Below are 112,930 nucleotides of genomic sequence, written 5' to 3'. Positions count from 1 at the left end.
CAATCCCGCCTATGCGCTGGCCTGCGCCAAGACCGCCTATGACGCCGGCGCGCGCTGGGTGGTGCTGTGCGACACCAATGGCGGAACGCAGCCGTCTGAGATCCGCGACATCGTCGCGGCCGTCATCGCTTCGGGCGTGCCGGGCGACTGTCTTGGCATCCATGCCCACAATGACACCGGCCAGGCGGTGGCCAATTCGCTGGCGGCCGTCGAGGCGGGCGTGCGCCAGATCCAGGGCACGCTCAATGGCATCGGCGAGCGCTGCGGCAACGCCAATCTGATCACGCTTTTGCCGACCTTGGCGCTGAAGCCGGCCTTTGCCGATCGCTTCGAGACTGGCGTCGACGCCGACAAACTGCAGGGCCTCACCGGCCTCAGCCACGCCTTTGACGAATTGCTCAACCGCTCGCCCGATCACCAGGCGCCCTATGTCGGCGCCTCCGCCTTCGCCACCAAGGCCGGCATCCATGCCTCGGCGCTGCTCAAGGACCCGCGCACCTATGAACATGTGCCGCCGGAAACGGTGGGCAATCTGCGCAAGGTCATGGTGTCGGACCAGGGCGGCAAATCCAATTTCATCAATGCGCTCAAGCGCCGGGGCATTGTCGTCTCCAAGGACGATCCGCGGCTGGACCAGTTGATCACAGAGGTCAAGGAGCGCGAAGCCTCGGGCTATGCCTATGAAGGCGCCGATGCGAGCTTTGAAATGCTGGCGCGGCGCATTCTCGGCTCGGTGCCGGATTTCTTCAAGGTCGAGAGTTTTCGCGTCATGGTCGAGCGCCGCTTCGACGCCAATGGCCAGCTGAAGACGGTGTCTGAAGCCGTGGTCAAACTGATCATCGATGGGCTGGAAACCATGTCTGTGGCCGAAGGCCATGGCCCGGTCAATGCGCTCGACGTGGCGCTGCGCAAAGATCTCGGCAAATACCAGTCGGAAATCGCCGATCTCGAACTGGTGGATTACAAGGTCCGTATCCTCAATGGCGGCACGGAAGCCATCACCCGCGTGTTGATCGAATCGGCCGATGGCGCGGGCGCACGCTGGTGGACGGTCGGCGTCTCCGACAACATCATCGACGCCTCCTTCCAGGCGCTGATGGATTCGATCGTCTACAAGCTGATGAAGAATCGCGAGCAGGCGGGGCAGGCGGCGGCGGAGTGAGGTTTCCGCCGCCATATCGAGCGACATCCTGGCTTCAAGCTGTTTGTGGCGCGAGCGGCTTCCGGGCAAGCGACAGGCCCCACGCCAGTGAGCCCAGCGCCAGAAGCGGAAAGCCGGCAGCGGCGAGCGGCAGATAGCCAAGGCCTGGGCCGCTCGTGATCACCACGCCGCCCAGCCAGGCGCCCAGCGCATTGCCGAGATTGAAGGCGGCGATGTTGAAGCTGGAAGCGAGGCTCTGGCCGGCGCCCACGGCCTTTTGCAGCACCCAGATCTGCAGCGGCGCGACAGTGGCGAAGCCGGCCGCGCCAATCAGGAAGACGAAAATCACGGCGGCGATCTTGTTGTCCAACGCAAATGTCATCAGCCCAAGCGTGAGCGTCAGCGCGATCAGTGTAACATACAGGGCTGACTTCAGGTTTTTGTCCGCAAGCCGTCCGCCGGCGAGATTGCCAACCACGAGGCCCGCGCCGAACACCAGCAGGATGGGCGAGATCGCCGCATCGGAAAAGCCGGTGATGTCCTTGAGCGCCGGCGCGATATAGGTGAATAGCGCAAAGACGCCGGCATAGCCGAGCACGGTGGTGAGAAGGCCGATCAGCACGGCCGGCCGCAGCATGGCGCGAAGGTCAGCGCGCCAGTCGCTGGCCTCTGGCGCATCCTTTTCGCTCGGCACGAACAGGGCGATGATGGTCAGCGCCGCGACGCCGACTATGGCCACGGCGAAGAAGGTGGCGCGCCAGCCATAGCTCTGGCCGAGCCAGGTTCCGAAGGGAACACCAATGATATTGGCGACGGTGAGGCCCGTGAACATGATGGCGATGGCGGACGCCTGCTTGTCGGCGGGGACAAGCTTGGTGGCGACCACGGAGCCGACGCCGAAGAAGGCGCCATGCGCCAGCGCCGTGAACAGCCGCGCCGCCATCAGCGCTTCATAGCTGGGCGCCAGCGCGCAGGCGAGATTGCCGAGCGTGAAGATCGCCATCAGCCCAAGCAGCACGATTTTGCGCGGCCAGCGGGCGGTCATCGCGGTGAGAACAGGCGCGCCAAACACCACGCCGAGCGCATAGCCTGAGATCAGCAGGCCGGCGGAGGCGATCGATACGCCGAGATCTTTGCCGACATCGAGCAGCAGGCCCATGATGACGAATTCGGTGACGCCGATGCCGAAGGCGCCGACGGTGAGGGCATAGAGTGCGAGAGGCATGACACTTGTCCGTATCGTTGAGTTGAACAAGAGATAGACGCGACGCCACTTGTGAACTAGATTGGCGCAAGGAACAGTATCTGTGAATTGAAATCACAATGAGCCGCATAGACGCCAACAGGTCGGGCGATATGGAAGCCTTTGTCGCGGTGGTGGAAGCGGGCGGATTGTCCGCCGCCGCCCGTGCACTCGATATGACTCCGTCCGCCATCAGCAAGCTGCTGGCCCGGCTTGAGGCGAGGCTCGGCGCAAGGCTCGTCAACCGCACCACCCGCAAACTGACCCTGACGCCCGAAGGCGACGCCTTTTATGAAAGCGCGCGTCGGATCCTGGGTGAAATCGACGATGCCGAGCGCCTGGTCTCGGGCGAAGACACACCATCGGGCCGCGTGCGCATCAACACCAGCGCTTCCTATGGAACACATGTGCTGGCTCCTATCCTCGGCGATTTTCTGGATAGACACCGGCGCATCAGCGTAGAAGTCATCCAGACCGACACCGTGGTGGATCTGGTGTCCGAGCGCGCCGACATCGCCATTCGCGCCGGACCCCTGCAAAGCTCGAGCCTGATGGCCCGAAAGCTCGGCGACACAAGGCTGATCTTTGTGGCCTCTCCCGATTATCTCGCCCGGCGCGGCGCGCCGCAGACGCCGGATGATTTCAAGCGACATGACCGGCTGGACTTCACCTATCGGCGCGCCTTGAGCGAGTGGCGGATGCGCACTGACAAGAGGGAAGTCCCAGTTGATCCCGCAGTTCGGGTCAAGGCGAGCGACGGCGAAGCCCTGCGACTGATGGCGATCCAGGGGATGGGCATTGCCCGGCAGGCCACCTTCACATGCCAGGCTGATCTCGCCGCCGGCCGGCTGGTCGAAATCCTGCCCGACCGCATGGTGATCGAAGTCGAAGCCTTCCACGCCGTCTATCTTGGCCAAGGTGGCCCCGTGCCGGCGCGCGTGCGGGCCCTGCTCGATTATCTCGCCGAACACGGCCGCATCACATGAAAAAGCCCGGCCGCTTGCGCGGGCCGGGCCAAGTCGCCGAAGTCTTGGGGAAAACTTCAGCGGGCGCCTCAGAAGAAGCTGTCGTCGCCGCCGTCGTCGCCGCCGTCATCCTGGCTGCTGTCGTCGCTTTCGGCAGCCTGGGCTTCGTCGCCGCCCAGCATGCCGGCGATGGCGTTGCCAAGTAGCATGCCGCCGGCCACGCCCATGGCGGTCTGCGCGGCGCCAGCGAGGAAGCCGCCGCCGGCCGGGCGGCCATAGGCGGACTGCTGGCCCCACGGACCGGCCTGTGCGCCGGCCTGCGGCTGCTGGCCGTAGGGCTGGCCCATCGGCTGGGTCGGCTGACGCGGCGGCATGGACCGCTGCGGCTGGCTGGAGCCGAACAGCGAGGCGAAGAATCCGCCGCCGCCCTGTGCCGGACGCGAGGAAAGCTGATATTCCAGCTCCTCGATCCGCTGTTGGGCAGCGTTCAGCGCCTGTTCCTGCACCACGATTGTCTGCGCCATGAAATAGGGCGCGCCCGGCTGGCTGGACATCCGCTCGCGGATGAAGGCGTCGGCTCCGGCGTCGCGCTGCGGCGCCTGGCGTTCGACCTCGGCAAGTTTGCCGAACAGGCCTTCGATGGCGTAACGGTCATTCTGGTCCATGATGTCATGCACTCCTTTGGATTACGTCTTGGCGATCGGTTACTCGCGCTCGCCGGTGAAGTTGAGCAGCAGCTGGAAGATGTTGACGAAGTTCAGGTAGAGCGACAGCGCGCCGAACACCGCGAGCTTCTGCTGGGATTCCTGGTCGACATTCTCGGCATACTGTTCCTTGATGTTCTGCGTGTCCCAGGCGGTGAGGCCGACGAACACCACGATGCCGATCACCGAGATGGCGAATTGCAGGGCGGAAGAGCCGAGGAAGATATTGACAACAGAGGCGATCACCACGCCGATCAGGCCCATCATCAGGAAGGAGCCGACATTGGCGAGGTTACGCTTGGTCGTGTAGCCATAGAGGCTGGTCGCGCCGAACATGGTGGCGGCGATGAAGAAGGTCTGGGCGATCGAGGCGCCGGTGAACACCAGGAAGATCGAGGCCAGCGACAGGCCCATTACCGCCGAAAACGCCCAGAACATCGTCTGCGCCGTTCCCGCCGACATCGACTGGATGCGGAAAGAGAAAAACAGCACGAAGCCGAGCGGAGCCAGCATCACCACCCATTTCAGCGGCGTCTGGAAGATCGGCACATAGAGCGCCGGCGTCGTGCCGACGACATAGGCGACGATGCCGGTAATCACCAGGCCAAGGCCCATATAGTTGTAGACGCGCAGCATATGCTGGCGCAGGCCTTCGTCGAACAGGGCGCCTGATTGCGCCTGGCTCGCATAGCCATATCTATCATTCATCGGGTTCATCATCGGGTCTCCTCGTTTGATGATCAGTAAAGAGTTTCCGCAAGCTTGCGGGCGGTGGCCTCAAGCGAGGCCGCTTCAGACTTGTCGGCGACAAGCGCGTAAGCAACGTCGCCGATCTGCCAATAGGCGGCGCGCGCCTCGGCCGTATGAGTTTCCTGCACCGGCTCGACAGCGAAATTTCCCGGGCGTTCGGCAAAGAGCGACAGCATCCGCCCTTCACCTGCGGCGAGCGCCACTTCCACGCTCGGCCCATTGGCGGATGGGAATATCTGCGCATCGACCACCCGCCATCCCTTGGGCAGTTCGGGCAGGGTGATTGCCGTCGCCGCGCGGAGCGCCGCGGCGTCGAACTCACGACTGGGCTTCTGCCAGTCGGCAGTCTGGCGCAATTGCGCGGTTTCATGCGCGGCGATCGCTTCGGACACATAGGCAGGAGCCTGCGTTGAAGCGGCCACCTTTGTCGCGCCGAGTGGCCCGATCCGCTCATGGGCGAACCAGCCGGCGCCGATAAACAGCGTCACCACCGCAGCCCGTTGAAACAGCGCATAGACGCGGCGTCGGGCAAGCGCGCCTTCGAGACGGCGCGCGGCTTCCCGGGTTCCTGGACGAGGAGCGCTATCCGCGCCAGCCAGCGCCAGCCGCAATTCATCCTTCACCCGGAGATCGGCCATGACCTGGGCCGCCACAGTCGGATGTTCCGACAGATAGGCCTCGACCTGGATGCGCCCGCTCACGTCGAGCTGGTCGTCGACATAGGCGTTGAGATCGGCGTCAACGATCGGATCAGTCATCTGCGCCTCCTATCAGTCTCAGACGCGGCTTGCGGTCGCCTTCCGCCCCGTCTTCGAGGTTTCTCAGTCGGGCGCGGGCGCGCGAAATGCGCGACATCAGCGTGCCCATGGGTATGTTCAGCACCTCGGCGGCCTCCTGGTAGGAGAGCTCCTCGATCGCTACGAGATGCAGCGCCTCTCGCTGGTCTTCCGGCAGATCCTGGAACGCCGCCTGGATCTGCGCGAGCCTGACCGACAGCTCCTGCGACGCCGGCGCCGATTGCTCGGCCATTTCGGCCGCTCTGTCATGCTTGCGCTCGACGCTACGCTTGCGGCGCAGCCGGTCGATATGGGTGTTGTGCAGGATCGACATCAGCCAGTTGCGGATATTGCCGTCGGTGCGGAACGTGGCCTGTTTCTCATAGGCGCGCACCAGCGCGTCCTGCACGAGATCCTCGGCCTCGTCGCCATTGCGCGACAAGGAGCGCGCGTAACGCCTGAGCGCCGCGAGCTGATCCACAACATTGAAGCCGTGCTTCTTTCCCATCATGCCCAGTATACGCCGGCCGGTTTCATCCTATTCCGCGCCCACCACGTTTTTTTTAAAGATTTTTGCCGGCGCGTATTCGGCCTTCCGGGAGCGCGCCGCTCGTGGCACTCTCCGCGAATGATCTATTCCGTCTATGTCGCAGCCGCCTTCGCCGAGATCGCCGGCTGCTTTTCCTTCTGGGCCTGGCTCAAACTCGATCGCTCGGCGCTATGGCTGGCGCCGGGCATGGCCTCGCTTGCGCTGTTCGCCTGGTTGCTGACGCTGGTCCCCTCCGAGGCGGCCGGCCGCGCCTATGCCGCGTATGGCGGGGTCTATGTCGCCGCCTCGCTCGTCTGGCTATGGCTGGTGGAGGCGCAGCGGCCAGATCGCTGGGATCTTCTCGGAGCGGCGGTATGCCTTGCGGGCGCCGCCATCATTTTGCTGCCGTCGCGCGCCTGAAGTCAGGTTGTGTCTTTCGAATGGCTGATCGGACCATCAACTTTATGAATTGGTCGGGGCATCCGCCTTCGGTTAGCAGCATGTGACGCAGCAGGAAACCGCGACCATGAGCAAAGAGAATAATCCCGCCCAGGGCGGCGATACGCTGGCCGGATTCGGCTATGCGCTGTCGGCCTATCTTCTCTGGGGCTTCCTGCCTCTCTATATGAAGGCCGTGTCGCATATTCCACCGCTCGAAGTGGTGGCGCATCGCGTGCTCTGGTCGCTGCCGGTTGCTGGACTGGTTCTCCTGCTGCGCGGGCGGACCGAAGATCTCAAGATCGCCCTGCGCACGCCGCGCATGCTCGGCATGGCCTGCGTCACAGCCAGCTTCATCACCGTCAACTGGCTCATCTATGTCTGGTCGATCGGCGCGGGCAGGGCGCTCGAATCCGCGCTCGGCTACTACATCAATCCGCTGATCAGCGTAGCGCTCGGAGCGATCCTGCTCAAGGAGCGCATGAACAAGACCCAATATGTGGCAATCGGGCTGGCGGTGATCGCCGTTGGCATTCTCACCCATGAAGCCGGCGGCCTGCCCTGGGTATCGCTCAGCCTGGCGATCACCTGGGGTTTCTACGCCTATTGCCGCAAGACGCTGCCAGTCGGGCCCAATCAGGGCTTCTTTCTGGAAGTGCTGATCCTCGCCCTGCCGGCCATTGGTTATCTCGTCTACGCGTCGCGCGAGGGGACTGGCCATTTCGGCCCGACGGGAATCTCCGACATGATTTTGCTGATGGCTTCGGGCGTCGTCACGGCAGTGCCGCTGATGCTCTACGCCAACGGAGCCAAGCTTCTGAAGCTATCGACAATCGGCATCATGCAGTATATCGCGCCCACCATGATCTTCCTGACCGCCGTCTTCGTGTTCAAGGAGCATTTCTCCACCGAGAAAATGGTCGCCTTCTGCTTCATCTGGTCGGCGCTGGTGGTTTACTCCTGGCCGATGCTGCGCGGCATGATGAAGAAGAATTCGGCGACGGCCTGAACGGTTTGACGCGGCAGCAGATCAGATCTCGATGACCAGCGGGCAGTGATCCGAGACTTCCGGATCTCGAACGACATCGAAGCTGAGCACCTTTTCCGGCTGGTCGATGAGCATATAGTCGGCGAAGCGGCCAGGCTTGTTGTAGAGCGATGTCCGCGTGCCCTCGGGCGCATGCCGCGTCACGAGCTCCGTGAAACCGCGCTCCTGCATGAAGCGAAGACTTTCACTGTCCGGTTCGATGTTGAAGTCGCCGCACAACAGTTTGATGTCGCCGGGACCCGAGGCCTGATCAGAAAGCGCCAGAAATCGCCGCGCCTGTTCGAGCCTTTCAGACGTATCCATTTTGCCGCGCAAATCCCGCAACCCATGCATCTGCGCCACGCTGACCGTGCGGTCTCTTTCCGGATCGTAGAGCCTGACGGCATGGGCGTTGCGCGGGCGCGGATGCGCGCCGTAGCCATGGGCGGAAAAGTCCTTGTGCACGAAGCTCTGCGCCTGGCCGATGACCGCAACCGACGCGCGCACGAACGTCGCCAGTCCCCAGAAGGAGGTGATTTCGGTCTCGCCGTCCCATAGGACGCCGCGCGCGGCAGGGCAGAAAAATGCCAGATGCCCGCTCAGCGTCCGGCATACGTCGTCGAACAGATTGGCGCGCTGGTCGAGCACGTGATCGCCGTCGCGATAGACCAACCAGTCGCGTTGGGTCGCGGGCGTGCTAACCACCTCCTGAAGGCAGAGCACATCGGGATCCGCCTCGGCAAGATAGGCCAGCAACTCTCTATGCAGAACGCCGCCCCAGGCGTTCAGGCTGATGATCTTCATGCGTCGCCGCCTTCTGGCCAATACCGGCTGAAGTCCCGCCAAAAGGCGTCTACGTCACATCCGCGACAGCAGCGCCGCGTCGCCTTCGGAATGCGTCTGGGCCGCAGCCACGATCGATGGGATGATGTCGTCGATCTGGTCGATGACCATTGGTTTCACCAGATGCGATGTATGGATGAAGCCTTCGCCGGACATATGATTGAGCAGTTCCAGCATCGGCTCCCAGAACTTGTTGACATTGGCGAACACCATCGGCTTGCGATGGCGGCCCAGCTGGCCCCAGGTCATGATCTCGACAATCTCTTCAAGGGTGCCGATGCCGCCGGGCAAGGTCACGAAAGCGTCTGCCTCCTCGAACATGCGATGCTTGCGCTGATGCATGTCCTCGGTCACCACGAGTTCGGTCAGCGAGCCGAGCGAATGGCGCGAGGCTTCCTTGTCCATCAGGAATTCGGGGATGATGCCGATCACCTTGCCGCCATGCGACAGCACGCCGGACGCGACCGCGCCCATGATGCCGCGCGTGCCGCCGCCATAGACGAGGCGCATGCCGTTCTCGGCAATGGATTTTCCGAGCGCGCGCCCGGCTTCCATATAGGAAGGGTCTTTGCCGGGCTGCGAACCGCAATAAACACAAATGGATCGAATCGGGGCATTTTCTGCTATCATGGTCACGGAAAAGACTATGCACGGCCGCCGCCGTCAAGAAAAATGAAGGAAAATGGTTCCGCCGGAGCCGCACCTTCAGCCGAACCGCTTGAGAATACTCGGGGAACCGGCTAGCAATTTTCAAGGCTGCGAAAACTTTCGCGCCGTCTGGAGAAAGAGTGATGAAAAGAAGCCGCGCCGTTCTGGTCGCACTGATTGTTCTGGCGGTCGCCAGCCTGTTGATGTTCTTTGTCGTCTTGCCGAATTCCTCGGCCAAGAAGGATGCCGAACAACTGGCGCAGACTGCGAAGAATGCGGCCGAGCAGGTCGTCGCGTCCGCCCAGACAAGCATGAACGACATCTCCGGCGGTGCGACCGCGACCCCGCCCGCGGGTGACGCGGATGTGAAAGTGGACGCGCCTGCCCAGGCGTCGGCGCAAAACGCCGGCACGCCGTCTTTCGACGTGCTGCGCGTCGAGCCTGACGGCTCCACGGTCATCGCCGGCCGCGCCGCGCCGAACGCTGATGTCGCCGTCTCCGACGGTCAAAAGGTTATTTCCACCGTCAAGGCCGGGGCGTCGGGCGATTTCGCCGTCGTTCTCGACCAGCCATTGGCCGCCGGCGAACATCAACTGGTGCTCCAGGCCAAGGGGACCAACGGCGAGTCGCTGATTTCCGAGGAAGTCGCGACGATTTCCGTGCCGAAGGATAAGAAAGGCGATCTTCTCGCCATGGTGTCCAAGCCCGGCGAAGCGTCTCGCATCATGACCATGCCGGAAGCCGCGCCGGCGCAAGCCGCCTCCGGCGCGTTGTCCGCCGCCGAGACCAAGCCGGCCCAGGAGACAAAGACTGCGGCCGCTGATGCGCCATCCGCCGTCATCGTGCAGTCGAACGCTGCGGCGTCCGCCGCGCTCGATCCGGAAGTGCAGGTCAGCGCGGTCGAGATCGAGGGCGACAAGCTGTTCGTGGCCGGCAAGGCGCCCAAGGGCCGCGCGGTCCGCGTCTATGCCGACGACAAGCTGGTGGCCGAAGTGAAGGTCAATGAAAAGGGCCGTTTCGTCGCTGACAACACCATGCCGCTTTCGGTCGGTGATCACACGATCCGCGCCGACGTCCTGAGCGCCGACGGCGCCCGCGTCGAATTCCGGGCTTCCGTGCCGTTCTTCCGGCCCGAAGGGGCGCAAATGGCGGCCGTCGCCGGTGAAGCAGGCGGCGCGTCGACGAGCGCGATGCAGCCTCTCGCCTTCGGCGCCTATGACAAGGCGCGGGAAGAGGCGGGCAAGGCGATCGACCTGCTGAAGGGTCAATTCGCGAATGGCAAGATGCCGAGCGCCGAGGAACTGGCCGCAGCTCGCTCCGCCACTGAAATCGCGCTCAAGACGCTGGCCGACATTAAGACGCCTGACAATATCGATCCCGTCGCTCAGGAAATGGCCGCCAAGACCGCAGGCGAGGCGGCCAAGGCGCTTGATCTGCTGAAAGCCTTGCCGCAGAACGCCGCCGACGTGCAGGCGGCGCTCGACAAGATCGACGACGCGGTGACATCCGCCACCGGACCGGCAATCGAAACAGCCGTCGCGCAGCCGGCCAAGGCAGTCGAGCCCGAAGTCGCGCCGTCCGTGGAGGCCGCGTCCGCTGACCCCAAGCTGCCGATCGCGTCGACAGACACGGCCGCTGAGCCGGCTCAGCTTGTGGAGCCGAAGGCGCAAGCCGCCACACAGACTCCCGAACCCGCTCAGCAGACCGCTGCGGCCGAGACATCGTCGGCGCAACCTGCGACCGCCGAAGCGGCTGCGGCCCAGCCCGCGACTGCGCCTGACACCAAAACGGTCGCGGCCGAAGGCGAACCGAAGGTCATCCAGCAGGCGCCGTTGCAGCATAGCGCAACATCGGTGATCATCCGTCGCGGAGATACGCTGTGGCAGATCTCGCGGCGCGTCTATGGCCAGGGTGTGCGCTACACGACGATCTATCTCGCCAACGAGGCGCAGATCGAGGATCCCGACCGCATTCTTCCCGGCCAGATTTTCGGCGTGCCTGACAAGCCTCTCGACAATGCCGAGGAAATCCACCGCAAGCGGCTGGGTCTGCAATAAATTCATCATCGCGTCGTTGTAGATCCAGCGGCGCGATCCTATGTGACGAAAAAGACGGCGGCCTATTTCAGGGCCGCCTTTCTGTTTCTTCGGGAATACTGGTGGCGCATGGCGGGCAAGACAAAAACTGTATCGGCTGACTCGGGCAAGACCCTGCAGACCATCGTCAATCTCTGGCCCTATATGTGGCCGGCGGATCGCGCGGACCTCAAGATGCGCGTCGTCTGGGCGACGGTGATCCTGCTGATCGCCAAGGTCGTGCTGCTGTTGGTGCCCTATTTCTTCAAATGGGCCACCGATGCGCTGAACGGCAAGATGGACGCGGTCGGCATTTTGCCGCTGTTCATGCTCGGCGCCGTCACGCTGGTTGTCGCCTATAACGTCGCCCGCCTTTTGCAGCTCGCGCTCAACCAGTTGCGCGACGCGATGTTTGCGAGCGTCGGCCAATACGCCGTGCGCCAGCTCGCTTTCAAGACATTCGTACATCTGCACCGCCTGTCGCTGCGCTTTCATCTCGAGCGGCGCACCGGCGGCCTGTCGCGCGTCATCGAGCGCGGCACCAAGGGCATCGAAACGATCGTCCGCTTCACCATCCTCAACACCTTTCCGACGCTGATCGAATTCATCCTGACGGCGGCGATTTTCTGGTGGGGCTACGGCTTCTCTTACCTGTTCGTGACCGCCGTGACCGTCTGGCTCTATATCTGGTTCACGGTGCGGGCGAGCGACTGGCGAATGAATATTCGCCGGACGATGAACGACTCCGACACCGAGGCCAACACCAAGGCGATCGACTCGCTCCTCAATTTCGAGACGGTCAAATATTTCGGCAATGAGGAGATGGAGGCCAAGCGCTTCGATGCGTCCATGGAGCGCTATGAGAAATCGGCGACCCAGGTCTGGACCTCGCTCGGCTGGCTGAACTTCGGCCAGGGCGTTATCTTCGGCGCGGGCACGCTGGTGATGATGGTGATGTCGGCAATGGCCGTGCAGCGGGGCGAACAGACGCTCGGCGATTTCGTCTTCATCAACACCATGCTGATGCAGTTGTCGATCCCGCTCAATTTCATCGGCTTTGTCTATCGCGAAATCCGCCAGGGCCTCACCGACATCGAACAGATGTTCGACCTGCTGGAAGTCGACGCCGAGATCGAGGATGCGCCGGACGCCAAGCCGCTGGCAATCGCCCAGGGGGCGATCTCCTTCAAGGATGTGCATTTCGCCTATGATCCGGCCCGACCGATCCTCAAGGGCGTGTCCTTTGACGTGCCGGCCGGCAAGACGGTGGCCATTGTCGGGCCGTCGGGCGCTGGCAAGTCGACCATTTCGCGCCTGCTCTACCGTTTCTATGATGTCCAGCAGGGCGCTGTGACCATCGATGGCCAGGATGTCCGGGGCGTGACGCAGAAGTCGCTGCGCGCCGCCATCGGCATGGTGCCGCAGGACACGGTGCTGTTCAACGACACGATCGCCTACAACATCCGCTACGGCCGCCCCGCGGCGCGTGAGGAAGAGGTGACCCAGGCCGCCGAAATCGCCCAGATAGACCACTTCATCCGATCGCTGCCGGAAGGCTACAAGTCGATGGTGGGCGAACGCGGGTTGAAACTGTCGGGTGGCGAGAAGCAGCGCGTGGCGATTGCCCGCACCATCCTGAAATCGCCGCCGATCCTCATTCTGGATGAGGCGACCTCGGCGCTCGACACCCGCACGGAACAGGAAATCCAGGCGGCGCTCGACATCGTCTCCAAGAACCGCACCACGCTGGTCATCGCCCACCGTCTCTCCACGGTCGTCAACGCCGATGAGATCATCGTGCTGAAGGATGGCGGCATCGCCGAGCGCGGCCGTCATGGCGATCTGCTGGCTCAAAACGGCCTCTACGCCCAGATGTGGAGCAGGCAGCTCGAAGCCACCCAAGTGGAGGAACAGCTCAAGAAGGTCAGGGAAACCGACGATCTCGGCGTGATCGTGCGGGGCAAGCCAGCGGCGGAGTAAACCTCGCCGCATCGACGGTTGCTATTTTGTTCTCTGTTTGCTAGCTTTGGCCCAATCATGATGGAGCGGCTGAGGCCATGAGCGACAGAACGATTTCAGTGACGATCTCAGACGAGGAGCAGGCCTTTCTGGAACGTGAGATAGCCAATGGCAATTTCGCAGACGAAGGCGAAGTTGTTCGCGCCGCAATCGCAAGGCTCGAGCATGAGACGAAGCTGAACGCGTTGCGCCGCGATGTCCAAAAAGGATTGGATGACTTCTCTGCGGGTCGCTACAAGACGTTCAACGAGCCGGGCGACATGGCCCGATACGTCATCGACAATGCCGATGCGCTCAAGTGAAAGACGGCTGGACATTCTCCTATTCGGAGACGGCTCTTCGGGACTTGGCATCGATCTACCGCTACATCGCGGAACGGAATCCAGATGCTGCGAGCCGTTTTATCGACGCCATCGATCGCAAGATTTCGTCAATGGCGAGAAACAAGGTCAAAGGCGCGCCGCGTGATTGGCTGCATCCTGATCTTCGCGCTTTTCCCTACAAAGACCGCTGCATTTATTTCATTACCCAACATCATCAGATCCGCGTCATTCGAGTCCTCCACGGCCGGCAAAATGTGACAACGGACATGTTTTCTCCCGCTGCCGAGGACTAATGGCCAAGAATCGCACCAATTTCATCTGCCAGAATTGCGGCGCCGTGCATTCCCGTTGGGTGGGCAAATGCGACGGCTGCGGCGCCTGGAACACGATCATCGAGGAAGACCCGACCGGCGGTATCGGCGGCGGCCCCGGCAAGGCGCCCAAGAAGGGCCGGCCGGTGACGCTGACGACGCTGTCGGGCGAGATCGAGGAAGCGCCGCGCATCGAAAGCGGCATATCTGAGCTTGACCGGGTGACGGGCGGCGGATTCGTGCGCGGTTCGGCTGTGCTGATCGGCGGTGATCCTGGCATCGGCAAGTCGACGCTGCTGATGCAGGCCGCGGCCGCTTTGGCCCGGCGCGGCAATCGCGTCATCTATGTCTCGGGCGAAGAAGCGGTGGCGCAGGTGCGACTGCGCGCCCAGCGCCTGAACGCGGCGGACGCCGGCGTGCTTCTCGCCGCCGAAACCAATGTCGAGGACATCCTGGCGACGTTGTCGGAAGACAAGCGACCGGATCTGGTGATCATCGATTCCATCCAGACGCTCTGGAGCGACATGGCCGAAGCCGCGCCCGGCACGGTCACCCAGGTGCGTGTCGGCGCCCAGGCGATGATCCGATTCGCCAAGCAGACCGGCGCGACTGTGGTGCTGGTCGGCCATGTCACCAAAGATGGCCAGATCGCCGGCCCGCGGGTGGTCGAGCACATGGTCGACGCGGTCATGTATTTCGAGGGCGATCGCGGCCATCACTATCGCATCATGCGCACGGTGAAGAACCGCTTCGGCCCCACCGACGAAATCGGCGTGTTTGAAATGTCCGATCGGGGCCTGCGCGAAGTCGCCAATCCTTCCGAACTTTTCCTCGGCGAACGCAACGCGAAATCGCCGGGCGCAGCGGTCTTCGCCGGCATCGAGGGCACGCGGCCGGTGCTGGTCGAGGTGCAGGCACTGGTGGCGCCGACCTCGCTCGGGACACCCCGCCGCGCCGTGGTCGGCTGGGATTCGTCACGGCTGGCGATGATTCTCGCGGTGCTCGAGGCCCATTGCCGCGTCCGGCTCGGCAATTACGACGTCTATCTCAATGTCGCGGGCGGATATCGCATTTCAGAGCCTGCCGCCGACGTGGCGGTGGCGGCGGCGCTCGTCTCCTCGCTCGCCGGTCAGGCTTTGCCGCCCGACTGCGTTTATTTTGGTGAAATCAGCCTGTCCGGCGCCATCAGGCCGGTCGGCCATACCGGCCTTCGCCTTAAAGAAGCCGAGAAATTGGGTTTTCAGGCGGCTGTGCTGCCATCAGGCTCTGCCGAGCTTCCCAAGTCGTCATCCGGAACCTGGAACAGCATCGAGAGCCTGATGGACCTGGTGGTGCGGATCGCCGGCTCGAAACATGTGGGTCCGACCCAGCCCGAAGAGGAATGAGGCTTTTGTTTTAAAGTCTTGCAATGCTATAGGTGCCGCCGTCTGGCGATGAGCGGTGAACGGACCGCCGTATCGGAGAATATTTATGCCTATTACTGGTTTTGACGGTATCGTTCTCGGCGTCGCGCTGTTTTCCGCCGTGCTCGCCATGGTCCGCGGTTTTTCGCGCGAAGTCCTGTCGGTGGTCAGCTGGGTCGGTTCGGCCTATGCCGCCTATAAGCTCTATCCCCTCGGGCTGCCCTACGCCAAGAATTTCATCGCAGAAGACAAGTTTGCAATCGTCGCCTCGGCGGCGGCGATCTTCCTTATCGCGCTGATCGTCATTTCCTTCATCACCATGCGCATCGCCGACATGATTATCGACAGCCGCATCGGCGCGCTCGACCGCACGCTCGGCTTCATCTTCGGGGCGGCGCGCGGCATCCTGATCATCGTGGTCGCGGTGCAGTTCTTCAATGAATGGGTGCCGGTGGAAAAACACCCGGCCTGGATCCGGGACGCCAAATCCAAGCCGTTCCTTGACGGTCTGGGTGAGAAGGTCAAGGAAGCGCTGCCGGAAGACGTCGCGGCCCTTTTGCGCAAAAAGATCGAAGAAAAGATGAACAAGCAGGGCCAGGATGGCGCAGCGCCCGTGGATGGCGCGTCGGAAACGGCCCCTGCGGACGGCGCGACGGAAGCCGCGCCTGCGGATGACGCTTCGGCGACAGCCCCGGCCGCGCCCGCGCAGTAACAGTTTTGGTCGTCGACCCCAGCCGGTCCGAAGACGCCGGCCGGGCGAGGCCGGCCGAAATGGCGGCTTGCCGACTGAATGAGTGTCTTCAGAGATCGAACGCAGAGAAACCTTTGGGCAGGCGTCGGCGCGATTGAAAATCATCGCGTCCTCGCTCATATACCGGCTTTCTCGCATCCGCGATCGGCGCTAGTGAGACTGACAAGAGCCAAAGGCTGCAAAACCGATGAACGAAAACGCTTCTGCCATGGATATGGATTTTCTCGACGGTGACACCCTTCACGAAGAGTGCGGGGTGTTCGGCATTTTGGGCCATCCCGATGCAGCGACGCTGACGGCGCTGGGCCTGCATGCCCTGCAGCATCGCGGCCAGGAAGCCGCCGGCATCGTCTCCTTCGATGGCAAGCAGTTCCATACCGAAAAACATATGGGCCTGGTCGGCGATCACTACACCAATCCGGTCACGCTCGCGAAACTGCCGGGAACCATCGCCATCGGCCATACGCGCTATTCCACCACCGGCGAAGTGGCGCTGCGCAATGTGCAGCCGCTGTTTGCGGAACTGGAAGAAGGCGGCATCGCCATTGCCCATAACGGCAATTTCACCAATGGCTTGACGATGCGCCGCCAGATTATCGCCACTGGCGCCATCTGTCAGTCGACCTCCGACACCGAAGTCGTGCTGCATCTCATCGCCCGCTCGCGCCATGCCTCCACCACCGATCGCTTCATCGACGCGATCAGGCAGATGGAGGGCGGCTATTCCATGCTGGCGATGACGCGCACCAAGCTGATCGCCGCCCGCGACCCGATCGGCATTCGTCCGCTGGTGATGGGCGAACTCGACGGCAAGCCGATCTTCTGCTCGGAAACCTGTGCGCTCGACATTATCGGCGCGAAATATATCCGCGACGTCAAGAATGGCGAAGTGATCATCTGTGAATTGCAGCCTGACGGCTCGATTTCGATCGACGCCCGTCCGCCGGTGCGCCCGCAGCCCGAGCGGCTCTGCATGTTCGAATATGTCTATTTCGCCCGCCCGGATTCGGTTGTCGGCGGCCGCAACGTCTATCAGACCCGCAAGGCTGCCGGCGCGAACCTCGCCGCCGAAGCGCCCTGCGATGGCGATGTCGTGGTGCCGGTGCCGGATGGCGGCACGCCGGCGGCTCTCGGCTACGCCCAGGCGAGCGGCATTCCGTTTGAATACGGCATTATCCGCAACCACTATGTCGGCCGGACCTTCATCGAGCCGACCCAGCAGATCCGCGCTTTCGGCGTCAAGCTCAAGCACTCCGCCAACCGCGCCATGATCGAGGGCAAGCGCGTCGTCCTCGTCGACGATTCCATCGTGCGCGGCACAACCTCGCTCAAAATCGTCCAGATGATCCGCGACGCCGGCGCCGCGGAAGTGCATATCCGCGTGGCGAGCCCGATGATCTTCCATCCGGATTTCTACGGCATCGACACGCCCGACGCCGACAAGCTGCTCGCCAATCAGTATGCCGATGAAAAAGCCATGGCGAAATATATCGGCGCAGATTCGCTCGCTTTCCTGTCGATTGACGGGCTCTATCGCGCCGTTGGCGGCGAGCCCCGCAATTCGGCCAATCCGCAATTCACCGATCATTACTTCACCGGCGACTATCCGACCCGGTTGCTCGATCGCGAGGCGGAGAATTTCGCCAGTCGCACGGCGGCGCGTATCGGCAAGGCCTGATCGGCTGCTTAGGGGGAAGGGAGGGCCGGGCGCTCTCCCGCAAGCATAGTGGGAGAGAGCATGAGTTTCGATCTGAACGGCCGCGTCGCCCTGGTCACCGGCGCCTCGCGCGGCATCGGCTATTTCACCGCATTGGAACTCGCCCGCCGGGGCGCGCATGTCGTGGCCTGCGCCCGCACCGTCGGCGGTCTTGAGGAACTGGACGACGCGATCAAGGCCGAAGGCGGCAGCGCCACGCTCGTGCCTTTCGACCTCGCCGACATGGCGGCGATCGACGCGCTCGGCGGCGCGATCTTCGAGCGCTGGGGCAAGCTCGACATTCTCGTGGCCAATGCCGGGCTGCTCGGCGTGATCTCGCCGATCGGCCATGTCGAAGGCAAAGTGTTCGAGAAGGTTATGACGGTCAATGTCACAGCCACCTGGCGACTGATCCGTTCGGTCGATCCCTTGATGCAGAAATCCGACCAGGGCAGAGCGCTCATTCTCACATCGAGCCTCGCCCATAAATGCAAACCGTTCTGGGGACCTTACTCGGCGTCCAAGGCCGCCGTCGAGGCGCTGGCCCGCACCTGGGCTGCCGAAAGCGAACGCTTGCCGCTCAAGATCAATTCCGTCGATCCCGGGGGCGCACGTACGGCGATGCGCGCCCAGGCCTATCCGGGCGAAGACCCCGCAACGCTGCCGCATCCAAGCGAGGTCGCGAAAGTGATCGCAGAATTGACCGGACCTGATGTGACGGAGACCGGAAAACTCTTTATCGTGCGGGAAAAACGCTTCGCGGATTACAAATTGCCATAATTTTCTCGCCTAGCGGCTCATCGAGCCGCGAACCTGATCGCGGCCTCGCACATTCTGTCGTTTTGCGCATGATGGGGAGGACCCGTGAACCTCGTAAACGCTGTTATCGCCGTCATGGGCGGCGCTTTGGTGACCTGGCTGGTGACGGCCTGGCGGGAAAAATCGGGCTCGGCTCTCACCTATGGTCAGGCGCTGTCGCTGACCTTGATGAAATTCGCCGTCGGGGCGCGCTATCGCGGTTTCCGCGAATCGGCTGAGCTCGTGGGGCCGGTGATCTATCTGGCCGCCGAGCAGAGCCGTCTGGATCGTCGTCTTCTCAAGGCGTTTCTGCCGGTGGGCGTGTTTCATATCAGGCTGGAGGGCGACACCTCGCTTTACCTGCCGCTCGTGCGCTCGGTGCTGGCGGGGCAGGGCCGGCTCTGCCTTTATGCGCCGAAAGAGGTCGAATTGTCCGATGACGCCATGGCGCGTCTGGCGGAGATCGGCGAAGCGGCGAGGCAGGCCACGGCGCGGATCGTTCCCATCCACATCTCCGGCGTTCGCCATAGCATCATGTCCTTCTGGACGCGTGAAAAAGCGCCGCGCAAGGTCTGGCCGCAGATTTCGGTTGTCGCCGCGCCGCCCTTCGCCTGCAGTGATGCGCCTGCAGCCGCGCTCGCCGACCAACTCGCCGACGGCCTCGCCGCCGCCAAATTGCGGGCCGCCGATCTTGATCGCACTCTTTTCCAGGCAATCGTCGAGGCGGCGAAACTGTATGGGCCGGCGCGGGAGATCCTCGAAGATTCGCTCGGGGGACGGTTGACCTATCGGCAGGCGCTGATCGGCGTCCGTGTCCTGTCGCGCCGCTTCGCCGATCTGGCGCCGCGCGGCAAGCCTATCGGCGTGATGCTGCCGAACTCCAACGGCGCGGTGTTGACCGTGCTGGCGCTCGCCTCGGCCGGTGCGCCTGCAGCGATGCTGAACTACACCGCTGGCCCCGCCTCGGTTGCCAGCGCCGCGTCGACGGCCGCCGTCAGCGTCGTTCTGACGTCGCGCGCCTTCATCGAACGCGCCGAATTGGAGAAACTCGTGGAACGCCTGGCCGAAAACGGCGTCAGGCTGGTCTATCTCGAAGATGTCCAGAAAGCGATCGGGTGGTGGGACAAGGTGCTGGGCGTGGCGCTGTGGCGCTGGCCGGCCCGGCGCTCCGAGCCTATGGACGCCGCTATCGTACTGTTTACCTCAGGCTCAGAGGGCGCGCCGAAGGGCGTGGCGCTGTCGTCGATCAATCTTCTTTCCAATGCCGCCCAGGCTGATTGCCGAATCGACATTTCGCAGGAGGACACGCTGTTTAATGTCCTGCCGCTGTTTCACTCCTTCGGATTGCTAGGCGGCATGTTGTTGCCGCTCGCCTATGGCGTAAGGTTGGCGCTCTATCCGTCGCCGCTGCATTACAAGATCATCCCCGGCGTCGCCCGCAAGGTGCGCCCGACCATCATGTTTGGCACCGACACGTTCCTGGCGGGCTATGGCCGCGCCGCCAGGGAAGGCGATTTCGAAAGCTTGCGCATGATCGTGGCTGGCGCCGAACCGGTGCGGCCGGAAACACGACGTATTTTCCTCGACCGTTTCGGCGTCTGCATTCTCGAAGGGTATGGCATGACCGAAGCGTCGCCGGTGGTGGCGGTCAATTCGACACGTTTCTCCAAGGATGGCTCGGTGGGGCGGTTGCTGCCCGGCATGGAGATGGCGCTGGAGCCGGTGGAAGGCATGGAGGACGGCAAGCGCTTGCTGATCGCCGGACCCAATGTGATGATGGGCTATTACCTGCCCGACGCGCCCGGTGTGCTGAGCCCCTTGTCCGGAAAGTGGCATGACACCGGCGATATCGTGGAGATCGACGCGCGCGGATTCATCACCATTCGCGGCCGCGCCAGGCGCTTCGCCAAGATCGCGGGTGAAATGGTGTCGCTAGGGGCTATCGAGGCGCTCGCCAACCAGGTCTGGCCGGAGGCCGACCATGCAGCGGTGGCTATGGCCGATGCCCGGCGTGGCGAAAGGACCGTGCTTGTCACCACAAGGCGGCCAGCCTCCAAAAGCGCTCTGATCTCTGGCGCGAAGAGCTTGGGCGCATCGGAATTGCTGATCCCGGACAGTATCATCGAGACCGACGCCATACCCCGGCTCGGATCTGGAAAAACCGATTATCCCGGACTCAACCATATGGCCGTGGCGGCCCGAAGCAACGCGTCAGTGTGAGCCGTCCGCTGTATCCGACGCCTGGATGACCTTATCGTCGGGAAGAACGCCTTCCTCGAGCGCTGTCTCATGCGCAGGCAGGTCGCCATACTTCTTCCGCCAGGCGCGCGCGCCGAAAGGCAGCGTGCAGAGATAGGCGATCGAGGTGACGGCGAGCACCTGCCAGGTGAAGCTCATCAGCAGGGCGACATAAAGGACCACCACGAGAATGAAGGGCAGCGCGTTTTCGCGGCGGATCACGCCTTGCGCCTTTCCGGACCATACCGGCACGCGCGAGACCAGCAGATAGCCGATCAGCACCGTATAGGCGGCTGTCGCATAAGCGAGGTAGACGCGCATGTCGGGCCCGAAGTAGGAGACGACGTCAAAGCCCAGGAAGCCGAGATAGACAGGGGTGAGCACCAGCAGGGCGCCGGCCGGCGCCGGAACCCCGACAAAATATTCCGACAGCCATTTGGGTTTGTTCGGACGGTCGACCATGACATTGAAGCGCGCCAGCCGCAATCCGGCCGAAATGGCGTAGATCAGCGCCGCGATCCAGCCGATCGAACGGGCGTCGTCGAGAACATAGACATAAAGCACCAGAGCCGGCGCCACGCCGAAATTGATGATGTCGGCGAGCGAATCCATCTGAACGCCGAAGTTCGACGTCGCCCGCATCAGGCGCGCCACCCGGCCGTCGATACCGTCGAGGAACGCAGCCAGCAACACCATGCTCACCGCCAGTTCGAAGCGATTCTCGAAGGCAAGGCGGATGCCCGTGAGGCCCGCGCAGATCGCCAGCACCGTGATGAGGTTGGGCACCATCATCCGAAGCGGGATTTCGCGCAGGCGCGGTCCACGTCCACCATCTTCTTCGACGTCCGCGCTTTCCGGCGGCAAGGCTGCGTTGTCCATGTCCATCTCCGTCAAATGCGGCGCGTCAGCACCGGGCCCTTGTCGGAACCGAATTCTGCGAGCAGGGTTTCGCCGGCAATCGCCGTCTGGCCGATCGACACACGCGGCGTGAAGCCTTCCGGAAGATAGACGTCGAGCCGGGAGCCGAAGCGGATGAGGCCGAAACGTTCGCCGGCGTCGATGTCTTGGCCGGCATGCGACCAGCAGACGATGCGCCGCGCCACCAGACCCGCCACCTGCACGACGCCGATCTTGCCGCGCACCGTGTCGATCACCAGGCCGTTGCGTTCATTCTCGTCGCTGGCCTTGTCGAGATCGGCGTTGAGGAACTTGCCTTCGCGATAGGCGATCTGGCTGATCGAACCGCGCATGGGCGCGCGGTTCACATGGCAGTTGAACACATTCATGAACACCGAGATCTTCAGCATCGGCTCGTCGCCAAGGCCGAGTTCGGCAGGCGGCGGGCAGACCGAGATCAGCGACACCTTGCCATCGGCAGGGCTGATCACCCAATCCTCGTCCTGCGGCACAGAGCGCTCGGGATCGCGGAAGAAATAGGCGCACCATGCGGTCAGCACCATGCCGACCCAGAATAGCGGATACCAGATGAGGCCCAGCACCACGGAGGCCACGAAAAAGGCCAGGATGAACTTGTGTCCCTCGCGGTGAATGGGAACAAGGGTGCTCTTGATCGTGTCGACCAGGCTCATGGCGTGAAAAACTCCTGTTTTCGTCAGGCTTTGGCCTAGCGCGAAATGGGCGCCCCTTCAACCGTGTTCAAGATGCGGGTGGGGATTGTTCGCGTCTTCGACCCAGCGAAGGGGGAAATCGGCAACCGAAACGAAGCGCCGTCAGACAATGCGCCTGACATAGCGCTTGCCGAGGCCGGTGAGCAATTCGTAGCTGATCGTACCGGCGGCGCGGGCGGCGTCTTCGATCCTGATCGCTGCGCCGAAGAACTCCGCATAATCGCCGATGCGAACGAGATTGTCGGGAATATCCGTTATGTCGACCATGGTCAGATCCATGGTGATCCGTCCGAGGATCGGCGCGGGGCGACCCGAGAGCATCACCGCGCCGCCCTTGGCCACAATGTCCCGCAGCGGCGCGCCGGCGCCGGAGGCCGATCTATGCCAGCCATCGGCATAGCCCGCGCCGAGGATGGCGATGCGGCTGTCGCGGGCCAGTTTTTGCCGCGCGCCATAGCTCACGGTTTCGCCCGCTGTGGCGGTGCGGATCTGGATGACGCGCGCTTCGGCCGTCGCCACAGGACGCGGCGTGAATCCGGCCATGGTCAAGCCGCCATAAAGCGCGATGCCTGGCCGCGTGAGGTCGTAGTGGTAATCCAGCCCCAGCAGAATTCCAGCGGAACTCGAGAGGCTTGATTCAGCCTCTCCGAAACGCGCGGCAAGCGGCTGAAAAAATTCGTTTTGCCGTGCATTCATCGGATGATCGGGCTCGTCGGCGCAGGCGAGGTGGCTCATCACCATCACCGGTTTGCCGCCTGATTGGGCGTAATCCAACGCCTGTCTGGGCGTCAGGCCGAGGCGGTTCATGCCGGTGTCGATAAACAGGGCGTGATCGAGCGCCCCGCCCAATGCGGCGATCAGCTCCAACTGTTCGGGCGACACAGCGACAGGTATGATCCTGCGGGCGATCGCCAAGGCCTCCTGGCCGGGCCAGAGGCCAGAGACGGAGAAGATGCGGGCGTCGGGCAATAGACCGCGCAGTTGCGCGCCTTCCTCGATGGTGGCGACAAAGAAATCGCGACAGCCGACGCGGGCCAGCGCCGGCGCGATGATTTCGGCGCCAAGCCCATAAGCGTCAGCCTTCACCGCAGCGCCGGTCGCGGCTTTCGAGCGCGCCGCGATGTCGCGCCAATTGGCGACGCAGGCGCCGACATCGATGGTCACGCGGCTGGCGGCGACAGCGAAATCTGTGGGCGGGACGGGATCATGACGCATATGTCGCTGCATAAGGGCAAATATTGCCCGGGGCAATGCAGGGGCCTTCGCGTCTGCGCATTTTGTTCAAGACCCGTTGGGCGGGCTTTGCTAGAACACGCGGATGCATAATATCTCCCAGCGGCAGGCCACCGAGGCCATGCCGACCGACAAGTCCGAACATGCGCGGTTCTGGCGGGACGCCCGCTTCCGGGACATGGAATGCATGCGCGCCACCTTCATCACCCATGAATTCGCCCCGCATTCGCATGATACATTCTCGATCGGCGCGATCGAGGCGGGCTGCCAGATGGCGATGATCCGCGGCGAGCGCGAAATGACCGGCCCCGGCGCTCTGTATCTCATCAATCCCGGCGAGACCCATGACGGCCAGCCCGGCGTGGAGGAGGGCTATCGCTACCGGATGATTTATCCGGACATGCAGGTGTTCACCGACATTCTGGAAGATGTCGGCGGCAAGGCTGTTCATGGATCGCCCAGTTTTTCACGACAGTTGATCTCGGATCCGGAACTCGCGGGCCGCTTCTGTCGCGCCCATCGCGCCATCGAGGAGGGCGCGAGCGCGCTTGAGGGCGAGGAAAGCCTGTATTCGGTGCTGCTGGCGATGTTTTCCCGTCATGGCGCTGAAATCGTCGCGCCGCCGGACCATGCCGCACCCGTGGGCGTCAGGCGCGCGCGCGACTATATCGATGCCCATTTCGACGAGGAAATTTCTTTGGAGTTCCTGGCGCGGATTGCCGCTCTCAGCCGCGCCCATCTCATTCGCGCCTTCCGCAAGCATTATTTCATCACACCGCACGCCTATCAGACCGATCTACGCATTCGCGAGGCCAGGCGCTTGCTGCGCCGGGGCGCCGCGCCCTCCGAGACGGCCATGGCCTGCGGCTTTGCCGATCAGGCGCATCTGACTCGGCATTTCAAAGCGCGCACCGGGGTGACGCCGGCCGTTTTCCGCGCTGGCTGATCAATTTACTTCAAGACGTTGTCGCGTCGATCGCGCTATGCGGCGTTCCAGACAAGGAAACGCCATGACAAACACCAGATTCGACCTGCTGCTCGGGGCCCGGGCCATCTTTCCCATCCTGATCGCCGCCTTTCCCATCGGCCTCGTTTTCGGCGCGGTCGCGGCCGGCAAGGGCCTGTCGCCGCTTGAAGTTGGGCTGATGAGCGGTCTGGTCTTCGCCGGCGGTTCGCAATTCGTCGCCATGGATCTTTGGACGCATCCCGCCTCCTGGAGCGCGCTGGGCTTGGCGGCGCTGCTCGTCAATATGCGGCATGTGCTGATGGGCGCCTCGCTGGACCGCGCCCTCGGCGCTTTTCGAGGCCCGCTGAAGCCGATCGCGCTGATGCTGATGGCCGACGAGAACTGGGCATTCGCTGAAGCGCGCGCCCGCGCAGCGCCGCTATCGCCGGCCTATTACTTCGGCATGGCCATTCCCTTCTATCTCAACTGGATCGCCGCAAGTCTGATTGGCGCGGGCCTCGGCGCGCTGCTCGGAGATCCGGCGCTGACCGGGCTCGACTTCGCCTTCCCGGCGCTGTTCATCGTGCTGGTGATGGGCTTCTGGAAGGGGCGGGCCACCGCGCTCGTGCTGGTGGCGAGCGGCGTGGCGGCCGTGCTCACGCATCAGATAGCCGGTGGAGCCTGGCATATCGTCGCCGGCGCGTTGGCCGGGCTGGTCGCCGCTACCCTTCTCGCCCTGCGGGGGGAAAGCGCATGAACATTGAGCCCGCCACGTTTCTTGCCATCATCGCCATGGCCGCCGCCACCATCCTGACCCGTCTTGCAGGCCCGGTCCTCATACGCATCGTGCCGATTGGCCCCGTCGCCCGCCAGGCGCTCGACGCCATCCCGCCCGCCGTGCTGATGGCAGTCATCGCGCCAACGGCTTTTGCGACCGGCTGGGCCGAAACCATCGCCTGCGCCCTGACCGCGCTCACCGCCCGCCGCCTGCCGCTGCTCGCCAGCATCGCGATTGGCGTGGCGGCGGTGTTTGTGCTGAGGCGGGTGGGGTTGTGAAGACGTCTTCATCGGGAAATTGAAGCGCCGAATAAACTAAAGGCTCGACGCCGCCGCCCAGCGCGAAGGGGTTAGCCCTGACACATTGATCATCTCCGCACTCCGTGAGCATCTGGCTGAGATGGAGGATGTGATGATTGCCGAAGAGCGGCTGGCGGATCTTGAAGCCGGTCGCTCGAAAACTGTGCCGCTGGATGAACTGGTGGTGCGATACTGCCGGTGACCGGCCTCTCTAAAGCGCGAAGCGGCAGGACTTCAAAGAAGCTCGCGACGTCATCCTCGGTCTTGTGTCGAGGATCTGCAACCCTTTGTTTTTATTGATGTAAGCAGATGCTCGGGACAGGCTCGAGCATGACGAAAAGAGGGGTCGAAAAAGGCCGGGCTTTCGCCCGACCCATCATCTCAATGCTCTTCATATTGCGAGAAGCTCGGGTCCGCCAGATCCGCAAAACGCGTGAATTCGGACTGGAAGGCGAGCTTGACGGTGCCTGTCGGTCCGTGGCGCTGCTTGGCGATGATGACGTCGGCCGTACCCTTGACCTTGTCGAACAGCTGTTCCCATTCGTTGTATTTGGGATCGTCCGGATCGCGCGGTTCAAGGTTTTTGACGTAATATTCTTCGCGGAACACGAACAGCACCACGTCGGCGTCCTGCTCGATCGAGCCGGATTCGCGCAGGTCGGAAAGCTGGGGGCGCTTGTCTTCGCGGCTTTCCACCTGACGCGACAGCTGCGACAGCGCGATGATGGGAACGTTGAGCTCCTTGCCGAGCGCCTTGAGGCCGGTGGTGATCTGCGTGATTTCCTGCACGCGGTTTTCGCCGGATTTGCCCGAACCGGTCATGAGCTGGATATAGTCGACCACCATGCAATCAAGGCCGCGCTGGCGCTTGAGGCGGCGGGCGCGGGCCGAGAGCTGGGCGATCGAGATGCCGCCGGTCTGGTCGATGAACAGCGGGATCTTCTGCATCATCTGCGAGCAGGCGACCAGCTTTTCAAAGTCGGCTTCGGTGATGTCGCCGCGTCGGATCTTGGAGGAGGAGACTTCCGTCTGCTCCGAGATGATGCGGGTGGCCAGCTGTTCGGCTGACATTTCCAGCGAGTAGAACGCGACGACGCCGCCATTGCGGGCTTTCAGCGAGCCGTCGGGCAGGACTTCCGGCTCATAGGACGCGGCGATGTTGTAAGCGATGTTGGTGGCGAGCGAGGTCTTGCCCATGCCGGGGCGTCCTGCGAGCACGATCAAGTCCGAACGCTGCAAGCCGCCCATGCGGCCGTCGAGCGAATGGATGCCGGTGGAAATGCCCGACAGGCTGCCGTCGCGCTCGAAAGCGGCGCCGGCCATGTCGATGGCCTGCGACACGGCGTCGGCGAAGGACTGGAAGCCGCCGTCGTAACGTCCGGTTTCGGCAAGTTCGAACAGGCGCCGCTCGGTGTCTTCGATCTGCGTCTGCGGGGGCATGTCCAGCGGCGCGTCATAGGCGATGTTGACCATGTCTTCGCCGATGGTGATCAGCGAGCGGCGCAGCGCGAGGTCGTAGATGGCGCGGCCGTAATCCTCGGCGTTGATGATGGTGACGGCGTTGGCGGCGAGCTGGGCGAGATATTGCGCCACCGTCATGTCGCCGACCTTGTCGTCGGCGGGCAGGAAGGTCTTGATGGTCACCGGATGGGCGGTCTTGCCCATACGGATGATGTCGGCGGCCACTTCATAGATGCGGCGATGCAGCGGCTCGTAGAAGTGAACCGGCTTCAGGAAGTCCGACACGCGGTAATAGGCGTCGTTGTTGACCAGGATAGCGCCCAGCAAAGCCTGTTCGGCCTCGAGATTGTTCGGCGCTTCCCGGTGATGGGGAACGGCTTCTGTATTGCTGATGGCGCTCAAGCGGCGCGCGGCGTCTTTCATCGTCATCTGCCTGTCATGAAAATATCGTCGGCCATCTATAGGCGTCAAACGCGTTGGGGAGTCGGCGGCTGCCGCTTTTTCCCGTTCTTTTGTCCGATGTCCACAGGCCGTCTGCGATGGTGGATAACTTTTATTTTCCCGGCCGGCGCGAAGACCGAATCGAAAAGGCCTGATCGAACATAGACCAGGCCTTTGAAACTCGAGAGAAGCACCTGTTTGAGGCGTTATTCAGCCGCCTCCTGCGGAAAACGGGCGACGCCATCGACTTGTCGCTCCTCGATCGCGCGTAGGCACGCTTCCGCTTCATGGATATAGTCCCGCGTCAGCGGCACGGCCTCTTGGTCATGCGCGATCTGAATCTGGAAGATCACCAGATTCTGCCAGCGGAAGGCGCTTTCCGAACCGGCGAGATAAAATTCCCACATCCGGCAGAAACGTTCGTCGTAGAGCGCCTTGGCTTCGTCGCGCCTGTTCATGAAGCGCTCGCGCCAGGCCTTCAGCGTTTCGGCGTAATGCAGGCGCAGGATCTCGATATCGGTGATTTTAAGCCCCGAGCGTTCGATCGCCGGCATCACCTCCGAAAGCGACGGGATATAGCCGCCGGGAAAGATGTATTTCTCGATGAAGGCGTTGGTTGTCGAGGGCCTGTCGGTGCGGCCGATCGTATGCAGCAGCATCACGCCGTCCTTTTTCAGCAATCTGGCGCATTGCTGGAAATACTGATCATAGAACGGGCGTCCGACATGTTCGAACATGCCGACCGACACCAACCGGTCGAATTGTTCGCGAACATGCCGGTAGTCTTCGAGTTCGAAACGGACACTGTCGCCGAAGCCGCCGATTTCGGCGCGTTTGCGCGCGAGCGCCAGTTGTTCGTCGGACAGAGTGACGCCCTTGACCGACGCGCCGAGATAGCGGGCGAGATACAACGCCATGCCGCCCCAGCCGCAGCCAATATCGAGCACCGAAAGCCCTGGACGACTCATCACCATCTTGGCGGCGATATGGCGTTTCTTGGCCAGCTGCGCCGCTTCGAGGTCGGTCTCCCGCGTTTCGAAATAGGCGCAGGAATATTGCCGATCCTTGTCGAGGAACAGATCATACAGCGCGCCTGTCAGATCGTAGTGATGCTGAACATTCTTGCGTGAGCGATGGGCGACGTTGAATTCCTTGAAATGGCGCAGCCTGTAGCGCAACGCGGCGATCGCCTTCATCCACGGACGCTGCTGGAATTCACCTTCTGGGTCGCCGGTGAACACCGCTTCGAGGAAGTCGTACATATCGCCCTTCAAAAGGTCGATCTCGCCTTCGGCGTAATAATGCCCGAAATAGAATTCGGGATTTGCGAGCACGCCGCGCTCGGCCCGGCGGCTATTGAAGCGGATATGCACGGCTTTGCCATGCTCGCCGCCGTACTGTCTTGTATGGCCGTTCGCATAGGTCACCGAAAGGTTGCCTCTGCGGACGATGGTTGAAATGAACCGATGCAGGAGAGCATGCAACATAACATCACCACGCGACTAAACTGAACTGCAGCCGGGGCCAAAATGATGCGCGACGGATGCAGCACCTTACGAAACGTTAATGTTTTCTTAGGCTATCAAAAAAATCGCGGTTATCAACAGAAAAAATGCCCGCTGAAAAGCAAAGGCTCTCAACGCCGAAAAAAACGCCAGTTCTGCTGAATTTCAACAAAAACGCCCCCGGAGAAACTCCGGAGGCGCATAAAGCGACGTGCAATCGGAAAAGTTTCCGAATGGCGATCAGATTTCGTCTTCGTCTTCGACAGAGTTCGGATCGAAGAAGTCTTCCGGACGCAGCGCGTCTTCGTCGACGCCGTAGATGGCTTCGGCGGAGGTGAGGTCTTCACCCTTGGCCTGGCGACCGGCTTCGTCAGCCGAGCGTGCGACGTTGAGTTCGATTTCGAGAACGACTTCCGCATGCAGGTGCAGGACCACCTTGTGCAGGCCAATGGCCTTGATCGGCGTGTTCAGGTCGACCTGGTTGCGGCCGATGTTGAAGCCTTCGGCGGCGAGCACGTCGACGATGTCGCGAGCAGCGACGGAGCCGTAGAGCTGGCCGGTTTCACCAGCGGAGCGAACCACGATGAAGGACTTGCCGGCGAGCTGGTCGGCGACCTTCTGGGCTTCCGAGCGGCGCTCGAGGTTGCGGGCTTCCAGCGTGGCGCGCTCGGCTTCGAAACGAGCCTTGTTGCCGGCGTTGGCGCGCAGCGCCTTGCCCATTGGCAGCAGGAAGTTACGGGCGTAGCCGTCGCGAACCTTTACGGTTTCGCCCATCTGGCCAAGCTTGTTGACGCGTTCGAGAAGAATGACTTGCATTGTCTTTGTCCTTTCAGAGTTAGGGTTTGGCGTCGTTTTCGGGTTTGGTCTGCGTCAGCGGAATGGCGCGACGCGGATTGGCGAGCCCGCCCGCAATGACCAGCAGAAAGCCGATCACGGGCAGGAAGAAAAAAGTGAGCAGGTAGACGAGCACAAGCCCGGGAAGTCCCCAGCTCTTGCCGCGCAGAAACGAGTGGATCACGGCGAAACCGGCGAGCAGGAAGCCGCCGGCGCAAGCGCCCGCGAGGCTCGAGCCGATCATGCCGATCATGCCGCCGGCGAACATCGCCACGACGCCCGCCAGAAAAACGACGATAGCGACGCGGTTCATGCGCAGGCTCATCGCCATGTCCTCGCGCGGACGAATATTGCGACCGGACGCGGACAGGAAACGCATAGCGAAGTAGAAGCCGGCAAACAGCGCGATCATCATCTGCAGCGCCTGCGCGAGCGGCCAGATCACCCGGATCATGGCGATCATCTCGTCGCGCGGCAGCGTGTCCATGTCCGCGCCGGCGCCGCTCATATCCGTCATCATCTGCTGCATCGCGTCGGCGAGCGCCGAATAGAGCGCTTCGATCTGCGGCGAGGCGAGCGTAGTGTAGACGGAAGCGATCGCGGTCAGCACCGCCCCCGCAAACAGCACGTCCGACAGCGGATACCAGGCCGTCGCCGTGTCTGGGCCGCCGATTTCGCTCGCTGGCCGCGCCGTGTTGGCGAGCTGGCTCATCACCACCGCCGGCACCAGCGGGGCGGCCGTCATCAGAAAGGCGAGCGGGGACGACAGAAGAAAGGCGTTGGCCAGCGCGGCCGTTCCGATCGCCACGATGCAGGAGAGAAGGCCGAAACCGAGGCCCGCCACGAAAATCGCCGCCAAGGACAAAAAGATCAGGATGATCGACAGCGCAGCGAAATACCCACCCGCAGCCATCAATGCGGCAGCGGCCAATCCGGCGATCACGCCGATCAGGATCGGGTTCTTGGGGTTCGTCATCAAATTCTCGCTGTCCTGCGCCAAAAAGCTCGCAGTTAGGGGAAGCGTTTCCGCGAAGTCCCCAACATGGGATTTAAAAATTCCGATCCGCGCCCATCGCGGAAGGGAAAGGGGAGGGCGAAACCGCCATCCCCCGGAGTCATGATGCAGAGTCTGGTGACGCTGCGTGTTACCCTTGAGTCAGCCGATCAGGCGACGACGTAGGGCAGCAGGCCCAGGAAGCGGGCGCGCTTGATGGCCTGAGCCAGTTCGCGCTGCTTCTTCTGGGAAACAGCCGTGATGCGCGAAGGAACGATCTTGCCACGCTCGGAAATGTAGCGCGACAGGAGCTTGACGTCCTTGTAGTCGATGCGCGGCGCATTGGCGCCCGAGAACGGGCAGGTCTTGCGACGACGATGGAACGGGCGGCGCGCCGGAGCGGAAGAAGTGTCAGCCATTACAGGATCTCCTTAAGATTCGCGCGGACGGAACGGACGGTCGCCATCGCGACGCGGCGGACGGTCGCCGTCTTCACGGCGCGGACGGAACGGACGGTCGCCATCTTCGCGGCGCGGACGGTCGTCGCGGTCGCGCTTCTGCATCATGGCGGAGGGGCCTTCCTCGTGAGCTTCGACCTTGACGGTCATGAAGCGGAGGATGTCTTCGTTGTAGCGCTCCTGGCGCTCGACTTCCTGCATCGCGGCAGCCGGGGCGTCCACGTCCATGATGACGTAGAAGGCCTTGCGGTTCTTCTTGATGCGGTAGGTCAGGCCCTTGAGGCCCCAGTTTTCAATGCGACCAACCTTGCCGCCGGCAGCTTCGATCACGCCCTTGTAGGTTTCGACGATGGCGTCGACCTGCGGAGCCGCGAGATCCTGGCGGGCAAGGAAAATGTGTTCATAGAGAGCCATGAAACTCTTTTGCCTTTCTTGCGTTTCATCAATCCCATCCGGTATGGCGCCAAGCCTCAACGACTGATCTTAGAATGCGAGGCGAGCCTCGCGGGCAAGAAAAGCGTCTTTACGGTTCACGGTCGAGAGCGGAGACACGGGAAGCCGGAACCCTCTGGCTCCAAGCGGTTTCATTCTCGAAACCGGCCTTCCGTACAGCCACCAGCCAATATGACCGGATGTTTGATGAAGCGGGCTTATACACGGAAAGCCGAGGATTGCAACTCCCACGCATAAATATGTCGCGTCAGCGCAGCACTCCGTCTGCGACAAGGCCCGTGAATGTGTCCCTGACATCCAGGGCAAACGGGAGTTCCGTGTTTGTGTGATGCCATGCATTTGGCGCCAGCCTATCCGGCCGGAGGTCCAGTCTTGAATTAAAGCCGCCGAACCAGTCCAATGCGCCTATGACATCGGTGATGTCCGAAAACGGTCGCGGCATGTCTATTACGGCGCTGACAGTTACTATCTTGCTTATTTTGGCCAGTTTTCGGCAGAGCGAGGCGTCGGCATCCCTTATGGAGTAGAGCGCCTCCGACAAAACGAGATTGCCTTTCGAATGCCCGGTTAGCACTGTGAATCGCAGTTTGGGATGGGCGAGCATGGCCGCTACCGTGCGGGTATCGTGACTTTTCCGAGCGGTCTGCTCGGCCAGGATGCTGATCGTCGGCTGATGGCTTTTCGCTAAGGCGTCCAGCGGTTCGAACATGTGCCTGAGGCCGTTCAACTGGCCAAAAAGGAAATAGCCGCCCAGCGCTTCCGTCATCAGGTCGGCCAATCCGTAGCCGGACACGACGGCCGCGGCCGGACGTCCAAGCGCATCGGCGACGTTGCGGGCAAATGCTGCCGATCCAAGTGCAGAACTGCCGACGCCGGCAATAGCGATGATATCGACGTCCGAGCCGCCCTGCGCGATGAAATCATCGATGGAGGTACAAAGACGGAGCTCGCTTTGCCCCGTTGGCGGAACAATCAAGATCGTTCCTTCGCGCGCATCGGATGGCCCGATTTTCGATGTTTCGGCAGCGGATATCACTTTTACGTCGTAGAACAGCCCGTCGAGCGCACTGTTTCTTCTGCGCCAATTCTCAAGATAGATTTGGCGCGGTGTCGCTTCAACGCGATCTGATAAAGCAGCTACTGTCCTTGCTGCTTGATTGAGCCCGACTTTATATGCGCTTTCAAGCATGTCGACGCCCTCATCTCAAGAGAGTAAGATGAGAGAATATTGCACGTAATTATTGCAAGTAGAAGTATAATTATCAGCCGTCCTCAAATGCGGCCTATCCCGGTTTAGAGGCAGCCGGCTGCCGCGTCATAGGCGTAAATCGTCCGGCCGCGAAAATAGTCTGCAACGGGCGTCCAGCTGGCGAGCAAGTTGGGCGTTTCGCTCACGCAAACCAAAGGCTTGCGGGTGAGATACAGAACCTTTTGCGATGGATCGAAGTCCATGGATCGCCCGTAATGGTCTACCGGCGGCGGATAGGGAAACGTCTGTTCATAATAGTTTTCCGGAAAACCTTCCGGCGCCCGCGCTTTGAGCGTCAGTTTCGCGTCGCGCAGCGTATGGAACAGATCGGCAAGCATGTCCCTGTTGTCGGAGACGATCACCGTCAGGCCTGCGCCGCGCGTCAGCTCTTCCGCCCTGAGGCTGACCTCGGAACGGCCTGTGTTGCGCTTGACCAGGCTGAAAGGGATCGTATCGGGGAAGGCGGGCAGGATCGGGAATGCCAGCGCGACCGCGCCCGTCAGCGCCAGCGATAGCGTCAATCCGCGCGGCCAGAGCCGGGCCAGCAGCATGACCGAGACGATGACGCCCGCCGCATAGGCGGAGGCCGCCCAATTGGCCTCTGCCTTGGCGAGCAGCGCCTGCAGCGTGATCAGACCCGTCACCGGTAAAGACAGCCAGAGCAGGATGCGCTCTTGCGGCTCTGACTGGCCACGGATCGCCCGGTAGCCGGCATAGAGCAGTGCGGTGAACAGCACCGGTCCCATCACGCCGAATTGCGCGACAAAGAATTCCAGCGCCTTCAGCGGCTTGAGCGCCATCTGGTCCCATTTGGCGATGTCCTCGGTGTGTTTCACCGTCGCGCCGCCATGGGTGAGGTTCCAGAGGAGATTCGGTGCGGCGACGAGGGCTGCGACGACCACCGAGATCATGAAATCGCGGATGGCGATCCGCGCCTGCGGGATGAGAAGAAGCGCCAGCGCGCCGCCGGGCAACAGGAAAAGCAACGCGTATTTGGACAGGAAGGCGCAGCCGACGCCGATGCCCATGACGAGGGCGAGGCCTGCCGACCGTTTTTCGATGAGGCCGAGATAGGCCCACAGCGCCAGCGCGATGAAGAAGATCAGCGGCACATCGGTCGAGAACATATAGGCCGACAGGGAGACCGCAGGGATGGCGATATAGCTTGCACCGACCCAGGCGGCGTTCTCGATCGATGTCACCCGCCGCGCCGCCGCCATCAGCATCATCGCATTGGCGGCATGCATCAGCGGCCCGCACAATCTTATCCAGAAGATGTCGCTCGAGCCGGCCGCGCCGGTGACTGCGGCAATGATCCAGGCGATCATCGGCGGCTTGGAGTAATAGCCGAAATCGAGATGCTGCGACCAAAGCCAGTATTGCGCTTCGTCGACGAAAAGGTCGGTGCGGTCAAAAGCCAGCCAGACGATCCGCCAGATGGTCACAGCGATAATGAAAACAAGGCTGGCGCGAAGGGTCATGAGCATACCGTTGGGATCGATCGAGCGCTGGATTACCGGAAAGTCGGCCTGCTCACAACTGGCTCCCGCACAATGATCAGCGAGAAGAAATTTCGGACTGAAACTGCTACTGGCGTCGTATACGTTTGTTGTGCTGATGCTTCGGCCGAAAGCATGTCGCCCGAAAGTGGTCACCGGTTTGAGGACCACGACATGCGATAAACCAAACAGATAAAGCGTAAGGAGCGGATCTGAAAGATCGCGACGCGCGTTAGACGAAAAAGGATGCTCCCATGCCGCACACTCTCCGTTCCGCACTGACGCTGGTCGCCTTTGTCGCGGTCGTTCTCGGCGTCGGGATTTATATCGGCGTGACCAATCCGCCAGGGGATTGGTATGCGAACCTGCGCAAGCCGGTCTTCAATCCGCCCAACTGGGTCTTCGCGCCGGCGTGGACGGTTCTCTACATCCTCATAGCCATTGCCGGCTGGCGCGTGTTCGAGCGTGACCGGAACGGCCCGGCCCTGAAGCTCTGGGTGGCGCAGATGGCGCTCAACTGGGCCTGGTCGCCCGCCTGGTTCGGCCTGCATTGGCGCTGGGGATCAGTGGCGATCATCGCTGTGTTGTGGCTGACTATACTGGGCTTCATTGCCCTGAACCGCCGCGACGATCGCATTTCCGCGCTGTTGTTTGCGCCTTATCTGGCCTGGGTGAGCTTCGCCGCGATTCTCAATGTTTCACTGGTCGCCATGAACCCTTGAGAGGCGAAAGGCTTGCGCGAAGCGCTCCACGGTGAGCACGCTTTGCTGTTCAAGCAGGGGTCGGACGCGGCTGAGATTGCCAAGCATGAAGACGCCGAGGCTGGTAACCAGCTAACGCCGTCGATGCGCCCACAGATCTAAAAGCCCGCGCGCCATGAACAGCGCTATCAGTTGCGTCATCCAGGCCCAGATTTACGGGACGAATTGTCCCGCCGATGGCCTGACAAATCAAAAAACCGTGAAGGTTGTCGGACGGTAAGTTGATCCTCAGCGGATGTTCAGCACATAATCGCCGTTGTCCAACACGAAGGAATAGCTTGGCGCAGCGTCCTGAAGAACGCCGCTTGTGAAGCTTATAGTAATCGCGTCGTCGCTGCCGCGCGCACGGATGGTCAAGGCGCCGTCGGAGGCCGTGATTTCCAGTTGATCCGGCGTCAGCGCATCCGCCATTGCCTGGCCATAGCCCGAAGCGGTAAAGCGGATATCGAGCGGGCCGTTTGAGGTCACGGTGTCCTTGCCGTCGCCGGTGGCGAAGCTGAGTTCCGCTGGTCTTGCGCCCTTGCTCGTGATTGAAATCGTATCGTCGCCCGCGCCGCCGGCCGCAAAGATCCGTTCGCCGACGAGTTGGATCGTGTCATTGCCGGCCCCGCCTGTGAGGTTGAGGATGGCGCGGCCGCTCACCTTGAGGACATCGTCGCCCGCATTGCCATCGACGCCATCGACAATTTCGCCAGCCATGGTGATCGCGTCATCGCCTTCACCGCCGTCGATTTCAGCCAGATAGCGTGCGGTCAGATTGAGCGTGTCGGCCCCATCGCCCGCTTGCAGCGCCGCGAGGCTGCCTGCCTTGAGATTTATCGTGTCATCGCCGCCGCCGAGATCGACGTTGAAGGCCGAGATCGCTTTCATGTTGATCTCGTCGGCCTCATCTGTGCCCTGGGCATCCAGTATATAGCCGCCGGTTTGATTGATTGCGCTCTGCTGCTGCTCGCCGCCATGCTGCATGGTCCAGATCAGCGAAATGATCTTGTTGATGGCCTGGTCGCGGTGGGTCAAGCCTTCGCTGTTGTCAGACGATGCATCCCAACTGGCCGGCTGTGGCCCGGTTTTGTCAGCCGGAGTGGACTGCGTCCGCCCGAACAATTGCTCGACATAGGACCGCGCGTCCGACAGCGCGTAGGAGGCGTTGAAACCGATCATGCAACTATCCTGGCGCGCGGTTGAAGAGGGGTTTTCGCCAGCCTAGCGGAAGAGTCCTTAGAAAGCCGTTAAATGCGAAACTGTGGGCGCTATTCTGGTTTCGATCCGCGCGCCCACGTTTTCGGTTTTTATTCCGTGAGACGCGTCCCCTCGCTGCCGGAGGATCCGCCATAGGGAGATATCTTCCAATTCGCGGAATTGATCAGCATCTGGTTGACGACCATGGAGATCTTTTCAGTGGCGTTGGTGGTGGAATTGTAAGTCACGTTTCGGTTGGGCAGATAGATGATGCCTTCGAGATGTTCGCCATTGGAGCCGTTGAAGATATACTGGGTCTTGTTGGCGTTGTTGGCGGCGTTCGAGGTCTTTTCGAACATCAGCACGCCCTTATAGGTTCCGTTGGTGGGCGCCGACGCCGTGAATGTCAGGCCGCCATTGGCGCGAATCTCGCTGTTCACGTCAGGAAAATAGAAGGTCACGCCCGTCGCATTCACCGTCGCGCCGGAATTGATGATCATCCGCCCCTTGATGATATGCAGACCCGGCTTGAAGGTGATGGTCGGGCTGCCGTTGAAGCCGGTGTCGCAATGAACGCCCGGCTCCAGGGTGACCGTATTGCTGTTGAAATAGCCGCTGGTCGTGCAGGTCGAGGACACAGTGGGTTCGACGAACGCGTTGACGTAAGGATCCGATTGCGCATCGCAGCCGGTCTTGAGGTTCGACAGAGTGCCGCCGTTCTTGATGTAATTCGTGCCCTTGACGCAGAATTCGGCGAGGCTGATCGTCGAGCCGCTGTTCATGATGAAAGCCGGATTGGCAGTCGAGCGTACATGCATCTTGCATTCGCTCGAGGTGACATTGGCGCCGGAATTGACGAGCACATCCTGACCAGAACTGCCGAGCACGGTGATGCAGGGACCGGATTGTAACGCTGCGGCGCTGGATCTGACCGTCAGATTGAGCGCTCTTACCCCGATCACGCTCATGAATGTCGTCTTGTAGGACCTGGTGAAGGTCGCAGTCAGCGAATTGTCAGAGTTGGTGTTGACAGCGAGCTGCGTCGAATAGTCGATTGTCTCCGGGTCAATCGGTTGTCCATCCGGGGCAAGCCTCGATTCACCCACGAAATTGGCGTCGATATATTTTTCGACCACGCTGCGACGGGATATATCATCGTCCTCAACCACCGCCGCGAGCACGCCGGCGTCCAGCGAGGATTGCATGAACTGCCGCTCATACGAGGCCATGCTGTAGTCGATCGCCGCGCCGGCGCTCGTCAGAATGACGGGCATGGTCAGCGCGGCGACCAATGCGATATTGCCTCCGGTATTGACCAGAAAGGCCCGGACTGCCCCGAATGCTGGTAAATGTTTCATGCCGCAGATCCCAGATGAAAAGCTCAACTGTCTCTTAGCAGAACACATTTAAAGATCAGCTTTATCAGATCGTTAAAGCAAATCTAAAATTAGATCCTTCTCAGATCGGCATCGGATAGCGCCTGATGACGGCGGCGATTTCCTGTCGAACGTCGTTCGAAAGGTCGAGGTCTGCCGCCGACAGGTTGATCTTCAATTGCTCCATCGTGGTCGCCCCGATGATCACCGATGTCATGAACGGTTTTGTCAGGCACCAGGCCAGCGCCATGGCCGACGGGTCGAGCCCATGGCGGCGGGCGATGTCGACATAGGCGGCGACAGCCGGCTCCTGCAGCGGTTGGAAACGTCCGCCGAGATCGCCATTGATGGCGGCGCGGCTGCCGGCCGGCTTCTGGCCGTTGAGATATTTGCCGCTCAGAAGGCCCGCAGCGAGCGGCGAGTAAGACAACAGCCCGACCTTTTCGTGATGCGACAGTTCCGCATAGTCGAGATCATGGGCGCGATAGAGGAGGTTGTATTCGTTCTGCACCGAGGCCATGCGGGGGAGGTCGCGCTTCTCGGCGAGATCGAGGAATTGCATGGTTCCCCAGGCCGTTTCGTTGGAAAGCCCGACCGCGCGGATCTTGCCGGCCTTGACGGCTTCATCGAGCGTTTCAAGGCATTCCAGCATATTGTCGAGAATCTCGGCCTTGGGCGGCTGCTTTTCCGGGTGGTAATTCCAGATCTGGCGGAAATGATAATGGCCGCGATTTGGCCAGTGCAACTGATAGAGATCGATGTAATCGGTTTTGAGGCGTTTCAGCGATTGGGCAAGCGCGTCCTCTATTTCCTTGCGGTTGATCGCCGCGCCGCCGCGAATATAGGGACGGCCGGGTCCGGAGATCTTGGTGGCCACGACGATCTTGTCGCGATTTGCCCGCGCCTTCATCCATTCGCCGATGATGGATTCGGTGGCGCCCTGCGTTTCAGCCGACAGCGGCGTGACGGGATAGAGTTCTGCGGTGTCGAAGAAGTTGACGCCGGCCTCGACCGCGTAATCCATCTGTTCGAACCCGTCGGCCTGGTCGTTCTGGTCGCCGCCCCAGGTCATGGTGCCCAGGCAGATCTCGGACACGGTGATGCCGGTCCGGCCAAGAGTATTGAATTTCATGGAAATGGCTCCGATGTGGAAATCCGGGGCAATGTAGGCCGATTTTGTTGCGCTGCAAGATGCGCAAGCCGGAGAATTTGGCTGGAAAAGCCGGAGCTTCCGGTGGCGCCAAGCTTGACAGGCTGCAACATTGTGTGAATTGGAAGACGAAAACCATAGAGGGAGACACCCAATGGCGATCGCATTCACCTTTCCTGGCCAAGGCAGCCAGGCTGTCGGCATGGGCAAGGATCTCGCCGACGCGTTTCCGGAAGCCCGCGCCGTGTTCGATGAAGTCGACGAGGCGCTCGGCGAAAAGCTGACATCCACGATGTGGGACGGCCCCGAAGACAGACTGACGCTGACGGCGAATGCCCAGCCGGCGCTGATGGCCGTGTCGCTCGCCGCCATCCGCGTGCTCGAAGCGCGCGGCCTCGACCTTAAGAGCAAGGTTGCCTATGTCGCCGGCCATTCGCTCGGCGAATATTCGGCGCTCGCCGCAGCCGGCGCCTTCTCGATCGGCGACGCAGCGCGTCTCTTGCGGATTCGCGGCAACGCCATGCAGGCGGCTGTGCCGTCGGGCAAAGGCGCCATGGCCGCGATCATCGGACTGGAACAGGCTGATGTCGAGGCTGTCTGCGCTGACGCCTCGCAGGTTGACGGCGGCTGCCAGATCGCCAATGACAATGGCGGCGGCCAGTTGGTGATTTCGGGCGAGAAGGGCGCGGTCGATCGCGCTTGCGCGCTGGCGACCGCCAAGGGCGCCAAGCGTGCGATCCTGCTGCCGGTGTCGGCGCCGTTCCATTCGTCGCTGATGTCGCCGGCCGCCGACGCCATGGCGGAAGCGCTGGCGCAGGTGACGATCAACAGCCCCATCGTTCCGGTGATCGCCAATGTCGCGGTCGCGCCGGTGACCGATCCGGCCGAAATCGCCGCGCTTCTCGTCAAGCAGGTGACCGGCCAGGTCCGTTGGCGCGAAACGGTGGAATGGTTCGCAGCCAATGGCGTGACCACGCTTTACGAAATTGGCGCCGGCAAGGTGCTGACCGGATTGGCTCGCCGTATCGACAAGAATATCGCCGGCGTGGTCGTCAATGGTCCGCAGGATATCGAAGCCGCCCTTTCAGCCCTCAACGGCTGATCCGGCGCCAACAGAAGAGAGGAAGTCTCATGTTTGATCTTTCCGGCCGCAAGGCGTTGGTGACCGGCGCTTCGGGCGGCATCGGCGAGGAAATCGCCCGCGCGCTCTATGCCCAGGGCGCGATCGTCGGCCTGCACGGCACCCGCCGCGAAAAGCTCGAGGCGCTCGCCGCCGAGCTTGGCGAGCGCGCCCATATCTTCACGGCGAACCTCAGCGACCGCGCCTCGATCAAGCCGTTTGCGGCCGAAGTCGAAGCTGGCCTTGGCGGCGTCGATATCCTGGTCAACAATGCCGGCATCACCCGCGACGGGTTGATGATGCGCATGAGCGATGACGATTGGGACGCGGTGATCGCGGTGAACCTGACCGCCGCCTTCACGCTGACCCGCGAATTGACCAGCCCGATGCTGAAGCGCCGCTATGGCCGCGTCATCAATATCAGCTCGGTTGTCGGAACCACTGGCAATCCTGGCCAGGCAAATTATTGCGCCTCCAAGGCCGGCATGGAAGGCTTCACCAAGTCCTTCGCCGCCGAAGTGGCGAGCCGCAACATCACCGCCAATTGCATCTCGCCGGGCTTCATCGAAAGCGCCATGACCGAAAAGCTGAACGAAAAACAGCAGGAAGTCATTTCCGCCAAGATCCCGATGAAGCGGATGGGCAAGGGCGCGGAGATTGCCGCAGCGGTTGTGTTCCTCGCATCCAGCGAGGCGTCCTACGTCACCGGCCAGACCATTCACGTCAATGGCGGCATGGCGATGATCTGAGAATGGAGGATGCGCCGCAAGCACCGTCGCAAGCCCTTGATATTGGGTGTTGAACAGGCGCGGGCGGCTCATTTTCTGGCTTTGCGCGGGAATTAAACCGTGTTAAGCCGCAAGAGACTGAGTGCAGTCCTTGTTTGCCAAGTCCGCGATAAAATCGGTTTAGACCGGGTTTGGGCGCGGACGGCTGAACGGAGCCGCTAAAGACCCGACAAGGGCGCGTGGTTCTAAAATGGTTAACGGCGTCATAACGGCGCACGAAATGAACGAAGGTCGAGGAATCCGACATGAGCGATATCGCTGAACGCGTGAAGAAAATTGTGATTGACCATCTCGGCGTCGAAGCCGAAAAGGTCACCGAAGCCGCCAGCTTCATCGACGACCTGGGCGCCGACTCGCTCGACACCGTCGAACTCGTCATGGCCTTCGAAGAAGAATTCGGCGTGGAAATCCCCGATGACGCCGCCGATTCGATCCTGACTGTCGGCGACGCCGTCAAGTTCATCGAAAAGGCTCAGGCTTAAGCCTCATCGAGTTGAGCGCTTGCCGCCGCGGTTCGGGCCGCCCGGCAAGCGTTTTTTGTATTGTGCAAGGATAAAAGCATAGGGTGGAGGGCAAACCATGAGACGTGTCGTGATAACGGGTCTCGGCATGGTGACCCCGCTCGGCTGTGGCGTGGACGTCACCTGGGCGAACCTGCTCGCTAGCAAAAACGGCGCGCGCAAGGTCACTGAATTCGAAGTCGAGGATCTGCCGGCCAAGATCGCCTGCAGGGTTCCGCTTGGCGATTACAAGGACGGCGCGTTTAATCCCGACCAATGGATGGAGCCGAAAGAGCAGCGCAAAGTCGATCCGTTCATCGTCTATGGCATGGCCGCCGCCGATATCGCATTGGCGGACGCGGGCTGGAAGCCCGAGACGGATGAAGACCAGATTCAGACCGGCGTGCTGATCGGCTCGGGCATCGGGGGTGTCGAAGGCATCGTCGAAGCCGGCTATACGTTGCGCGACAAAGGTCCGCGACGCGTTTCTCCCTTTTTCATTCCCGGACGACTGATCAATCTGGTTTCCGGACAGGTGTCGATCCGCCACAAACTGCGCGGTCCGAACCACTCGGTCGTCACCGCCTGCTCGACCGGCGCGCACGCCATCGGCGACGCCGCCCGTCTGATTGGCCTCGGCGATGCGGATGTGATGGTGGCCGGCGGCACGGAATCGCCTGTCAGCCGCATTTCGCTGGCCGGCTTCGCCGCCTGCAAGGCGCTGTCTACAGCCTATAATGACGAGCCGCAGCGGGCCTCGCGCCCCTATGACAAGGACCGCGATGGTTTTGTCATGGGCGAAGGCGCCGGCATCGTCGTTCTCGAAGAGCTCGAGCATGCCTTGGCGCGCGGCGCCAAGATCTATGCCGAAGTCGTGGGTTACGGCCTGTCGGGCGACGCCTTCCACATCACGGCTCCGTCGGAAAACGGCGAGGGCGCCGAACGCTGCATGCGCATGGCGCTGAAGCGGGCCGGACTCGAACCCTCCGACCTCGATTACATTAACGCGCATGGCACCTCGACCATGGCCGACACGATCGAACTGGGCGCCGTCGAGCGTCTGCTCGGCGATGCCGCGGCGAATGTGTCGATGTCGTCCACGAAATCCGCCACGGGCCATCTCCTGGGCGCAGCCGGCGCCATCGAGGCGATTTTCGCGACGCTCGCCATTCGCGACAATATCGCGCCGCCGACGCTGAACCTCGACAACCCCGAGGTGGAAACGCAGGTGGACCTGGTGCCGAAAGTGGCGCGCAAGCGCAAAATCGATGTGGCTTTGTCTAACTCTTTCGGCTTCGGCGGCACCAATGCGTCGCTGGTGCTGAAGCGCTACACAGCCTGACGCCCCCGTGGCTCCGCTTGCGCGGGGCCGCCGCATGACTTTCCTGTTTCTGCCGCAATGCCGCTTTAGATAAAGCCGGTTCTGCGTCGTGAATCAGCATTCGAGGACTTCAGGTGACCGAACCCAACCAGACAACCAATGGTCAGTTTGGCCGCCAGGACAATGGCGAGGCAGGCGGGCGTTTTATTCCACAGTCGCCCAACGAGGCGCTCAGGCCAGAAAAGGTGCCGTCGCCGCCGAAGCGTTCGCGTGAAGCCCGCAGTCAATTGGTGATCTTCCTCAATTTCGTCATGAGCATGATCACATTGGCGACCATCGGCGCGGTGGCTCTGGTGTACTACGCGTTCCACGAATATCAGGCGCCGGGCCCGCTCGAAACCAACACCACATTTCTGGTGCGCGAAGGCGCGGGCGTGAAGGAAATCGCCAGCGCCCTGGAGCGCCGCAACATCATCTCGCAGGCGCGGATCTTCTCGAGCGTCACCAGTTTCCTCGGCGCGGGCGAGGCCATGCGCCACGGTGAATATGAGGTCAAGGCCGGCGCCTCGATGGAAGAAGTGATGGAGCTGTTCCGCTCCGGCAAGTCGATCCAGTATTCGATCACCTTCCCGGAAGGCCTGACCGTCAAGCAGATCTTCAAGCGTCTCGCCGCCGATCCTGTGCTGGAAGGCGAATTGCCGGTGGATCTGCCGCCGGAAGGCAGCCTCAGGCCCGACACTTACAAATTCACCCGCGGCAGCGACCGCAAGGCGATCGTCGAGCAGATGCAGGCGAGCCAAGCAAAGCTCATCGACCAGGTCTGGAACCACCGCGACAGCGATCTGCCGATCGACAGCAAGGAGCAGTTGCTTGTTCTCGCGTCGATCGTCGAAAAGGAAACCGGCAAGCCCGACGAGCGACCGCAGGTCGCCTCGGTCTTCCTCAATCGCTTGCGCAAGAATATGCGGCTGCAGTCGGACCCGACGATCATCTATGGCGTCTATGGCGGCGACGGCAAACCGGCCGACAAGCCGATCACCCAGTCCGACAAGACCAAGGAAACGCCCTATAACACCTATGTGATCAAGGGGCTGCCGCCGACGCCGATCGCCAATCCCGGTCGCGCCGCGCTTGAAGCCGTCGCCAATCCCTCCAAGACGGATTATCTCTATTTCGTCGCTGATGGCACCGGCGGCCATGCCTTCGCCAAGACGCTCGACGACCACAACGCCAATGTGCGCCGCTGGCGGCAGATCGAAGCGGAGGCGGCCAAGCAGAAGGCGGACGCCGGCAGCGAGACCGATGCGGCGCAGGACGCCAACTGAGCAGGGCAGGGGCTATAAGAACATGACATTGCAATCCATGACCGGCTTTGCCCGGTTGGATGGACAGATCGGTCGTTACCAATGGGCGTGGGAACTGCGCTCGGTCAATGGCAAGGGTCTGGATGTGCGACTGCGTCTGCCGCCCGGCACTGACAGGCTGGAAGCGGAGGTGCGCCGTCGTCTGGGGCAGGTGTTTGCACGCGGCAATATCCAGGCGTCGCTGTCGCTGCAGGCCGGCGTCGGTCGAGTTGAAGCGGTGATCAATGACGCTGCGCTCGACGCCGTCATGGCGCTTCGCCAACGCTTGGGCGACCGCATTGATCCCGCCCCGCTCAAGCTCGACACCCTGCTATCGATCCGAGGCGTGGTTGATTTCAAGGAAGAAGCGGAAGGTGACGGCGAAGCCGAAGCGCTCGACCGGGCCGTGCTTGACGGCCTGGACAAGGCTGCCGCCTCGATGAAGTCGATGCGCCAAGGCGAAGGCGAGGCGCTCGGATTCGTGCTCGGCGGCCAGATCGACGTGGTCGAACAACTGGCTCTCGTCGTCGAACTCGATCCTTCGCGCAGCCCGGATCAGATCCGCGCCCGGCTCGAAGGTCAGATCGCGACTTTGTTGGAAAGCCCGCAAGGCTTTGATCGCGATCGGCTTTACGCCGAAGTCGCGTTGATGGCGACAAAGGCCGATATCCGCGAAGAGATCGACAGGCTCAAGGCGCATGTCGCCGCCGCGCGCGATCTTCTCGCCAAGGGCGGGCCGGTGGGGCGCAAGCTCGATTTCATCGCCCAAGAATTCAATCGCGAATCGAACACGATCTGTTCTAAATCCAACAGCGCGGCGGTCACGGCGGCAGGCATAGAGCTGAAAGTGGTGATCGATCAATTCCGCGAGCAAGTCCAGAATCTGGAGTGATAGATGGCCAAGACTGCCGGCAAGGTCGTCAATATTGCACGACGCGGTTTGATGCTCGTGATTTCCTCTCCCTCCGGCGCCGGTAAATCCACCATCGCCCGCAATGTGCTGGAAGCCGATCCGACCATGTCGATGTCGGTGAGCGTCACGACGCGTCAGCGCCGCCCCTCCGAGATCGAGGGCGTGCATTACCACTTCATCAGCCATAAGGAATTCGAACGGCTGAAGCAGAGCGACTCGCTGCTGGAATGGGCGGAAGTGCACGGCAATTTCTACGGCACGCCGCGCGAGGCGGCCGAAAACGCCATGGCCGAGGGCCGCGACATGCTGTTCGACATCGACTGGCAGGGCGCGCAGCAATTGCAGGAGAAGATGCCGGCCGACGTCGTGTCGATCTTCATCCTGCCGCCGACCATGGACGAGTTGCAGAGCCGCCTCAATCGTCGCGCCGAGGACAGCGCCGAGGTCATCGCCACGCGATTGGCCAATGCCCGCGCCGAAATCGCCCATTGGCGCGAATATGATTATGTCGTGGTCAATGACGACCTCAACCGCGCGTTCACCTCGGTCAAGGCGATCGTCGAGGCCGAACGGCTCCGCCGCGACCGCAGGCACGGATTGTTCGATTTCGTGCAGACTTTGGTGGAATGATCTGAGGGCCGCGATGCGGCCCTTGGCTTTTTCAGCTTACAGCAGATTGGCGATCGCGCAGAATTCCTCGACGCTCAGCGTCTCGGCGCGGCGTGAGGAGTCGATGCCGGCCTTCTGGAGCAGCGCCTCGCCGCCGAGCGGTTTCAGGCTCTGGCGCAGCATCTTGCGGCGCTGGCCGAAGGCGGCGGCGGTGACTTTTTCAAGTTTGGCGAGTTCACAAGGAATGGTCTTCTTGCGCGGCTCAAGATGCACCACGGTGGAAGTGACTTTCGGCGGCGGCGAGAACACCTGCGGCGGCAGGTCGAACATCATCTCGCAATAGGTCAGCCAGCCGCAGAGCACGCCGAGACGGCCGTAGTGATCGTCATCCGGCCCCGCCACAATGCGTTCGCCGACTTCCTTCTGGAACATCAGCGTCAGCGACGTCCACACCGGCGGCCAGCCTGATGTCAGCCAGTTAACCAGCAATTGCGTGCCGATATTATAGGGCAGATTGGCCACGACCTTCAGCGCCAGGCCGTCTTCGGCGAACTGGGCGATATCGGTCTCCAGCGCGTCGCCCGAGACCACGGTCAGTCGTCCAGGGTAATGAGCGGCGATCTCGGCGAGCGCCGGCAGGCAGCGTTCGTCGCGCTCCACGGCCACCACCTTGCGGGCGCCCAGCGCGAGCAGCGCGCGGGTGAGGCCGCCGGGGCCAGGACCGATCTCCACCACCACGGCGTCGTCGAGCTTGCCCGCAGTGCGGGCGACCTTCTGGGTGATGTTGAGATCGAGCAGAAAGTTCTGGCCGAGCGCCTTCTTGGCGTCCAAGCCGTGGCGCGCGATCACGTCGCGCAGCGGCGGCAATCCATCAAGCGCGGCCATGGTCATGTCCTTCGGCGGCCATGTCCGCTGCCATGCGCAGGGCTGCGATCAGGCTGGACGCCCGCGCCTTGCCGGTTCCAGCCAGAGAAAAGGCCGTGCCGTGGTCGGGCGAGGTGCGGATGAAGGGCAGGCCGAGCGTGACGTTGACGCCATCGTCGAAGCCGAGCGCCTTGGCCGGGATCAACGCCTGATCGTGATACATGCAGATCGCCACGTCGTAAGTCTCGCGCGCCGCCTTGTGGAACATCGTGTCGGCGGGCAGGGGGCCGATGACATCGACGCCTTCTGCCCTGAGCCGGGCAATAGCCGGGGCAATGACGGCGGCGTCCTCGGCGCCGAGCGCGCCGTCCTCGCCTGCATGCGGATTGAGGCCCGAAAGCGCAAGACGCGGGCAGGCAATGCCGAAGCGGCTCTGGAGATCACGCGCGGTGATCAACGCGGTCTGATAGACCAGATCTTCCGTCAGCGCGGCGGGCACGTCTTTCAGGGGAATATGGATGGTGACCGGCACCGTGCGCAATTCAGGTCCGGCGATCATCATCACCGGCGTCACGGCGTCGCCCAGCGCTTTGGACGCGAGATCGGCAAGGAATTCGGTATGACCGGGAAAGGCGAAGCCGGCGTCATAGAGCACGGATTTTGCGATCGGACAGGTGACGACGGCGGCGGTGCGGCCAGATAGCGTCAGTTCGACGGCGGCCTCTATGGCGCCGATCGTGCCCGGGGCGCTCAGACTGTCGGGCTTGCCTGCGATGACGTCGCAGCCGGCAGCGACCGGCAGCACCGGCAAGGCTTCATCAAAGATGGCTGCAGCGTCCTCGACGTCACATTCGCGGATTGGCGCGTCTATCCCTAAAAGCGCCGCTCGCGCGGCAAGGACGCCGGGATCGCCGATATAGATGAAGGGGGAGAGGGCAGCGCTCCGACGCTCAAGCCAGGCGGCCAGCGCGATGTCGGGGCCGATGCCGGCGGGATCGCCCTGCGTCAGGGCGAGAAGAGGCGCTCCCGCGTCAGTCATGTCAGCGCAGCTCGATCTGGGCGCGCTTGCGAAGTTCGTCGAGATATTTGACGCTGTTAGGATCCTGGCCCTGCTTTTCGGCCTTTTCGAGATCCTGGGCCTGATAGACGACCTGGGCGGCGAAATCGTCCGACACCTCGCGTTTCTTGCAGACGGCGATATATTCCACGCCGCGATCGGTAACCTGTGGGCGGGTCGTGCCGCCGACGGAGGTTTTCAGCAGATCGTCCTTCCAGGCGGCGGGAAGCTGCGGTTCGAGCACACGGCCGATTTCGCGGATGGAGACATCGTGCAGGCCGGCGGCGAACGCCTTGGCGCCGGCGCAACCCGGATACTGTTTGCGGGAGGCTTCCGCCTCGGATTTGCGCTTGCCGGTGATCTTGCCCTTCTTGGACGCGGGGATCACGAAGATCACCTGCTGAAGGATATATTCATTGGTGACGGGTTTCTTGCCGTTGTCCTTTTGCAGGCGAACGATGAAATCCTGCGCGCTCATCTGGCCGGATGCGCCGTAACGGGAATTTACGGCTCGCGGCCAGCTCATCTGGATGCCGATATAGGATTTGAAATGTTCGGCGGTCACCCCAGCCTTGCTCAGGATCTGGGTGAGCTGCGGGACGGTCATCTTGTTGGAGCCGGCGAAGCGGGCGAAGGCGGCGTCAACGTCATCGGTGCTGACCGAGGCGCCGACACGGATGATCTCGTTGCGCATCAAGGTCTCGTTGACGAGCTCCTCGCGGGCTTTCTGCGCGCCGGCGCCCGGGGCGCGCCGCAAGCGCAGGAAGGCGGCGCGCTTGGCGACGTCGCCATCGGTGATTACGACGCCGTTGACGATCGCGGCGACGCCATCGCCAGCGGCCATCGCGGGTTCAGGCGCCAAAGTCGCCGAAAGGGCGAAAATCACGGCGCCCGCGACCAGCGCACGAAAACGCGTCAACGTCATCATCATCCTCCACCTCTCAAGCCACATGCTCTCGCGGCAATTCCTGCGGGAGGATGGAATTGCACATTCCATGAGGCAAAACAATGTCAATTGAACTTCGGAGCGTTGGAATCGCCGACATTGATGTCGCCAAGCGTCCGGAAACTAAGCCGCGCGCCGATCGACCAGTCATTCGCGGACTTGTCATCGGGGTCGCGCGTCTGGCTAAAGCCGATTTCGAACACGGTGCAGCTGTCGTCATAGGAGAAGCCGAACGTATTGCGGCTCATCACATTGGCCTTCAGGTCCCAGGTCGCCGAGCCGTAGACGGACCAGAAGTCCTTGAGCTTGACGGCCGTGGTCGACTGGATCTCCTGGCCTTCGGTGGGATAGCCGTATTTCGGTTGCGCCGCGATCTGGGTGTAGGTCAACTCGGTCTGCAGCTTTTTGCTGTTATAGCCGAGCGTCGAATCCGTGCGCTGGATTTCAAAGCTCTTCTGGTCGAAACGGCCGCCGAAGGAAGCTGTCACGCCCATCGGAGCCGCCACGCCGACGGAGCCGACGAGGTCGGATGCGCGCGTCTCCAGCCCGGAATTCGCGCCGGCGTTGACGAGGTCATCGGCCGCGAAGGAATTCTTGCCGGCCAACTGATAGGATTGTCCGAACACGCCGCGGAACACATAGCCGCTGTCGAGCGTTCCGGTGTAGCGCAGACCGTAATTGGCGCGCGTGCCGCCTTCGACCCGGTCGAAGCCCGAGAATTTGTCACGCTCAAACAGGTTGGAGGCGTCGAACACGAAGCTCTGCGAGTCTTCATTCGGCAGTCGTCCAGCAAGCCGCTCGTCCGGACGCGCATAGACTTGCGCGATCGGTTCGAAAACATGGCTGGCATTGGCGGTGGTCACCAGCACCGGATAGCGTGCTTCGATGCCCGCTGTCAGCATGGAGCGGCCGGCGTCCGAGCCATCGTAGTAATTATAACTCGACGGAACACTGTTGGTGTCGAGATAGAAGCCATCGCCGCGCGCCGCTAGAAGCGGGGTCAGCAACAGTCCGCCGGGAACCACGAAGGTGCGCTTCCATTCCGCCTCGGTGGTGAAGCGGTTCGATGTGCCCGCGATGCCCTGGAACCGGTCCGGAACATCGATGCCGTCAAGCCTTCTCACCCGGTCGGTGGTGGTGCGAGTCAGGCTCTGGAAGTTGACGGTCGACGACAATTGACCACCCAGAATCGGTTCAGGGTGAATGTAGGTGTAGTCGACCACAGGATGGACGACCGCCTGCTTCTTCTCTTCATTGCTGTCCGGATCCGCGTCCTGGACGTCAAAATAGAAGGAGCGCATGTCAAACGAGTTTCGCCGTCCCAGCCCAGACAGGTAGACCTGGTTGGTATGCGTCGTTTCATCGGCGTCGAACAGCGAGTAGGTGCGGGCGAAATTGTTGTCGGACTGGACCAACGCGTCCCAGCCGAAGGCCCAGCGCGGATTGATCTTGAAATCGGCCTTGGAGGACACCGCGTACCGCGTTTTCTCCTCGGCGTCGCTGGTGCCGTCTGTGAAGCGGCCATTGTCCATCTGGTTGATGCCGGCGATATGCAGCGTGTGCAGGCCATATTTGAACTGGTTGCGAACTTCAGCGTCCAGCAACGCGCCCTGGGCGGTGTAGCCCGTGACAGTCAGCGTCGCATCCATATGCGGCGTGATCGTCTGGTAATAGGGGATGGACATGCCGAAGCCGAGATTCTGCGACGTGCTCATCCGCGGGAACAGGAAACCGGATTTGCGCTTCACCGTCGGATCGGGCAATTCGAGCACCGGCGCCCAGGCAATCGGCCTGCCGAACAATTCAAATTGGGCGTTTTCCAATCGAACCGTATGCGTCTTTCCGTTCTGGATGACGCGTTCGGCTTTGACCTGCCAGAGCGGCGGCTTTTCCGGGTGATCCTTGCAGGGCTGGCAGGCGGTGTAGACGCCTTTTTCCAAAACCAGTTCGTCCGCGTTGATCCGGCGGCCCTTGCGCGCGACGAGGCGCGTGTCATCCGTCGTTTCAATGCGAATCGTATCGATGAAGCCGTTGGCGAAATCGTCGGTGACATCAAGCTTGTCGGCATAGACGCGATTGCCGGTCGGCTCGATCATCTCGATGTCGCCGATCGCCACGACGCGCGCGGTCTTCTGATCATATTCAACGCGCTTGGCGACCAGCTTGTAGCCGCCGTAATCGATCTGCACGCCGCCGACCGCCACCACCTTGTTCAGGTCGCGGTCGTAAATCAACTGATTTGCGGTCAAGAGAAGAGGCTTCTTGTCCTCTTCCGGCGATTGCGCATAGGCAGGGGCCGCCGCCGGCAAGCCAAAGCACAGGCTCGCCACTCCGGACAGAAGGGCTGCTCCCAACCAACGCATAACCTTGCGGTCGACTGCCGCCACTAACCATCCTCCTGATGCAACAAAAGCGTCGTTCCGAGAAACAGCGCGACAACTACTGGAATCCAGGCCGCCACGAATGGCGGCACGACTCCGCTGCTTCCAAACGCCTTTACCAGCACGGTGACGACATAAAGCACGAAGCCTGCCATCACGCCACCGAAAATCATGCTCTGGCTTTGGTTAAACCTAGAGAATTTCAATGAAACTGTTGCCGAAATGAGCGTCATCGCCACCATTAGAAATGGCAGGGAAAGCAGGGAGTGGAACTGAGTTTCCAACGCATTGGTTGAGACGCCGAATGAGCGCGCCGCCGCGATCTGGTGCGGAAGCCCAAGAAAACTAACGGTTTCCGGACGCGCCATGCGCTGCTGGATGAATTCCTGTTTCAAATTGGTGCTGACGCGCGCCGTTTCGAGAACAACCGGTATTTGCCCTGGCCGCGTTTCCGAAACCTTGTTTAGAAGCCAGTAACCATCTTTCAATCTTGCGCTCGCCGCGTCCTGCCTGAGCACGATTCGCCGCCCGGCGCCGAAATGGATGAAGACGGGATCGATGAGCAGCGTGCCGCGTTCTTCCACCGTTAGCGCGCCGATGATCACGTCGTCGCTGGCGGTGATCTGGCGGAGCCAGGGGATGATCTGGGTCTTGCGGTTGAGATGCTTGGCGGCCTTGGCGGCGGATTCGATATCCTCGGCCATGCGCATTCCGGCCGCCGCGATCGGGTTGAGGGCGAAGATTGCCAGCAGGCCGGTGACGAGCGCGCCGGTCACGAACGGCGTCATGAATTGCCAGACCGAAACGCCGGCGGCGCGCGTCACAACCATTTCCTGGCGGCGGTTGAGCGCCACGAGCGTGGTTATTCCAGCAAGCAGCATTACAAAGGGAATGGTTTGCTGTAGGATAGAGGGAACGCGGATCAGAGTGAGAAACAGCGCATCGAGCAGCGTAAAGCCCGGCACGGCGCCCCTCAAGCCGGAATTCTCCACGAAATCCAGCAGGAAAATCAAGGCGGCTATACCAAGCAGAAACCACATGATGGTCGTCAGATGCCGCCGGAGGAAATAGCGAAACAGTGTGCCTGTCATCATGAGGATATTCCCTCTGCGTCGTCAGAGCGGAGACGGCGGCGAATGATCGTTTCGCAGCGGTCGACCAGCGAGCCGCGCCTGCCCAGCCTCTGGCCGGAACGAAGGATCACCAGGATAAGGATGAGGGTGATTGAGCCTGTGAACGCATAGAGCGGCCAGGGTTCCTCGCCGTTTTCGATGCGATTGGCGAAATAGAAGGCTCCCCAGCGGAAAGCGAAGGCGAAGATAAGCGCCGGCAGGAGTGGATGAACCTTTCGCTCCCGATGAGAATGGGCGCTGCCCGCCAAGGCCAGCGCCATCAAGGCGAATGTGATCGGGAAAAACCAGTCCGTGAGCCTCCGGTGCAATTCGGCGCGGTAACTCAGAGGATCGTCCTTGTAGTCGGCGTCGTTGGCATCGGGCTTCAGCAGGAAGGGAAGGTCGCGGTCCGCAGCCCTCAGTTTGGCTTCGCCCTTGGATTCCGACAGGTCTGACAGATCGAAGGAATAGGAATCGAAGTGAATGATCGAGACGCCGCCGGTGGGCGCTTTGCGATGGATTTCGCCGTCTTTCATGATCAGCGTGCCGCCGTTCGGATCAACAGCGCCTTCGCGGGCGTAATACAGCATCTCATAGCGTGGATCGCGGGAATCCGCCACGAACAGGCCGCGCAGCACCCGTCCCTTCACCCGCTCGGAAATCTGAACATACAGGCCGTCGTCGATCTTGCGGAATGCTTTTTCCTCGATCACCGACGACAACAGGTCGGCATAGGTGGCGGCGATCGTCTTGCGCATGCCGATTCGCGTGACCGGTTCGACGAAATTGTCGATCGAGAAGGACACCAGACAAAGAAGCGATGTCAGCACCAAAACCGGCCGATACAGATATCGCCTCGGCGTTCCGGCGGCGTCGAGCACCGGCAATTCCGAATCGCTGTTCATCGCGTGGAACGTCTGCGCCACCCCGATGATCACGGCAAAAGGCAGCACCAACGGGATGATGTTGGGCAGGATATAGGATGCGAGCAGGGCAAACGAGCCGATCGACTGGCCGCTATCGGTGACCAGATTGATGCGGCCGAGCACCTGTGTGGCCCAGATGATGGCCAAAACGGGCGCCAGCGCGGACAGGAACATCCGAAACACTCGCCCGAAGATGTAGGTCTCGATCAGATACATCCAGGTTCCGCAGGACTGTTTTTATGGGCTCCACGCGGACCCCGGCCCAGCGATTTCGCACTTTTGATAGGGACGATCAAGTCCGGCTTTTGATCACTTGCATGAGAGCGCCTTTGAGAGGGGCGGCGCAGAGCATCATCAGAGGCAGGGAAACGGCGCCGGCGAGCCAACCGAGCAGCGCGTCCGACAGGTAGTGTCCACCCATTGCAACTCGAAGAACGGGCGTGACGGCGGCGGCGGCGATCAGGATGCGGCTGAGCACGGGGCGCCGCGCCTGAAGAATGACGGCGACCCCGAGGAGCCAGCCGGCGGCGGCGGCCTCGCCGGAGATGAAGGAACAGTTGCCGGTGCAGGCGCCGCTGAAATCAGCCACCGACGCGAAATTCAGGTCGCCGCCGAACAGATGCGTTTCATAGGGGCGAGGGCGACCGGAATATTCTTTGAAAATTCCGTTCACCACGCCGATCGGCACGACCAGATAGGCGATGATCGCCAGCGCCTCCAAACGAAAGCCGCGACAGAGCCAGGGCGGCGTGATTGCCCAGCGATAGATCATGTCGAGCGCGAGGAAAGCGACGACGAGTGGCGGCAAAAAGAAGAGAATCTTTCGAATCGCCATCACGCGCAGGTCGACTTGGGCTGGAAAGCCGGGACAGTAACGGCCCTGTGCGGCCAGGTCGCCGACGGCGTAGGCATGGCAAAAGAGCTTCGCCGTCGCCAGATCCAATCCGGGGAACGCCTGAAAAACGCCAAGCGTCACCGTGGACGCCACCATGGCGAGCAAGGTGTAGGGCAAAGCCATTCTTTCGTATTCCGCAATGATCATCATTCGTCGATCCTGTCAGCGGTGTCGAAAATCAATAAATTTGATAACACGAATATGACAGGCTTTGCAGGCTTGAGCTTGCATTGCGCCCTGCGTTGTCCAAGATCAGAATCGATACTCGTCATGAAAGGTGCTGCGAATGTCTTCGCGTCTCGATTTTTCTTTCTCCCGCTCGCAAAAAGTTGCGGGCGGCCTCGCTGTGGTGCTGCGGTTTTCGGATGAGGGACCGACGTCCGCACCCGAGGATCTCGATCCGGCTGGCGTGATCGACAAGGCGTCCAAGACAGCCAGGTTCAAGGGCAAGAAATTCGGCAAACTCGATCTTCTCGCGCCGGAAGGCTCGACGGCTGAGCGCATCATCGTCATCGGCCTTGGCGGAAAGAGCGAGTTCGGACCGCTGGATTGGCTAAAGGTGGGCGGCGTCGCGGCGGCGGCGCTCGGAGACGCGGAGAAGGCGGCTCTTTTCCTCGATATCCCGAATCATGAAACGACTGCCAAGAACGCCGCCGATTTCGCGCTCGGCATGCTGCTGCGCGCCTATCGCTTCGATCGCTACAAGACCAAGAAGGACGACGCCGAAGACAACGGCAATGGCGGCGACAAGCCCACCAAGATCTCGGTGGTGACGGCTGTGGCCTCGGCTGCGAAAAAAGCTTTCGAAACCACCGAAGCCGTGGCCGGCGGGGTGATTCTCGCACGCGACCTCGTCAATGAGCCCGCCAATGTGCTGGGGCCGTTGGAATTCGCCGCCAAGGCGGAAGAACTCGAAAAGCTCGGCGTCGAGATCGAAATCCTCACCGAAAAGGACATGCGCAAGCTCGGTATGGGCGCGCTTTTAGGTGTGGCCCAGGGGTCCGTTCGTCCGCCGCGTCTCGTCGTCATGCAGTGGAAGGGCGCAAAATCCAAGGACAAGACCTATGCCTTCATCGGCAAGGGCGTGGTCTTCGACACCGGCGGCATCTCCATCAAGCCTGCCGCCGGCATGGAAGACATGAAGGGCGACATGGGCGGCGCGGCCGCCGTCACCGGTCTGATGCACACGCTTGCCGCCCGCAAGGCCAAGGTCAATGTGGTCGGCGTGATCGGCCTGGTCGAAAACATGCCCGACGGCAACGCCCAGCGCCCGGGCGACATCGTCAAGTCGATGTCCGGCCAGACCATCGAGGTGATCAACACCGACGCGGAAGGCCGCCTCGTGCTTTGCGACGCGCTCTGGTACACGAATGAGCGCTTCAAGCCCGCCTTCATGATCAATCTCGCCACGCTCACCGGCGCGATCGGCGTGGCGCTCGGCGCGCATCACGCTGGCCTGTTTTGCAATGACGACGCGCTGGCGGCCAATCTGTTGATCTCGGGAATCACCACGGGCGAGCGCCTGTGGCGCATGCCGCTGGGTCGCGAATATGACAAGATGATCGACAGCCGCTTCGCCGATATGAAGAACACCGGCGGCAGCCGCCAGGCGGGCGCTATCACGGCGGCGCAATTCCTCAAGCGTTTCGTCGGCTCCACGCCCTGGGCGCATCTCGACATCGCCTCGACCGCCATGGGCGCGCCATCAGACGAGATCAATCAGTCCTGGGGCTCGGGTTACGGCGTGCGGTTGCTGGACGAACTGGTGCGGGCCTATTACGAAGCCTGACAAGTCAAGAGCGGGGCGGACGCGTGGATATTCTCTTCTATCATCTCACCGAGACCAAGATGGAGGACGCGCTTCCGCCTCTGCTCGAAAAGAGCCTTGAGCGCAAATGGCGCGTCGCCGTGCAAACGACGAGCGCCGATCGCGAAGCGGCGCTGGACGCCCATTTATGGACCTATCGCGCCGAAAGTTTTCTGCCGCACGGTCTCGCTTCCGAGGAGATGGCTGACGCGCAGCCCATCCTGATCACCTCCGCGACCGGCAATCCCAACGCCGCTCATATCCGCTTCTATGTCGACGGCGCAGTTCCCGAGGACATTGCGGGCTATGAACGGCTGGTGCTGATGTTCGATGGTCACGACGAGGCGCAACTGGCTGAGGCGCGCGCGCAGTGGAAGCGTCTCAAGGCCAGCGGAGGCCAATTGTCCTATTGGCAGCAGAACAATGACGGCCGCTGGGCAAAGAAGGCCTGATGGGAATTTTCGTCAATCCAGTGTGATCGTGTCTTTCACGCGCGGCCGCATGATATAGGTCTTGCTGTAATTATAGGTCGAGACGCCTGTCACAGGCTCCAACAGGCTGGAAAAGGGCGTGGTCAGCTGATAGGTAGCAACGACGGTCACCAGTTGGACGCCGCTTTGGGCGATCGTGGTCGGAACGGTCACCGGCGAAGCGCTATTCGCGGCCGGCACGGTGTCCTGATAGGATAGGCCCCAATTGACCTTGGCGGACAGGTCGGAGGCCACGTCGACCACCGCGAGCTTGATCTTCAAATTTGTGGTCGAGAACGGCAGGATGATCGTGGTCGAGCCGGTGATGATGGCGGTGGCTTCCGACGTCGTCCAGCTGGATTTCTGGGCGATCATGTCGCCGAGCGTCGAGACGATCTGGTTCATCTTGCGCGACACCATCAGCGCTTGGCCGAAATCGACGGTGCCGGCGAGCAAGGCGACCAGAATCGGAAAGATCAATACGAATTCGATGGCGGACACGCCGGAGCGGTCCTTGCGGAAGCGCCGGAACATCGAGGGCCGTTTTGTCTTCGGGTGCGAATCCGGCATCAGAAGGGCTCGTTCTTGAAGAGGTCTGCGGCGCCCAGCACGTAACGCCCGTCATTCAGGCGGCCCGAAGCAAAAGTGTAGAGCTTGAGCGTCGGATCCCAGGGCAGGAAGGCCTGCACCAGCACATAGTCGCCGGCATTGCCGATATTGAAGGCTTCCGTCACGTTCAGCACGCCGCCCGATGACGGATTGACCTTCGTCACGGAGTTCATGTCGGTGATCACCGATACGCGCACGAGCAGATTGGCCGAACAGGAGAAGGAATAGGACAGTTCCGAGCAGATCGCCGCCTTGAAATTGCTGATCTCCCAGCTTCCGGACTTCGCCGTGCCGACGCGCACCTGGCGAACTGCCTTTTGGACGGCGGAATCCAACGCCGAATCGACGAAGAACATCAAGGCGATTTCGATAATGGCCAGGATGATGACCATGAACGGCAGCACCAGGATTGCGAATTCGATCGCCGTGCTGCCTTTCCGGTTGAGAAGATAGCTGCGAATCCGCCTCATGCCGCCCTCACTGCGTCAACCGAACGGAGCCGAGATATTGGGAAAATATCTTCGCCAACCCGGCCTCGATTTCGTCGGGGTCGTTTGCGGCAAGGAAGAGATCGGAGGAGGTGGCGCAGTCGGACAGCGCAGTGGGAATATAGTTGCGGCGCGTGGTGGTGGACGGCACGCCTGTTTTCAGCGTTCCGCCCCATACGGACGTGAAGCCGCTGGTGGCCATGGTTTCCCCGACTGTGCCGTTGTAGCCCCAGTCCTTATCGATGGAGAGATACTCTGTGTATAGAACTCCGACAGTGGCGGTATTGGTTTTCATATCCTGGCACCAGCCCGGATTCAGGGGGGAAACTTTCGGTTGGTCGGGGAAATAGCTTATATTGTATTTGATGCAGGTCGAGCCGGAAGAGGCCACGCATATCCAAGTGCCGTCTTTCGTCGCGGTGCCGTTGTTCGTCGTCACCCAACTGCGTTGAGATTGCACGCCGTCGGTTAGAATCAGCACGAGTTTGAGCGGTGAACTCTCAGAACTGCCGTCCCCAGCATTTCCGACAAGTTCCGCCAAAGCCGGAAGCGACTTGTCGAAATATGAATAGGCAATCGATTTCGCACTGGTTAGGTCGGTGTCGGTTTTCAGAGCATTGGTTGCCGCCGACATAGAGTAAGTCGGCGCGAGTTCCTCCGTGGCGGTGGAGCCGAGTGTGTAAAAGCCGACCCTGATGCGCAAACCGGTGGGATCTGCAGCCTTGATGAGATCGACGACTTCCTGGGCGGCCGTGACTGACACATCGGCGCGCAGCGTCACGCCGAGAGCCTTTGCGGTATTGTAGCGCAGCGCATAGCTTTTGCCGTTGACAGTCCACGGGCCGCCTTCCTTCTCATGGCAGGCGAAGTTACAACCTGTCTTGTTCATGAGGGTCGTCTGCCCAGCGCTCGTCGCCGCCAGCAGCATCGAGGCGGATTTGTCGAGCGCTATGTAGACGTTGAGATAGGAGGTCGCCGGTCCCGCCACGGCGGCGGTCACCTGGACGCTGACATTGTTGACGCCGCCGATCTTCATCAGCGTTGTGGGAACTTCCCCATGGACGGTCGCCTGGATGGAGCGGTTTGTTTTGCTGATCGCGATCGTGTCGGTGTCGACCCTGTAGGAAATACCAGCCGTTCTTCCCTGCGCGTTGAACCAAACCTTGACGCGCTCCTTGATATTGTCTTCGGTCAGCGTGTCCACTTCGCGGACGGCGGCGATCAGCGCCGCGTCGAGGTCGTCCTGCATGCGGTCGCGGATATTATAGGCGCGGACATAATCGATGGATGCGCCCACGCCGATCAACATCGGAACTGAAATGAGAGCGAATGTCAGCGCGAAATTGCCGCTGCGATCTGCGCCGAAAAGCGCCGCTGCGCGTGCGGCGGCGCTTCGGTAACGGCGCAACATGCCTGTCAGCAAAGGGCTCAAAATATCACTCCGGAAAAATACATTCCGAAGTGATCATGACGCCCAAGCCTTGCCATTCGGTTAAGACGCCCCGTTTCAAGCCGATCCGGGGCGGCTGTTGTCAATCGTGAAAGGCGTCGACGATCTTGCGGCGGCCGAGCATGAAGGCGTCGGCGACATGCGTCAGCGGCGCGATGTCGCAATCGCTGACGCCGGCTGTGACGATCTCGGCGAAGCGCGCATAGAGATTGGGATATTCCATGATCGGCCCCTCGAAGGCGAGCGCGCCGTCGATGAACAGCTTGCCGCCGCCATCCGCCAGCCGCATCTTGCCGGCTTCGGTTTCGGCTTCGATGTCCCAGCTTTGCGGACCAGTCTGCCGCCAGTCGAATTCCGCCGAGACGTCAGGCTTGTCGGCGTTGGAGAAGCGCATGCTCGCGGCGATGGGGGCGGCGCGATTTTCCGGGAATTCCAGCTCGGCTTCGGTGATGAAGACGGGCTTGGGCAGAATATGGGTCAGGATCGACAGGGCGTTGATGCCGGGATCGAACACGCCGAGGCCGCCCGGCTCCCAGATCCAGGCCTGACCCGGATGCCAGTGGCGCACATCTTCCTTCCAGTTGATGAACAGCGACTTCATCGGCGACGCTGCGAGGAAGTCCTTGGCCGCTTCAACGGCCGGCGCATAGCGCGAATGCCAGCTGGCGAACAGCGACACGCCCTGGGCTGCGGCGATGCGCTTCAGGTCTTCCACTTCGGAAATTGTCGCGCCCGGCGGCTTTTCCATAAACACATGCTTGCCGGCGTTGAGCGCGGTCAGCGCCGCCTCGTAGCGGAACTGCGGCGGCATGCACAGCGACACCGCCTCGATCTCCGGCATGGCCGCGAGCATGTCCTCGATCGATTTGAAAGCCGGCACGCCGTCCACCGTTCCATGACGGCTGGCGGTGGCGACGAGGGCGAAGTCTCCGTTTCCAGCGATTGCCGGAAGATGCTGGTCGCGCACGATTTTACCGACGCCGACGATTGCGAGCTTGATGGGGGCCATCTGTCTGTTCCCGAACTGAGTGTTTCCTGGAAAAGTATGATTATTATTCGCTCTTACCAGAATGCCGCCGCCGGGCAAGCGCCGAGCCGAGGAAGCAACTGGTAAAACCGCGCCTTTTGTGATGCACTGCCAGAACGGGAGTGGCAAGCATGATCAGAAGGGCGACAAAAACCGATCTCGAGGCGCTGGTGTCCTGGGCGGCGAAGGAAGGCTGGAATCCGGGTTTGGGCGATGCGGACGCATTCTGGCGCGCCGATCCGGATGGCTATTGGGTTGATGACGTCGATGGTGAGATCGCAGCAGGCGTTTCGCTTGTGCATCATCATCCCGACTATGGTTTTCTAGGCTTCTACATCGTCTTGCCGCAGTTTCGCGGGCAAGGCCTCGGCTTCCGCCTATGGAGCCAGGTGCTGGCGATGAGCCCGGCGCGCACTGTCGGGCTCGACGGCGTGGTGGCGCAGCAGGAAAACTATCGCAAATCCGGCTTCGCCTATGCCCATGCCAATGCCCGTTATGGCGCGAAACTTCTTCTGGACGCGCCCATGGATCCGCGAATCGTTCCGGCAGCCAGCGTGCCGACGGACGCTTTGGTGGCCTATGACGCCGCCTGCAATCCGGCCCCGCGCCAAAGGTTCATCACCGCCTGGCTCGATGCATCCGCCGACGCCAGCCATGGACGCGCCGCGCTGGTGTTCCGCGACGGTGGATCGATCAGCGGCCTCGGCGCCATCCGCGCCTGCGGCTCGGGTTTCAAGATCGGTCCGCTTTTCGCCGACAGTCCCGAGATCGCCGACCGGTTGTTCCGGGCGCTGGTGGCCGGCGTCGGCGGCGGCGACATCTATCTCGACATTCCCATGCCCAATCCCGAAGCAAGAGCGCTCGCCCTGCGTTACGGCATGCAGCCGGTGTTCGAGACGGCGCGGATGTATCGCGGCCATTATCCGGAACTGCCGCTCAGGCGCATTTTCGGGGTCACGTCCTTCGAGCTCGGCTGATGACGCCGGGGATGTCGCGGAGAATTCACGGGACTGCGGTTTAATCCGAGGCGCCGCACCCCATATCATAAGAGAGGGGCGCTGACAGGAAAGGAACTGCAATGTCCGAACTCATTGTCTTCGGCTATGACAGCCAGGCTCAAGCAGAGGAGGCCCGCAAGGGGCTCTTCAATCTCTCCCGCGATTATCTCGTCACCGTCAATGACGCCGTCGTCGCCACTGCGGAGCCGGATGGCGAGATCAAGCTGCACCAGATGGTCAATCTCTGGGCGCTGGGCGCCTCCGGCGGCGCCTTCTGGGGCTTGTTGGCCGGCCTTTTGTTCTTCAACCCGCTGATGGGCGTAGCCGCCGGCGCGGCGTCCGGCGCGCTTGCGGGCGCTTTGACCGATTACGGCGTCAACGACAAGTTCATGAAGGATGTCGCCAGCGTCCTGCAGCCGGGCCAGGCGGCCTTGTTCCTGCTCGCCGAGCGCGCCTCGTCCGATCGCGTGATCGAGGCGATGAGCGCCCATGGCGGCCGCATCATCCGCACCAATCTCGATCGCAGCCAGGAAGCGCGGCTGATGGAGATTTTCGACAAGGCCCGCCGCGAGGTCGCGCCATCTCCTCTGGCCGACGCCGAGCCCAACCGTCCAGACGACGGAACTCAGCCGCTCTGACCCGAGACGGCGCCGTCAGGCGCCGAGCTCTTCCAGTTCGGTCGACAGGAGCAGCCATTCCTCCTCAGTGTCGGCGAGCTTCTTGGCGGCATTGGCGCGCGCCTTGGTGAGTTCGCCGGCCCGGGTGGGATTCTTGGCGTAAAGCTGGGGATCGGCGAGTTCGGTGTCGATGCCCTGGATCAGGCGCTCGATCTTGCCGATCATCGCCTGCAATTCCTCGACTTTCTTGCGCAACACCGCCGGATTGCCGCGCTTGGGCTGGGCGGGCGCCGCGGCCTGCGGCGCAGGCGTCTCTTCCTTTTCCTTGCGCGGCTTCTTGTTCGAACCCACGACGATGTCGCGATATTCGTCCATATCGCCTTCGAACGCCTTCACCGTGCCGTCGCGCACGATCCATAGACGGTCGACAGTCGCCTCGATCAGGTAGCGGTCATGCGAGATCAGGATCACGGCGCCGGAATAATCGTTCAGCGCCTCGATCAACGCCCGGCGGCTGTCGATATCCAGATGGTTGGTCGGCTCGTCGAGAATCAGCAGATTGGGCGCTTCGAAAGCGGCGATGCCCATCAGCAGACGCGCCTTTTCACCGCCCGAGAGATCCTTGGCCGCCGTATCCATCTTGGCGGTGGCCAGCCCCATCTGCGCCACGCGAGAACGAACCTTGGCTTCGGGCTCCATCGGCATGAGGCGGCGGATGTGATCGACGGCGCTCTGATCCGGGATCAGGTCGTCCAGCTGGTGCTGCGCGAAGAAGCCGACCTTGAGATTCGGCGCAGACGTGACCTTTCCGCCCAGCGGCGCGAGCCGCCCGGAGATGAATTTTGCGAAGGTCGACTTGCCGTTGCCGTTTGAGCCGAGCAGGGCGATGCGATCATCGGTGTCGATGCGGACATTGATGTTTTTGAGAATGGCGTTGCCCGGCGTGTAACCCGCCAGCCCGCCTTCCACCGCAATGATCGGCGAGGCCGCCTCGCGCTTGGGGTCGGGGAAGGAAAAGCCCTGGACATGGGAGTGCACCACGGCGGCCACGGTGCCCAGTCGTTCCAGCGCCTTGATGCGGCTCTGCGCCTGCTTGGCTTTCGACGCCTTGGCCTTGAAACGGTCGATGAAGCTCTGCAGATGCTTGCGCTGCACCTCGTTCTTGGCCTTGGCCTTGGTCTGCAATTCCTCGGCTTCCGCCTTCTGCCGTTCGAACTGGTCGTAGGGGCCGCGATAGAAAGTGAGCTTCTGCTGGTCGAGATGCACGATCGAATTCACAGCCGAATTCAGCAGATCGCGGTCATGGCTGATGATGATGACCGTATGCGGATAGCGGCGGATATAATCTTCCAGCCACAGAGCGCCTTCGAGGTCGAGATAGTTGGTCGGTTCGTCGAGCAGCAACAGATCCGGTTCGGAGAACAGCACGGCGGCGAGCGCCACGCGCATGCGCCAGCCGCCCGAAAAGCTCTTGGCGGGTCGGTGCTGGGCCTCTTCGTCGAAACCGAGGCCGGCGAGAATGGAGGCGGCGCGGGCTTCGGCCGAATAGGCGTCGATGTCGGCGAGCCTGACCTGGATCTCGGCGATGCGGTGCGGATCTGTGGCCGTCTCGGCTTCCGCCAGCAGGCTGGCGCGCTCCTTGTCGGCTGCGAGCACGATCTCGATCAGCGGATCGTCGGTGCCCGGCGCTTCCTGCGCCACCTGGCCGATGCGCGCGCCCCGGGGCACCGAGACGTCGCCGGATTCGGGCGCCATCTCGCCGGTGATGATCTTGAACAGTGTGGATTTACCCGCGCCATTGCGCCCCACCAGGCCGGCTTTGACGCCGGTGGGCAGGGAGACGCTGGCGTCGTCGAGAAGAAGTCGCCCGGCAATGCGGGCTGTCAGTCCTGAAATCGCGATCATGCCCGCGCTTTAGCGGAAAAAAGCGGTGAGGGGAATATGGCCTTCGCGCTCTCCGTCACATCCACTCTTTGCCGTCGCTGCGAATGAAATACACCAGATCGAGCGCCAGGCTCGGCTTGCCCTGACTCGTCAGCATCATATGGCACTGGCCGCGATGATGGGTCTGGTGGTTGAACACATGGGACAGGGCGCCGCTCAGCTTTTGCGTGACGGTCTCAGTCGAACTCACCGGCGTATAGGTGAACCGTCCCGCGATATCGGTCTCGGACAGGCTGTCTATCCAGCCGATGATGCGTTCATCCTCGGCGGCGCGCGCCTGTCGAAGCGCTGCGAAATCGTCATACAGAATGGCGTCCAACTGGGTCGGCGCGTCGCCCGCGCCGGTGAAGCGCTTTTGCCAGATGCGGTCGGCGGCGAGGATGTGGTTGAGCGTGGCGTGCAGCGAGCCGAAAAAGGCGCCGGTGGACGCGCGCCGCTCCTCTTCGCTCATCGCTGCCGCCGCATTGTAAAGCGTTGTGTTGGCCCAGCGGTTATAGGCGGCGAACATACGAAACGTATCGATCATGGCGCGTCTCCCCTTTGAGAGGATGCATAGCGCGAGGTTCCATCAATCTGAAGTCGGGTCTGATATGAAATCTTCTGATGGCCCCGGTTGGTCGTAAGTCTGGCGGGGCCGGCTCGTCTCCGGCCCCGCTCTGCAGTCAGCTTCAGAATTCCTCCCAGCTCGCAGCGGTCTGCTGCCCGCCGAAGGCGGCGGCGATTTTGCGTCCGAGCCGGCGCGCCGGAGACGATGCGGACGGGGCGGGCGCTGCTTCGGTCCGTCGCGCGGCGGCGTTCGCCTCGATCCGGAACTGGCCGATCAGCGCGTTGAGCGCCGCCGCCTCCTTGGCGAGGTTGTGGCTGGCGGCCGTGCTTTGCTCCACCATGGCGGCATTCTGCTGCGTGCTCTGATCCATCAGGTTGACGGCGCCGTTGATCTCTTGGATGCCGTTGGACTGTTCGCGCGAGGATTCGACGATCGCCTCCACCAGACGGTTGATCTGCTTGACCTCGTCGACGATGGCTTCCAGCGACCGACCGGTGTTGTCGACCAGCGCCACGCCGTTGCGCACCTGATCGCCTGAAGTCATGATCAGCGACTTGATTTCCTTCGCCGCCTGAGCAGAGCGCTGGGCGAGTTCGCGCACTTCGGACGCCACGACGGCGAAACCCTTGCCGGCTTCGCCGGCGCGGGCGGCTTCGACCCCGGCGTTGAGCGCCAGCAGATTGGTCTGGAAGGCGATCTCGTCGATAACGCCGATGATGTTGGAGATTTCCGCCGAGGATTTCTCAATATGTTTCATGGCGGCCACCGCGCTGCGGACGATGTCGCCGGCCTTTTCCGCGCCCTGGCGGGTGCGGCTCACCAAAGCGCCGGCTTCCTCGGCGCGACGGGCGGAATCCTTCACGGTCGTGGTGATTTCCTCAAGCGCGGCGGCGGTTTCCTCAAGCGACGAGGCCTGCTGCTCGGTGCGGCGCGACAGATCGTCGGCGGCGGAGCGGATCTCGTTTGCGCCGCCATCGATGGCGCGGGCGTTCTCCGCCACATTTTGCAGCGCCGCTTGCAGGCGACCCACCGAATTGTTGAAATCATGCCGCAGGCTGTCGAGATGGGGGACGAAGGGCGTATCGAGGCGATAGACCACATCACCCTCGGCGAGTTTTGCGAGCCCGTCGGCCAGTTGGTCGACAACGAACTGGTTATCGGCGGTTTCTCGCGCCTTCTGCGCCTCGCGCGCCATGCGCTCCTGTTCGGTCAGCGAGCGATTGGTCTCCGCTTCCTGTTCGATACGGGCCTTTTCAATGGCGTTGGACCGGAAGACAGCGACGGTCTCCGCCATCTTGCCGATTTCGTCGGCGCGGTCCGTGCCCGGGATGTCAGCGGATGTGTCGCCGTCGGCCAGGCGGCGCATGGTTGACGTCATCCGGCGGATCGGGCTGGATATGCTGCGCGCCACCAGCCACATGCCGAGCATGCCGGTAATGACGATCACGGCGGAGACGATCGCCTGCATCAATGTGTCATGGCTGTTGCGCGCCGCGAGCTCCGCGTCAAGCGCCATGGCTTCGGCCAGCGCCACCGGTTTGGGAACCGAGATCATCACCGACCACGGCGTTTTCGTCCGGCCAATCTGGATGGGCGCGAAGGCGCGGAACGCGTCAGCGTCGAGCTTCACGCTGTTCTCTCCGCTTTCCGCTGTTTTCAGGGCGTCGGCAAGGTCGGGCCTGTTCTCGTCGAAGGGACGGCCGATGGCGTCCGGTCGCTCGCTGGAGGCGACGATCAGACCCATATGGCTGATGATCTCGACCGAGACCTTGCCGCCATAGAGAGAGGCTTGCACCTTTTCCGCCAGTTTTTGCACAAAAGCCAGATCGAAATCCGCGCCGACGACGCCCTTGAACGCGCCGTCGATCGTGATCGGCGCCGACATGGTGGCGAGAAAAACATTCTTGCCCTGAACAATATAGGGCAGGGGATCAAGGATGCTCTCGCCCTTGCCCTCCTGCGGGCCGATATACCACCCGCCTTTCATCACGCCATTGGGATGCAGGTCGCGGCTGTCATATTCGACCAGCGGCTGAAGCGCGATCTTGCCGCCGGCGTCGCGCGTCCAGTAGGGCAGGAAGCGGCCCGTCGCGTCGGAGCCCGTGTCGCGCTTGTCGACGAAGTCGGCGTCGCGCCCGTCGAGCGCGTTCGGCTCCCAGGCGCTGTATGTGCCGTTAAAGCCGGTATTGTCCTTGAGCACATGAAGGAGAATGTCGTTGAACCGCGCTCGCCGCAAAGGCTCGGGAATGCCGCCCGCCGCCTCGGGCGTCGCCAGCGCCTCAAAACCGCGCGCCATCGTTCTGGCGGCGTCGAAGGCGCCGTTCAGCGTCGCCTCGATCGCGCCGGCCTGCGCCGATGCGATCGTCTTCAATTTATCCTTGGTGAGATCTTCCGTCAGGCGGCCGACACGCTCGGCCACGAATGCCTGACTGCGCGTGGTCGTTGCCATGTTGTAAGCCACCACGCCGCCGGTGGCGGCAATGACGCACAGGCCGGATAAAAGCGCGATCTTTTGCTGAATCGATGTGAATTTCATGTCTGCCCCTTTGCTCGATACGGCGCCCTAGTCGGCGCCGGAATTGGGAGCTAGTTCCGCCTGTAGCGTATTAAGAACATCATAATTTTCTAATATTTATGTGGAGTTCTGTCGCAAAAATGAGAAAAGATCCAAATAATTGATTATATTCAATTATTGAACGCAGTCCGCACCACGCGCGCGCCTGCGAGCCAGCTGGCTGTCGCGCCGCCGCGAGCTGTCATTTTCACTCATCCTGGCACGTGCGGGGGAGGGCATAACGGGGACGCGAGGTCTGATATGACAAGTTTTTATTGGACGATGTCGCCTGCGCTTCGCATTCTCTCTTGACGCGAACAGGAGGCCATTGATGAAACTCTACACACTCTGCGGTGAAAACCACGACATCAGATTTTCCCCTCATGCCTGGAAGGCGGTGATGGCGCTTCGCCACAAGGGCTTGGCCTTTGAAGAGGCGCCGACGCCTTTCACTGCCATTCCAAAGCTGGAAAACGGCTTCTCGCCGACCGTGCCGCTGTTGAAGGATGGCGAGAGGCTTGTGCGCGACAGTTTTGACATCGCCGTCTATCTCGACGAAGCCTATCCGGATCGACCATCGCTGTTCGGCGGCTCGGCCGGTAGGGCGCTCAGCCGGACCATCGAAGGCTTCTGCCAGTTCGTCATCCATCCGGCGCTGATGCGCATCATCTTGACCGATATCCATGATTGCCTCGCGCCGGAGGATCAGGCCTATTTCCGCGCGAGCCGCGAAAACCGGTTGGGCAAATCGCTCGAAGCCGTGGTCGCCGAGCGCGAGCGGGAGATCGAAGCCTTTCCCGCCAAGCTCGACCCCGTGCGGCACGCGCTCAAGCATCAGCCCTGGCTCGGCGGCGAGGCGCCGCTGTTTGCGGATTACATCGTCTTCGGCGCGCTGCAATGGGCCCGCATCGTCTCCCCCGTCAGCCTGTTGCAAAACGACGATCCGGTGGCAGACTGGTTCCAGCGCTGCCTCGATCTCCATGACGGCGTGGGACGGGCGGTCGCCTCGGCGGCGTAATCGTCCTCGCAAACATGTGACAAAGCCATGATATTCCCTCTTTGAGGGACTGTGTCGGCCTCTACCCCTTGTTTTCGCGGGAGAAGGCGGCTATTGAGCCGCCCACCCAAGGAAATCAACCGATAGAGGATCAAGACATGGCGATTGAACGCACCTTCTCGATGATCAAGCCGGACGCAACCAAGCGCAACCTGACGGGTGCCATCACCAAGATGCTCGAAGACGCCGGCCTGCGCGTCGTCGCCTCCAAGCGCGTCTGGATGAGCCGCCGCGAAGCCGAAGGCTTCTACGCTGTGCACAAGGAGCGTCCCTTCTTCGGCGAACTCGTCGAAGGCATGACCTCCGGCCCGACCATTGTGCAGGTGCTGGAAGGCGAAAACGCCATCCTCAAGAACCGCGAAATCATGGGCGCCACCAACCCGGCCAACGCCGATGAAGGCACGATCCGCAAGACCCACGCTTTGTCGATCGGCGAAAACTCCGTGCACGGCTCCGACGCTCCGGAAACCGCTGCTCAGGAAATCAAGTACTGGTTCTCCGACACTGAAATCGTCGGCTGAATTCAGCACGCGGAGTTATCTCCGGTGTGAATTTTCGAACCGCTCGCGAGGCAATTCGCGGGCGGTTTTTCTTTGCGCCCGATTGTCTGGCGATGCGCGCTATGGAACTGTGCAGCGCAACAAATCCGCAGCCGCCGCCGAGGAGCCGCCATGCCCACAATATCAGCCAATCCCTATCCCTGGCCGCATGACGGCGTGATCGCGCCCGAGACGACGGCGCTCGTCGTCATCGACATGCAGCGGGATTTCTGCGAGGTCGGCGGTTATGTCAGTTCCATGGGCTATGACGTCGAGCCCGCTCGCGCGCTTATCCCCCGCATTCAGGCGGTGCTGGCGGCCATGCGGGCCTGGGGCGGACTGGTTGTGCACACCCGCGAAGGCCATCGCCCGGATCTTTCCGATCTGCCGTCACAGAAACGCTTCCGCTCGGCCAATGGCGGCGCGGAAATCGGCAGCCAGGGTCCGCTCGGCCGGCTGTTGGTGCGCGGAGAAGCGGGTTGGGACATCGTGCCCGAACTCGCGCCCGCTTCCGGCGAGCCCATCATAGACAAGCCGGGCTTTTCGGCCTTCTACGCCACCGATCTTGAGCGCATCCTCACCGCCCGTGGCGTTCGCCGCCTGATCGTCTGCGGCGTCACCACCGACATTTGCGTCCACTCAACCATCCGCGACGCCACCGAGCGCGGCTTCGAATGTCTGCTGCTGGAGGATTGCTGCGCGGCAACCGTGGCGTCAAACCATGAAGCGGCGCTGGAGACGATCCGCTCCGAAGGCGGGATTTTTGGCGCGACGGCGAGGAGCGGGGACGTGATCGACGTGTTGAGCGCGGCTATCCCTGCGCCCCACACGCCTTTCTGAATTTCACATGGCCTGTCGCGTCATAGGCTGTGGGGTTCTTGTCGTAAGCGTTGCCGCGCACCAAGGCCTGCTCCGGCATCACGGTCTGGTCGAGCGTCGAGGCCAGCGTGGTCTTGATCCTCTGCATTTCCTTGCCATCGGGCGCGCGCAGGGTGATGGTGATCGCATAGGGCTTGTCGGCGACGATGCAGTCGAGATCCGGGCTCTGGAAATCGATGCGGGTCATATTCGGGAACACCTTCTTGGTGACCGACAGCGGCGGCCCGCCGGCGGGATTTTCGAATTCAGCTGTGACCATTGATCCGTCCGGCACATCGGCGAGCCGGTTGAGGTTGAGGGTGTAATAGGCTTTCGAGAGCCGTACATTGAAGATGAAGATCTTGCCGTTGATACTGAGATAGTCGTTGGCCTCGCGCTGGCAGCCGGCGAGCATCAGTGCGGCGAGCGCTGTGAGCAGCATGCGGTTCATCCGTCTTTCCTCTTTTTTCGTTGGTAGTGCAGGCGCGCCTTGGCGCGGTTGCCGCAGACGGCCATGTCGCACCAGGCGCGGCTCTTGTTCTTGCTGCGGTCGATAAACAGCCAGCCGCAATTCGGGCAGATCTTCAGCCTGTCAGGCTCAGGCATGGCGATCAGCCGCAGCGCGGAGCGCGCCGTGGCGAGATCGACGGGTTCGGGCGTGCCGTCGGCGGCATGGGCGCGGAAAATGCGGGCGATGGCTTCCAGCAGTTCGGCGAGCAGCACGGGGTCGTCGCGGCGCTCAGCCGCCTTGAGCCGATAAAACGCATCCACCTTCTCACGCAACTCCAGGAAATGACTCTGGTTTTCCATGCTCACCGGGGCAAGCCGGGTGAAGTCGTCTCGCTCGGCGCATAGGACTTCTGCCGCGGCCGGAAAGGCGCTGAGATGTTCGGGCGCAGCGAACCGGTCGAGGCGTTTGTCGGGATCTGCACGGAGGATGACGCTGTTGGCGACATCCAGCGCCAATGCGCCGCCAGAAAAACGGTGAGGGGTCCATTCGAAGCTCATGGCAAAATAATAACTAGCAAAAGACGTATTGCAAGTTATATTTGCGCATGCTCACCGCCTCCGATCTCGCCTATTGTGTCCAGCAGATCATCAACGCCGCGCCGATCTCGGCGCTCTACGCGTTGCTGGCCTTCGGCTATTCGCTCAGCTTCGCGCTGACGCGGCGGCCGGATTTCACCATGGGCGCGCTGTTTGCCTTTACCGGGCAGGTGTTCATCTTTTTCACCGGATTCGGCTGGACGGCGCTGTGGCTGACCTACCCCGCCGCTCTCGGCTTTGGAGCGATCGTCGCGCTCATCTATGGAGTCCTGGCCGGCGGCGTCATAGGCTGGAAGATCACCGGACCGCTGCAGGCGCGCGCGCCGACCTCGGTCATTCCGGCCTCGCTCGCGCTGATGATCGTGCTGATGGAACTGGTGCGCATCGCCGCCGATAGCCGCGATCTCTGGCTGTCGCCCTTTCTCAACCAGCGTTTCATTCTCTGGGCTGGCGGCGGATTTCCGGTGTCGGTGACGCTGATCCAGAGCCTCGAGCCTGCGCTGATCGCAATCATTCTCATGGCGGGCGCGCTCTACCTCGCCCGCAGCGCCGCAGGGCGGGCCTGGCGCGCCGTCGCCGACGATCCGCTCGCCGCGGAACTCCTGGGCGTAAATGCGCGCAAAGTCGTGGTGCTCGCCGGTCTCGCGACGGCAGTCGCCGCCGGGCTCGCTGGCCTGCTTGCCTCCGCTTATTATGGCTCGATGGATTTCGGCTCCGGGCTGATGTTCGGGCTGAAAGTGGTGATGATCGCCGCGATCGGCGAACAGACCTCTCCGAGCCGTTGCGCGCTCGGCGCTGTCGTGTTCGGTCTGGCCGAGACCTTCTTCGGCGCCTATGTCAGCTTCGAATGGCGCGATCTCGCCATGATGGGCATGCTGGTCGTCTTGGCGGTGACGCTGCGCCGGGAAAGCCGGTTATGATGGACGGTCGCCATCGAATTGTTCTGAGCCGGGCAGGGGATCCAGCCAGCGCTCGCGGCGTCGAACCCACAATTCATAACTTGGAGCAAGGTCGGTGGGCGCCTCGTCCAGGCTGCCGAAGCGGATTTCCGCTTCTTCCGTCGTGACCGTGAACAGGCGTCCGCCGCAAAGCGGGCAGAAGCTGCGACCCTGATAGGTTCGGATCTCGCCCTGATAGCTCAGGGCGTCGGCGCGATAGATGGCGTAACAGGCAAAGGCTGAGCCGCTTTCCTTGCGGCAATCCAGGCAATGGCAAATGCCGACCCGCAGGGGCTCGCCAGTCACTTCATAACGCGCTTCGCCGCACAGGCATCCGCCTTGTCTTTTGCTCATGATCTCTCTCCTGTCATGCACAGAAAATCGGGATCGCGGCGAATTTGTTCCCGGGGGTCAGCGGCGCCAGCGGGCGAAAGCCGCGTCGTCGGCGTCCTTGGCGCTCACCCAATCGCCGGCTTTGCCGTCCAGACCATGTTCCTTTTTCCAGAACGGGGCGGCCGTCTTGAGGTAATCCATGACGAAATTGGCGCCGTCGAAAGCCGCCTGCCGATGCGGCGATGCGGCGATCACCAGCACGATCTGTTCGCCGGGCGCGATACGGCCAAAACGGTGGATCGCCGAAAGGCCCTGAAGCGGCCAGCGTTCGGCGGCTTCCTGGCAGGCCCTGGCGATCTGCGCTTCCGCCATGCCGGGATAATGTTCGAGCTCCAGCGCGTCCAGTCGACCGCCTTCGTCGCGGCAGAGGCCGGTGAAGCTCACCACAGCGCCGATATCGCGGCGGCCTGCGGTCATTCGCGTCGTCTCGGCCGCGATGTCGAAATCCTCGGCCTGCACCCTGACATGAATGGGGCAGGGCACCATGTCAGCCGCCTGTCATCGGCGGGAAAATGCCGATCTCGCGTGCGCCGAGGATGCTCTCGCCATGCTCGGCATGTTCCTGGTCGATGGCGACTCGGATCACCCGGTCATGTTCGAGCGCTGCTTCATACTCTTCGCCGAGGCCCTTGAGATGATTCAGCAGTTCACCCACGGTGGTCACGCCCTCGGGCAAGTCGAGCGTCTCGCCCGGCTTGCCGATCCGTTCCCGGACCCAGGCGAAATAGACGAGGTCGACTTTCATTCCTCGTCCACCACATGCTTGAGGCCGGCGCGGAAATAGTCATAGCCGGTATAGATGGTCAGAAGCGCCGACACCCAGAGTAGCCCGATGCCGGTCTCCGTGGTGTAGATGAAGATGCTATCGCCGGCGTGCCCCACGAGCAGGAAGCCGAGCGCCACCATCTGCGCGGTGGTCTTCCATTTGGCGATACGGGTGACGGGCACCGACACTTTCAACGCCGCGAGATATTCGCGCAGGCCAGAGACGAGAATTTCGCGGCAGAGAATGATGATCGCCGCCCACAGCGTCCAGCCGGCGATGGTCTGGTCGGCGGCAAGCAGCAGCAGCACCGAGGACACCAACAGCTTGTCGGCGATCGGGTCCAGCATGCGGCCGATATTGGAGGTCTGCTTCCAAATTCGGGCGAGATAACCATCGAGGAAATCGGTGATCGAGGCGACGGCGAACAGCCAGAAGGCTGTCCAGCGGGCAAAGTCCGAACTCTGCAATTCGCCATTCATGAAGAAGCACACGACGATCAGCGGCACCGCCACGATTCGTGCATAGGTCAACATATTCGGTATATTGTATGCGCGTTTTGCCATGATGCCCGTCTGAGACTTGCCGATATTCGCTATTGGATCTTTCGATTGCGCCCGGGTCAAGGCGATCGGCGATCCAACGGTGCAGCCCGGAACATAAGTGAGCGGATGACCGGGTTCAAATTCAATCGCGCCGCCAGGCGAAATAATTTCCCGATGGGCTGCGTTAGCAACGGTTAAACCAGTTGCGTGTAGGCTTCTTGGAGAATCACGACGCAGCACGCGCGCATGCGTGCATCCAGGGGGCATTGTGCGCATCGCTTTCATTTCATGCCTGGCCGCGACGATGATCGCGGGCGTCGCCGCAGCCGACGAAATCACGCTGACGCCGCAGGTCGGCACGCTCGGCGTCGGCATAGGCGCCGAGAAGCGCTTGAACGACGACTGGGGCGCGCGTTTCGATGTGTCCGGCGCCAGCTTTTCGTTTTCCTACGCCGCCAACAATGCCGACACCGACAACAGGGCGCGGCTGTTCAGCCTCGGCGCCACCGCCGATTACTATCCGTATGAAGAAGGATTGCGGCTTTCGGGCGGCTTTCGTCTGTCGGGGTCTTATGTGAAAGGCAGCCTGTCCAACCTGGAGCGTCATGTCGGTAAAGGCCAGAACAAGACCACCGTGATCATTCGCGATCCGCTGACAACCTACAAGATCACCCAGAACCCGGTGCAGCCCTATCTTGGCCTCGGCTACAGTTTGAAGATCCAGGAACGCCTCAGCGTCACCTTCGATCTCGGCGCGCTTTATGGCGGCCAGCCGGATCTCAATGTCGTCTCGCATGCCGATCTCTATGGCTTCACCGAACAACAGATCGAGAAAGAGATCCGCAAGCAGCAGGAGCGGCTGAACGCCTATCAGGTCTATCCCGTCGTCCAGATCGGCCTGACTTACCGATTCTGAGTTCGGTCAGTCTCAAGGGCGGATGAGCCCGCCGTGATAGACGAGATTATAGGCCTCCACGCCGCCGACATCGATCCGTTCCCGGCCGGTGAAGCGCGTGAAGTCGCCGTCATTTTCGTCGACATAGACGCCATGGTCGTGCGCGCAGCGGTAGCCGCCCAAAAACCGGCCCTCCTCGGCATAGAGTTTCCCGAGCGCGTGTTTGATCACTGCGCCGGCGCGTGACGCGTCGATGCGGTCGTCATGGATGATATAGCCGAAATAGGACATCGCCCAGACCGGCTCGCCCCCTCGCCACACCACTTCCTGGCCGGAAAAATCCGTGCCGCCGAAATAGCTGTCGAGATAGGACCAGTCGCCGCGCCGCCAGGAAATGTCATGGGCGCCTATGCGCGAGGGAGCCACGGCTTGAACCGCCCCGCCGACATAGGCCGCACGCTTGGCCTCGATGATCACCGTTTCCAATTCATTCATGCGAGTCTTCCTCCGACAACTGCCGCGACACTAGCGGCGAGTGAAGAAAATCACAAGAACAAAAAGAGAACATTAGCCGGGATTGCAGGCGGAGATGGCGTTGGAATCGCTCCATGTCGCATAAGGAGTTTGCTCGCCCTTGATGGCGATGCGCGTTCTCACCGGATCGCCCGTTTCGGGAAGGGTTTCCCGGATGCCTTTGCCGGTGAGGATATTGATATCGCATTGGCCGGCATTGTCCGGATCGATCGTATCTCGCCAGATATAGGAGAAGCCAGCCACGACCAGGGCGTTGTTGCTATAAGCGAGCGTCAGCTTCTGGTTCCATCGACCGCGTCCGACGGCGTCATTGCGGGTGTTGACGGCGAGTGAGCCGTTCGGCAGCGTTTCGAGATAGGGTTCCTGTCCTACCAGGCTATCCGGTCCCGCTTCACCCCAGATCTGGCCTTTCACCACATCCGCCGGTTCGAGATAGCCGCGGCCCTCGACGCCAAGAAGAAGATGCAGGTCCATGGCGTCCTCGCCGCGCACCAGCATGGCCAGATCCTGCGCGCCATCCTTGTTGAAGTCGCCAACGACCGCCGAGACCACCGATGATGTCTCGATCGTTTCGGCAAGGACCGGCTGGGACAGAACGAGGCTGAGGGCGATGAGGGCAGGCAGGCGCATCGTGGAATCTCCGATCGGGCTTGGTTTGCTTCAGTAACGGTCGTCGCAGCCGCTTTATTCGCGGAAAGCTTTCGTTAACCTTCCACCTGTGGAGATCGTTGACAACAGAATAAAAGTAGAACATATAGAGAACATAATCGAACAGGAGGCGTAAATGACCGATTTCCTTCGTGACATGGCAGCATTCACTTCAGTCATCATGTTCGTGGCGAGCTTCGCCGTGGTGATGAGCGCGCTGTGAGTTGACGCATATCCGCTTCGCTGCGGGCTGGACTGGCGCCGGCCCGACCCGTTACAACGGGATGATAGAATCCAGGTGAAGCAATATGGCCGACGCGCACGCAATTTCTCCCCTCGAGGGGCTGGCTGAAACGCCGCAATTCGTGCATCTGAGGGCGCATTCCGCCTATTCGCTTCTGGAAGGAGCCTTGCCGGTCAAGAAGATCATCGCGAAAGCGGTGGCCGACCAGCAACCGGCGCTGGGCCTGACGGACACCAACAATCTGTTCGCGGCGCTGGAATTCTCCAAGCTGGCCTCCGGCGATGGGCTGCAGCCGATCATCGGCTGCCAGTTGTCGATTGATTTCGAAGACGAGATCGCCGACGAGCGCAGCCGCCAGCCGCAGTTGCGCAAGCTGCCGGCGATCGTGCTGCTCGCCGCGACGACCGAAGGCTACAATGTCGTCTCCAATCTCGTCAGCCGCGCCTATATGGAAGGCGACGGCCCGGGCACCATCCATATCAAGCGCTCCTGGCTGGACCACGGCACGGAGGGCGTGATCGCCCTGACCGGCGCTGTGGCCGGGCCTGTCGATATGGCGATGCGCGAAGGGCATGCGGCGCTCGCCGAAGCGCGGCTGAAGACGCTGGCGGAGCTTTTTCCGGACCGGCTATATGTGGAGCTGCAGCGTCACGCCGGTTACGACCGCCGCCACGAAAATCGCATGCTGGAGCTCGCCTACGGCCTGGAACTGCCGATCGTCGCCACCAACGAACCGTTTTTTCCGGCTGCCGACGATTTCGAAGCGCATGATGCGCTGATGGCTGTGGCGCATGGCGCGCTGGTGTCCGACGACAGCCGCTTCCGGCTGACCCGCGACCATTATTTCAAGAGCCGGGCGGAAATGGCGAAACTCTTCGCCGATCTGCCGGAAGCGATCGAGAACACGGTCGAAATCGCCCGCCGCTGCGCCTTCATGCTCAAGGGCGTCGCGCCGATCCTGCCACGCTTCACCGGCGCCTCCGACGATCACGCCGCCGCCGAAAAGGCCGAATCCGACGAACTCTCGCGCCAGGCCTGGGAAGGCCTGCGCATGCGGCTCGACACGATCGGCCTCGCCAACGGCTATACCGAGAAGGACTATAACGAGCGGCTCGATTTCGAACTGTCGATCATCACCAAGATGAAATTCCCCGGTTACTTCCTGATCGTGGCGGACTTCATCAAATGGGCCAAGCAGCACGACATTCCTGTCGGGCCGGGCCGTGGTTCGGGCGCAGGCTCGCTGGTCGCCTATGTGCTCACCATCACCGATATCGATCCCTTGCGCTTTTCGCTGCTGTTCGAACGCTTCCTCAATCCGGAACGCGTGTCGATGCCCGACTTCGATATCGACTTCTGCCAGGACCGCCGCGAAGAGGTGATCCGCTACGTGCAGCAGAAATACGGCCGCGAACAGGTGGCGCAGATCATCACTTTCGGGTCGCTGCAGGCGCGCGCGGCGCTGCGCGACGTCGGCCGCGTGCTGGAAATGCCCTATGGCCAGGTCGACCGCATCTGCAAGCTGGTGCCGAACAATCCGGCCAATCCGACGCCGCTTTACAAGGCGATCGAGGAAGAGCCGCGCCTGAAGGAAGAGGCGGAGAAGGAGCCGGTGGTCGCCCGCCTGCTCAACATCGCCCAGAAGATCGAAGGCCTCTATCGCCACGCCTCCACCCACGCCGCCGGCATCGTCATCGGCGACCGGCCCTTGGCGCAGCTGGTGCCGCTTTATCGAGACCCGCGCTCCGACATGCCGGTCACCCAGTTCAACATGAAATGGGTGGAGCAGGCGGGTCTGGTGAAGTTCGACTTCCTCGGACTGAAGACGCTGACGGTTCTGAAAGTCGCGGTGGATTTCATCGCCAAGCGCAATATCGAGGTGGATCTGTCGACGCTGCCGCTCGACGACAAGCTGACCTATGACATGCTGTCGCGCGGTGAGACGGTCGGCGTGTTCCAGGTGGAAAGCGCGGGCATGCGTAAAGCGCTGATCGGCATGCGGCCCGACTGTATCGAGGACATCATCGCGCTGGTGGCCCTGTATCGACCGGGCCCGATGGAGAACATCCCGGTCTACAACGCCCGCAAACACGGCGAGGAGGAGATCGAGTCGGTCCATCCGACCATCGATTATCTGCTCAAGGAGACCCAGGGCGTCATCGTCTACCAGGAACAGGTCATGCAGATCGCGCAGGTCCTGTCGGGCTATTCGCTCGGCGAAGCAGACCTTCTGCGCCGCGCCATGGGTAAGAAGATCAAGGAGGAGATGGACAAGCAGCGCGAGCGCTTCGTCGACGGCGCCGTCGCCAACAAGGTCTCCAAGCCGCAAGCCAACCTGATCTTCGACCTGCTTGCCAAATTCGCCAATTACGGCTTCAACAAATCCCACGCCGCCGCCTATGCCGTGGTGTCCTATCAGACCGCCTATCTCAAGGCGCATTATCCGGTGGAGTTCCTGGCCGCATCGATGACGCTCGACATGGCCAACACCGAAAAGGTCAACGATTTCCGCCAGGATGCGACCCGGCTCGGCATCAAGATCGTGCCGCCTTCGGTGCAGACCTCGTTCCGCCGCTTCGAGACCGGCGACAATTGCATTTTCTATTCGCTGGCCGCCATCAAGGGCGTCGGCGAAGCGGTGGTCGACCATCTCGTTGAGGCGCGCGGCGACACGGAATTCGCAAGCCTTGAGGATTTCTGCCTGCGCACCGATCCGAAGCTGGTCAATCGCCGGGTCTGGGAAAGCCTGATCTCGGCCGGCGCCTTTGATTGCTTCGGCGTCGACCGGGCCACGCTGGCCGCTGGCATCGACAGGCTGATGGCCTATGCCCAGCGGGCGGTGCAGAACAAGACCAGCGGCCAGTCCGACATGTTCGGATCCGGCGCGTCGGGCCCCGAAAAGATCGGCCTGCAACCGATCGCCCCATGGCTCGCGTCGGAAAAGCTGCTGAAGGAATTCCAGGTCCTCGGCTTCTATCTCACCGCCCATCCGCTCGACGCCTATCAGGCGGTGCTGACGAAGCTCCGGGTGCAGACTTTCGCCAATTTCACCAATGCGGTGAAGCAAGGCAAGGCGCCGGGACGGCTCGCCGGCACGGTGATCTCCAAGCAGGAGCGCAAGACGCGCACCGGCAACAAGATGGGCATCGTCGCCTTCTCGGATTCCTCCGGCCAGTTCGAGGCGGTGATGTTTTCCGAGACCTTGGCGCAATATCGCGATCTGCTCGAAACCGGCAAATCCTATGTGATCGGCGTCGAAGCCGAAGAGCGGCCGGAAGGGGTGAGCCTGCGCATCCAGTCGGTGCAGTCGCTCGAGGAAAAGTCGGTGCAGATGCAGAAGGCGATGCGAATTTTCGTGCGTGACGCCGCGCCCCTCCGTTCCGTGGCCACCCATCTCAACAAGAGAGGCGAAGGCGTCGTCTCCTTCATCGTCATCAAGGATGAAGGCAAGCGCGAGATTGAGGTGGAACTGCCCGAGCGCTTCCGGATTTCACCGGAGATCGCCGCCGCCATGCGCGCGACCCCAGGCGTGATCGATATCGAGCTGGTGTGAGGACCTTCAGGTCTCGGCTTCCGCGTCGGCGCGACGGCTGAGAAACAGCATCGCAAGCGCCGCCGTCATGGCGACGCCTGCCGCGGCGATGGCGGCCTGGAAGCTGAAGGCGGTGGCGATGAGCCCCGTCATGGTGCTGGCGGTGAGCGAGCCCAGAAACAGGCTGTTCATATAGAGCGAGGTGGCGCGGCCAATGCGTCCGCGCGCGAAACCCTGCATGAAGCTCACCGCCACACCGGCGAACAGGCCGAAATAGGCGCCTTCCATCAACGCGCCCAGGGCCATCAATGGCAGGCTCGTTGCTTCATGCAGAACGGCGAAGGCGGCCATGCCCGCGCCGGCGGCCAGATAAAGCGCATTACGGCGCCCGATGCGCTCTGTGATGTAGGACGAGCCCATGATCATCACGATTTCCGCCAGGCATTTGAAGGTCAGCGACAGGCCCGGCGCATAGACGGGCAGATGCGCCTCACGGATATAGAACAGCGGCAGCGCCGAGGCGCAGAGCACATGGGCGATGTTGAACAGGAAGCAGGCCGCAGCCGCGAGCCAGAGCGGACGGTTGTCGAACCATCCTGTATTCTCCGACGCCGACCGCGTCTCGCGCTTTTCCGAGCGGAAATCGCGCGGCAGGCTGACGGCGGTGGTGACCAGCGCCGCGAGTGACAGCGCGAGCACGAACAGGAAGACGTAGAATGATCCGCCGCGCGCCGCGATCAGATAGGAGAGCGCGGGGCCGAACATCCAGCCCGTCGACACCATGGTGCGCACCTTGGCGTTGAAGCGTTGCACATCGAGGCCGCTGCGCTCGGCAAACAAACGGCCAAGGATATAGACGGCGGAGATTCCGGCTCCGGCCAGAGCCAGGCAGGGGGCCGCCGCCAGCATCACCGCCGGATAGGTCGGCGTCACCAGCACGGCGAGGCTTGCCGCCAACAGCCCGAAATTTCCGGCCACCACATACACGAATATCCGTCCGCCCCGGTCGATACGCTCGCCGACCACCCGGTTGCAGAGCATGGTGAGCAGGGCTGCTGTAACCGAATAGGCGGTCACATGCAGAGCGCTCATATGCAATTCCTGCATGATGAAATAGGCCATGAACGGGATCATGGCGGAGTTGCCGAGCGCGGTCACGAAAAGCGACAGCAGAATTAGCCGGGCGGAGCGGGCAGTGGCGGCGTTCATGGGAGGGGTCTGTCCGAAATGACTAAAGGAAAGCGGACCCTGCCTAGACCCGACTATAGCGCCCGGCAAGTCGTCTCCCGCGCCGAATGAGAGCGGTTGTCATTTTCCAACATGTTGTTGCGATCTTGCCGGTGACAAAACCGCCGGACGATGGCGCGTCCGGCGGCTCAAGAATCGTCATTTTGACCTGGGGAGTTCAACCCGCTTTGCGCGGCTCTACCGTGGTGGTGATGAAATCGGTGCCGTCGCCGGTGTTGAGGTTGTCCTGCGCATCCGTGATGGTCAGCGAGGAGCCGCTGCCCATCATCACTTCGATCTTGTTGCGGAGGTCGGTGGGGATTGCGATCCGTTCGAAGGCAGCCTGCGCGGCGTCCGCAGCCTGCGCATCCGGTTGGCGGACGATGCCCAGGCGCACAGCCTGTTTCGCCGGGATCTGGTTGTCGAGCGTGACGCCATACCAATCGGCGCTGCGCTGGGCGGGATGGACGCCGACTGCATGATAGAAATGCGTGCCCAGCGCGAGATCCGGTTCGGCAATGTCGACGGGGCCGTCAAAGACCGGCTTGAAGTTCTGGCGCGCGTAAAGCCATCCGGTTGGAGCCTTGCGATTCAGCACCTTGTAGAGCGAAGCCTTGAACGCGGCGTTCGCCTGCCCGGTCGGCTTCTGGCCATGCAGGGTCTGATAGGCCTTGATCGCCTTCGCGGTCTTGGTTGTCAGCGTTCCCGTCTCATCGCCGGCGTCATAGCCGAGCTGATTGAGCATGGCCTGGACTTCACGCAGCGCATGACGCTCGGTTACGCGGGTGATCAGCAGTTTTAGCGCCGGCTGCGGCTTGGGCAATTCGGCCACTGCGCCCGCGCCGAGCTTCGGCAGGGTTTCGGCGGTGGCGATTTCGATTGAGCCGTCGGTCGTGGGCATGCTCGGCCGCATGGCCGCATCGCTCAGCAAGTCGCCTGGTTGCGCCGGATAGCGCGGCTTGAACAGGCCGATTTCCGGCATCGGCTGCGGCGCGATCTCGCGATTGGTGATCACCACATGATAGCCGCGCTTGGTCATGCCGAACAGCATCTTGGCGAAATCGCCCGGCATGCGCACGCAGCCATGCGAGGCTGGATATCGCGGCACATGCCCCGATTCATGCAGCGCGACGCCAGACCAGGTCAACCGCTGCATGAACGGCATCGGCGCGTCGTCATAGAGATTGGAGAAATGCGTCTTGCGCTTTTCGAGCACGGAAAACACGCCGGAAGGCGTGGTGTGACCCGGCTTGCCGGTGGAGACATTGCTCGTCGCCACCACAGCGGCGCCGTCATACACCGCTAAACTCTGCGTATCCTTGGACACGAAGATCTGCAGGGGATCGTCGATGTCCGCCTTGGCCGTTGCGCCAAAGAGAAATGTCGTCGCCAGTGCTAGTCCCAAAATGGCGCGAAAATTCATGGGCGTCCTCCACACAATACTATCGCCTCGAAAACTATAGAAGATCAATTACGAAAGATTTTCAAGAGGCGCTGTTTCCGCGGAAACAAGTGAGGTGGTCGAAACATGGCTTATGCTTGGTAAATATTTCGTGAGAACGATCGCGCGTGATCAGGGCGTATGCCCGCGCTTGCCGCGGCCGAATGTATAGCCGGTCTCGATGCTCTTGACGCCAAACTTGTCCCTGAGCTTGTCCATGGCCGCTTCCGCCGCCGCGCGCCTGCTGGCGTCGGGATCGACGAGATCGGGCGGATCGGCCTGATCCTCGTCGCAGAGATCGGTGACGCCGATGCCGATCAGGCGGAATTTCGTGCCGTCGAGTTCCTTGTCGAGCAGCGACAGGCCTTCGCGAAAGATGCGGTCGGCGAGTTGAGTGGGGGATTCGAGACGCCGGTTGCGGGTGCGCAGCTTGAAATCCGCCGTCTTGAGCTTGAGCACCACGGTGCGCCCGGCCGTCGCGGTCTTCTTCAGTCGCTTGGACACCTGTTCGGCCAATGCCCTGAGCGGCGGCGTCAGGGCTTCGAGCGAGGCGTGGTCGTCGAAAAAGGTCGTTTCAGCCGAGACGCTTTTCGCCTCGTCATTGAGATGCACCCGCCGGTCGTCGATCCCGCGCGACAGCGAATAGAGACGACGGCCCATGACGCCGTAGCGGCGCATGAGATCGTTCTCCTGCATTTGCTGCAACTGGCCGATCTCGGTGATCCCGTCGCGCGCCAGCGTCTCGGCAAACGCCTTGCCGACGCCCCAGATCAGCGTCACCGGCTTTGGCTTTAAAAACTCCACCGCTTCGGCCTCGCCGATAACGGAAAAGCCGCGCGGCTTGTTCATGTCGGACGCGACTTTCGCCAGGAATTTGCAATAGGACAGCCCGACCGAAATGGTGATGCCGACCTCGGCTTCGACGCGTTTGGCGAATTTCGCCAGCGTCCGCGCCGGCGGATCGTGATGAAGCCGTTCCGTGCCGGCCAGATCGAGAAAGGCTTCGTCGATGGAAAGCGGCTGCACCAGCGGCGTCAAATCCTGCATCATCGCGCGGATCTGCCGGCCGACGCGGGCATATTTCTCCATGTCCGGCTTGACGACCACGGCGTCAGGACAGGCTTCCAGCGCCTTGAACATCGGCATGGCGCTTTTGACGCCGCGAATACGGGCGATGTAGCAGGCGGTCGACACCACGCCCCGCTTGCCGCCGCCGATGATCACCGGCTTATCGGCGAGTTCAGGATTGTCGCGCTTTTCCACCGAGGCGTAGAAGGCGTCGCAATCAACATGGGCGACCGTCAGCTGAAAGAGCTCCGGATGTTTGAGCAGGCGAGGGCTGCCGCATTTGCCGCAGCGACGCCCGCCGCGAGCAGCAGCCAGACAGTCTCGACAAAACCCTGTGTTGTCGCTGGTGTCAGCCATGGCGCGCCCGGAACAAAGATTGAACAAAGCCACGTTATGGCGTAAACTCGCTCTTCTCAAGGGGCTGTCTGATATGGTGGAAGAATTTTCTGCTTTGCCGCTGACCGGGGCCAATTTTCCCGATTGGGAAACTGTCATGGGCGCGCAAGGCGGCTGTTATGGATGTTGGTGCACCTATTTTCGTTTGAAAAGCGAGGCGCGCGACGCCATGAGCCGCGATGACCGCAAACACTATATGCATGACATCGTCCAAAATGGCGCGGCTCCCGGAATCATAGGATATCTGAATGGGGTTGCCGTCGGATGGGTGCAGGTCGGACCCCGCATGGATGTGCCCCGCTGGAACGGCGTCCGAACAGTGTCGCATCCGGTCGATCAGGCCGATGCGCAAGACGAAAATGTATGGGCCGTCAGTTGCTTCTTTGTTGTCCGCTCCCAACGGGGGAAGGGCTTGAGCCATCGGCTTCTCGGTGCGGCGGTGGAATTTGCCCGTCAACGACAGGCGCGTGTACTCGACGCCTGCCCGATAGACAAAGCCAAGCAGTCCGCCTCGGTCGGGCTGTTTGTTGGGCCGTCACGCATATTTCATGCGGCTGGCTTTCAGGAGATTGCGCTCCGCAAGGCGGGGCGACCACTCATGCGGCTTACATTGTGACCTGATCCAGGGAGCCGAAATGACTGCGGATCAACCGCTCCGCCTCCAGCCAGCTTGTCGCCTTGTGGACGCGTTCGCCGGGATCGGGGGCCATGGAACGGAAGATGTCGTTGGCCATCAGGTTGATCAGCAGGCAGTCCGGCGCATGGGCTCGGACCGAATGGAGATTGGTGAAGATGTCGTCGATGAAGGCGGCGGGCACGCCGCGATCGGCGATCAACTGGCTGACGACAGGCCCCTTCGGCTCTTCCGTGGCGATCATCGGAAAATGAAAGCCGAGCAGATCGAGCAGTTCCCGGCGTACGCCCCGGTGACGTGGCGGCATCGCCGTCAAGAGCACGATATCGGCGCCGACGCTTAGCCGATCGAGCGTTTCCCGGGCGTGGCGGGCAGGTTTCTGCCACTTGTCCTGGGTGCGGAAAAACTCCTCCTGAAAGGCTTCGACGGCTTCGTCGGTCGCAGTCGTTCCGCTGAAATGCCTGACATTGCCATGCAGTCGGAAGGAATCGGGATGCAGGCGATGTTCGACCGATTCCAGATAGGCATGGAACGGATCGAGAAATTCGAGCACGACTTCATCAACATCGCAGACCAGCAGCGGCCGCGTGGACGAAGCGAGAGACGCCAGAACAGAATCGATCATAGCCATACCCCGTCGCTGGGACCCGCAAAATGCCGATGCGCCGCCTGGATCCGCTCGACGGGAACGTCGCTTTCGGCGCTGAAGGCCATCAGCGTCGGTTCGTGATTCATCAGGAAGCCGGTCAGGCCGCCGAAAAAGCCGGGTTCGCCGGCGGCGCGCCTGATATCGCGGGCTTCGATGCCGGTCATGGCGAGAAAGCGGGACATGAGATCGTCCTGCCCCGACAGCCAGGCAAGGATCTTCACGGCGATCTCTTCGGCTTGTTCGGACGTTAAGGAGGCGGGCATGCGGCTTGGGTTCTTCATGAGCTTCATTACGTCTTTGTAAACTGAATCGCCGTAAGGTCCGTCGGACCGACCGTGTAGATACTGCATGCCGCCCCTAAATGGGACTCCAAAACACAAGGCGTGCAGAAGAAGGGTATTGTGGAACCGCTATGCCGAAACAGGTGATGATCGTCGAGGACAACGAGCTCAACATGAAGCTCTTTCGAGACCTGATCGAGGCGTCGGGCTACAAGACCATCCAGACCCGCAATGGCATGGAAGCGCTCGACCTCGCCCGCCAGCACCGTCCCGACCTCATCCTCATGGACATCCAGCTGCCGGAGGTGTCCGGGCTCGAAGTGACCAAATGGCTGAAGGAAGACGATGAATTGCATATGATTCCGGTCATCGCCGTCACCGCTTTCGCGATGAAGGGCGACGAGGAACGCATTCGTCAGGGCGGTTGCGAAGCCTATATTTCCAAACCGATTTCGGTGCCGAAATTCCTGGAAACCATCAAGACCTATCTTGGCGACGCCTGACCCGGAGCCGTTATGACCGCTCGTATCCTTGTCGTCGACGACGTTCTCGCCAATCTCAAGCTGCTCGAAGCGAGACTGATCGCGGAATATTTCGAGGTGCTGACGGCGGACGACGGCTACAAATGCCTCGATATCTGCGCGAAGACGCCTGTCGACGTGATCCTGCTCGATGTCATGATGCCGGGCATCGACGGGTTTGAGGTCTGTGAAAGGCTGAAGGCCAATCCGCGCACGGCCCATATCCCGGTGGTGATGGTGACGGCGCTCGACCAGGCTGCCGACCGCGTTCGCGGCCTGAAAGCCGGCGCTGATGATTTTCTCACCAAGCCAGTCAACGATCTTCAATTGATGGCGCGCGTGAAGAGCCTCGTGCGCCTGAAGATGCTGAACGACGAATTGCGCCTCAGGGCGGAGACGGCGCGCAGCGTCGGGCTTGACATGGCCTCCTTCAATTCCGATCGCGATCAGGGCGAACCGGCCAATGTGCTGCTGGTCGATGGACGCGCCAATTCCCAGGAGCGAATCGCCCGCACGCTCAAGCCGATCGCCGATGTCAGGGCTATCTCCGATCCGCAGGCTGCGATATTCGACGCCGCTGAGGGTGACTATGATCTGGTGATCGTCAATTCGAATTTCGAGGATTACGATCCGCTGCGGCTTTGTTCTCAGCTGCGATCGCTGGAGCGGTCGCGCTTCATTCCGATTCTGCTGGTGGTCGACCAGGGCGGCGAGCCAATGGTGGTTCGCGCACTCGAACTCGGCGTCAACGACTATATCCTGCGACCGATCGAACCCAATGAGCTATTGGTGCGTTGCCTGACGCAGATCCGCCGCAAGCGGGCGAACGATCAACTTCGCTCCGGACTGGAGCAGACGCTCGAACTGGCGGTGACCGATGGTCTTACCGGCCTGAACAATCGTCGCTACCTCGATCGCCATTTGAAGACCCTGTTTGAACGCGCCAAGCTGCGCGGGCGACCGCTGTCGCTCTGCATCACCGATATCGATCGCTTCAAATCGGTCAACGACACCTATGGCCATGACGCTGGCGACGAGGTGTTGCGCGAATTCGCCAATCGCATTCGCCAGACGGTGCGCGGCGCTGATCTCGCCTGCCGCTTTGGCGGCGAGGAATTCGTGGTGGTGATGCCCGACACCACGCCGGAGACTGCGGCCTTGGTCGCCGAACGTTTGCGCGAGGTCGTGGAGATCGAACTTTTCAAGTTGAGGGCCTCTGGTCTGACGCTGCCGATCACCGCCTCCATCGGCATCTCCTCGACGGTCTGGGGTGCCGAAACTCCGGACCAACTTCTCAAGCAAGCCGACAAAGCACTGTATGAAGCCAAGCATGCCGGCCGCAATCGCGTCGTCGCCGCCGCCGCCTGACTGTTTTTACTTCCCCGTCGCCGCGTTGGCGGATGCAAAGCGCCGGCCTGTTTGGTTCAGACATGACCGCTTTGGGCAAAAAAATACTTCGAAGAGCCGATCGCTGCGAAATAATAATTGGCGGAGAGACGCCGATAGGGAGCCTGCTTCTGCCTAAAAAACGGATGCAGGGCGCGCTGTGAACGTGCGGACCGGAAAAATGCCGGGTACGACCTCTGATGGACATCTCACGCAAAGTTATCCACAGGTTTGTGAGTTCGTTCAGGCAGCAAATGAATCGCATAAAGCGCGCCGGCTCGCGAAGCGCAGTCACGGGTTGCGAATTCAAGCTCCATAGTACATTTTAGTTAAACGTTATTTACGGCTGTTCGATCAAGAAACAGTTTTTAGGTTTTTTTTCAAACCCTTAACTAGGATTTCTCAAATGCCGCTTAAGTGAGCAAAAATGAGTCTATCTGCTTTAGCTTGAGCATGGCTTGCGTGAATATTGCGCATCTTTCGGGACTGTTACAAAGCGACATTTCGAACTGTCATGTTAGGCGATGATGAAATACTAGTTGTTTCCACCGGATAGTGCGCTTGGAGGCGTTGATTTTAAAACGATTCCCGGTCATCTTCATTTCAACGGAGAGGAAATAAAAATTTCCAGCTACCCCATGATGCTCAGGTCCGCCGCATCTCCTGAATCGTGGGGCCGGTCGGTCAGATGTAAAACACGCGGAGTCCTCGTTCTGCAATTACGCTGACCGACCCCCTTTTAGAAGCGCCGCTTTGTTTCACAAAGCGGCGCTTTTGTCATGAGCAAATTTGCAGATCTGGAACGCTATTTTTCGGGCAGGGAATCGTGGAAATGCGCGTAAATCAGGCGCGCCACGGCTTCGGAGATTCCCTGTACGGCCATGAGGTCGGGAATGCCGGCGCGTGAGACCGCCTTCGCCGTCCCGAAATGTTGCAGGAGAGCCCGCTTGCGCGTGGGGCCGATACCGGCGACTTCGTCCAGCGGATTCTTGACCAGTTCCCTCTTTCGGCGCGCCCGGTGCGAACCGATGGCGAAGCGATGCGCCTCGTCGCGCAAACGCTGGATGAAATACAGCACGGGATCGCGGGGCGGCAGGGTGAAGGACGGTTTGCCTTCCTGAAAAAAGCGCTCGCGACCGGCTTCGCGGTCAGCGCCCTTGGCGACGCCGATCGCGGTCACGCAATCGGTGATGTCGAGTTCGGAGAGAATCGCGCGCACCGCTGTCATCTGTCCTTGTCCGCCATCGATCAGAATGACGTCTGGCCAGGCGGGCACGACGTCGTCGTCCTCGGGCGCTTTGGAGCGGTCCGGTTTGCCATTCTCCTTGATGAGACGGCTGAACCGGCGCGTCATCACCTCGCGCATCATGCCGAAGTCGTCGCCGGGCGTCAGATCCTCGGATTTGATGTTGAATTTGCGGTAGTGGTTTTTCAGGAAGCCATCCATGCCCGCGACCACCATGCCGCCCACCGCATTGGTCCCCATGATGTGGGAATTGTCGTAGATCTCGATGCGGCGGGGCGGGTAGGCGAGGGCGAATGTTTCAGCCATGCCGGCGAGCAGGCGCGCCTGCGACGACGTCTCGGCGATCTTGCGGCCATGCGCCTCGCGCGCATTGTTGAGCGCATGGTCCACGACTTCGCGTTTTTCGCCGCGTTGCGGCGCATGAATGGCGACACGAAAGCCGGCCCGCTCGGTCAGCGCATCCGACAATAGGTCCATTTCCTCGATTGGTTCGGAAAGGAGGATTTGCCGGGGGCAGGGCTTGTCGTCATAGAACTGGGCGAGAAAGGCGTTCAACACTTCAGCCGAGGTCAGCGATGGGTCGGCCTTCGGGAAATAGGCGCGATTGCCCCAGTTCTGGCCTGTCCGGTAGAAGAACACCTGGATGCAGGAAAGCCCGCCGTCATGATGGATGGCGAAGACATCGGCCTCTTCCACGCTGGCGAGATGAATGCCCTGATGCCCCTGCACATGCGAGAGCGCCGCCAGACGATCCCGATAGACGGCGGCGCGCTCGAAATCGAGATCCTCGGCCGCTTGGTTCATCTGGCCGGCGATTTCCGCCTTCACATTCTGGCTCTTGCCCGACAGGAAGTCGCGCGCCTCGCGCACCAAAACGTCATAGCCTTGATCCGTGACCTCATGCGTGCAGGGACCGGAACAGCGCTTGATCTGATAGAGAAGACAGGGACGGGTCCGGCTTTCGAACACCGAATCCGTGCAGGTGCGCAGCAGGAAGGCGCGCTGCAGCGAATTGATGGTGCGTCCGACCGCCGTCGCCGAGGCGAAGGGACCGAAATAATCGCCTTTGCGCACCCGGGCGCCGCGATGCTTGTAGATCGCCGGGGCTCTATGCCCGCCGGTGATCAGGATATAGGGAAAGGATTTGTCGTCGCGCAGCAGCACATTGAAGCGGGGGCGCAGCCGCTTGATCAGATTGGCTTCCAGCAGCAGCGCCTCGGTCTCCGTCCGGGTGATGACGAATTCCATATTGGCGGTCTCTCGCACCATCCGCGCGGTGCGATTGGAATGGACGCGGCCCTGGGCGTAGTTGCTGACGCGTTTCTTCAGCGACCGCGCCTTGCCGACATAGAGAACCTCGTTCTCGGCGTTGAGCATGCGATAGACGCCGGGTCTGTTTGGCAATTGTTTGACGAATTCGCCGATCAACTCCATGCCGGTCAGTCCCGTCTCCGGCAGCGGCGTTTCGCGCCAGGCGATATCGGGACCCTTGACGGCGACGATCTCCGCGTCGTCTGTTTCGTCGAATTCGTCTTCCGTCAGGTTTTCGTCATAGAGAATGCCGCCATCCTTCGGCGTCATTGCCGTCATTCCTTGATCTCCGCGACATCTGGGGTTTGCCAGGCGAGGTGTTGTCCCCCGTCCAGAGCGATCATCTGGCCCGTGATCGACGGCGTGTCAAAGAGAAAACGAATGGTCTGGCCGAATTCGGCAAGCGCTGGGCCTGCCTTCAGGATTAGGCCGTCCACCTGTGCGGCGAAGTCCGCCTCGCTTTGCCTGTGGTTTTTCAGGGTCGGACCGGGGCCAATCGCATTCACCCGGATTCTTGGCGCCAGCGCCTGCGCCAGCGTCTGGGTGGCGGTCCACAGCGCGGCTTTGGACAGTGTATAGGTGAAGAAGCGCGGATTAAGCGCCCAGACGCGCTGGTCGATCATGTTCACCACAAGTCCATGGGCCGCCTCTGGCAATTGCGCGGTGAAATCGCGGATGAGCGTCGCCGGCGCTTTCACATGAACGGCGAAATGCTTCTCGAATACCTCTTCGTCGAAGCTCTCGATGCAATCGTCTTCGAAGATCGACGCGTTGTTGATGACAAGGCCGAGGGGGCCAAGCGCCGCCGCTGCTTTGGCGATCACGCCAGCGCGGGCTCCTGCGTCGCAAAGATCGGCCTGCACAACGCAGGCGCGTCCTCCTCGCGACGCGATCGCCGCGCAAAGTTCTGACGCCTGCGCCAAGGAGCCGTTGGCGTGAATGGCGACCGCGAATCCATGATCGGCAAGATCCTTGACAATAGCCGCGCCGATACGGGTGGATCCGCCCGTCACCAAAGCTGTCTTGATATGCGTGTTTTTCAACTGACGGACCTTTTGAATCGCTCGCAGATTATCTGCGTCCTGATATAGGGTTGATACGCACCTGTCCAAACATCAGATTAAATAATTTGTTAACCATGTTAAAGTTGAGTTATTGAAAGTATATTATAGGATATTTTATGGTAAACAATTATATAAAATCCAGAGATGCTTTAAAAGTGGCGTTGTAGATGAAAAATGTCACAACATTGCCTTTTTTGATTAACCTGTTGGTAATGAAAAACGCTTCATTAAAGGGACATCGAAGCTTTGGATCCTTTTGGGTCATTTTGAAAATCAATGGCGCCGCGGGAAATGACGCGAGACGCCGGATGTAAGGAGAAGACAATGCGCAATCTGTTCGTGACACTCGCAGCCTCCACCATGATGCTGTCGGCCCTGTCCGCCGCCCAGGCGGCTGACGCCATCGATGAAGTTCCGCTCGCTCCGGAATCCCAGGACGCCATGGCGCCTGTCGGTGGTTGGGACGGCGCTTATGTCGGCGGTCGCGTGACCCAGCAATGGGCCAAGACGGCTCCGAGCGACTATGACACCAACGGCCTCGGCGGCGGTCTCTATGGCGGCTACAACATGCAGCAGGGCCAGATCGTGTATGGCGGCGAAGCCGACATCAACTATTCCGGCGTTGACGGTCAGAAGAACGGCGTCGAAACCACCCAGCGTCTGAACGGCACGATCCGCGGCCGCGTGGGCTACGACCTGCAGCCGGCTCTCGTCTACGGCGCCGCCGGTCTGGCCGCCGCCAATGTCAAGGCCGAAGACGCGACCTCGCACGACTCCAAGACGCTGATCGGCGCGACCGTCGGCGCTGGCGTCGAAGCCAAGATCACCGATCAGATCACGGCTCGCACCGAGTATCGCTTCACCAACTACCAGACCCAGACTTTTGACCTCGATAGCGGCGCTCGCGATCGCGGCTTCAAGGAGCATCAGGTCTCCGTCGGCCTTGGCATGCGCTTCTGATTGAACGACTGACGCCGTTTTAGGCTCAGGCAAAAGACCCCGTCGCAAACAGCGGCGGGGTCTTTTGGCATTCGGCTGCTGGAACCATCATCCTGTTGTGTCGTTGACGTCAGGCGGACCGCCTGACCAGGGCAATACGAGCGAGGATGACGACATGGCGTCTGAAAATGGTGAACATCTCGGAGAAGTCGATGGGCAGGGGCGCATCCGCCTCCAAAGCCAGGAATCGCCTGCAGCCTACAAAATGCGCGCGGCGCGACAGGATGAAGATGGCTATGCGATCTTGATCAGCGTTTTGGCGCCCCGCGATTGGCTTCTTGACAATGGCTTCGACAAGACCGCGGACCTGATCCGCGGCAACAACGATGTAGTCCGCGTGTCGTTCGAGGACGCATTGGACCTGAGTGACAACATCGCCGTGCAGCTCACCTGCGAGCAGGATTTCCGCGGGTCGCATGACAACTTCCTTCGCGCCTATCCTGAATTCGCCGCCACGCTTGAACCGGGCGGCGCCTGACGCCGTCGCTCACAGCCGAGAGGATGAAGCATGTCGAGACAAATCGATTCAGATGGCAAGCTGAAGGACGCGCCGGTGATCGACCGCACCGTCGAGCGCAACGCCACCCAAGCGCGCCAGGGGCAGAGAGGCAGACCGGTTCTCTGGGTGCTTGTGGCCGGCCTGGTTCTGGCGTTGGTCGCCTGGGGCGTCACGGAAATCTACGGTGTCGCGATCGCTCCGCAGCAGCCAGATCCGCCGGCGGCCAGCGCCGATAGCGACGCAGAGCCTCCGGCGCAGAATACGATTGACGCGACGCCCGCGCCCGACGACATCCAGCCCCAGCGTGGCGTTTCTCCCTGAGGGCGATCAGGCCTGCGGCTTGAGCGCCTCGTAGTCCGGGAAGAGGCGCTCGAATTTCTTGCGCCAGGTCTTGAGCTTGCCGTGACCTTTTTCCCATTGGCCGGCGAATCTGAGATCGAGATAGCCGATCAGCGCGGCGAGCGCGAAATGTCCGCCGTGCAGGCTCTTGCCGGTCTTCGGCAGATGGGCGTCGAGGTGGTCGAGCGCGCGTTCGACCTTGGCCCACTGCTTGTCGATCCAGGGCTGGTGCTGCTTGTCTTCCGGCCGGAAACGCCGCTCATAGATGATGGCGATGAGGCAATCGGTAACGCCGTCGCACAGCGCCTCCAGCACTTCCGCTTCGGTTCGTCTGACCGGATTGCGCGGATAGAGCTTGCCCTTTGTGTCGCGATTGAAGAATTGCATGATCGTGGCGCTGTCGAACACCGACGGCGCGTCCTCCCTCACAAGGCAGGGTATCTTGCCAAGCGGATTGTTGTCGATCAGCAGCGAGGGCTCCTCATCCGTCTTCACCGCGACGAATTCGATGTCCAGTCCAAGATATGCGGCGGCCATGCGGCATTTGGCGGAATAGGGGGATGCGGAGGAATAGAGCAGTTTCATGAAGCTCGGCCCTTTATCGTGCGGAGGGAATGCTGACGGTCTTGAGGCGGCAGGACTGGCGGTCGACTTCGTCACAAGCCCGAAAGCCCAGCGATTTGGTCATGCAGATCCTGATTTCCTCAAACTTGCCTGCGTCACAGGACACGGCGACGCCGTCACGCGGCAAACCAGGATTGGCCTTGGTCATCAGAGTTTCGATGTCGTCGACTCCCAGTCTGCGCTCGATTTTGCCGTCGAAAACAGTGGCTGGAAGCTTGATCCGGCCATAGGCTTCCTTGAGCAGACGGAAATAGCGCTCCTGGCTCAGGCCCGAGCAGGCGCCATGCTTGCGCCACTCATGTCCAGCGAGACCGATGGAGGGCATGACGTCGCCGATCACCCGCATCATTGAGGAGGGCACGCGGTCCGGCTCATTGCTGCGGCAGTATTGCGGCCAGCCGCGCTCGTTTTGCGGCCAGAGTCCGTGGACGATGAAGCGGCGTTGTTCTTTGCATTGCCGGTCGCCGACGCGACCAGGCTCAGCCTTGCACCAGGTCGGAGACCAGGAGAGCGACAGGACGTAGAAATCGAAAGCATCCGCTTTGGCCACCGTGCCGATGAAGGCGGCGATTGACGCCGCGACCGCGACCAACAGGCGACTTGCGGCGCCCAAGCCGATCACCAGCCGATGGTGGTGCGGAGCGTCGAGCAATCCTTGCCATAGATCCGCCAGACATCGAGGCCCGAAATGCAGAAATCGACTTTGGCCACGCCAGGGATGCCGGCGAGATCCTGCGGCGTCGACAGCGTATACCAGATGTCGCGCTTTTCATGTTTCGCGCCGCCTCCCATCAGGGCGACGCCATGGCAGAACTTGCGGCCAACCCGGTGCAACTCGTCCTTCGGCCGTTCATGGGTCGTCCGCGCATTGACGACCTTCCTGATATAGAGCTTGGTCTTGTTCACCGACCTGAAACGACCATCGACCCGTTCTTTCAACGTGGCGAGGACATTGGGGGAATCGCATTGCGGCGCCGGCATCTTCAGGAATTCGAACGATAGCGCGGGCTGCGCCGAAAAGGCGGAGAGGGCGAGCGAGAGAGCCAAGGCGATCCGGGCGGCGGACATGAAACGATCTCCTGAAAACGTGACCAGAGCTTTGTCCCGAAGCGGCGCGGGGGTCAAGGGCTAAGCGTCTCTGCGCCGCGCTATGAACCGATTCTTGTAGCCAGGGGCAACCCGGTGAACGACGATGCGGTTTGCTGCGCTGTAAATGATGATTAACTAAAACAGTTAGCTTGATATTAGCGGGCGTCGTCTAGTGATGCGGTTATCACCATTAGAGAGAAACCGATGCTGAAGACGATGTTGGCGGATCGTACAGGTAACTTCGCCATGACGGCGGCGTTGTTGATAGTCGTGATGTGCGCGAGCATAGGTTCGGCTGTCGATTACACATTTGCGCTCAACGCGCGCCAGAAACTGCAGCAGGCGGCCGATTCAGCCGCCGTTGGCGCCATCGCGGAGCAATCCGTGGGTGTTCTTGCGGCGCTCTCCAATGGCAGCACCGGCGCCATCGCGGAGGCGGAAGCCGATGCGGAACAATGGTTCAGGGTTAATACAGATCCCAAGACCTTGGCCTATGTCAATAACTTCGATTTCGATGTCACAAGAAGCAGCACCACCTTCACGTCTCGTGTCGAGTTCCATGCACGCGTCCCGACTACATTCTTGAAGATCATCGGCAAGAATTCGATCGATGTTGCGGGGTCAGCGACAGGAACCTATTCACCGGTCACCTATACCGATTTTTATCTGATGCTCGACAATTCTCCATCCATGGGCCTCGGCGCGACGACGAGCGACATTTCGTTGCTGGAAGCCAACAATGGCGGTTGCGCCTTTGCCTGCCATATTGCTGGCCAAGCGAACGATGCTTACGCGCTTGCTAAATCAATTGGCGCCACCTTGCGGATTCAGGTTGTGGCTTCGGCTACGCAATCGATGATCAACACCGCAAAAACAGCGCGACGTTACAACGATCAGTATCGCATGGCGCTTTACACTTTAGGCCCCAAAGCGGCCAACGCCAGATTGACGGAGGTCGCGGCAATGTCATCGAACCTTGATGATATAAAAACATCAGCAGGCACGATCGACCTCATGAGCATAGCTGGAAAAGGCGAAAACGGCTATCAGCAAACAGATCTTCTTTCCGCCCTCACAACACTGAAGGACACCGCCGGTACAGGCGGTAGCGGATTGAGCGGCACCGACAGACAGAAAGTTGTATTCTTGGTGAGCGACGGCGTGGAGGATGCAAACCGTCCTACAGGATGCCTGAAAGCGCTCAGTGGCGCTACTCGGTGCCAACAACCCATCGACACATCGGTTTGCACGAAGATCAAGGCGAATGGCGTTCGTATTGCGGTTCTCTACACCACCTATCTCGATGTCAACAGCGACAGCTGGTACCGTAAATGGATCAAGCCGTTTCACAGCGAAATCGCCACCAACATGAAAGCCTGCGCGAGTGACGGCCTCTATTTCGAGGTCAGCCCGTCGAGCGGCGTCGCCGACGCGATGAATGCGCTGTTTCTGAAGGTGGTCAACATGCCTCGCCTCACGGGTTGAAGCGCGGCGCTTAGCTTTCGCCCCTGATCCACACCGCCCGCGCCGACGCCGAACGGTCCTGCCCGAGGCGCTCCTTGAGGAAGGGAAGCAGAATGTCGAGTTCGCCCTTCAGCGTGTAGGGCGGATTGACGATGATGAGGCCGGTGCCGGTCAGGCCCGTCGTGTCGCGCTCGCTGCGCACGGTCAGTTCCACCGCCAGCGTCTTGGGAATGTCCAGCGCATGCAGCGCGGCGTGAAACTCCGGGATCGGCGCGCCCTTCTTCAGCGGATACCACAGGCAATAGACGCCGCCGGGGAATTTCCGCCATGCCTTGCCGAGATAGTCGGCAAGGCGCTTGTATTCGCCTTCTTGTTCGAAAGGCGGATCGACCAGGATGAGGCCGCGCTTCTCCTTCGGCGGCACCTGCGCGTTCATCGCCAGCCAGCCGTCGAGATGGGTGACGCGGGTCTGGAAATCGCCGTCGAAATTGGCGTGCAGCGTCTCGTAATCGTCGGGATGCAGCTCCATCAGCGACAGCCGGTCCTGGCTGCGCAACAGATGGCGGGCTATCTTCGGCGAGCCGGGATAGAATTGCACGCCGCCGTCTGGATTAAGAGCTGTCACCGCCTGGAGATAGGGCGCCAAAAGCGGCGCGACTTTGGCCGGGATATCCTTTTCCAGAAGCCGTCCGACGCCATCAAGCCATTCACCGGTTTTCTGCGCCTCTTCGCTGGAGAGGTCATAGATCCCGATGCCGGCATGGGTGTCGATCACGCGGAAGGGCTTGTCCTTCTGCTTGAGATAATCGACGAGACGGGCCAGCACGGCGTGCTTGAGGACGTCAGCGAAATTTCCAGCGTGATAGATGTGGCGGTAATTCATGATTTCCGGTGAAGTCGGGATGATATTTGTCAATGCGCTGTGGCGCGGCTAGCGGCGCGGCGTCGGCTGAATTATACCGATAGCATGAACATTGCGACCCGCCCCTCCGAAAAAATCGCCATCGCTCATTCGGCCTGTCCGCATGACTGTCCCTCCACCTGCGCGCTCGACATCGAGATCCTGCCCGACGGCAAGATGGGCCGGGTGCGCGGCGCCGACAACAGCTACACCGCCGGCGTGATCTGCGCCAAGGTGGCGCGCTATGCCGAACGGCTCTATCATCCTGACAGGCTGATGCATCCGATGCGGAGGACTGGCGCCAAGGGGGCGGGCTCCTGGCAGACGGTCACCTGGGAGCAGGCGCTGGACGAGATCGCCGAGGCCTTTGTCAAGGCTGAGGCGCAGCACGGCTCCGAGAGTGTCTGGCCCTATTATTATGCCGGCACGATGGGCTGGGTGCAGCGCGATTCCATCAATCGCCTGACCGCCGCCAAGAAATATTCCGGCTTCTTCGATTCCATCTGCGTCAATCCCGCCTGGACAGGATACGTCATGGGCACGGGCCAGTTGCGCGGCCCCGATCCGCGCGAAATGGCCAAATCCGACTGTGTGGTCATCTGGGGCACCAATGCCGTGTCGACCCAGGTCAATGTGATGACCCACGCCATGCGCGCCCGCAAGGAGCGCGGCGCGAAAGTCGTGGCGATCGACATCTACGATACGCCGACCATGAAGCAAGCGGATCTGAAGCTGATCCTGAAGCCCGGCTCCGACGCCGCACTCGCCTGCGCCGTCATGCATGTCGCCTTTCGCGACGGTTACGCCGACCGGGACTATATGGCGCGCTATACCGATGATCCCCAGGGCCTCGAAGCGCATGTCGCGACAAAGACCCCGCAATGGGCCTCCGCCATCACCGGCCTGTCGGTCGAGGAGATCGAGACGTTCGCCCGGCTGGTGGGCGAGACGAAGAAGAGCTATTTCCGCCTCGGCTACGGCTTCACCCGCTCGCGCAATGGCGCAGTGTCGATGCATGCGGCGCTGTCGGTGGCGAGCGTGCTCGGCTCCTGGCAATATGAGGGCGGCGGCGCCTTCCACAGCAATTCGCATATCTTCGGCATGGACAACCGGCTGCTGACCGGGCGGTCGCTGGTCGATCCCTCGATCCGCGAACTCGACCAGTCCGAACTCGGCCGCATCCTGACCGGAGACGCCCGCGCGCTGCGCAACGGCCCGCCTGTCACGGCCATGCTGATCCAGAACACCAATCCGGCCAATGTCATGCCGGAACAGCGGCTGGTGCGGCAGGGTTTTGCCCGCGAAGATCTGTTCGTCGCCGTGCATGAGCAATTCATGACAGAGACGGCCGAGATCGCCGATATCGTCTTGCCGGCCACCATGTTCGTCGAGCATGATGACATCTATCGCGGCGGCGGCCAGAGCCACATCATGCTCGGGCCGAAACTGGTAGAGCCGCCTCAGGATGTCCGCACCAATCTCTTCGTCGTCGAAGAACTGGCCAAGCGTCTCGGCGTTGCCGACCAGCCGGGCTTCGGCATGAGCGAGCGCGCGCATATCGAGCGCATCCTCTCGGTTCCCGGCCTGCCGAGCTATGACGACCTGCTCAATGACCGCTGGTTCGACCGCCAGCCGGATTTCCGCACTGCCCATTATCTCGACGGCTTCGCCCATGCCGACGGCAAGTTCCGTTTCCGGCCGGATTGGGAGGGGCAGCAGGGTTCGGTGCGGCCGCCCGATTCCATCGGCCTGCTCGGCCCCTATGACCGGCTGCCGGAGTTTCCGGATTACTGTCCCGTCATCGAAGAGGTGGATGAGGCCCATCCCTACCGCCTCGCCACGCCGCCGGCCCGCAATTTTCTCAATTCGAGTTTCACCGAAACCCGGACCTCGCGGGAGAAGGAGGGACGCCCAGAAGTGATGATCGCGCCCGCCGACGCGCTGGCGCTGGAGATCAATGCCGGCGACATCGTCACGATCGGCAATGACAGAGGCTCGATCCGTATCCATGCGCGGGTGACCGAGACCACCAAGCCGGGCGTGCTGATCGTCGAAGGCCTCTGGCCCAACAAGGCGCATCTGGATGGCGAGGGAATCAACGTGCTGACCGGCGCTGACAATGTCGCCCCGTTCGGCGGCGTCGGCCTGCATGACAACCGGGTCTGGCTGAGAAAATAAGATCTTTTCCTTGAGCCCGTTTCATGTCACCGGGGCTCAGGGAGGATCGTGATGGACAAGGGCAGACGACATGGACGCTAAGCCTTCCCGCAAGGTCGACATTCTCAACTCCGAGACGCTCTACAAGCGCTTCGTGCATCTGCAACGGCTGACCGTCGAGCATGAAACGCTGAAAGGCGGACGCCAGACGCTGAGCCGCGAGATCCACGATCACGGCAACGCAGCCACCATCCTGCTTTACGATCCCGCCCGAAAAAGCGTGATCCTGGTTCGGCAATTGCGCGTGCCGCCGGTGCTGAACGGCGATGACGGCTGGCTGATCGAAACGCCCGCCGGCCTGCTCGACGGCGACGATCCCTTGAGCGCCATCATCCGCGAGGCGATGGAGGAAACCGGCTACCGAATCGACCGCGCCGATTATCTCTACGACGCCTATATGTCTCCGGGCACTCTGACCGAGCGCGTTTCCTTTTTCGCCGCCGAAATCGATGTGACCCAAAGGCAGGGCGAGGGCGGCGGGCTCGAAGAAGAAGGCGAGGATATCGAGATCCTCGAAATTCCCCTTAAGGAAGCGTTCGAGATGATTTCAGCCGGCAAGATCGTCGACGGCAAGACGATCATGCTCCTGCAATGGGCGGTGATGACATACGGCCTCTGACGCCTCACGGCGCGCCGTTGTCCGCCAGCTTCATGGTCGGAACCAGGCTGGCATAGGCCGCCGACGCCGCGAGCCGCGCCATTGGCGTGCCGGGATCGAGTTTGGAGGCGACCGACAGCGCCGTGATGCTGCAATTGCCCTGGCGCTTGCGGATCTCCTTGCAGGCGCCGGCGGCGGCCGCATAGATTTTCTGCCGCTGCCGGTCGGCTTCCGCAAAATAGAAGCGCTTGCGCATATATTCCGAGCCGGGCGTGGACCGCGTCAGTGTGAAATCGTAGCGGCCGTCGCGATCGCGCGCGCCGAAAGGCTGCGCCTCGCGAAAGGCGAGCTGCAGCTGATATTCGAAGGCGTTGGCGCCGATGCGTCTGCCGGTCGCGGCCACCGGAAGGCATTCGGCGGCAAGCGGTCCGATCATCAGCGCACATTCTCGCTCCGCCATTTCCTGGGTCCGCGCGGCGGCCTCGTCGGCAAGCGCTGCAAGATCGCCCGGCCGGTCGGCTCCGGTTTTCTTCAACCCGATGGGAACCTGCACCGTGACGATCACCCGGCGTTCCGGCAATAACTCGTCATGACCGTTGACCAGTCGATAGGCGTTGCGCTTGATCGGGTCCTTGAGGCTCGCTGGCGTCACCTGCCGGTCTATGGCTGCGGCGTCTTCTTTCCAGACGTCGGCCCGCGCCTCCATGGCCTGGCCCAGCCGCGTGAGCGTCAGTGCATTGTTGATCCACAGGCCGGTCAGCGCCAGGATCGGCGCGAGCAGCAGCACGCCGCCGAGCATTGCCAGCCGCTCCTGGGACTTGGTGAGGACCAGATAATATTTCTTCCGCAAATTCGACATCAACGCCGCCAGTTTATTCCGCCATCATTCAGGGGCCGGGGCGTTAAGGCCGGCTTAACGGGGTACTCCTGCGATGCGACGGGGTTTAGGGCGGGTTAGGAGAATGGGGAGAATTTTAGGGATCTTGGGCAGAGTGGGGGCCGAGCGCATCATATGGTGTGCAACGCCCCTCATCCCCCTGCCGGGACCTTCTCCCCGCGCAGAGCGGGGAGAAGGAGGATGTGGCACGGCCTGCGCTCCACCGCCCTTCGCCCCGCAATGCGGGGAGAAGGTCCCGGCAGGGGGATGAGGGGCGGAGCACGCCCTCATTCCACAGATTTGATAGAAAACATAAGCGTCAGGCAGGCCTCACCCGAACGACACCAGCCGCGCATCCGCGTCGGTCTCGACCGCGCCGCCCGCAAACCTCGCCACTGCAGCCTTGTAGATCTGGTGCTCCACCTTCAACACCCGCGCCGCCAGCGCGTCAGGCGTATCGCCTGCCAGGATCGGCGCGACGCCCTGCGCCAGCGCCGGGCCTTCGTCCATGCCGGGGGTCACGATATGCACCGTGCAGCCCGACACTTTCATGCCGGCCTCGATGGCGCGCTGATGGGTGTGAAGGCCCGGAAACAGCGGCAGCAGGGAAGGGTGGATGTTGAGGATGCGGCCCTCATAGGCGGCGATGAAATCGGCAGACAGCAGCCGCATATAGCCGGCGAGGCAGATGAGATCAGGCGCGATCTCGGCGAGACGAGCGAGGATCGCCGCCTCATGCTCGGCCTTGGAGCCAAAGCCCTTGCGCTCGAACACATGGGTCGCAACGCCCAGCGCTTCCGCCTTGGCGAGGCCGCCAGCATCGGCTTTGTCTGAGATCACGGCGACGAAGTCCACCGGGTACTCTGTTGCGCGCGCCGCTTCGAGCAGCGCCACCATGTTGGAGCCGCTGCCCGAAATGAAGATCACGCCGCGCTTTTTGATCATAGGCCGAGACTGCCCTGATAGGCGACGCCAGCCGCGCCTTCGGCGCGGGCAATCATGCGGCCGAGGCGAACGACCGTTTCGCCCTCGGCGGTCAGGACTTCCGCCACCGCGTCCGCCTGATCGGGAGACACGACGAGAACCATGCCGACGCCGCAATTGAAGGTGCGCAGCATCTCGCGCTCGGCCACGCCGCCCGTGCTTGCCAGCCACTTGAACACCGGCTTGACCGGGATCGCGGCGAGGTCGATTTCGGCGGCCAGCGTTTTCGGCAGCACGCGCGGAATATTTTCCGGGAAGCCGCCGCCGGTGATATGGGCGAGCGCCTTGATCGCGCCGGTCTCGCGGATCGCCTTGAGCAGCGGCTTCACATAGATCTTGGTCGGCTCAAGCAGCGCTTCGCCGAGCGTCTTCTCTGCGTCGAAGGGCGCCTTGGCGTCCCAGCCGAGGCCGGAGAGTTCGACGATCTTGCGCACCAGCGAATAGCCGTTGGAGTGGACGCCCGAGGAGGCGAGGCCGAGAATGACGTCGCCTTCGGCCGCATCCGCCTTGGGCAGCAATTCGCCGCGCTCGGCGGCGCCGACGGCGAAGCCCGCGAGGTCGTAATCGCCTTCGCGATACATGCCTGGCATCTCAGCCGTTTCGCCACCGATCAGCGCGCAGCCAGCCTGGCGGCAACCTTCGGCAATGCCCGCGACGATCGCCGCGCCCTGGTCGGGATCGAGCTTGCCGGTGGCGAAGTAATCGAGAAACAGCAGGGGTTCTGCTGCCTGCACCACGAGATCGTTGACGCACATGGCGACGAGATCGACGCCAACAGTGTCATGCTTGCCGGCCTCGATCGCCACTTTCAGCTTGGTGCCGACGCCGTCATTTGCGGCCACAAGAATGGGATCGTTGAAACCGGCCGCCTTCAGATCGAACAGGCCGCCGAAGCCGCCGATCTCGACATCTGCGCCGGGGCGGCGGGTGGAGCGCACGAGCGGCTTGATTTTCTCGACCATCAGATTGCCGGCGTCGATATCGACCCCTGCATCCGAATAGGTCAGGCCATTTTTGCCATGTTCGCTCATCGCTCTCTCCGGTGAGATAAAGAAATATGGCGGCCAATGGCACGGACGGCCCAGAAATTCAAGGAATGAGGCTGCTTCAGGCGCGATTATCTGTTGGTTTCGCGCCGGAAAACGCCGGCGTCGCTTCTGCGGTCAAGGCGAGGGAAGTCGGACCAAGTCGCTGGCCTCATCGGTCTTCGACATCAGCAGCTCATGACTGGAAAGGATATGGAGCGGATTTGCTCGAATATGATCGATTCAAATAATTAGAAATGATCAATAAACCATTCCGTTACCAACCCGCCTATAGGCTGCGCCAAACAACCTGCGGCGCTGAAGCCGTCGGGCAAGGAAGGCGACGACGGATGGCCCAGGCAAAGCGCGCATACGACCCCGTTCAGGCGGATGTCGCAGGCGCCGAGGCGCGGTGTGATCAGAGCGAAAAACAGCTCGATTTCTGGATCAACTGCATGGGCAGCCCCGTGCTTGTCGTTGAAAAGGGCTCGCGCGTCGTCAGTTTCAGCAACAAGACGGCGAAAAATTTCTTCGTGCACGACGCCAGTTCGCTGGTGGGACTGTCCATCGACGCGTTGCTTGGCGTCCCCGCCAGTCTGCTGCTCACGCAGATCTGGTCGATCCCCGAAAACGGCGCGATCAGCGAGCCGTTCATCATCAAGGCGATGGTGAATGACAAGGAACGCTTCCTGCTGACGCATGTCACATTCGTTCGCGTCGAGGGACGCGATCTTCGCCTCTACAGTTTCAGAGACACGCCGCCGTCCGACACGCTCGGCATGGTGAAGTGGCAAATGAACCTCATGGAGCTCTTGAACTGGCTGCCACTCGGCTTCGAAGTCGCGACGAATCGCGACGAAGTCCAGTTCGTCAATTCTGGCTTCAAACAGATGTTCGGCTATGACCTCGACCAGCTGGAGGATGTCGACGACTGGTGGCGTCTGGCCTATCCCGATCCTGACTATCGCGCCATGGCGCGCCAGAAATGGGAGGACGAGATCGCCGCGGCGCGCCGGGAAAACCGGGAAATGACCCCGTTCGATCTCGATGTGAAAACCGCAGACGGCGAAACGAGGCGCATCCAGTTTCGGCATCGCGCCATCGGCCATTTCCATCTCAATCTCTATCTCGATGTCACCGCTGAGAGACTTTACGCCCAGCGCATGCAGAAGCTGGCGGAAATCGACCCGTTGACGGGGTTGCTCAACCGACGCTCCTTTTTCGAGCAGACGGCGGAAATCCTGTCGGGCGACCAAAGCGAGGACGCTGGGCATGTGGTGCTGATGCTCGACATCGACCATTTCAAGCAACTCAACGATGTCCATGGGCATGCTGTCGGCGACCTCGCGCTCGAACAGTTCGCCCGATGCTGCCATGGCGCCGTGCGGGGGCATGACTCCGTCGCTCGTCTCGGCGGAGAGGAGTTCTGCGTCTTGCTTCGATCCGTCACGCTCGACAAGGCGCTCGACGTTGCAGAACGCATTCGCTCGTCCACCGAAGCGATGCGGATCGATTCGGGCGACGAGCCAGTGAAGATAACCGTGAGCATCGGTCTCTCCCAATGCCTGGCCGGAGAAAACACTGTGGATCAAGCGCTTCGCCGCGCCGACCGCCTGCTTTACGAGGCCAAGATGGGCGGCCGCAACCGGATCGCCCACGCGCCCGCGTCCAACGAGCAGCGCTAAGCCCAGCTTGACCGTCAGGCCGCATCTGCCTATTCCGGTCGAGGCGAAGCGCGCATCGAACGAGGCGATGATGACAACTCATATTTCCGGCCAAAGCCTGAAGCGTCAATTGTTGTTTTGGTCGGTGGTGCTCGGCCTGTGCATCGGATTTCTCTTCCTGTTTTCCTCCATACTGCTGCCTTTCGTGGCCGGCATGGCTCTCGCCTATTTTCTTGATCCGGTCGCCGATTGGCTGGAGCGCAGGGGGCTGAGCCGTATGGCCGCCACGGCGCTGATCCTGATCTTCTTCGTCTTGCTGCTGATCGTCGGTCTCATCGTCATAATCCCGCTTCTGGCATCGCAGGCGGCCGATTTCGCGCAGAAGATCCCCGGCTATCTGACCCAGTTGCAGCAATTGCTGACCGACGCGAATTCCCATTATGCGCCGGCCTGGTTGAAGAGCCAGCTTGCCACGGTAAAGGAGAATTTCTCGCGCTATGTGGGGGAGGGCGCCAGTTTCATCGGCGGCCTTGTGGTGCAGATCTGGGCGTCCGGCAAGGCGCTGGTCGACATCCTCTCTCTGCTCGTCATCACGCCCGTCGTCGCCTTCTACATTCTGCTCGATTGGGACAAGATGGTCGCCAAGGTCGACAGCTGGGTGCCGCGCGACTGGTCGCTGACGGTTCGGCGGCTCGCCGGCGAAATGGACGACGCCATCGCCGGTTTCGTACGCGGCCAGGGTTCGATCTGCCTGATCCTCGCGGTCTTCTACGGCGGCAGCCTGACGCTGGCCGGATTGAATTTCGGTCTGCTTATCGGCATCGTCTCGGGCGTCGTCTCCTTCATTCCCTATCTTGGATCGCTGCTCGGCTTCTTCCTGTCGGTGGGCGTGGCGCTGGTGCAATTCTGGCCGGATTACCCCTGGGTGGTGCTGATCGGCGGCATTTTCTTCTTCGGCCAGTTTATCGACGGCTATATCCTGCAGCCCAAACTGATCGGCGAGAAAGTCGGCTTGCATCCGGTCTGGCTGATGTTTGCGTTGCTGGCCTTCGGCGCGCTGTTCGGTTTCGTCGGTCTGATGGTGGCGGTGCCGGCGTCCGCATCGATCGCCGTGCTCGTGCGCTATGCGATTTCACGCTATCTTGAAAGCGACCTCTATCACGGCTATGGCGCTCGTATCGGCGCGGACGCCCGCGCCGGAGTTCTTCCTCCGCCAGAGACCTGACATGACCGATTCCGACAAACGGAAACCCGAACAACTGCCGTTGACCTTTTCGCATGAGGCGGCGCAGGGGCGGGACGATCTGGTCGTTTCCGGCCCGTTGAGCGCCGCGACAAGCTTGATCGACCGCTGGCCGGACTGGCCGTCGCCGCTGGTGATTCTCGTTGGCCCCCCTGGCTCGGGAAAGACGCATCTTGCCGAGATCTGGCGCAGGACGGCCTCAGCCGCCCGTCTCGGCGACCAGGGCGCCGACGAAGCGGTGCGCATGGCGGAAGACGCGCCCGTTCTCATCGAGGACGTTGACCGCAACGGCTATGACGAGACGCTGCTGTTCCACATGATCAATGCAGTGCGCTCGCATGGCCGAAGCCTGCTGATGACGGCGCGAAGCCGCCCGTCTTCCTGGGGTGTCGTGCTGCCCGATCTGATGTCGCGGCTCAAGGCGGCCACGCTGGTCGAAATTGGTCCGCCAGACGACGCGCTGTTGACCCAGGTCCTGTTCAAGCTGTTCGCCGACCGGCAGTTGATGATCGACGAAAAACTCGCGGCCTATATTGTAGGCCGCATGGAGCGATCTCTCGCCGCCGCCCAGACGATCGTCGATCGCCTCGATCGGCTGGCGCTGGCGCGCGGCGCCAAACTGTCCCGCGCATTGGCCGCCGAGGTTCTCAAGGACGAGACGGGCGACGCTTGACTGTCACGGAACTGTCGTCATTCTGTAATAGTCCCGGCTCACAAATGCCGCGACCCACTCCAGAGAACGGACTGAATTCATGAACATCAGCGCGCCCGAAGCCACAGAGACGGAAGCTCAAGCCATCGCTTTTGATGCGCCCGCAAATCCGCTCCGCCACAGCGACGAGCGCTTCATCAACCGGGAATTTTCCTGGCTTCAGTTCAATCGCCGGGTTCTCGAGGAAACGCTCAACACCAATCATCCGCTGCTCGAGCGCGTGCGTTTCCTGTCGATCTCGGCCAACAATCTCGATGAATTTTTCATGGTTCGTGTCGCTGGTCTCGAAGGCCAGGTGCGCGCCGGCGTCGCCATCAAGAGCCCCGATGGCAAGACCCCGGGCGAACAGCTCGAAGCCATTCTCAAGGAAATCAACAATCTGCAGATGGAGCAGCAGGCGGCGCTGGCCGTGCTTCAGCAATATCTGGCGCGCGAGGACATCCTGATCGTCCGCCCCGGCGCGGTGTCCAAGGAAGACCGCAAATGGCTTGAGAAGGAATTCGACGAATCGCTGTTTCCTGTGCTGACGCCGCTCTGCATCGATCCGGCGCATCCGTTCCCGTTCATTCCCAATCTCGGCTTCTCGATGGGGCTGCAACTGTCCAGCCTCTCGGGCAAGGAGCCGATGACGGCGCTGATCCGTCTGCCGCAGGCGCTCGACCGCTTCATCCGCCTGCCGGACAAAGACGGCGCGCTGCGCTACATCACGCTGGAGGATACGGTTCTCCTGTTTATCACCAAGCTCTTTCCCGGCTATAAGGTCGAAGGCTCGGGCACGTTCCGCATCATTCGCGATAGCGATATTGAAGTCGAGGAAGAAGCCGAGGATCTGGTGCGCTTTTTCGAAAGCGCGCTGAAGCGCCGCCGGCGCGGCTCGGTGATCCGCATCGAAACCGATTCCGAAATGCCGCAGTCGCTGCGCCAGTTCGTGACCCATGAACTGGGCGTGCCCGAAAACCGCATTGCCGTTCTCCCCGGCTTCCTGGCGCTCAACACGCTGGCCGAAATCGCCAAGGCGCCGCGGGACGAACTGCGTTTTGCGCCCTACAACGCTCGATATCCCGAACGCGTGCGCGAACATGCCGGCGATTGCTTCGCGGCAATCCGCGAAAAGGACATGATCGTCCACCATCCCTATGAAAGTTTCGACGTCGTGGTGCAGTTCCTGATCCAGGCCGCCCACGACCCTGATGTCGTCGCCATCAAGCAGACGCTCTATCGCACCTCCAATGACAGCCCGATCGTGCGCGCGCTCATGGACGCCGCCGAAGCCGGTAAGTCGGTCACCGCGCTGGTCGAGCTCAAGGCTCGTTTTGACGAAGAAGCCAATATCCGTTGGGCGCGCGATCTCGAACGCGCCGGCGTGCAGGTGGTGTTCGGCTTCATCGAACTGAAGACGCATGCCAAGATGAGCATGGTCGTTCGTCGCGAGGATGGCCGCCTTCGCACCTATTGCCATCTCGGCACCGGCAACTATCACCCGGTGACCGCCAAGATCTATACCGATCTGAGCTTCTTCACCTGCAATCCGGTGATGGCGCATGACATGGCCAACATCTTCAATTTCATCACCGGTTACGGCGAGCCGGAAGCGGGGATGAAGCTCGCAATGTCGCCGACCACGCTCAGGCCGCGCATTCTCCAGCACATTCACGAAGAAATCGCGCATGCCAAGGCCGGTCGGCCTGCCGCCATCTGGATGAAGATGAACTCGCTGGTCGACCCCGACATCATCGACGCGCTCTATGACGCCTCCGCCGCCGGCGTGAAGGTCGAACTTGTGGTGCGCGGCATCTGCTGCCTGCGTCCGCAGGTCGAGGGACTGTCGGACAATATCTGGGTGCGCTCGATCGTCGGTCGGTTCCTGGAGCACAGCCGCATCTTCTGCTTCGGCAATGGTTATGGGCTGCCGCATGAAAAGGCGCTGGTCTATATCGGCTCCGCCGACATGATGCCGCGCAATCTCGATCGTCGGGTGGAAACCCTTGTTCCGCTGATCAATAAGACTGTGCATGAGCAGGTGCTGTCCCAGATCATGCTGGCCAACATCATTGACAACCAGCAGTCCTACGAGATACTCCCGGACGGTACCTCCAAGCGTTGCGATGTGCGCGATGGAGACGAGCCGTTCAACGCGCAGGTCTACTTCATGACCAATCCGAGCCTGTCAGGGCGCGGAGAATCCCTGAAGTCGAGCGCGCCAAAACTGATTGCTGGGAGGTTCCCTTCTGGCAGGAAGTAAAACCGGATTTTCATGGTTGAGTCTGAAGCCCAAGGGCGCTTGCCCGGCATCGTGCCTGTTTCCATCGTCGATATCGGCTCGAATTCCATCCGCCTTGTGATCTATGAGGGCATGAACCGCGCTCCGGCGATGCTGTTCAATGAAAAGGTCATGTGCGGCCTCGGCAAGGGGATCGCACAGACCGGCAATATGGATCCCGTCAGCGTCGAACGCGCGCTGACGGCCCTGCATCGCTTCAAGGCGCTGTCGAAGCAGGCAAGGGCGCGCACTATGTATGCGCTGGCGACCGCCGCCGCCCGCGAGGCGGCCAATGGCCCCGACTTTATCGAAAAGGCTGAGGCCATTCTAGGCTGCCGCGTGCGCGTGCTGACCGGCGAGGAAGAGGCGCAGTTTTCGGCGCTCGGCATCATCAGCGGCTATTTCGACGCCGACGGCATTGTCGGCGATCTCGGCGGCGGCTCGCTGGAACTCATCAACGTCAAGGGCGAGGATTACGGCCAGGGCTTGACCATGCCGCTGGGCGGCATCCGCCTGTCGGAATTTTCCGGCGGCGACCTCGCGCGCGCTCAGGCCTATGCCCGCAAACTGGTTCGCGCCGTGCCTTTCCTGAAGGAAGGGGAGGGGCGCACATTCTACGCGGTGGGCGGCACCTGGCGCAGCCTTGCCAAGCTGCATATGGAGCTCAACAAATATCCGCTGCATATGGTGCAGGATTACCGGATGCCGTTCCAGGAGGCGATGAGCTTCCTCGATTCCGTCATCCGCAACAAAGATCAGAAGGAGCCCGCCTACCAGGCGGTGTCGCGCAGCCGCCGGGCGCTTCTCCCCTATGGCGCGATCGCTATGCGCGAAGTGATCAGCATCATGAAGCCGGCCGCGATGTCTTTTTCCGCGCAAGGCGTGCGCGAGGGCTATCTCTACTCGCTGCTGCCCAATCACGTGAAAATTCTCGATCCGCTGGTGTCCGCCGCCGATGAACTGGCCGTGTTGCGCGCCCGCTCGCCCGAGCATGCCCGCGAACTTGCCGACTGGACGGGCCGCATGCTGCCGCTGTTCGGCATATCGGAAACGCGAGAAGAGGCGCGCTATCGCCGCGCCGCCTGCCTACTCGCCGATATCAGCTGGCGCGCCCATCCCGATTATCGCGGCCTGCAGGCGCTTAACATTATTGCCCATTCGTCCTTCATCGGCATCACCCATGCCGGGCGCGCCTATCTCGGTCTTGCCAACTACTATCGTTTCGAGGGCTTGAACGACGACAGCGCGACGGGTGAACTCGCCGCCATGGCCACACCGCGCCTGCTTTGGCTGGCCAAGCTGCTCGGCGGCATGTTGCGCGTTCTCTATCTCTTCTCGGCGTCGATGCCGGGTATGGTGCCGCGCCTGCGGCTGGAAAAACCCATAGATCCCTCGACGGGCCTCGATCTCGAATTCGTCGCTCCCATTGAGTTCCAAGATTTTGCCGGCGAGCGACTGGATGGCCGCTTGGCCCAATTGTCGAAGCTGACGGGCAAGAAACTCGGCTTCCGGTTCGGTTGACCTGGGTTTTACAAGGTGTTTTCTCAACCGCGCGGCGGCAAGATTGTATTGTTCCAATATTGGGCAGAGTTGTCCAATATTGGAAAGGATCCTGTTAACCAATTCAAAAGCAAGGATTTTTTTAAGTTCGGGTAATCATATTCCTGAGCAAAAATCTAACACTTGTGCGCTAAAACCGTCTCATCGATCCAAACCTGAGGGGGTTATCAATGATCAAGGTAGAAATCGGCGCCAAGGCAGGCAATTACGACTTCGACATGTCCGACATCGACATGAACGAAATTTGGGACATCGCCGCGCATCGTCCGCAAGAAGTTGACGTGGGCGCCGTCAAGAATGGCGTATTCTCCGGTACGATCGTTGTGGCGGAAAAGGGCATGGACGCCGACTCCGCGATCGAAATCGAAGGCAAATTCAATGCGAAGGCCTACGCCAAGCACGATTACGACAATTTCCTGGTCTCCGTGTCGTCTTTGACGGTCATTGAACAGGGTGTCGAAAGCTACACGATTTCCGGCCTTGATCTTTCGAGCGCCGACATCAAGAGCAACAAGACGCTGGCCGCCTATCTGAAGGGCGAAACTGTCCAGATCACCGGCAATGACCGCGACAACGAATTGGGCGGCAGCGCGGGCAAGGAAGCCTTCGTCGGCGGCAATGGCGACGACGTCTATTATGTCACCGACAAGGACACTGTGAAGGAAGGCTCCGGCAAGGATTCTGGCGACGATACCGTGGTCGGATCCGGCGAGCTCGATCTCTCTGACTACAAGAATGTCGAAAACCTGATCGGCGGCAAGTCTAATGACGATCTGACCGGCACATCCGGCAACAACACCATCGAAGGCGGCGCCGGCGACGATACGCTTGATGGCAATGGCGGCAAGGACGTGCTGAACGGCGGCGCCGGCGACGACACCTATTTCGTCGGTGAAGGCAAGGCCCAGATCAAGGAATCCTCTGGCAAGGGCTCAGGCGAAGACACCGTCGTCGGATCCGGCGTCATTTCTCTCGAAGATTTCAAAAACGTTGAAAATCTCGAAGGCGGTCGTCAAGACGACAAGCTGACCGGCAATTCCGAAGACAACGTCATCGATGGCGGTCGCGGCGCCGACCGGATGACCGGTGGCGCAGGCGACGACCTCTATATCGTCGACAACGTCAAGGACATCGTGGTCGAAGCCGACAAGAAGGGTCAAGATACGGTCGAATCCTCCGTGTCGTTCGATCTCGGCAAATTCAAGCTGGTCGAGGATCTGTTCCTGGTCGGCAAGGCCAATATCGACGCTACCGGCGGCGACAACGACAACACGCTTGAGGGCAATGCGGGCGACAACGAGCTCGAAGGCGGACGCGGTGACGACGAACTCACCGGCGGCGACGGCGACGACCTCTTCATCTTCAACCGCGGCGACGACCAGGACGTCATCACCGATTTCGACGCCAAGGGCTCCGACCACGAAGTGATCGAAGTGAACGGCTACGGAAGCAAGTTGGATTTCGAGGATCTCAAGATTTCCGCTACCAAGAACGGCGTCGAAGTTGACTTTGGCAAGGGCGACTCGATCTTCCTCGAAGGCGTGAAGATCAAGGACGTCGACGCCAGCGATTTCCAGTTCTGATCCACACGAATGAAAAGACGCCGCCGCGATCCCTCGCGGCGGCGTCTTGTCGTATCAAGCATCAATTGGCGTCGAGTTCGACCACATCGACGCCGCGATTGACGAAGCGCAGCGCCAGTTCGCCGCGGATCAACTTCAGCGCCGGCAGGCCGAACAGGTCCCGCCGCCAGCCCTTGAGAGGGGAGACGTCGGCCTCCTCGCCCTTGGCCGCGATCATGTCGAGATCGTCGGAGGACGCAATGATCTTCGCCGCCACGCCGTGTTTCTCCGCCGTGAGCTTGAGAAGCACTTTCAGCAATTCCACCGCCGATCCATTGCCTTCCGGAAGCGACTGCTGCTTGGGTAATTTTGGCAGGTCGGTCTTCGGCATGTCCAATGCCGCATTCACCGCTCCCAGGATCGCGGATCCGGCCTGTGAACGCTCATAGCCCTTCGCGATAGTCCGGAGCCGGCCCAATGCCTCGCTGTCCTTCGGGGCCTGCTGGGCGATTTCGAAGATCGCTTCATCCTTCAGGACCCGGCCGCGCGGCACGTCGCGGCTGCGCGCTTCCCGTTCACGCCAGGCGGCGAGATTTTTGAGGATCTGCAGCTCGATCGGCTTGCGGATCCGCATCCGCAGCCGCTGCCAGGCATTGTCTGGATGCAGATCATAGGTCTCGGGAGATTCGAGGATCGACATTTCCTCCGCCAGCCACTCCGAACGGTTCTCCTGCTCCAGTTGCGCTTTGAGATGCAGATAGACATTCTTGAGATGAGTGACATCGGCGATGGCGTAGTCGAGTTGCTTTTCCGAAAGCGGCCGGTGGCTCCAGTCCGTGAAGCGCGAGGATTTGTCGAGCTGCACATTGCAGATCTTCTGCACGAGGCTGTCATAGGACGCGGAATCGCCGAAGCCGCACACCATGGCGGCCACCTGCGTGTCGAACAGCGGATGCGGGATCAGAGCGCCCCTGTTATAGATGATTTCGATATCCTGCCGGGCGGCATGGAAGACTTTCGTCACACTGGCGTCGCCCATCAGCTTGAAGAATGGCGCGAGATCTAGACCCGGCGCCAGGGGATCGACGATCGCGTCCAGCTCAGGGCCGGAGAGCTGGATCAGGCAGAGCTGCGGCCAGAAGGTGGTTTCCCGCAAAAACTCCGTATCTACGGTCACATAGTCGCTTTTCGCGAAGATTTCGCAGGCATTGGCGAGTTCGGCGCTGTCGGAAATGATGAGCATTTAATGGAAATCCATGGAGAATAGACGCGCGGCGCGTTTGAAGCTGGCACTCTATTCACAGGTTCCAGACAAGGAAATCAACCTTTTAGTGCCTGTGTTTCTCGTTCGTGAACATGTTTGTCCCGCCAAGGCGGCCATTGTCGCCCGGAAAACGCTGGATCGCCCCCAATCAAGGCTTGAGCGCGCCTTTCAAACGCCGGCGGGTTATTGCCGGTCGAGTGGTGCGGCGAACGCTCTTGGGACTTCAACATGGCCGGCGCTTTTGCGTCCAGGAGGACGCGGCAAGCGCGCATATCTGCGTGGACGCCTTGGCTGCGTCTAAATGAACGGCACTCCTTGGACTGCCTGAACGAATGTCGCAGCAACCACGGCGATGCCCGCTGCTATGGCCAGTGTGATCACCGTCCCTGCATGTCGCGGCGCCAGGCGGTCAGCGGCCAAACCCGCCAGCGGCAGCGCCTGCATGATATGGGTGGCGAAGAAATGGGGAACGCGCAGGTCGCCGCCGCTGCGCGACCACCCGAACAGGAACAGCCCGCCGACGTCGCTGCTTATGCCGCCCACCCAGTGTCCGGGGCCATCGATCTGACCGCTGCCGAGGGCGAAGGCGGTCACCAGCGTGAGCAGGGAGCCGATGACGAGGCCCCAGCCGGCGCCGATGCGAAAACCCGTTCCAATATCGGGTCGAGGACGCCGCAATATGTAGACGCCGATCACCAGACAGCTGAGCACCAGCAGCGCAGCGCCGGCGCCCATCACGCTGTAGGCGGCGGTCTCGAAGGCCGTCTCGTCATTGAAGTGGGACGCCCGTCCACGCGCCGCCTGCAGGCTGATATAAAGGATCTCCCCGACCGAGGTCAGCGCGGCCATGAAGGCCGCCAGCCGAAAGAACACGCCCGCGCGGGCCGACGCCATGACGATCGGAGCGAGCCACAGAAGCGTGGCCATGAGCATGACGAGCGAGGCATGAAACTTGAGTGGTTTGATCCAGATGCTGACGCCGTTGATCAGCCTGTCGTCGAGGCCGAAGGCAAGGAGGCTGGGCACGGCGAGCGCGAGCTGAAAGCCGAGGGCGAGGACAAGCGCGCGGCGATATCGATCGCCATCGGCATTCGCCGAGACAGCGCGCGGCTGAATCATGGAAAGCGAGGTCATGATCTCGTTCCTTTGTCGAGAATTGCGCCAGCCACGATGTCGGTCTGGCGGATGATCAGGAAAAACAGAAGGCCGATCGGGCCGAACATGAATGTGGCGACCAGAAGCGGCGCCTGGAATATCCGGCTCCAACCCAGCCGGTCCGCTTCCATCGCGATCCATTGGCCCACGAACAGGTCGAATGCGAGGTAATGCACCCAGCCGGCGGTGAGGCCGGCGTCGCTCAGAAACAGAGCCCGAACTTCACCGATTGAGCCGAACCCGCCGCCTTCGATCCTGAAGAAGTAAACGAAGATGAGGAGAGCGTAGACGAGCGACAAACCGCCGATCAGTCCCAGCCGGAGCGCGGTCATGACGATCGCGGCGCGCGGCGCAAGCGTCAGGACAAGCCACCCGGCCATCGCCGCTCCACTCGCGAGAGAAAACACGGAGTCGAAATTCATGAGGCTCCCCTAAATAAATCTTGTCGGCGACAAGATTGAGTGTGAGC

Annotated in this window: 110 protein-coding genes (1 of these 110 cut by a window edge); 50 read left to right on the top strand and 60 right to left on the bottom strand. The window is 61.5% G+C overall.

The genetic code is table 11. From position 1 onward, the window contains the following. Window positions 1–1,162: the 3' portion of a citramalate synthase gene (gene cimA, locus M2360_RS11200; RefSeq protein ID WP_280775204.1), read on the top strand. Its footprint begins 455 nt before the window's first position; only the last 1,162 of its 1,617 coding nucleotides appear in the window; the start codon falls outside the window, past its left edge; it ends in the stop codon at window positions 1,160–1,162. A gap of 34 nt (window positions 1,163–1,196) precedes the next feature. Here cimA and M2360_RS11195 read toward each other — a convergent pair whose 3' ends face one another. Then, complete coding sequence (locus tag M2360_RS11195; RefSeq protein WP_280775203.1) at window positions 1,197–2,366, bottom strand: MFS transporter; 1,170 nt, start codon at window positions 2,364–2,366, stop codon at window positions 1,197–1,199. Between the two features lie 98 nt (window positions 2,367–2,464). Here M2360_RS11195 and M2360_RS11190 point away from each other — a divergent pair, with 98 nt between their 5' ends. Then, complete coding sequence (locus M2360_RS11190) at window positions 2,465–3,370, top strand: LysR family transcriptional regulator (RefSeq protein WP_280775202.1); 906 nt, start codon at window positions 2,465–2,467, stop codon at window positions 3,368–3,370. Between the two features lie 68 nt (window positions 3,371–3,438). On the opposite strand, the gene M2360_RS11185 is transcribed toward M2360_RS11190, so the two are convergent. From M2360_RS11185 to M2360_RS11170, 4 genes are read right to left on the bottom strand one after another with little or no spacing between them, the layout of a single operon-like run. Continuing rightward, window positions 3,439–4,014, bottom strand: coding sequence for a DUF2076 domain-containing protein (locus M2360_RS11185; protein WP_280775201.1), 576 nt, complete (start codon window positions 4,012–4,014; stop codon window positions 3,439–3,441). 39 nt (window positions 4,015–4,053) lie between these two features. Then, a complete protein-coding gene (locus tag M2360_RS11180) occupies window positions 4,054–4,770 on the bottom strand; it encodes a Bax inhibitor-1/YccA family protein (protein ID WP_280775200.1) in 717 nt (238 codons plus the stop codon). Window positions 4,771–4,793: 23 nt separating this feature from the next. After that, the gene (locus M2360_RS11175) at window positions 4,794–5,561 is read right to left on the bottom strand and encodes an anti-sigma factor (protein WP_280775199.1); all 768 of its coding nucleotides are present in this window, start codon (window positions 5,559–5,561) and stop codon (window positions 4,794–4,796) included. Beyond that, window positions 5,554–6,090: a sigma-70 family RNA polymerase sigma factor gene (locus tag M2360_RS11170; protein WP_280775198.1), complete on the bottom strand. Its 537-nt coding sequence runs from the start codon at window positions 6,088–6,090 to the stop codon at window positions 5,554–5,556. Before M2360_RS11170 ends, M2360_RS11175 begins: the two co-directional genes overlap by 8 nt. 117 nt (window positions 6,091–6,207) lie before the next feature. On the opposite strand from M2360_RS11170, the gene M2360_RS11165 reads away from it, so the two are divergent. Together M2360_RS11165 and rarD are read left to right on the top strand one after the other, a co-directional pair. Further along, the gene (locus M2360_RS11165) at window positions 6,208–6,528 is read left to right on the top strand and encodes a YnfA family protein (RefSeq protein ID WP_280775197.1); all 321 of its coding nucleotides are present in this window, start codon (window positions 6,208–6,210) and stop codon (window positions 6,526–6,528) included. A 106-nt stretch (window positions 6,529–6,634) separates the two neighbouring features. Beyond that, window positions 6,635–7,555, top strand: a complete 921-nt coding sequence (gene rarD, locus M2360_RS11160) for an EamA family transporter RarD (RefSeq protein WP_280775196.1) — start codon at window positions 6,635–6,637, stop codon at window positions 7,553–7,555. 21 nt (window positions 7,556–7,576) lie between these two features. Here rarD and M2360_RS11155 read toward each other — a convergent pair whose 3' ends face one another. Both M2360_RS11155 and M2360_RS11150 read right to left on the bottom strand, forming a co-directional pair. Next, complete coding sequence (locus M2360_RS11155) at window positions 7,577–8,377, bottom strand: endonuclease/exonuclease/phosphatase family protein (RefSeq protein ID WP_280775195.1); 801 nt, start codon at window positions 8,375–8,377, stop codon at window positions 7,577–7,579. A 54-nt stretch (window positions 8,378–8,431) separates the two neighbouring features. Further along, window positions 8,432–9,046 carry a TIGR00730 family Rossman fold protein gene (locus tag M2360_RS11150; RefSeq protein ID WP_280775247.1) on the bottom strand — a complete coding sequence of 205 codons (615 nt, stop codon included), beginning with the start codon at window positions 9,044–9,046 and terminating at the stop codon, window positions 8,432–8,434. A 161-nt stretch (window positions 9,047–9,207) separates the two neighbouring features. On the opposite strand from M2360_RS11150, the gene M2360_RS11145 reads away from it, so the two are divergent. From M2360_RS11145 to M2360_RS11105, 9 genes are all read left to right on the top strand, one after another. Continuing rightward, a complete protein-coding gene (locus tag M2360_RS11145) occupies window positions 9,208–11,121 on the top strand; it encodes a LysM peptidoglycan-binding domain-containing protein (RefSeq protein ID WP_280775194.1) in 1,914 nt (637 codons plus the stop codon). Window positions 11,122–11,229: 108 nt separating this feature from the next. Beyond that, window positions 11,230–13,119 (top strand): ABC transporter ATP-binding protein/permease, encoded by a 1,890-nt coding sequence (locus M2360_RS11140; protein ID WP_280775246.1) that lies wholly within the window; start codon window positions 11,230–11,232, stop codon window positions 13,117–13,119. Between the two features lie 77 nt (window positions 13,120–13,196). After that, complete coding sequence (locus tag M2360_RS11135; protein WP_280775193.1) at window positions 13,197–13,460, top strand: type II toxin-antitoxin system ParD family antitoxin; 264 nt, start codon at window positions 13,197–13,199, stop codon at window positions 13,458–13,460. Continuing rightward, window positions 13,457–13,774 (top strand): type II toxin-antitoxin system RelE/ParE family toxin, encoded by a 318-nt coding sequence (locus M2360_RS11130; protein WP_280775192.1) that lies wholly within the window; start codon window positions 13,457–13,459, stop codon window positions 13,772–13,774. The genes M2360_RS11135 and M2360_RS11130 overlap by 4 nt, the downstream gene beginning before the upstream one ends. After that, window positions 13,774–15,177, top strand: a complete 1,404-nt coding sequence (radA, locus tag M2360_RS11125; RefSeq protein WP_280775191.1) for a DNA repair protein RadA — start codon at window positions 13,774–13,776, stop codon at window positions 15,175–15,177. The genes M2360_RS11130 and radA overlap by 1 nt, the downstream gene beginning before the upstream one ends. Before the next feature lie 85 nt (window positions 15,178–15,262). Continuing rightward, complete coding sequence (locus tag M2360_RS11120) at window positions 15,263–15,907, top strand: CvpA family protein (RefSeq protein ID WP_280775190.1); 645 nt, start codon at window positions 15,263–15,265, stop codon at window positions 15,905–15,907. Between the two features lie 226 nt (window positions 15,908–16,133). Next, window positions 16,134–17,624 carry an amidophosphoribosyltransferase gene (purF, locus tag M2360_RS11115; RefSeq protein ID WP_280775189.1) on the top strand — a complete coding sequence of 497 codons (1,491 nt, stop codon included), beginning with the start codon at window positions 16,134–16,136 and terminating at the stop codon, window positions 17,622–17,624. A gap of 60 nt (window positions 17,625–17,684) precedes the next feature. Continuing rightward, entirely contained in the window at window positions 17,685–18,422 is a 738-nt protein-coding gene (locus tag M2360_RS11110) for an SDR family NAD(P)-dependent oxidoreductase (protein ID WP_280775188.1), read from the top strand. 84 nt (window positions 18,423–18,506) lie between these two features. After that, window positions 18,507–20,660 carry an AMP-binding protein gene (locus M2360_RS11105; protein ID WP_280775187.1) on the top strand — a complete coding sequence of 718 codons (2,154 nt, stop codon included), beginning with the start codon at window positions 18,507–18,509 and terminating at the stop codon, window positions 20,658–20,660. Here the strand turns inward: M2360_RS11105 and pssA are convergent. From pssA to alr, 3 genes are all read right to left on the bottom strand, one after another. Beyond that, window positions 20,652–21,557, bottom strand: coding sequence for a CDP-diacylglycerol--serine O-phosphatidyltransferase (gene pssA / locus M2360_RS11100; protein ID WP_280775186.1), 906 nt, complete (start codon window positions 21,555–21,557; stop codon window positions 20,652–20,654). The genes M2360_RS11105 and pssA overlap by 9 nt on opposite strands. An 11-nt stretch (window positions 21,558–21,568) precedes the next feature. After that, entirely contained in the window at window positions 21,569–22,267 is a 699-nt protein-coding gene (locus tag M2360_RS11095; RefSeq protein ID WP_280775185.1) for a phosphatidylserine decarboxylase, read from the bottom strand. A 141-nt stretch (window positions 22,268–22,408) separates the two neighbouring features. Then, complete coding sequence (gene alr, locus M2360_RS11090; protein ID WP_280775184.1) at window positions 22,409–23,521, bottom strand: alanine racemase; 1,113 nt, start codon at window positions 23,519–23,521, stop codon at window positions 22,409–22,411. A gap of 103 nt (window positions 23,522–23,624) precedes the next feature. On the opposite strand from alr, the gene M2360_RS11085 reads away from it, so the two are divergent. From M2360_RS11085 to M2360_RS11070, 4 genes are all read left to right on the top strand, one after another. Further along, window positions 23,625–24,485, top strand: coding sequence for an AraC family transcriptional regulator (locus M2360_RS11085; RefSeq protein WP_280775183.1), 861 nt, complete (start codon window positions 23,625–23,627; stop codon window positions 24,483–24,485). Between the two features lie 64 nt (window positions 24,486–24,549). Beyond that, window positions 24,550–25,242 (top strand): AzlC family ABC transporter permease, encoded by a 693-nt coding sequence (locus M2360_RS11080; protein WP_280775182.1) that lies wholly within the window; start codon window positions 24,550–24,552, stop codon window positions 25,240–25,242. After that, the gene (locus M2360_RS11075; RefSeq protein ID WP_280775181.1) at window positions 25,239–25,541 is read left to right on the top strand and encodes an AzlD domain-containing protein; all 303 of its coding nucleotides are present in this window, start codon (window positions 25,239–25,241) and stop codon (window positions 25,539–25,541) included. Before M2360_RS11080 ends, M2360_RS11075 begins: the two co-directional genes overlap by 4 nt. Before the next feature lie 85 nt (window positions 25,542–25,626). Continuing rightward, entirely contained in the window at window positions 25,627–25,764 is a 138-nt protein-coding gene (locus M2360_RS11070; protein WP_280775180.1) for a hypothetical protein, read from the top strand. A 179-nt stretch (window positions 25,765–25,943) separates the two neighbouring features. Here the strand turns inward: M2360_RS11070 and M2360_RS11065 are convergent, their stop codons facing one another. From M2360_RS11065 to M2360_RS11030, 8 genes are all read right to left on the bottom strand, one after another. Next, a complete protein-coding gene (locus M2360_RS11065) occupies window positions 25,944–27,446 on the bottom strand; it encodes a replicative DNA helicase (protein ID WP_280775245.1) in 1,503 nt (500 codons plus the stop codon). A 224-nt stretch (window positions 27,447–27,670) separates the two neighbouring features. Then, the gene (locus tag M2360_RS11060; protein WP_280775244.1) at window positions 27,671–28,948 is read right to left on the bottom strand and encodes a cyclopropane-fatty-acyl-phospholipid synthase family protein; all 1,278 of its coding nucleotides are present in this window, start codon (window positions 28,946–28,948) and stop codon (window positions 27,671–27,673) included. 261 nt (window positions 28,949–29,209) lie between these two features. Further along, window positions 29,210–29,785: a 50S ribosomal protein L9 gene (rplI, locus tag M2360_RS11055; protein WP_280775179.1), complete on the bottom strand. Its 576-nt coding sequence runs from the start codon at window positions 29,783–29,785 to the stop codon at window positions 29,210–29,212. Between the two features lie 19 nt (window positions 29,786–29,804). Next, on the bottom strand, window positions 29,805–30,779 hold the full coding sequence (locus tag M2360_RS11050) for a DUF2232 domain-containing protein (protein ID WP_280775178.1): 975 nt from the start codon (window positions 30,777–30,779) through the stop codon (window positions 29,805–29,807). A 188-nt stretch (window positions 30,780–30,967) separates the two neighbouring features. Then, the gene (gene rpsR, locus M2360_RS11045) at window positions 30,968–31,216 is read right to left on the bottom strand and encodes a 30S ribosomal protein S18 (RefSeq protein WP_137154006.1); all 249 of its coding nucleotides are present in this window, start codon (window positions 31,214–31,216) and stop codon (window positions 30,968–30,970) included. Window positions 31,217–31,228: 12 nt separating this feature from the next. Continuing rightward, entirely contained in the window at window positions 31,229–31,669 is a 441-nt protein-coding gene (gene rpsF, locus M2360_RS11040) for a 30S ribosomal protein S6 (protein ID WP_280775177.1), read from the bottom strand. Window positions 31,670–31,955: 286 nt separating this feature from the next. Next, complete coding sequence (locus M2360_RS11035) at window positions 31,956–32,897, bottom strand: hypothetical protein (RefSeq protein WP_280775176.1); 942 nt, start codon at window positions 32,895–32,897, stop codon at window positions 31,956–31,958. Window positions 32,898–33,001: 104 nt separating this feature from the next. Then, window positions 33,002–34,438, bottom strand: a complete 1,437-nt coding sequence (locus M2360_RS11030) for a glycosyltransferase family 39 protein (RefSeq protein ID WP_280775175.1) — start codon at window positions 34,436–34,438, stop codon at window positions 33,002–33,004. Window positions 34,439–34,710: 272 nt separating this feature from the next. Here M2360_RS11030 and M2360_RS11025 point away from each other — a divergent pair, with 272 nt between their 5' ends. Continuing rightward, entirely contained in the window at window positions 34,711–35,178 is a 468-nt protein-coding gene (locus M2360_RS11025) for a tryptophan-rich sensory protein (RefSeq protein WP_280775174.1), read from the top strand. 267 nt (window positions 35,179–35,445) lie between these two features. On the opposite strand, the gene M2360_RS11020 is transcribed toward M2360_RS11025, so the two are convergent. The 3 genes from M2360_RS11020 to M2360_RS11010 form a co-directional block, all read right to left on the bottom strand. Next, the gene (locus M2360_RS11020) at window positions 35,446–36,378 is read right to left on the bottom strand and encodes a hypothetical protein (RefSeq protein WP_280775173.1); all 933 of its coding nucleotides are present in this window, start codon (window positions 36,376–36,378) and stop codon (window positions 35,446–35,448) included. A gap of 128 nt (window positions 36,379–36,506) precedes the next feature. After that, entirely contained in the window at window positions 36,507–37,754 is a 1,248-nt protein-coding gene (locus M2360_RS11015; RefSeq protein WP_280775172.1) for a pilus assembly protein, read from the bottom strand. A gap of 100 nt (window positions 37,755–37,854) precedes the next feature. Further along, window positions 37,855–38,904, bottom strand: a complete 1,050-nt coding sequence (locus tag M2360_RS11010; RefSeq protein ID WP_280775171.1) for an aldo/keto reductase — start codon at window positions 38,902–38,904, stop codon at window positions 37,855–37,857. Between the two features lie 172 nt (window positions 38,905–39,076). Here M2360_RS11010 and fabD point away from each other — a divergent pair, with 172 nt between their 5' ends. The 7 genes from fabD (at window position 39,077) to gmk (ending at window position 45,537) form a co-directional block, all read left to right on the top strand. Continuing rightward, window positions 39,077–40,024, top strand: coding sequence for an ACP S-malonyltransferase (gene fabD, locus M2360_RS11005; protein WP_280775170.1), 948 nt, complete (start codon window positions 39,077–39,079; stop codon window positions 40,022–40,024). 29 nt (window positions 40,025–40,053) lie between these two features. Then, a complete protein-coding gene (gene fabG / locus M2360_RS11000; RefSeq protein ID WP_280775169.1) occupies window positions 40,054–40,791 on the top strand; it encodes a 3-oxoacyl-[acyl-carrier-protein] reductase in 738 nt (245 codons plus the stop codon). Between the two features lie 284 nt (window positions 40,792–41,075). Further along, entirely contained in the window at window positions 41,076–41,312 is a 237-nt protein-coding gene (locus M2360_RS10995; RefSeq protein WP_137153999.1) for an acyl carrier protein, read from the top strand. 97 nt (window positions 41,313–41,409) lie between these two features. Then, the gene (gene fabF, locus M2360_RS10990; RefSeq protein ID WP_280775168.1) at window positions 41,410–42,672 is read left to right on the top strand and encodes a beta-ketoacyl-ACP synthase II; all 1,263 of its coding nucleotides are present in this window, start codon (window positions 41,410–41,412) and stop codon (window positions 42,670–42,672) included. A gap of 113 nt (window positions 42,673–42,785) precedes the next feature. Further along, on the top strand, window positions 42,786–43,976 hold the full coding sequence (gene mltG / locus M2360_RS10985) for an endolytic transglycosylase MltG (RefSeq protein ID WP_280775167.1): 1,191 nt from the start codon (window positions 42,786–42,788) through the stop codon (window positions 43,974–43,976). A 22-nt stretch (window positions 43,977–43,998) separates the two neighbouring features. After that, the gene (locus M2360_RS10980; RefSeq protein WP_280775166.1) at window positions 43,999–44,886 is read left to right on the top strand and encodes a YicC/YloC family endoribonuclease; all 888 of its coding nucleotides are present in this window, start codon (window positions 43,999–44,001) and stop codon (window positions 44,884–44,886) included. 3 nt (window positions 44,887–44,889) lie between these two features. Then, window positions 44,890–45,537 (top strand): guanylate kinase, encoded by a 648-nt coding sequence (gmk, locus tag M2360_RS10975; protein ID WP_280775165.1) that lies wholly within the window; start codon window positions 44,890–44,892, stop codon window positions 45,535–45,537. A 36-nt stretch (window positions 45,538–45,573) separates the two neighbouring features. On the opposite strand, the gene rsmA is transcribed toward gmk, so the two are convergent. The 7 genes from rsmA to M2360_RS10940 all read right to left on the bottom strand — a co-directional run bounded on the left by rsmA (window position 45,574) and on the right by M2360_RS10940 (window position 53,847). Beyond that, window positions 45,574–46,401, bottom strand: coding sequence for a 16S rRNA (adenine(1518)-N(6)/adenine(1519)-N(6))-dimethyltransferase RsmA (rsmA, locus tag M2360_RS10970; protein WP_280775164.1), 828 nt, complete (start codon window positions 46,399–46,401; stop codon window positions 45,574–45,576). Beyond that, window positions 46,388–47,419 carry a 4-hydroxythreonine-4-phosphate dehydrogenase PdxA gene (pdxA, locus tag M2360_RS10965; RefSeq protein ID WP_280775163.1) on the bottom strand — a complete coding sequence of 344 codons (1,032 nt, stop codon included), beginning with the start codon at window positions 47,417–47,419 and terminating at the stop codon, window positions 46,388–46,390. Before pdxA ends, rsmA begins: the two co-directional genes overlap by 14 nt. Window position 47,420: 1 nt before the next feature. Beyond that, complete coding sequence (locus tag M2360_RS10960) at window positions 47,421–48,368, bottom strand: peptidylprolyl isomerase (protein WP_280775162.1); 948 nt, start codon at window positions 48,366–48,368, stop codon at window positions 47,421–47,423. Window positions 48,369–48,448: 80 nt separating this feature from the next. Beyond that, the gene (locus M2360_RS10955) at window positions 48,449–50,746 is read right to left on the bottom strand and encodes an LPS-assembly protein LptD (protein WP_280775243.1); all 2,298 of its coding nucleotides are present in this window, start codon (window positions 50,744–50,746) and stop codon (window positions 48,449–48,451) included. Between the two features lie 23 nt (window positions 50,747–50,769). Next, complete coding sequence (gene lptG / locus M2360_RS10950) at window positions 50,770–51,858, bottom strand: LPS export ABC transporter permease LptG (protein WP_280775161.1); 1,089 nt, start codon at window positions 51,856–51,858, stop codon at window positions 50,770–50,772. Continuing rightward, the gene (locus M2360_RS10945; protein ID WP_280775160.1) at window positions 51,855–53,018 is read right to left on the bottom strand and encodes an LptF/LptG family permease; all 1,164 of its coding nucleotides are present in this window, start codon (window positions 53,016–53,018) and stop codon (window positions 51,855–51,857) included. The genes lptG and M2360_RS10945 overlap by 4 nt, the downstream gene beginning before the upstream one ends. A gap of 76 nt (window positions 53,019–53,094) precedes the next feature. Beyond that, window positions 53,095–53,847, bottom strand: a complete 753-nt coding sequence (locus M2360_RS10940; RefSeq protein ID WP_280775159.1) for a phosphatase PAP2 family protein — start codon at window positions 53,845–53,847, stop codon at window positions 53,095–53,097. A 136-nt stretch (window positions 53,848–53,983) separates the two neighbouring features. Between M2360_RS10940 and M2360_RS10935 the strand changes: the two genes are divergently transcribed. Both M2360_RS10935 and M2360_RS10930 read left to right on the top strand, forming a co-directional pair. Beyond that, the gene (locus tag M2360_RS10935; RefSeq protein WP_280775158.1) at window positions 53,984–55,486 is read left to right on the top strand and encodes a leucyl aminopeptidase; all 1,503 of its coding nucleotides are present in this window, start codon (window positions 53,984–53,986) and stop codon (window positions 55,484–55,486) included. Window positions 55,487–55,509: 23 nt separating this feature from the next. Next, complete coding sequence (locus M2360_RS10930; RefSeq protein ID WP_280775157.1) at window positions 55,510–55,956, top strand: DNA polymerase III subunit chi; 447 nt, start codon at window positions 55,510–55,512, stop codon at window positions 55,954–55,956. 12 nt (window positions 55,957–55,968) lie between these two features. Here the strand turns inward: M2360_RS10930 and M2360_RS10925 are convergent, their stop codons facing one another. The 4 genes from M2360_RS10925 to M2360_RS10910 form a co-directional block, all read right to left on the bottom strand. Beyond that, on the bottom strand, window positions 55,969–56,544 hold the full coding sequence (locus M2360_RS10925; RefSeq protein ID WP_280775156.1) for a pilus assembly protein: 576 nt from the start codon (window positions 56,542–56,544) through the stop codon (window positions 55,969–55,971). Further along, window positions 56,544–57,053 carry a pilus assembly protein gene (locus M2360_RS10920; RefSeq protein WP_280775155.1) on the bottom strand — a complete coding sequence of 170 codons (510 nt, stop codon included), beginning with the start codon at window positions 57,051–57,053 and terminating at the stop codon, window positions 56,544–56,546. Before M2360_RS10920 ends, M2360_RS10925 begins: the two co-directional genes overlap by 1 nt. A gap of 7 nt (window positions 57,054–57,060) precedes the next feature. Beyond that, complete coding sequence (locus M2360_RS10915) at window positions 57,061–58,503, bottom strand: TadE/TadG family type IV pilus assembly protein (protein ID WP_348529546.1); 1,443 nt, start codon at window positions 58,501–58,503, stop codon at window positions 57,061–57,063. Window positions 58,504–58,603: 100 nt separating this feature from the next. After that, window positions 58,604–59,530 carry a Gfo/Idh/MocA family oxidoreductase gene (locus M2360_RS10910; RefSeq protein WP_280775154.1) on the bottom strand — a complete coding sequence of 309 codons (927 nt, stop codon included), beginning with the start codon at window positions 59,528–59,530 and terminating at the stop codon, window positions 58,604–58,606. A 149-nt stretch (window positions 59,531–59,679) separates the two neighbouring features. Between M2360_RS10910 and M2360_RS10905 the strand changes: the two genes are divergently transcribed. Both M2360_RS10905 and M2360_RS10900 read left to right on the top strand, forming a co-directional pair. Then, window positions 59,680–60,525, top strand: coding sequence for a GNAT family N-acetyltransferase (locus M2360_RS10905; RefSeq protein ID WP_280775153.1), 846 nt, complete (start codon window positions 59,680–59,682; stop codon window positions 60,523–60,525). A 101-nt stretch (window positions 60,526–60,626) separates the two neighbouring features. After that, on the top strand, window positions 60,627–61,184 hold the full coding sequence (locus tag M2360_RS10900; protein WP_280775152.1) for a DUF1269 domain-containing protein: 558 nt from the start codon (window positions 60,627–60,629) through the stop codon (window positions 61,182–61,184). Between the two features lie 15 nt (window positions 61,185–61,199). On the opposite strand, the gene abc-f is transcribed toward M2360_RS10900, so the two are convergent. The 3 genes from abc-f to M2360_RS10885 all read right to left on the bottom strand — a co-directional run bounded on the left by abc-f (window position 61,200) and on the right by M2360_RS10885 (window position 66,190). Beyond that, window positions 61,200–63,068 carry a ribosomal protection-like ABC-F family protein gene (abc-f, locus tag M2360_RS10895; protein ID WP_280775151.1) on the bottom strand — a complete coding sequence of 623 codons (1,869 nt, stop codon included), beginning with the start codon at window positions 63,066–63,068 and terminating at the stop codon, window positions 61,200–61,202. 55 nt (window positions 63,069–63,123) lie between these two features. Then, window positions 63,124–63,633 carry a DinB family protein gene (locus tag M2360_RS10890; protein WP_280775150.1) on the bottom strand — a complete coding sequence of 170 codons (510 nt, stop codon included), beginning with the start codon at window positions 63,631–63,633 and terminating at the stop codon, window positions 63,124–63,126. A 142-nt stretch (window positions 63,634–63,775) separates the two neighbouring features. Then, window positions 63,776–66,190 carry a methyl-accepting chemotaxis protein gene (locus tag M2360_RS10885; RefSeq protein ID WP_280775149.1) on the bottom strand — a complete coding sequence of 805 codons (2,415 nt, stop codon included), beginning with the start codon at window positions 66,188–66,190 and terminating at the stop codon, window positions 63,776–63,778. A gap of 349 nt (window positions 66,191–66,539) precedes the next feature. Here M2360_RS10885 and M2360_RS10880 point away from each other — a divergent pair, with 349 nt between their 5' ends. The 3 genes from M2360_RS10880 to M2360_RS10870 all read left to right on the top strand — a co-directional run bounded on the left by M2360_RS10880 (window position 66,540) and on the right by M2360_RS10870 (window position 68,644). After that, the gene (locus tag M2360_RS10880; RefSeq protein WP_280775148.1) at window positions 66,540–67,226 is read left to right on the top strand and encodes a glutathione S-transferase family protein; all 687 of its coding nucleotides are present in this window, start codon (window positions 66,540–66,542) and stop codon (window positions 67,224–67,226) included. Window positions 67,227–67,363: 137 nt separating this feature from the next. Then, window positions 67,364–67,786 carry a nucleoside-diphosphate kinase gene (gene ndk / locus M2360_RS10875; protein WP_280775147.1) on the top strand — a complete coding sequence of 141 codons (423 nt, stop codon included), beginning with the start codon at window positions 67,364–67,366 and terminating at the stop codon, window positions 67,784–67,786. Between the two features lie 150 nt (window positions 67,787–67,936). Continuing rightward, the gene (locus M2360_RS10870) at window positions 67,937–68,644 is read left to right on the top strand and encodes an isochorismatase family cysteine hydrolase (RefSeq protein ID WP_280775146.1); all 708 of its coding nucleotides are present in this window, start codon (window positions 67,937–67,939) and stop codon (window positions 68,642–68,644) included. Here the strand turns inward: M2360_RS10870 and M2360_RS10865 are convergent. Beyond that, window positions 68,616–69,113: a lipoprotein gene (locus M2360_RS10865; RefSeq protein ID WP_280775145.1), complete on the bottom strand. Its 498-nt coding sequence runs from the start codon at window positions 69,111–69,113 to the stop codon at window positions 68,616–68,618. The two genes, M2360_RS10870 and M2360_RS10865, sit on opposite strands and share 29 nt — an antisense overlap. After that, complete coding sequence (locus tag M2360_RS10860; RefSeq protein ID WP_280775144.1) at window positions 69,110–69,670, bottom strand: CGNR zinc finger domain-containing protein; 561 nt, start codon at window positions 69,668–69,670, stop codon at window positions 69,110–69,112. Before M2360_RS10860 ends, M2360_RS10865 begins: the two co-directional genes overlap by 4 nt. A 47-nt stretch (window positions 69,671–69,717) precedes the next feature. Here M2360_RS10860 and M2360_RS10855 point away from each other — a divergent pair, with 47 nt between their 5' ends. Continuing rightward, the gene (locus tag M2360_RS10855) at window positions 69,718–70,629 is read left to right on the top strand and encodes a branched-chain amino acid ABC transporter permease (protein WP_280775143.1); all 912 of its coding nucleotides are present in this window, start codon (window positions 69,718–69,720) and stop codon (window positions 70,627–70,629) included. Here M2360_RS10855 and M2360_RS10850 read toward each other — a convergent pair. Genes M2360_RS10850 through pgsA form a run of 4 tightly spaced genes read right to left on the bottom strand, consistent with a single transcriptional unit; the run spans window position 70,624 to window position 72,369 of the window. Continuing rightward, window positions 70,624–71,001: a GFA family protein gene (locus tag M2360_RS10850; protein WP_280775142.1), complete on the bottom strand. Its 378-nt coding sequence runs from the start codon at window positions 70,999–71,001 to the stop codon at window positions 70,624–70,626. The two genes, M2360_RS10855 and M2360_RS10850, sit on opposite strands and share 6 nt — an antisense overlap. Window positions 71,002–71,058: 57 nt before the next feature. Next, window positions 71,059–71,523 (bottom strand): molybdenum cofactor biosynthesis protein MoaE, encoded by a 465-nt coding sequence (locus M2360_RS10845; protein ID WP_280775241.1) that lies wholly within the window; start codon window positions 71,521–71,523, stop codon window positions 71,059–71,061. A 4-nt stretch (window positions 71,524–71,527) separates the two neighbouring features. Continuing rightward, window positions 71,528–71,785, bottom strand: a complete 258-nt coding sequence (gene moaD, locus M2360_RS10840) for a molybdopterin converting factor subunit 1 (protein ID WP_280775141.1) — start codon at window positions 71,783–71,785, stop codon at window positions 71,528–71,530. Next, entirely contained in the window at window positions 71,782–72,369 is a 588-nt protein-coding gene (pgsA, locus tag M2360_RS10835; protein WP_280775140.1) for a CDP-diacylglycerol--glycerol-3-phosphate 3-phosphatidyltransferase, read from the bottom strand. Before pgsA ends, moaD begins: the two co-directional genes overlap by 4 nt. A 247-nt stretch (window positions 72,370–72,616) precedes the next feature. On the opposite strand from pgsA, the gene M2360_RS10830 reads away from it, so the two are divergent. Next, window positions 72,617–73,264: a hypothetical protein gene (locus M2360_RS10830; RefSeq protein WP_280775139.1), complete on the top strand. Its 648-nt coding sequence runs from the start codon at window positions 72,617–72,619 to the stop codon at window positions 73,262–73,264. A 12-nt stretch (window positions 73,265–73,276) separates the two neighbouring features. Here M2360_RS10830 and M2360_RS10825 read toward each other — a convergent pair whose 3' ends face one another. Continuing rightward, window positions 73,277–73,738, bottom strand: a complete 462-nt coding sequence (locus M2360_RS10825) for a DUF5680 domain-containing protein (protein ID WP_280775138.1) — start codon at window positions 73,736–73,738, stop codon at window positions 73,277–73,279. Window positions 73,739–73,810: 72 nt separating this feature from the next. Continuing rightward, window positions 73,811–74,407 (bottom strand): hypothetical protein, encoded by a 597-nt coding sequence (locus tag M2360_RS10820; protein WP_280775137.1) that lies wholly within the window; start codon window positions 74,405–74,407, stop codon window positions 73,811–73,813. A gap of 326 nt (window positions 74,408–74,733) precedes the next feature. Between M2360_RS10820 and dnaE the strand changes: the two genes are divergently transcribed. Further along, the gene (gene dnaE / locus M2360_RS10815; RefSeq protein ID WP_280775136.1) at window positions 74,734–78,222 is read left to right on the top strand and encodes a DNA polymerase III subunit alpha; all 3,489 of its coding nucleotides are present in this window, start codon (window positions 74,734–74,736) and stop codon (window positions 78,220–78,222) included. Window positions 78,223–78,228: 6 nt separating this feature from the next. Here dnaE and M2360_RS10810 read toward each other — a convergent pair whose 3' ends face one another. From M2360_RS10810 to M2360_RS10800, 3 genes are all read right to left on the bottom strand, one after another. After that, the gene (locus M2360_RS10810; RefSeq protein ID WP_280775135.1) at window positions 78,229–79,410 is read right to left on the bottom strand and encodes an MFS transporter; all 1,182 of its coding nucleotides are present in this window, start codon (window positions 79,408–79,410) and stop codon (window positions 78,229–78,231) included. A 196-nt stretch (window positions 79,411–79,606) separates the two neighbouring features. Beyond that, window positions 79,607–80,851, bottom strand: a complete 1,245-nt coding sequence (locus M2360_RS10805) for a L,D-transpeptidase family protein (RefSeq protein ID WP_280775134.1) — start codon at window positions 80,849–80,851, stop codon at window positions 79,607–79,609. A 150-nt stretch (window positions 80,852–81,001) separates the two neighbouring features. Next, on the bottom strand, window positions 81,002–82,294 hold the full coding sequence (locus M2360_RS10800; RefSeq protein ID WP_280775133.1) for a DNA polymerase IV: 1,293 nt from the start codon (window positions 82,292–82,294) through the stop codon (window positions 81,002–81,004). Window positions 82,295–82,367: 73 nt separating this feature from the next. On the opposite strand from M2360_RS10800, the gene M2360_RS10795 reads away from it, so the two are divergent. Beyond that, on the top strand, window positions 82,368–82,949 hold the full coding sequence (locus M2360_RS10795; RefSeq protein ID WP_280775240.1) for a GNAT family N-acetyltransferase: 582 nt from the start codon (window positions 82,368–82,370) through the stop codon (window positions 82,947–82,949). Here M2360_RS10795 and M2360_RS10790 read toward each other — a convergent pair. Together M2360_RS10790 and M2360_RS10785 are read right to left on the bottom strand one after the other, a co-directional pair. Further along, the gene (locus M2360_RS10790; protein WP_348529545.1) at window positions 82,939–83,592 is read right to left on the bottom strand and encodes a hypothetical protein; all 654 of its coding nucleotides are present in this window, start codon (window positions 83,590–83,592) and stop codon (window positions 82,939–82,941) included. The genes M2360_RS10795 and M2360_RS10790 overlap by 11 nt on opposite strands. Beyond that, on the bottom strand, window positions 83,589–83,906 hold the full coding sequence (locus M2360_RS10785) for a DUF3572 domain-containing protein (protein WP_280775131.1): 318 nt from the start codon (window positions 83,904–83,906) through the stop codon (window positions 83,589–83,591). Before M2360_RS10785 ends, M2360_RS10790 begins: the two co-directional genes overlap by 4 nt. A gap of 122 nt (window positions 83,907–84,028) precedes the next feature. Between M2360_RS10785 and M2360_RS10780 the strand changes: the two genes are divergently transcribed. Both M2360_RS10780 and M2360_RS10775 read left to right on the top strand, forming a co-directional pair. After that, window positions 84,029–84,400: a response regulator gene (locus tag M2360_RS10780; protein ID WP_280775130.1), complete on the top strand. Its 372-nt coding sequence runs from the start codon at window positions 84,029–84,031 to the stop codon at window positions 84,398–84,400. A 12-nt stretch (window positions 84,401–84,412) separates the two neighbouring features. Beyond that, complete coding sequence (locus M2360_RS10775; protein ID WP_280775129.1) at window positions 84,413–85,786, top strand: PleD family two-component system response regulator; 1,374 nt, start codon at window positions 84,413–84,415, stop codon at window positions 85,784–85,786. A gap of 823 nt (window positions 85,787–86,609) precedes the next feature. Here M2360_RS10775 and uvrC read toward each other — a convergent pair. Beyond that, entirely contained in the window at window positions 86,610–88,640 is a 2,031-nt protein-coding gene (gene uvrC, locus M2360_RS10770; RefSeq protein ID WP_280775128.1) for an excinuclease ABC subunit UvrC, read from the bottom strand. Further along, a complete protein-coding gene (locus tag M2360_RS10765) occupies window positions 88,637–89,404 on the bottom strand; it encodes an SDR family oxidoreductase (RefSeq protein WP_280775127.1) in 768 nt (255 codons plus the stop codon). Before M2360_RS10765 ends, uvrC begins: the two co-directional genes overlap by 4 nt. Window positions 89,405–89,749: 345 nt before the next feature. On the opposite strand from M2360_RS10765, the gene M2360_RS10760 reads away from it, so the two are divergent. The 3 genes from M2360_RS10760 (at window position 89,750) to M2360_RS10750 (ending at window position 91,244) form a co-directional block, all read left to right on the top strand. Beyond that, window positions 89,750–90,385: a porin family protein gene (locus M2360_RS10760; protein WP_280775126.1), complete on the top strand. Its 636-nt coding sequence runs from the start codon at window positions 89,750–89,752 to the stop codon at window positions 90,383–90,385. Window positions 90,386–90,539: 154 nt separating this feature from the next. Continuing rightward, a complete protein-coding gene (locus M2360_RS10755) occupies window positions 90,540–90,902 on the top strand; it encodes a hypothetical protein (protein ID WP_280775125.1) in 363 nt (120 codons plus the stop codon). Between the two features lie 30 nt (window positions 90,903–90,932). After that, window positions 90,933–91,244 carry a hypothetical protein gene (locus M2360_RS10750; RefSeq protein WP_280775124.1) on the top strand — a complete coding sequence of 104 codons (312 nt, stop codon included), beginning with the start codon at window positions 90,933–90,935 and terminating at the stop codon, window positions 91,242–91,244. Between the two features lie 6 nt (window positions 91,245–91,250). Here the strand turns inward: M2360_RS10750 and M2360_RS10745 are convergent, their stop codons facing one another. From M2360_RS10745 to M2360_RS10735, 3 genes are read right to left on the bottom strand one after another with little or no spacing between them, the layout of a single operon-like run. Next, the gene (locus M2360_RS10745) at window positions 91,251–91,847 is read right to left on the bottom strand and encodes a glutathione S-transferase (protein ID WP_280775123.1); all 597 of its coding nucleotides are present in this window, start codon (window positions 91,845–91,847) and stop codon (window positions 91,251–91,253) included. A 13-nt stretch (window positions 91,848–91,860) separates the two neighbouring features. Further along, window positions 91,861–92,538 carry a ribonuclease gene (locus M2360_RS10740; RefSeq protein WP_280775122.1) on the bottom strand — a complete coding sequence of 226 codons (678 nt, stop codon included), beginning with the start codon at window positions 92,536–92,538 and terminating at the stop codon, window positions 91,861–91,863. After that, window positions 92,505–92,954 (bottom strand): hypothetical protein, encoded by a 450-nt coding sequence (locus tag M2360_RS10735; RefSeq protein WP_280775121.1) that lies wholly within the window; start codon window positions 92,952–92,954, stop codon window positions 92,505–92,507. The genes M2360_RS10740 and M2360_RS10735 overlap by 34 nt, the downstream gene beginning before the upstream one ends. 225 nt (window positions 92,955–93,179) lie before the next feature. Here M2360_RS10735 and M2360_RS10730 point away from each other — a divergent pair, with 225 nt between their 5' ends. Then, window positions 93,180–94,460, top strand: coding sequence for a pilus assembly protein (locus M2360_RS10730; RefSeq protein ID WP_280775120.1), 1,281 nt, complete (start codon window positions 93,180–93,182; stop codon window positions 94,458–94,460). A gap of 10 nt (window positions 94,461–94,470) precedes the next feature. Here the strand turns inward: M2360_RS10730 and M2360_RS10725 are convergent, their stop codons facing one another. Next, entirely contained in the window at window positions 94,471–95,322 is an 852-nt protein-coding gene (locus M2360_RS10725; protein WP_280775119.1) for a 23S rRNA (adenine(2030)-N(6))-methyltransferase RlmJ, read from the bottom strand. 84 nt (window positions 95,323–95,406) lie between these two features. Here M2360_RS10725 and M2360_RS10720 point away from each other — a divergent pair, with 84 nt between their 5' ends. Both M2360_RS10720 and M2360_RS10715 read left to right on the top strand, forming a co-directional pair. After that, window positions 95,407–97,518 (top strand): molybdopterin oxidoreductase family protein, encoded by a 2,112-nt coding sequence (locus M2360_RS10720; RefSeq protein ID WP_280775118.1) that lies wholly within the window; start codon window positions 95,407–95,409, stop codon window positions 97,516–97,518. Between the two features lie 70 nt (window positions 97,519–97,588). After that, a complete protein-coding gene (locus tag M2360_RS10715) occupies window positions 97,589–98,176 on the top strand; it encodes an NUDIX domain-containing protein (RefSeq protein WP_280775117.1) in 588 nt (195 codons plus the stop codon). Window positions 98,177–98,180: 4 nt separating this feature from the next. Here M2360_RS10715 and M2360_RS10710 read toward each other — a convergent pair whose 3' ends face one another. The 3 genes from M2360_RS10710 to purM all read right to left on the bottom strand — a co-directional run bounded on the left by M2360_RS10710 (window position 98,181) and on the right by purM (window position 101,047). Then, window positions 98,181–99,014 carry a hypothetical protein gene (locus M2360_RS10710; protein ID WP_280775116.1) on the bottom strand — a complete coding sequence of 278 codons (834 nt, stop codon included), beginning with the start codon at window positions 99,012–99,014 and terminating at the stop codon, window positions 98,181–98,183. A 348-nt stretch (window positions 99,015–99,362) separates the two neighbouring features. Next, window positions 99,363–99,977: a phosphoribosylglycinamide formyltransferase gene (purN, locus tag M2360_RS10705; RefSeq protein WP_280775115.1), complete on the bottom strand. Its 615-nt coding sequence runs from the start codon at window positions 99,975–99,977 to the stop codon at window positions 99,363–99,365. Next, on the bottom strand, window positions 99,974–101,047 hold the full coding sequence (purM, locus tag M2360_RS10700; protein ID WP_280775114.1) for a phosphoribosylformylglycinamidine cyclo-ligase: 1,074 nt from the start codon (window positions 101,045–101,047) through the stop codon (window positions 99,974–99,976). The genes purN and purM overlap by 4 nt, the downstream gene beginning before the upstream one ends. A 344-nt stretch (window positions 101,048–101,391) precedes the next feature. On the opposite strand from purM, the gene M2360_RS10695 reads away from it, so the two are divergent. The 6 genes from M2360_RS10695 to M2360_RS10670 all read left to right on the top strand — a co-directional run bounded on the left by M2360_RS10695 (window position 101,392) and on the right by M2360_RS10670 (window position 110,063). After that, window positions 101,392–102,726, top strand: coding sequence for a sensor domain-containing diguanylate cyclase (locus M2360_RS10695; RefSeq protein ID WP_280775113.1), 1,335 nt, complete (start codon window positions 101,392–101,394; stop codon window positions 102,724–102,726). A gap of 70 nt (window positions 102,727–102,796) precedes the next feature. Beyond that, complete coding sequence (locus M2360_RS10690; RefSeq protein ID WP_280775112.1) at window positions 102,797–103,930, top strand: AI-2E family transporter; 1,134 nt, start codon at window positions 102,797–102,799, stop codon at window positions 103,928–103,930. A 1-nt stretch (window position 103,931) separates the two neighbouring features. Continuing rightward, on the top strand, window positions 103,932–104,621 hold the full coding sequence (gene hdaA, locus M2360_RS10685) for a DnaA regulatory inactivator HdaA (protein ID WP_280775111.1): 690 nt from the start codon (window positions 103,932–103,934) through the stop codon (window positions 104,619–104,621). Window positions 104,622–104,700: 79 nt separating this feature from the next. Then, a complete protein-coding gene (locus M2360_RS10680; protein WP_280775110.1) occupies window positions 104,701–106,902 on the top strand; it encodes an RNA degradosome polyphosphate kinase in 2,202 nt (733 codons plus the stop codon). Between the two features lie 12 nt (window positions 106,903–106,914). After that, window positions 106,915–108,441 carry an exopolyphosphatase gene (gene ppx, locus M2360_RS10675; RefSeq protein ID WP_280775109.1) on the top strand — a complete coding sequence of 509 codons (1,527 nt, stop codon included), beginning with the start codon at window positions 106,915–106,917 and terminating at the stop codon, window positions 108,439–108,441. A 209-nt stretch (window positions 108,442–108,650) separates the two neighbouring features. Beyond that, the gene (locus tag M2360_RS10670; protein ID WP_280775108.1) at window positions 108,651–110,063 is read left to right on the top strand and encodes a calcium-binding protein; all 1,413 of its coding nucleotides are present in this window, start codon (window positions 108,651–108,653) and stop codon (window positions 110,061–110,063) included. A gap of 61 nt (window positions 110,064–110,124) precedes the next feature. Here M2360_RS10670 and rnd read toward each other — a convergent pair whose 3' ends face one another. From rnd to M2360_RS10655, 3 genes are all read right to left on the bottom strand, one after another. Then, window positions 110,125–111,279 (bottom strand): ribonuclease D, encoded by a 1,155-nt coding sequence (gene rnd / locus M2360_RS10665; protein WP_280775239.1) that lies wholly within the window; start codon window positions 111,277–111,279, stop codon window positions 110,125–110,127. A gap of 324 nt (window positions 111,280–111,603) precedes the next feature. Next, the gene (locus M2360_RS10660; RefSeq protein WP_280775107.1) at window positions 111,604–112,440 is read right to left on the bottom strand and encodes a hypothetical protein; all 837 of its coding nucleotides are present in this window, start codon (window positions 112,438–112,440) and stop codon (window positions 111,604–111,606) included. Continuing rightward, window positions 112,437–112,883, bottom strand: a complete 447-nt coding sequence (locus tag M2360_RS10655; protein ID WP_280775106.1) for an ABA4-like family protein — start codon at window positions 112,881–112,883, stop codon at window positions 112,437–112,439. Before M2360_RS10655 ends, M2360_RS10660 begins: the two co-directional genes overlap by 4 nt. Window positions 112,884–112,930 lie beyond the last annotated feature (47 nt).

Source organism: Rhizobium sp. SG_E_25_P2 (assembly GCF_029892285.1).
Classification (GTDB): Bacteria; Pseudomonadota; Alphaproteobacteria; order Rhizobiales; family Rhizobiaceae; genus Rhizobium_E.
This window is presented reverse-complemented; position numbering and strand designations above follow the sequence as displayed.

Coding starts and splice junctions, on each gene's coding strand:
- M2360_RS11195 (WP_280775203.1), bottom strand. CDS start 2,366: ATGCCTCTCGCACTCTATGCCCTCACCGTCGGCGCCTTCGGCATCGGC.
- M2360_RS11190 (WP_280775202.1), top strand. CDS start 2,465: ATGAGCCGCATAGACGCCAACAGGTCGGGCGATATGGAAGCCTTTGTC.
- M2360_RS11185 (WP_280775201.1), bottom strand. CDS start 4,014: ATGGACCAGAATGACCGTTACGCCATCGAAGGCCTGTTCGGCAAACTT.
- M2360_RS11180 (WP_280775200.1), bottom strand. CDS start 4,770: ATGAACCCGATGAATGATAGATATGGCTATGCGAGCCAGGCGCAATCA.
- M2360_RS11175 (WP_280775199.1), bottom strand. CDS start 5,561: ATGACTGATCCGATCGTTGACGCCGATCTCAACGCCTATGTCGACGAC.
- M2360_RS11170 (WP_280775198.1), bottom strand. CDS start 6,090: ATGATGGGAAAGAAGCACGGCTTCAATGTTGTGGATCAGCTCGCGGCG.
- M2360_RS11165 (WP_280775197.1), top strand. CDS start 6,208: ATGATCTATTCCGTCTATGTCGCAGCCGCCTTCGCCGAGATCGCCGGC.
- rarD (WP_280775196.1), top strand. CDS start 6,635: ATGAGCAAAGAGAATAATCCCGCCCAGGGCGGCGATACGCTGGCCGGA.
- M2360_RS11155 (WP_280775195.1), bottom strand. CDS start 8,377: ATGAAGATCATCAGCCTGAACGCCTGGGGCGGCGTTCTGCATAGAGAG.
- M2360_RS11150 (WP_280775247.1), bottom strand. CDS start 9,046: ATGATAGCAGAAAATGCCCCGATTCGATCCATTTGTGTTTATTGCGGT.
- M2360_RS11145 (WP_280775194.1), top strand. CDS start 9,208: ATGAAAAGAAGCCGCGCCGTTCTGGTCGCACTGATTGTTCTGGCGGTC.
- M2360_RS11140 (WP_280775246.1), top strand. CDS start 11,230: ATGGCGGGCAAGACAAAAACTGTATCGGCTGACTCGGGCAAGACCCTG.
- M2360_RS11135 (WP_280775193.1), top strand. CDS start 13,197: ATGAGCGACAGAACGATTTCAGTGACGATCTCAGACGAGGAGCAGGCC.
- radA (WP_280775191.1), top strand. CDS start 13,774: ATGGCCAAGAATCGCACCAATTTCATCTGCCAGAATTGCGGCGCCGTG.
- M2360_RS11120 (WP_280775190.1), top strand. CDS start 15,263: ATGCCTATTACTGGTTTTGACGGTATCGTTCTCGGCGTCGCGCTGTTT.
- purF (WP_280775189.1), top strand. CDS start 16,134: ATGAACGAAAACGCTTCTGCCATGGATATGGATTTTCTCGACGGTGAC.
- M2360_RS11110 (WP_280775188.1), top strand. CDS start 17,685: ATGAGTTTCGATCTGAACGGCCGCGTCGCCCTGGTCACCGGCGCCTCG.
- pssA (WP_280775186.1), bottom strand. CDS start 21,557: ATGGACAACGCAGCCTTGCCGCCGGAAAGCGCGGACGTCGAAGAAGAT.
- M2360_RS11095 (WP_280775185.1), bottom strand. CDS start 22,267: ATGAGCCTGGTCGACACGATCAAGAGCACCCTTGTTCCCATTCACCGC.
- alr (WP_280775184.1), bottom strand. CDS start 23,521: ATGCGTCATGATCCCGTCCCGCCCACAGATTTCGCTGTCGCCGCCAGC.
- M2360_RS11085 (WP_280775183.1), top strand. CDS start 23,625: ATGCATAATATCTCCCAGCGGCAGGCCACCGAGGCCATGCCGACCGAC.
- M2360_RS11080 (WP_280775182.1), top strand. CDS start 24,550: ATGACAAACACCAGATTCGACCTGCTGCTCGGGGCCCGGGCCATCTTT.
- M2360_RS11075 (WP_280775181.1), top strand. CDS start 25,239: ATGAACATTGAGCCCGCCACGTTTCTTGCCATCATCGCCATGGCCGCC.
- M2360_RS11065 (WP_280775245.1), bottom strand. CDS start 27,446: ATGAAAGACGCCGCGCGCCGCTTGAGCGCCATCAGCAATACAGAAGCC.
- rplI (WP_280775179.1), bottom strand. CDS start 29,785: ATGCAAGTCATTCTTCTCGAACGCGTCAACAAGCTTGGCCAGATGGGC.
- M2360_RS11050 (WP_280775178.1), bottom strand. CDS start 30,779: ATGACGAACCCCAAGAACCCGATCCTGATCGGCGTGATCGCCGGATTG.
- rpsR (WP_137154006.1), bottom strand. CDS start 31,216: ATGGCTGACACTTCTTCCGCTCCGGCGCGCCGCCCGTTCCATCGTCGT.
- rpsF (WP_280775177.1), bottom strand. CDS start 31,669: ATGGCTCTCTATGAACACATTTTCCTTGCCCGCCAGGATCTCGCGGCT.
- M2360_RS11035 (WP_280775176.1), bottom strand. CDS start 32,897: ATGCTTGAAAGCGCATATAAAGTCGGGCTCAATCAAGCAGCAAGGACA.
- M2360_RS11030 (WP_280775175.1), bottom strand. CDS start 34,438: ATGACCCTTCGCGCCAGCCTTGTTTTCATTATCGCTGTGACCATCTGG.
- M2360_RS11025 (WP_280775174.1), top strand. CDS start 34,711: ATGCCGCACACTCTCCGTTCCGCACTGACGCTGGTCGCCTTTGTCGCG.
- M2360_RS11020 (WP_280775173.1), bottom strand. CDS start 36,378: ATGATCGGTTTCAACGCCTCCTACGCGCTGTCGGACGCGCGGTCCTAT.
- M2360_RS11015 (WP_280775172.1), bottom strand. CDS start 37,754: ATGAAACATTTACCAGCATTCGGGGCAGTCCGGGCCTTTCTGGTCAAT.
- M2360_RS11010 (WP_280775171.1), bottom strand. CDS start 38,904: ATGAAATTCAATACTCTTGGCCGGACCGGCATCACCGTGTCCGAGATC.
- fabD (WP_280775170.1), top strand. CDS start 39,077: ATGGCGATCGCATTCACCTTTCCTGGCCAAGGCAGCCAGGCTGTCGGC.
- fabG (WP_280775169.1), top strand. CDS start 40,054: ATGTTTGATCTTTCCGGCCGCAAGGCGTTGGTGACCGGCGCTTCGGGC.
- M2360_RS10995 (WP_137153999.1), top strand. CDS start 41,076: ATGAGCGATATCGCTGAACGCGTGAAGAAAATTGTGATTGACCATCTC.
- fabF (WP_280775168.1), top strand. CDS start 41,410: ATGAGACGTGTCGTGATAACGGGTCTCGGCATGGTGACCCCGCTCGGC.
- M2360_RS10980 (WP_280775166.1), top strand. CDS start 43,999: ATGACATTGCAATCCATGACCGGCTTTGCCCGGTTGGATGGACAGATC.
- gmk (WP_280775165.1), top strand. CDS start 44,890: ATGGCCAAGACTGCCGGCAAGGTCGTCAATATTGCACGACGCGGTTTG.
- rsmA (WP_280775164.1), bottom strand. CDS start 46,401: ATGGCCGCGCTTGATGGATTGCCGCCGCTGCGCGACGTGATCGCGCGC.
- pdxA (WP_280775163.1), bottom strand. CDS start 47,419: ATGACTGACGCGGGAGCGCCTCTTCTCGCCCTGACGCAGGGCGATCCC.
- M2360_RS10960 (WP_280775162.1), bottom strand. CDS start 48,368: ATGATGATGACGTTGACGCGTTTTCGTGCGCTGGTCGCGGGCGCCGTG.
- M2360_RS10955 (WP_280775243.1), bottom strand. CDS start 50,746: ATGCGTTGGTTGGGAGCAGCCCTTCTGTCCGGAGTGGCGAGCCTGTGC.
- lptG (WP_280775161.1), bottom strand. CDS start 51,858: ATGATGACAGGCACACTGTTTCGCTATTTCCTCCGGCGGCATCTGACG.
- M2360_RS10945 (WP_280775160.1), bottom strand. CDS start 53,018: ATGTATCTGATCGAGACCTACATCTTCGGGCGAGTGTTTCGGATGTTC.
- M2360_RS10940 (WP_280775159.1), bottom strand. CDS start 53,847: ATGATGATCATTGCGGAATACGAAAGAATGGCTTTGCCCTACACCTTG.
- M2360_RS10935 (WP_280775158.1), top strand. CDS start 53,984: ATGTCTTCGCGTCTCGATTTTTCTTTCTCCCGCTCGCAAAAAGTTGCG.
- M2360_RS10925 (WP_280775156.1), bottom strand. CDS start 56,544: ATGCCGGATTCGCACCCGAAGACAAAACGGCCCTCGATGTTCCGGCGC.
- M2360_RS10920 (WP_280775155.1), bottom strand. CDS start 57,053: ATGAGGCGGATTCGCAGCTATCTTCTCAACCGGAAAGGCAGCACGGCG.
- M2360_RS10910 (WP_280775154.1), bottom strand. CDS start 59,530: ATGGCCCCCATCAAGCTCGCAATCGTCGGCGTCGGTAAAATCGTGCGC.
- M2360_RS10905 (WP_280775153.1), top strand. CDS start 59,680: ATGATCAGAAGGGCGACAAAAACCGATCTCGAGGCGCTGGTGTCCTGG.
- M2360_RS10900 (WP_280775152.1), top strand. CDS start 60,627: ATGTCCGAACTCATTGTCTTCGGCTATGACAGCCAGGCTCAAGCAGAG.
- abc-f (WP_280775151.1), bottom strand. CDS start 63,068: ATGATCGCGATTTCAGGACTGACAGCCCGCATTGCCGGGCGACTTCTT.
- M2360_RS10890 (WP_280775150.1), bottom strand. CDS start 63,633: ATGATCGATACGTTTCGTATGTTCGCCGCCTATAACCGCTGGGCCAAC.
- M2360_RS10885 (WP_280775149.1), bottom strand. CDS start 66,190: ATGAAATTCACATCGATTCAGCAAAAGATCGCGCTTTTATCCGGCCTG.
- M2360_RS10880 (WP_280775148.1), top strand. CDS start 66,540: ATGAAACTCTACACACTCTGCGGTGAAAACCACGACATCAGATTTTCC.
- ndk (WP_280775147.1), top strand. CDS start 67,364: ATGGCGATTGAACGCACCTTCTCGATGATCAAGCCGGACGCAACCAAG.
- M2360_RS10870 (WP_280775146.1), top strand. CDS start 67,937: ATGCCCACAATATCAGCCAATCCCTATCCCTGGCCGCATGACGGCGTG.
- M2360_RS10865 (WP_280775145.1), bottom strand. CDS start 69,113: ATGAACCGCATGCTGCTCACAGCGCTCGCCGCACTGATGCTCGCCGGC.
- M2360_RS10860 (WP_280775144.1), bottom strand. CDS start 69,670: ATGAGCTTCGAATGGACCCCTCACCGTTTTTCTGGCGGCGCATTGGCG.
- M2360_RS10855 (WP_280775143.1), top strand. CDS start 69,718: ATGCTCACCGCCTCCGATCTCGCCTATTGTGTCCAGCAGATCATCAAC.
- M2360_RS10850 (WP_280775142.1), bottom strand. CDS start 71,001: ATGAGCAAAAGACAAGGCGGATGCCTGTGCGGCGAAGCGCGTTATGAA.
- moaD (WP_280775141.1), bottom strand. CDS start 71,785: ATGAAAGTCGACCTCGTCTATTTCGCCTGGGTCCGGGAACGGATCGGC.
- pgsA (WP_280775140.1), bottom strand. CDS start 72,369: ATGGCAAAACGCGCATACAATATACCGAATATGTTGACCTATGCACGA.
- M2360_RS10825 (WP_280775138.1), bottom strand. CDS start 73,738: ATGAATGAATTGGAAACGGTGATCATCGAGGCCAAGCGTGCGGCCTAT.
- M2360_RS10820 (WP_280775137.1), bottom strand. CDS start 74,407: ATGCGCCTGCCTGCCCTCATCGCCCTCAGCCTCGTTCTGTCCCAGCCG.
- dnaE (WP_280775136.1), top strand. CDS start 74,734: ATGGCCGACGCGCACGCAATTTCTCCCCTCGAGGGGCTGGCTGAAACG.
- M2360_RS10810 (WP_280775135.1), bottom strand. CDS start 79,410: ATGAACGCCGCCACTGCCCGCTCCGCCCGGCTAATTCTGCTGTCGCTT.
- M2360_RS10805 (WP_280775134.1), bottom strand. CDS start 80,851: ATGAATTTTCGCGCCATTTTGGGACTAGCACTGGCGACGACATTTCTC.
- M2360_RS10800 (WP_280775133.1), bottom strand. CDS start 82,294: ATGGCTGACACCAGCGACAACACAGGGTTTTGTCGAGACTGTCTGGCT.
- M2360_RS10795 (WP_280775240.1), top strand. CDS start 82,368: ATGGTGGAAGAATTTTCTGCTTTGCCGCTGACCGGGGCCAATTTTCCC.
- M2360_RS10790 (WP_348529545.1), bottom strand. CDS start 83,592: ATGATCGATTCTGTTCTGGCGTCTCTCGCTTCGTCCACGCGGCCGCTG.
- M2360_RS10785 (WP_280775131.1), bottom strand. CDS start 83,906: ATGAAGCTCATGAAGAACCCAAGCCGCATGCCCGCCTCCTTAACGTCC.
- M2360_RS10780 (WP_280775130.1), top strand. CDS start 84,029: ATGCCGAAACAGGTGATGATCGTCGAGGACAACGAGCTCAACATGAAG.
- M2360_RS10775 (WP_280775129.1), top strand. CDS start 84,413: ATGACCGCTCGTATCCTTGTCGTCGACGACGTTCTCGCCAATCTCAAG.
- uvrC (WP_280775128.1), bottom strand. CDS start 88,640: ATGACGGCAATGACGCCGAAGGATGGCGGCATTCTCTATGACGAAAAC.
- M2360_RS10760 (WP_280775126.1), top strand. CDS start 89,750: ATGCGCAATCTGTTCGTGACACTCGCAGCCTCCACCATGATGCTGTCG.
- M2360_RS10755 (WP_280775125.1), top strand. CDS start 90,540: ATGGCGTCTGAAAATGGTGAACATCTCGGAGAAGTCGATGGGCAGGGG.
- M2360_RS10750 (WP_280775124.1), top strand. CDS start 90,933: ATGTCGAGACAAATCGATTCAGATGGCAAGCTGAAGGACGCGCCGGTG.
- M2360_RS10745 (WP_280775123.1), bottom strand. CDS start 91,847: ATGAAACTGCTCTATTCCTCCGCATCCCCCTATTCCGCCAAATGCCGC.
- M2360_RS10735 (WP_280775121.1), bottom strand. CDS start 92,954: ATGTCCGCCGCCCGGATCGCCTTGGCTCTCTCGCTCGCCCTCTCCGCC.
- M2360_RS10730 (WP_280775120.1), top strand. CDS start 93,180: ATGCTGAAGACGATGTTGGCGGATCGTACAGGTAACTTCGCCATGACG.
- M2360_RS10725 (WP_280775119.1), bottom strand. CDS start 95,322: ATGAATTACCGCCACATCTATCACGCTGGAAATTTCGCTGACGTCCTC.
- M2360_RS10720 (WP_280775118.1), top strand. CDS start 95,407: ATGAACATTGCGACCCGCCCCTCCGAAAAAATCGCCATCGCTCATTCG.
- M2360_RS10715 (WP_280775117.1), top strand. CDS start 97,589: ATGGACGCTAAGCCTTCCCGCAAGGTCGACATTCTCAACTCCGAGACG.
- M2360_RS10710 (WP_280775116.1), bottom strand. CDS start 99,014: ATGTCGAATTTGCGGAAGAAATATTATCTGGTCCTCACCAAGTCCCAG.
- purN (WP_280775115.1), bottom strand. CDS start 99,977: ATGATCAAAAAGCGCGGCGTGATCTTCATTTCGGGCAGCGGCTCCAAC.
- purM (WP_280775114.1), bottom strand. CDS start 101,047: ATGAGCGAACATGGCAAAAATGGCCTGACCTATTCGGATGCAGGGGTC.
- M2360_RS10695 (WP_280775113.1), top strand. CDS start 101,392: ATGGCCCAGGCAAAGCGCGCATACGACCCCGTTCAGGCGGATGTCGCA.
- M2360_RS10690 (WP_280775112.1), top strand. CDS start 102,797: ATGACAACTCATATTTCCGGCCAAAGCCTGAAGCGTCAATTGTTGTTT.
- hdaA (WP_280775111.1), top strand. CDS start 103,932: ATGACCGATTCCGACAAACGGAAACCCGAACAACTGCCGTTGACCTTT.
- M2360_RS10680 (WP_280775110.1), top strand. CDS start 104,701: ATGAACATCAGCGCGCCCGAAGCCACAGAGACGGAAGCTCAAGCCATC.
- ppx (WP_280775109.1), top strand. CDS start 106,915: ATGGTTGAGTCTGAAGCCCAAGGGCGCTTGCCCGGCATCGTGCCTGTT.
- M2360_RS10670 (WP_280775108.1), top strand. CDS start 108,651: ATGATCAAGGTAGAAATCGGCGCCAAGGCAGGCAATTACGACTTCGAC.
- M2360_RS10660 (WP_280775107.1), bottom strand. CDS start 112,440: ATGACCTCGCTTTCCATGATTCAGCCGCGCGCTGTCTCGGCGAATGCC.
- M2360_RS10655 (WP_280775106.1), bottom strand. CDS start 112,883: ATGAATTTCGACTCCGTGTTTTCTCTCGCGAGTGGAGCGGCGATGGCC.